The following is a 115343-nucleotide window of genomic DNA, read 5'->3' as shown; positions in this document are numbered from 1 at the left end:
CTACTAAAATTACCGTATGGGATGCTACACAATGGAGTGAAAGCAACCCTAAAGGTATTCCCATAGAAGGAGCGACTGTAGAACTGTATGCAACGCAACAGGACTATCTTATTAAAAAGCCTGCGCTCACCGCTACGACTGATAAAAACGGTATTGCCTCATTTAAAGACGCAAAGGAAGGAGAATATTTCATCGTAGCCTTTAAAGATCAAAAGACCAATACCTGGGCTGACGATCTCGGTCATACGAAGGTATCAGATACGCTGTTCCAAAGTTTTGGATCCATTAATGATCCGCAGCAGCCTATACAAAGGAATGCAGCCCCCGGCGATTTTATGTTTAGGGATCTGAATGGCGATGCCCAAATAGATAACAATGATGTTTCAGCTGCACCTTTCTTTAAGGTTATCATCAACAATGAGGCCCCTGTTGCAGCTAGTGCCATTATTGGTTACCCTGTAAACCATGAAGGCGCGCCAATCAATACCATGGAAGAAGTAAAAGCTGCTTTTGCTATACTGGCGCAGCAAATAGGTACTACCCACCAGGGATTTGTTATGCTGGATGGTGTGCTCAGCGATGAATCAGATGGTAATATCATCGGAGTGGAAAGTAATCTGGCTGCCGACTGGCAAAAAATTGACCAGTTTCAGATCGGTAGTTCAAACGCAGTTATAAGGCGTCTTTGGAACGAACATTACTCAAGCATTTTTAAAATAAATCAGCTGATGGCTGATATTTCGAGGATCGCACCCGGAGAGACCGAAATTCGCTCACAGTTACATGCATTCCGTGCTTTGACATACCTCGACTTGTTCAGGTATTTCGGCGATTTGCCTCTTGTTGAGGAATCATTTATGCCGTACGACGCCAGCCGCAGTTCGGCGGGAACAATAGAGGCTTATATTTACGCCGACGTGATGAATTCTTTTAACAATATGCCGGTGACTGCGCCAACAGCAACTCCCTGGTATGCGACCAGGGCCGCTGTAAATATGATTCTGGCAAAGCTATACATTGAAACATTTTATATAGACGGTGTTATGCATGTCACGGACACCGGTTGGAACACGTACGAAAAGCTCCGGCTTTCAGATCTTTCACAAGTGTTTGTATCGCCTGCTGGTACTGAAATTATTTGGGCTATCTCTCCAGGTTTGACAAGCCCATTCAAGGAGTATTTCGTTAAAGCAGGACAGACTGTCAACTTCTTTCCCGTTACGAGATTGACTGAATTATATCTGTTACGTGCGCTCGCATACGTACTCTGGCACAGTTGGGGAGCTGTAGGAGAAGAGCTTAATATCGTTGCAAACAGATCAGGTAAGACAGTAGGTGTTATCAGCAATCAGGACGATGCCTTACGGGAACTGGAAAAACTATACTCCGGGGAATTTTATCGCGAGGGTTTCCGTTACAGATTCCTGCACCTGACAGGACAGGCGGCCACAGTACTCGCTGATAAGGGGTATATTTCATATCATAGACACATGCCGATCCCCGATTCGGTATTAATGAAGCATCCGATTATGACACAGAATGTAGGTTACTAAGTATCCTGAGCGAAGCGTTAAGAAGATAACAGTTTTATCAACTGATATGGAACGTAATGCGTTCCATATCAGTCGATAAAAAATGCTCCAATATCGTATCTTTCACATTTTTTTTTAAACCGGACTTGAATTTCTGGCCTATTACGATAATGATAGTATCGAGCTATTAGTCACCAACCGGTGGATCAACCGTCTCATTGGTGATGAGCAGGACAATACGCTGCAACGATATACCTTTTCTACTTATAAACATTACAGTGACATGGATTCGGTAGTCCCATCGGGATTGGGTGGAAAGGTGTTGTTGGGGTTTTATAGGTAGCGGTAGCGTGGAGGCGGTTTGTCGTTCACACGCGACAAACCCATTAAGGATAATCTTGATTATTGTAGTACAAAACATTCTAAAAAGGGAACTTGTTCCTCATTCAGTTGTCAAGGAATACTTGACGACTAAAGGAGGAACATTACAATTCCGATTTTATTTTATGTAACACAGCTTTCATGAATTTCCTTTGTTAGGGTATACTACAGCAGAGATACAAATACGCCGATAATCTTCAAGCCTTCAGCAGCAGAATGAGAAAGTTCTATAGCTGTAAAGCTGTCGTCATCAGACAACGGCTGTAATGTAATAGATTGATGTTGCCAGCCGTCTGCATCTACTTTTTTTAGACTGTGGTATTCTTTAACTGTATAGCCGGCACCGAAATCCGCGTCCTGGATATCATAATGCGCTACCAATACAATAAGCCCTTCCCGGCTGCCGCCCTGATATTTTTGAAAGAGGCATAACGAGCCATTTGGAATGCGCCTGTTCATTGACTCACCAACTACCCGGCATACAAAATAGTCTCTGCCAGCATGTTTGTAATTATCCGGTATGACAACCCATCCTGCTATATCAGATTGTTGCGTATCACTGAAATCACCAGCTGCCACCGATATGTCATAGTAAGGTGCGTAATTTCCTTCGGGAGCCTTGACGCTGTTAATAATTACTTTTTCCATTACTGGTGATGGCATTAGCGTCTGCGATGTATACGTAGGTATATAGCGTTTGAAATAATTCCGCAAATGCAGATCGCAGGTATAAACAAAAACACCTTTGATTCCGCGGTAGAGCATGTTCTGGTAGATATTAAGAATATATCCTTTCAATTTAGAAATGTCTTTGATACCTGCCTTGGTTTTTTTATCGTAGAAATGCTCCTTGTGAATCTCAATCTCATTGGTCGTAGGATTATAGCTGATCTCCTTACCGAATATTACACCTACGTAGTTGAGGTCATATCCCTGTGTCGTATGAATACATCCTATTTCCCGGGCAGCATTTTCAGAATGTATCCACTGATTGTACTCTTGATTCCATTGGAATGTGATACCTTCAATTTCGATATCCATTGCAGTCGGTTCCTTCTTCGACTTCCATTCCCACGAATAGCCTGCGGTCATACGCGCCAGTCCATGCTCGTTCTCTTTTTGGGCGATCGCCTCAGAGAAGTCAGCGATGCTATCAAACAAAACAAAGTCGTAGTCCTCCTGTTTAAACTGGGGGGCATTCTTTGGTAAACGAAGGTGTAATAACTGTTCTATATAAGTGATATAGTCATTGCCACCTTTAACACGTAATTGCGAATGTAATTGTAGTTGTCTGGAAGTTTGTTGAACATGAAGAAACCGGTCTTCTCCTACATCCGAAGGCTTTACGGATTGCTTGCGGTCATAAAAGAATATTTGTTTTTGACTGCTTCTTAAAACCCAGTCGAGCTCAGTCCCTTCATGTCCGAGCCCCAGGATGCGGTTATTTTCGTCGAACGATCGGAAATTGGTGATATTCTGGCGTTGACGCAGCCGGTGGGCTTCATCTACGATCAGGATATCGTAGTTGTTCCCAACAACTTCGGAAGGACCTACTACCATGTTTGCATGAAGTCCCCTCATGCTGCTGAATACAGCTTTAAGCGTATTACGAAAAGGGGTCATGGGAACTACCAGTGCTACTTTAGGCGACGGATATTTCTCCTTTAACTGCCTGATAAGCTTTCTGTCTGGCGAAGTGGCGTCTTCACCGTCTTCTGCTTTCATGTCCAAATCATATAGTTCCTCAAAAGGAGTCACCAGCAATTTTATCAGGAAGATGGCCAGCACTGTTTTGCCCGTGCCGGCACCGCCTTTTACAAAAGCTCTGGTATCCGGGCTGTTCAACATATCAACCAGTTCGAGGACTGATTGATATTGATCTGGTGTAAGCGCCTTATAAGGTGAGAATTTGAAAAGATTTGAATTGTCGATATCTTTTAGATCCTGAATAGCAATCTTTTCATCCTTGAGCTGTTGCCAGATGTCTGTAAATAATGTATGGTAGTGCTGCTTCTCGTAGTAGTTATGAAATGTCAGGCCCAGATTCCCGTTCAATAAGTGATATTTTTCAGAAGAATCATCACCATTCAAATAACGAATAAGAGAGGACTCAATATCCAGGGTTGCCGATTTATGGAAGTGAGGACTGGTAATGAGATGAAGCCAGTCCATTTGCCCCTTTTTATGGTGTGCCAGATGTGTTTGTAGCCGATCAATAGCGCTGGTTGATTCGCCTACATACGCTTGCTTTTGTGAAGGGCTGCTCAAAATATAAACTATCGGCCACAGATCTTTAAGCCAAACATCCTGGGCAAGTAGATTTATTGTATCTCGGGTAAAAGGATAGCGACGAATAAAAAAACTTTTGCTTTCCTGGGGGGTATTCATAGCTCGGTGTACTTTTTGGCATTTCCTTTGGCTTTGTCTGCAGGATATTTTTCTGCATTCTTACGTATTTTTTCCAATACGATTTCCTCCACATCAAAGTTGTATTTCTCTGCCAATAGAAGGGCAAAAGAAAATACATCTGCCAGTTCTTCTTTTACTTTATTTCTGTCTGCATCCTCGGCATCTTTCCAAAGGAAGGTTTCCAGTAGCTCACTCGCTTCAATACTCAGTGCCAATGCAAGGTCCTTGGCATTATGAAACTGTGTCCAATCCCGCTCATCCCGGAATGCTTTAAGGGCGTTAATTAGATTCTCCACGTAAGCAACATTTTAACTATTCAAATATAGTATTTAATATTCCCAATATCCATCTTGTCTATATATATTCAATTTGAATAAAGTATAGCGCCAAAAGCGATGTTGGCTGGTTTATCTTACTGTGGGCGATTATCGGTTTTAATTCATGAGTATTTAAGCCGGGCTCACATTTCTTACAATTTCGGAATCTGATTCCGAAATTGTAAAGATTTGAGGTTTTTTAGTCTTAATATATTGTATATCAAAAAGATAGGTAATGTAAGGCTGTATGCTTTATTGTACGAATCCTTTCAATATTCTCTAAAATTCACAAACTTTAACACCTCAAAGTCTCTAATTTCAATACAAATGGGAGTTATGAGAGCGTCATCCGCCTCGCCTACTTTAAACTCCGATAAAACCTCGACTCCCTAAACTCCTTTAAAAAATACTCCTTCGTTATCCGCTCGCCATTTTCAAGATGCGGTCTCGGTATCGTCACCGCTACATCAAACAAGTTCATTGTCGCAGTTCCTGAATAATACTCCAACGTATCAACAGCGCCAGAATATCCGCTATATGAATAGGATGGAACAGAATCAAATTTACATTGCATAGATTTTTCTGCCTGTTGTAACTTTTCCTTTATTTCTCCTTCAGAATAAAGCGCTTTAATTGTTCTGACAATAATCTTATCATCTCTGGTTAGGCATGCAGGAAGCAGCAACTTCATTACCTTGTCATACTTCTTTTGTCCTTCATAAATGCAGGCATATAGAAAATCATACTCATCTTGCTGTCTGCGATACCCAGTGCCACAACTGTATGAAACTTCATATTTTTTAGTGGCCATTTCTAAAAATGAAAATGCTTTATCGAATTGCCGTTGCTCGATGTAAATCTTAGTTAGGTAAAGCGCTGCATGGCTTTTGTAATTCGACGAATAGCTACCATAGCCATAAATATTTGAAGTAGTATTATCAGGAATATCTGATGAATGATATGAAGAGGCTAAATAGTACTTTTCTTTTGAGTTGATAATAGTCAAAAACATTTTTTTCGCTTCTTCAAGTTTGTTGAGGTCCCAAAGCGAGCATGCAAGTGAATAGTATTTTTCATAGTTATTGGAATCCGGCCGCCGATTGCTTAGATAGCCGTATATTTTTACGTTCCCCTCGTCATTTTCGTCTGGCCTGTGATGCAAGTAATCAGAAGTTATCTGATACCTTTTAATAGTAAAACTTGTCACAACGGGACGTGTGTATTTAAGAACCGTATCCTGGCAATAAGATTTGAGCACGGCTGTCAGCAGAAAGATAAATAGTAAATGCAGGGATTTATTCATCGGATTGTCAATATTCGGCATGTTCGCCGTTCATAGTAAACGCGAAGATATTCTTTTTGTAAGATTAATTTTCTTACTATCAGGTTATTTATCTGGCCGCAAAGATCAAACTATCAACAAGCCATAAACGGAGCCATGGAAGGCGCTGATCAAAGTCCCCCTACCTCTTCACTGCATACCCCGCATACAAAATATTCATATCATTACTCTCCACCAACCTGAAATTCTTCCCCAGGTCTTCGTACGTCCATTCCCCTTTAACTCTCTTCCTCAGATAACTTAACATCTTCGGAATAGAAACATTCGGTTGTGAGCCTTTATGTTCAACCCATTTAAGGCCGTTTTCGGACAAAAGCTGTTTGATCTCTTCGGGTTTAATAAACATCTTCCATACATGCAGGTTAGGAGGCATAAATGCCCAGCGTTTCCATTCCTGCCATATCTTGATGGCCACGAGTTTGCTTATGAAGGTACGATTAAGCGTATCATAGAAGAAAATACCGCCTGGTTTAAGCACCCGTGAGATCTCCGATATTACTTTGGGGAGGTCTCTTACATGTTCCAGAACATCACAACAAAAAACGCAATCAAATGAGTGGTCAGGATAAGGCAATTGTTCGCCTGTGCCTTTTTCATACTTTATATTCAGTCCGCTTGCGGCAGCATGGTTGCGGGCTGTTTCGAGGGAGTTGTCAGAGGGATCAATACCCGTGGTAGTGAATCCCATTTTGCAGATCTCTTCTGTCAGTATACCGCCGCCGCAACCTACTTCAAGTGCGGTTTTGCCCTTAGGTTCGTAGTTCAGCTTTTTAATGATGGTACTTGAATAGCCCACCCGCCATGGATTAACGGAGGTCTTTAAAAGGTGTAAGATGGAGTCCGGGTTCCACCAGATATCTCCTTCTGCATTGTAAAGGTTATTGTCAATCTTGCTGTAGACGTTTTGGTTACTTTTTTGCATACTGATTGATTGTTTTGGGGTATGTACAATTAAGCATCAGTTGTTCGTTGTCGCTGGTCATTCAACGGTATATTCATCGCATTCTTCGCGTAAGTGTTTCGTATCTTTGGTTTACCATCCGGGGTGTCCTGCTTACTGAATTTACCCCCTTTTTAGAAAAGAATGAAATTCACGGTGAGATGAGTATCTTTCTAAATCTCCTGTAGAAGACTTAACCCCTGATGTTCGATCGATAAGCCTGACCCATTTAATCCCCCTGCCCTAAAATTTTCCCCAACTTAAGTCCAACTCATGTCCTATTCATGTTCGGTTCAATCCCTGTTCTTTTAGTTCACTTTAGGCTGATTATAAGGACATTATATTAGCACTATAGGGATATATAGAAGCACTTTTTATGACCTTATAGTGCCGGTAAAGAACAAGGACATAAGCGAACAAAGAAGCTAACTATCAGCTTGTTAATGCCGATTTCTTCGTAAATTGAACTATAATCTATTGCATGTTATGGCCCAAAACTTCAACATTATTACTCAGGGTCTTTCCGGCCATGTCGGAGACCTTATCTTTTACGAGCGGAACGGCAAACCATTCTGCCGTAGAATGCCCCAGTATGGCCCGGACAGCATGTCCGCCGCCAGTAAACAAAGCAGCCGTGAATTTGCCAGGGCCAGTAAGGCCGCAAAATCGATCCGTTTTGCCCTGAACGGCATCTGGCAGCCTGCCCGGGACGAAACGACCGTATTCAGGCTAAATAAGGCCGTTTATGCGGCGCTGAGGGAAGATACCCTCCGTCCACGGGGTAAACGTATATTCAATGCCGCTGCCCTGCATCAGCACCTCAAAGGATTCAGGTATAATAAGAAGGCCGTCATGACCATCGGCGGAATAGACACCATCCGCCAGGAGAATGGCAACGTAATGGTAAAACTGCCCGCTAACTGGCAACACTGGCTGAAACCGCCTAAAGACGCCCGGTACATCCAACTCCAGGCCGTGGCACTGGATATGGACCTGGAACAGTATACCTGCCTCGGCGCTACAACTGCCGCCAGCTGCGTGCCACTGGGAGAGCAACAACACTCCCTGCTGCTGCCGGTTACGCCAGTCTGCGCCACCGCAACCATCGTTCTCTTACAGATCCGCTTTTTGCATACTAATGCAGGTATTCAGGCCACCGGTACCGCCAGCAGCGAACAGGCATTTGTAACAGCCGTGCTGGAACCGGTATTACCATTGGAAGAAAAGAAACATCCGCAACCACCGGCTAAAACCGCCAGGATAGCGAAGAGAAGCCGCTCTGCAGCAGAAATGCTGGCTGATAAGCAACCGGAGATGCCGATGTGTGTTCAAAGAGAAGAACGCAAGTACACAATAAGAGAAAGGTTTATACAAACAGGGTTAATTCAGCTAACAGATCTACCGGAAGGGCCTGTATAAATGTCATCAATGTAGAACACAATAACACAATTCAACACTAAAAAGCCTGGAAATTAATTCCCCAGGCCCTTTAGCATGCTTTCTATTGCCGTATGAATTCCTTCACCAGCACCATCGTACAATTCGTTGTTGAACGAAGCCTGATCTGCTTCACAGGCTGATACGCCGGATCAGTATAACAGGCTAGCGCAGCTTCCGCTGAAGGAAACCGGATAATCGCATTCATGGTCTTCGCATTACCTTCTACCGCAATTGCATGAAGATCCGAAGCCACTACCTCAGCCCCATATTTCTGCAGCAATTCATACACAGGAGCAGCGTAATTGGCATACTCCTCCATATCAATGATATCGTAACTATTGATATAATACACCGCCATTGGCAAAAATTAGTGGTTAGAAAATATATTCCGGTGGAGTAATGCCTTTGCAACGCAGATAAGTTGTTGCCTGCCCTCTGTGATGTGTGATATGGTCCAGGGTGCCAAAGAACCCAACAATGGAAGCTTCATCCTTTCCCATTTTATCCACCGTGTTTTCCAATGCTGCGAAGGCCGCTTCAAGCCAGGCGATGGTGGTGTTTTTATCCGCCGTTACTGCGGGTGGTTCCCATGCCGGTTCTTCCTTTTCGATCAGGGTTGCTTTGAACCAGTGAATCCCGTAACCGATATGATGCATCAGTTCCCGGAAACTCCAGACTTCTTTCGTTGGCCTAAAATCATAATGCGCAGCCGGCATTCCATTCGCCACCGCCAGGATGTAAGTTTTTGAATTCTCCAGCTTGGCCAGTAATTGCTTTTTCATACAATGTTTATTTTGATAAACAAAGCTAAAAAGCATACCTGGCGCCGACTTAAGATATCTTGCTGTTTTTTAGATCCGCAGTTGAGAAGGGGATTTTCCGTATATGTTTTTATACGAAGCAGAGAAATGCTCCAGACTATTGAAACCACTGGAGAAGGCAATATCAGTAATCGGTAAATGGGTATTCCTGATCAATAAAGTGGCTTGTGCCAGCCTCACTTTTAACAGATAGGTATACGGTGTAACACCTGTTAATTGCTTAAACAACCGGCTGAAATGAAAGGGACTTAAATGACCAATTCCCGCCAGTTCGGTCAACGAAATATCATCCGTAAAACGGTCATTGATGTAATACTTAACCGATTCAATGATCGGCAGATAAAACTTCTTCTGTTTGTAGCTTAACACAGTAAGCGTTTGCTGTGGGTCGCCGGATGATACGACCATTAACAGCAGATTGGCAACAAGCTGCTCTATAAACAACGAATCATGCCGTGATTTTGCAAGTTCACGGAAAATGATATGATGCAGATGTTCCGTTTGTGGTGTGGCCTTTATTAACACCGACTGTATATCCGGGTTGTTGAAAAACCAGGAAAACTCACTGGTCTGTCCTTTGAATGACTCAAGATGCTCAGCGGGTAATGAAAAGATAGTACACTCATCAGGCAGATCATGTACATGTCCCACCCTGTGTTCATACCCCGGCTTGCAAACCAGGAATAACCCATGATGAGCATCCAGGTCATTTCTAAACACTTTAAACTCGAAATTCCCTTTGCGCACATAGGCAATTGAGAAAGTCTCCTGTGACTCTATCTTCGACACGGTACATTCTGTGCAGCGACATAAGAAGTCATGCACTGTACACAATTGTGACTCGTAAAGTCTGGTAATATCCGCCTGCATAGCTATGTAAATATACGACAAAGTAAAGCGGCACGAGCGACAACAGTATGTCAGCTGGAGAGTGGCATATCTGTTTGTTAATATTACCCGGAAATGAACAGCCACTAAACCCGCCTCGCTATAGAATATCAATGGAAGATATAAGACGGATAATTATCAATTGAAGTACACTTGTCAGGAGATGAAGGTAAGTGGTGAATTTTACCGACTACTCATTAAATATATCTATTAAAAAATAAGGCAGCCGGCCTAATAAAAAAAATTTTACTTACAATGGCTTTTCTCTACTTTTGGAAACCTGTCGATGTAAACGGATATTACTATTTCCAAATCTCAAGACTAGTTAAAACTTTAGAGTGCTTGTTGTGTGGGCAATCGTCGGCATAGTCCGTTTTATTGCTGCACCATTAGTATCCTGTTCGTTGTTCCATCAAACCATAATTGTTAAGCAATGAAATCCCTTAATGATGGCCCTTCAAAATACCCCAATGTTAGCTTGGCATTTGCTTTATACGCGTCCGCGATTTGAAGCAAAGCTGAAGAAAGAAATTACCGATCTGCAATACGAGTGTTATTTGCCGATGCGGACCGTTACCCGGAAATGGAGTGACAGGATTAAAAAATTAAAAGAGCCGCTCTTTCCCGGCTACGTATTCGTAAAAATTACAGGAAAAGACCGCTATCGCATACTGCTGTTAAGCGGTAGCGTCGCATTCGTATCATTCGAAGGCGAACCTGCTATATTACAGGAAAAATTAATTGAAGATGTACGCAGGCTCGAAATGCATGATACGGAATCTATCCCGTACTATTCTGCAGGAGAAAAAGTGATGATCACGCAAGGTGCATTTGCGGGATTCGAGGGAGAATTGATACGTATACAATCAAGGCTCAAAGTAGTCATAAAGCTATCTCCCATCAAACAGGCGCTGGCCGTGGAGGTGGACAGTTCATGTATCAGCAGGCTGGTGTACTAGGAAAGAAATTTTTTGAAACTATAAAAAATTATCTATTTTAGGGGACGCAAGAATAGTTAACCGAGACGTTAGAATAAGCATCCACCAACATTTTCAGCCTATCATAGAACTTTTGTGACTCATGTTCCTGTGACTTGATTGGGCGAAGCCGTGTTAACCAACGAAAACAAGTGTAGAGTATACATAAGAAAATACGTAGAAACACGCAAGCATGTCGTATAAATACGCAGAAATTCAGGGTAAATATCACCGCACGTTGTCCCACCACCAGTCACACGTTTTTTGATATTGTATCTACCGTTTATAACCAATTCGAAGGTAAATGCTCAGAAATTATTTCATTATCGCCTGGCGGAATCTGCTCAGACATAAGGTATTCTCTTTCATAAACATATCTGGCTTATCAGTGGCAATTGCAGCTTGTCTGCTGATTCTTCAGTATATCCTGTTCGAGTTTAGCTACGATAAATTTCACACAAGGGCGAACACAATATACCGCGTAAAACAGGAGCGCTACCAGGATGGTGCGCTGGCAGAACGCTCTGCCAGAAGCTTCTCCGCCCTTGCAGACGCAATGAAAAGCGATTTTCCGGAAGTGCATAATGCTACTACCTGCTTCCCGCTCGAATGCATCGTATCTGCTGCAGAAACAGAGAATATCACCCGCTCTTACAAGATGCCCCGCGTACTGTTTGCGAGCGCATCATTCCTGAAGATTTTCAATTTTCCAATCATAAAAGGCCGTGATGCATTGGATGAACCGAATTCCCTCATCCTTACAGCATCTACAGCAAAGCGGTTCTTCGGTAATGCAGATCCTATCGGAAAAAAGTTAAGGGTCGTGAATTTCAATCAGGGTACGGATATCGACGGTTTTGTGAAAGGCGTATGCAGCGACATTCCCGCTAACTCACATTTACAGTTTGAAATGCTGGTGTCCACAAATCCGAAAGATGTTTCGTGGACCTATGCAGACAACTACACGTATGTTGATCTGAACGACAATGCAAGCGCAGAGCGGTTGGAAAGCAAGTTACCCGCCTTTCTTGCCAAATATACTTCCGGTCTCACAGGCAGCAACAAAGTTAAGCTGGGACTACAACCGCTTACACAGATCCATCTTTATTCAGATCTCACCGGCGAACCTACCGTAAGCGGTGCGGGCAAACTGGTGTGGTTCATGGTATTGATCGCAGTGCTGATCCTGATGATCGCATATATCAACTACATCAATCTCTCTACCGTTAAAGCAATGGAACGCGCGCGGGAAGTCGGATTGAGAAAGGTGTTCGGATCAGAACGGCTTACCTTAATGAAGCAATTCTTCTTCGAGTCATTACTCCTGAACTTCGTTGGTATTGTGATCGCTATCCTCATTGCACTGGTTTGTCATGAGCTGTTTAACCAGCTGGCAGGTGTCGATATACCGATGGGATTCTGGACCAGTTACTGGTTCTGGCTGTCTTTCCTGGTATTACTGCTGGGCGGCGCACTGGTATCAGGTATCTATCCGGCTTACCTCTTATCCGGCTATCAGCCTGTACAGGTGTTGAAAGGAAAGTTACCACTGACAGGTGCAGGGATCAGTATAAGAAAGATACTGGTAGTATTTCAGTTCGCCGTATCTATCGCCCTGATCATTGGTACGTATGCTATCTCCCGGCAGGTGAATTACATGCGGGAAACAAACCTCGGCATGAATATCGATCAGACGCTGATCATTGACGCACCCGCCAATAAACTGGAATCCCAGGGAGGACAGAACTTTTATCAGCGCATTAATACCTTCCGTACATCGTTGTTACAATCGCCCAATATCAAAAGCGTCACCGCTGCTTCCAGTATGCCCGGTCTGGACATATTGTGGAACAGGCCTTATCAGCGCAGAGACGATGTGTCTGCCAACAAGGGAAATATGTACGCAACATTCTCTATCGGCCCCGAGTTTATTAATCAGTTTGACATAAAAGTGATAGCAGGACAACAATTCTCTATTACACCCGAGCAGATAACGGATAGCGCAAAGGCCACGATCCCTATCATGATCAATGAGTCTGCTGTAAAGGCTTTTGGCTTTGAAAGTGCGAAAGATGCGGTCGGAAAGATCCTCATCGACAAAAATGGATTTGGTGTCACATTCGAGTATGAGATCGTTGGTGTGCTGCAGAACTTCCATCAGAAATCATTGAAAGAATCTTTTACTCCCATTGTATTTCGCCTGGAAGATGGCTCGAGCATAGAATACTACGCAGCAAAAGTAAGCGCTACCAACATAGAAAAAACGATCGCCTATATTGAAAAGAGCTATAAGGAATTGTTCCCGTCAAGCCCCTTTCAGTATGCATTCCTCGATGAGTTCTTTGACAGGCAGTACCGTACAGATGTGCGTTTCGGAAAGATATTCGGTCTCTTCTCCGGTTTCGCCATTTTTGTTGCCTGTCTCGGCCTCCTGGGCCTGTCGCTGTTCACCAGTATGCAGCGAACAAAGGAGATCGGTGTGAGGATAACACTTGGCGCATCCGCGATAAGTATCTTCGTTTTACTGGTGAGGGACTTTATGAAACTGATACTGATCGCCTGCTGTATTGCATGGCCTTTGGCATGGTGGGGACTATACCAGTGGCTGCAACATTATCCTTTCAGGATCGGCATCAGCCCCTTATTGTTCTTTATTCCAACTTTTATAGTGCTTTTCATTGCGCTGTTAACAGTCGCCTTTCACACATGGAAAGCCGGAAGATTGAATCCGATTAAAGCCTTAAAATATGAGTAAGAAAAGATTGTTTATGTCGTAGACCAATTGATTTAATGACCCCAAAGTGCTTGCCTGGCCAATCATTCCTTGCCGGTGAGTATTTGTTTCCTGTTTTGATGTAGCATTCAGGCAGACCGGAAGGTCTGCACGTGTTGTTTTCCGGCTGCCCACCAGGGCGGTCTGGCGGAGCTATTTTCTTTTCAAAAAATATACTGCTTTGTATGATAAAAGAGTTAATCCATACTGTTTTTGAAGATATTGCTGAACGATACCCCACAAAGACTGCTGTGGAAGAAGATAATTATAGTATAACTTATCAGCAGCTGAACAAACAGGGCAACCGGATCGCACATCTGATATTGTCGCTCAATATCAGCAGCGGTACTAATGTTGCAGTGATATTGCCTTCCGGCGTGCATCTGGTCAGCGCACTGTTAGGCTGTCTGAAAGCCGGCGTTGTTTATCTGCCCTTATCCCGCAATACCGGTATTCCTGCTCAAAATATTTTTCATCAGACCAATCCCGGGTTCATTATAACAGAGAGTGATCATCAGCCTGCGCTGGAGGCTATGCTGTCCCAATCAGGCGGGACGATGCCTCCATTGCTGGTATTTCCGTCTTCTATGCATGGACTGCTGAAAGGGCTGGACCTGCAGGATATAGGTGTAATAACTGCGGAAGAAGAACCTGCCATGTTGTGGGAATGGGATGGTGGCAGATATGTACGTACAGATGTATCACTGGACGATCAGCAGTTTACAGATCCGGGACTGGCCATCGACAAACAGTCGGATGCTTATATATTTTTTACCTCTGGTTCTACCGGCATCAGCAAAGGCATCATTGGCTCTTACAAAAGTCTTGCCCATTATATACACTGGCATCGCGGCGCTTTTAATGTGAACGACGGTACACGTGTCAGTCAGCTGGCGCCTGTAACATTTGATGCTTCTCTGAAGGATATATTGGTGGCAATTACCGCCGGCGCCACACTACATGTGCCGGGTGCAGGTTTGAAGGAACAGAGTGACCTGCTGGCAGCCTGGTTGCATGAGAAAGACATCACACTGCTGCAAACAGTACCATCTATATTCAGGCTTATTACAAAATCGCTGAAAGAGAGAGGCCGTGATCTTCCATCACTGGAACAAGTGGTGCTGGCAGGAGAAAAACTATATGGAAAGGACGTGCTGAACTGGCGTCAGGTGAATGGAGAGAAGACCCGCCTCACCAATATGTATGGCCTCACAGAGACCACCATATTGAAAAGCTGTTATCATATTCAGACATGGAACTGGGACCCGGGAGAGACGATCCCGGTGGGTGTACCTATCAGCAATAGTATGATTGCCGTGGTAAACCAGGATCAGATATGTGCGCCGGGCGAAATAGGAGATATTTACATCAAGAGCCCTTTCATGACCAAGGGCTACCTGGATACCTCACTGAACAGTAGATTATTTGTGCAGAATCCGCTGGTAAGCGACAGGCAGGATATTGTTTGTTACACTGGAGATATCGGTCGTTACCGGGAAGACGGTAACCTTGAATTGCTGGGGAGAAGAGATGAGCAGATAAAATTGCATGGCGTACGTGTTGAACTGGATGCAGTTAAAGCAGTGGCATTAGCGCAGGAAGGCATCGAACAGGTGGAGTTGTTGTTACACACGAACGATGAGTTCCAGCAGGAACTGATCTGCTATTATAGTGGCAAGCAGTATGAACCTGCAACACTGAGAGGGTTATTGGAAGCGGCGCTGCCAAAGGAGTATCTGCCCGCTTATTATGTATGGCTGGCTGCTTTCCCATTGAACATAAACGGTAAGGTCGATAGAAAGAAACTGCCCCGTCCCTGGGAATTACTGGAGGATGATAACTATGAAGCACCGCTGCCGGGAGTGGAAACACAGTTGTTGAAGATCTGGCAGCGTATACTGGGCAATGAGAAAATCAGCAGGAATGCGTCTTTCTTTGTTTCCGGCGGCTCTTCATTGAAGGCCATTCAGCTGGTGTCTCGTATCTATCGTGAAATGGAAGTGCAGCTGTCTATTGCCGATGTATTTAATGCCTCGTCTATCGCAGCGCAGGCAGCATTGATCTATGCAGCTGGCAAACATTTCCAGCCCATTATCACGCCGGTCGCACAACAGCCGCATTATGGACTGTCGCACGGACAGAGAAGATTGTGGGTACTGGAACAGTTGCACGATAAGCTGGCCGCCTATTCAAGACCCGACGCCTACAGGTTGCAGGGTAAGATAGACGTATTGGCACTGGAGCACGCGTTCAGATCGGTGATAAAACGACATGAGAGTTTACGTACCGGGTTCATTGCTGTGGATGGAGAACCCAGGCAGGTGATTATTCCTGCGGAATCCGTGGAATGGAATATCGCTTATACTGATCTACGTGCGGTGGCTGGACAGGAGCAACAACTGGAGGAACTATTAAGCAGGGAAACAGCCGTACATTTTAATCTGGAGCAAGCGCCACTCATCAGGGTAAGCCTGGTGCAGCTGGCAGCAGAGGAATATGTCCTGATACATGCGTTGCATCATATCATTTCAGACGAATGGTCCATGCAGGTGCTGATCCGGGAGGTGCTTGAACTGTATAACGATCCGGCATTGGTATTGCCTGAGCTGACATTCCAGTATAAGGACTATGCAGCATGGCAGGCTACACAACTAAGCGGAACAAATCTGAAAAAGCATGCAGACTACTGGTTGTCTCAATTACAGGGAGAATTGCCTGTGTTGGAACTGCCTGTAGATTACGAGCGGCCTGTGGTGAAAAGTTATAAAGGTGCACAGGTAGCTGTGACGTTACCAGCAGCGTTAATAAGCCGTTTAAAGACACTGGCGGAAGGAGAGGGTGCTACCTTATTCATGGCACTGGTATCGCTGGTAAAGACCTTATTATACCGTTATTCGGGACAGGAAGATATTATCACCGGTATACCAGTCGCCGGCAGAAGCGGAGCAGGCCTTGAGCAGCAGATAGGTTTTTATCTGAATACGTTACCATTGAGAAGCCACATAAACGGCGACCATGGTTTTGTGCCTTTACTGCAACAGATCAAAGAACATGCGCTGGCATTGTATGCCCATGAGGTGTATCCTTTTGACCTGTTGGTAGATCAGCTGCAGTTGCAAAGAGATATGAGCCGCTCACCGGTATTCGACGTAGCCATTATCTACCGGGAAGAACAGACCGCACTGCAGACGCCTGCAATGCAAGGTGTACAGGTATCACAGATCGGTATGCCCGTGCACACAAGTCTGTACGATCTCACTTTCTGGTTCTCACATGTCGGCGAGACAGTGAAGCTCACACTGGAATATAATACAGACGTATTTGCAGCACAGCGGATCACAAATGCATGTGATCATCTGCTGCAACTACTGGCGAACATACTGGCTGACAGCCGGAAGCCGCTGAACAAGATCAGTTATCTGTCTGCCACGGAATCGGAGTGGATACAGCAACAGCTGACAGGAGCGCAGCTGCCATACCCCGCTGCAGGTACATTGATCTCCTTATTTGAAGAACAGGTACAACGGGCACCCGATCAGAAAGCGCTTGTGATGGGCAATGAGACCTGGTCATACCATGACCTGAATGTAAGGGCCAACCAGTTGGCAAATTACCTGCTACTGCAGCATAGAATTGTGCCGGGAGACGTTATTGCCCTGAAGACGGATAGAAATGAATACCTGCTACCGGGAATACTGGGTATTCTGAAAACCGGCGCCGGCTATTTGCCGGTAGATCCTTCACTGCCGGAAGCAAGGATATCCTATATGTTGAAAGACAGTGACACGCAGATAATACTGACGGACCGGCAGGAGGAAGAGGATGCATGTACAACTGTATATATGCCGGACGTATTTAAGGCGCCGTATACCTTACTGGTGGACAATCCACCAATAGCAGCCAGTGGCGATAGTCTGGCCTATATGATGTATACTTCCGGGTCAACCGGCACTCCTAAAGGCGTATTGGTGCCTAATAAGGCAGTCATCAATCTACTGCATAGCATGACTGCTATGCTGGAAGTGACGAGCAGCGACAGGTTGCTGGCGGTAACTACTTATTCATTTGATATTTCTGTACTTGAGTTATTCCTGCCCTTGCTTAATGGAGCAACCGTCATCCTCGCAGCAAATGATGTTGTAAACACGCCATTCCTCTTACAGGAAATGATCCATGCACAACAACCAACCATCATGCAGGCAACACCCTCACTATGGAGTCTCTTATTTGAGCATGGCTGGAGTGGTCACAATGGTATGAAGTTGTTGTGTGGCGGTGAAGCGCTTAGCCGCACACTGGCTGTTCAGTTATTGGGTGCAGCTGCAGAAGTATGGAATGTGTATGGTCCTACAGAAACAACAATATGGTCTGCCGCTCATAAAGTAACAGCTGCCGATGCTGTTATTCCCCTGGGAAGACCTGTTGCGAATACAAATATTTACCTGCTGGACGATCATTTTATGCCGGTGCCTGCAGGTGTACCGGGCAATCTTTTTATAGGTGGCGCAGGGCTGTCAGATGGTTACTGGAAGCGACCGGCACTAACGGCAGAGAAGTTTATTGAAATACCATCAATAGCAGAAGGCGTATTGTACCGCACGGGCGACAAATGTGCCATTGGCTTTGACGGTGTATTGTATTTCTCAGGCAGGGAAGATGAGCAGGTGAAGATCAGAGGGTATCGTGTAGAGACAGGAGAGATCGCAGAACAGATCAACCAATACGAAGGCATCTTACAGGCTGTGGTAGTGTTGAAAACTGTTGACAGGGAGCAAAAGCTGGTGGCTTATTTCGTCGCATCTGTAAAAATAGATACGGCAGCGTTACATAATTACCTTTCTGCATTCCTGCCGGCATACATGATACCATCTGCATTTGTACAGCTGGAACAATTGCCTGTGAATGCGAATGGAAAAATTGATAGAAAGGCGTTACCACTGCCGGAATTGCATGATACGCGGGAATATGTGGCACCGGTAACAAAAGCAGAGCGTAGCATCGCCGCCATATGGCAGGAGATATTGGGTGTGGATACTTTGAGTGTAACAGATAATTTCTTTCACCTGGGTGGTCATTCACTGAAGGCCATACAAGTGATTGCGAGAATATACAGAGACCTTCAGATCAGGGCGGAGTTAAAAGACCTGTTCCGCTATCCCGTATTAAGCGCATTTGCTGCAGCAGTAAAAAAGGCAGACCACAGTGCATATACGCATATTCCGGAAGTGGCGTCGCAGGAATATTATCCCTTGTCACACGCACAACGCAGATTATGGCTGTTACATCAGCTGGAAGGTAATGCAGTGTTATACAATCTGCCAATGAGCTACTACTTTAATGGCCCATTGCACGAAGTGGCATTGAAGAATGCTTTCAACACATTGCTGGCCCGTCATGAGAGCCTGCGTACGCGCTTTGTAATGAGAGGCGATAATCCGGTGCAGGAGATTATCTCAATAGAGCATCTCGCCTTTACAATCGTCAGAGAAGACCTTCGTGGAGCGCAGGATGCACGGAGGGCTGCTGAAACAAGAGCATTGGAACTGGCATTACAGCCATTTGATTTGTCTGACGCTCCATTGCTGCGGGTGCACTTATTGCAAACAGCAGATGACGAAAGGTTATTCTTTTTATGTATACATCATATCATAGCAGACGAATGGTCTATCCGCCTGCTGATACGTGAACTGTTGTATTACTATAACAGCTTCCGGCAGGGAAGCGTTACACCGCTACCATCCTTAAGGATACATTATAAAGACTATGCTGCATGGCAGCTGGAGGCGCTGAACGATGCGCAGCTCATGCTCCACAGGAAATATTGGAAAGAACAGCTGGGTGGTACATTACCCAAGCTGGAATTGCCGGCAGATAGGCTAAGGCCGGTGGTACAGCATTACAGTGGCGGGCAGGTCACTTATCAATTTAACCAGGAAGGTATCAGTGGCCTGGATCTTTTGTGCCGACAGGAGCAAGCCACGCGTTTTATACTGCTTACGGCCTTGGTGAAAACCCTGTTATTCCGGTACAGCGGACAGGAAGACATTATTGTAGGTACGCCGGTAGCTGGCAGGGACCATACAGACCTGGAGAATCAGATCGGCTATTATCTGAACATTCTGCCTTTGCGCTCTTATCCCGGTGGCAGGACTCCCTTCCGTCAGTATCTGTGGGAACTAAGGGAAACCGCCTTCAGTGCCTATGCACATCAGGCATATCCTTTTGATATGCTGGTGGATGAACTGGGACTGGAACGCGATATCAGCCGTGCGCCATTGTTCGACATTGTGATCACTTTGGAGAATACCGCTGAAGATCTGTATCCTGAGATGAATGATATAGAGATCACTGAAGTGGTACTGAAGCCTGGGCTGAGCAAGGTTGACCTGCATTTTACATTCCGGGAAACCAGCGAAGGACTTTATCTGAAGCTGGAATATAGTAAGGAATTGTATGATGAAGACCGTATGCTACGCATGATGCAGCACCTGGAAAGCCTCATGATAGCAGTGGCCCGTGATCCCGAAACGGAACTGGCAAGGTTGAACATGCTGCCTGAAGCAGAACGTACGCAGATATTGTCGGTATTTAACAAAACAGAATTCGCCTACCCACAAGGCCTGACACTGGCAGATCTTTTTGAAACGAAGGTGAAGCAATCGCCGGATGCCATAGCACTTGTATCGGGCGACAGGTCGATGACATACAAGGCCCTGAATGAGAAAGCCAATCGCCTGGCAAAAGTATTGCGGCAGCAACATGGCGTTGAGCCGGGTACACCTGTTGGTGTAATGGCTGGTCAGCAGGAGTGGCTGATTATTTCCATTCTTGGTGTATTGAAAGCAGGAGGCGCCTATGTACCGATCGATGCGTCTTACCCTGTTGAAAGGATCAGGTATATTATAGACGATACTGGCTTACCATTACTCATAACAATATCAGACTATCTGCTGGATGTAACCTATTTCACCGGACAATTGCTGGTCGCCGATATTGAAATACCCGAATTACCCAAAAGCGAAGATAATCTGCCGCCACTTTCCGGCCCGTCCGATCTGGCATACATTATCTATACCTCCGGTTCAACCGGTAAGCCCAAAGGGGTAATGATCAATCATGCCGGTGTGGTGAATATGGTGCATAACGAACTGTCAGTTTTTGGTACTACCACAACCGACAGGGTATTGCAGTTTGCATCTCCTTCTTTCGATGCTTCCGTAGCAGAGATCTTTATGGCCTTTGCTGCCGCAGCAACGCTTGTGTTGATTCCTGCTGCCTTAGGGAGGGATGGCGCCAGGGTAACGGAATACATGGAAGCAGCAGGCGTTACAGTTGTGATATTACCAGTCTCTTATCTGACAGCGTTGGATATTACCAAACTGCATTTCCTGCGAAAGATCATTACAGCTGGTGATGTTGCACATGTGCCTACAGCAGTTGCATGTGCCGCTTTCGCTGATTACTATAACTGTTATGGTCCTACAGAAGCTACAGTATGGGCCAGCTCTTACCAGGTAACCTCTGCAGACGCAGGCCTGGGCAAACTGCCCATAGGAAAACCTGTGCATAATGTACGTGTGTATATACTGGATGAACTACAGCAGTTGTTGCCTGTAGGCATCAGCGGTGAAATATGCATTGCAGGCGCGGGCGTAGCCATGGGATATTACAATAATGAAATGCTGTCAGCGACGAAATTTATCAAAGACCCTTATGGAGAGGGATTTTTATATAGAACAGGTGATACAGGACGCTGGCTGACCGATGGTAACATTGATTTCACCGGACGACTGGATGACCAGGTAAAGATCAGAGGTTATCGAATTGAAACCGGAGAAGTGGAACAGGCACTGTTAAGCTATCCGGGTGTCAGCGCTGCGGTAGTAAAGGCTTTTGGCAGTGATGCGGATAAATACCTGGCGGCCTATTACACAGCAACAGGCACTATAACAAGCGCTACACTGCGTACTCACCTGCAACAGTTTTTACCTGAGTATATGCTGCCATCGTACTTTGTACAGGTGGAGCAATTTAGGATGAACAACAGTGGTAAGATTGACCGTAAAGCACTGAAAGCGCCACAGGCCGATATAGAGGTAGCGGTTGAACAACCTGTAACACCGACAGAAGCTGTATTACTGGAAATATGGAAAGAGATACTGGGGAATGAGCAACTGGGTACAAAGCATCATTTCTTTGATGCAGGTGGACATTCCCTGAAGGGTATACAGGTAGTAACCCGCTTATATAAACAGCTGGGTATAAGAATAGAATTGAAAGACCTTTTCCTGTACCCGGTATTGTCTGATCTGGCAGCAGAGATTGACAGGACACAGGCAGGCAGTTATTCGCCCATCAGTCGAGTGGCTGCACAGAAGTACTATAAGTTGTCGCATGCACAGCGTAGACTATGGGTGCTGGACCAGTTTGAACCGGAAGGTTCTATTGCTTATAACCTGCCGGTATGCTACCGGCTGGAAGGTCAGCTGGATCGGGATGCATTGACAACAGCATTCAATACTTTGATAGAACGTCACGAAAGTCTGCGCACCGTCTTTGAAGTGGTGGACGGCGTACCCATGCAGCGTATACGGACAGCAGCAGAAAGCGGATTTGCATTGCAGCTGGAAGATCTGCGAGATCACCCGCAGGCGGAAGAGCAGGCTAGAACCGCAGCGATGCAACTGGCCCTCGAACCATTTGATCTGAAGAATGGTCCGTTAATGAAAGCGAAATTGATGCAGACAGCAGATGAGGTATACCTGTTCGTATTGTCCATGCACCATATTATTTCAGATGAACGCTCATTACGCGTTATACTGGAAGAGCTGATTGCAGTATATAACGCAGCGCTTACAGGAACACCATACGACTTACCGTTACTGAAAGGACAATATAAAGACTACGCGGCATGGCAGGAAACGGAGCTGACAGGAGAGAAGGTGCAGCAACACCGTGCATACTGGCTGAACCGGTTTGAAGGAGACATTCCGGTGCTCGACCTGCCCGTTGATCATCCAAGACCTCCTGTGCAGACCTATAACGGCGGACAAGTATATATTAAATTGCCGGAAACATTAAGTAATGGTCTGAAAGAACTGGCAGCTTCAGAAGGCGCTTCGCTCTTCATGGGATTGGTGACATTGGTAAAAACGTTATTATACCGTTATACAGGACAGGAAGATATTATTATCGGATCGCCGTCGGCGGGACGCGAGCATCCTGACCTGGAACACCAGATAGGATTTTTTATTAACACCCTGGTGTTGCGCTCTCAGTTTGATGGGAGGGAAAGTTTCCGCAGATTATTGCAGCAGGTAAAACAGGCCGCGCTTGAAGCGTATTCGCACCAGGTATATCCATTCGATATGCTGGTAGATGAGCTGGACCTGGAGCGGGATATGAGCAGAGCGCCACTGTTTGATGTGGTGGTAGTACTGGATAATACCAGTGAACAACCACTGCCTGCAATGCCGGGCTTACATGTTGAAGACGCGTTTATACAATTACCGGTGAGTAAGATCGACCTGCGCTTCTTCTTTACGGATACAGCTTCCGGTATCGGATTGACACTCGAGTATAATTCTGACCTATACAATCCTGACCGCATACAGCGGATGACTACTCACCTGCAGCAGCTCCTGACGTCGGTCTTGTCGGCTCCGGAAAAGAGCCTTCAGACATTTGAGCTCTTATCTGATGTTGAGCAGGACCTGCTGGCATCTTTCAACGATACAACCGTTATTTTCCCGACAAAGGAAACACTGATAGATCTTTTCGAAGAGCAGGCAGAGCTTCATCCGGATGCTATTGCATTGGAAGGTCCGGGATGGACTTGCAGCTATCGCACATTGAATGAGCGTGCAAACCAGTTGGCAAGACTGCTCCTCGATACACATCATGTGGAAAAAGGAAACATTGCGGCCATTATGCCCGGCCGGAATGAGTGGCAGATCATTGGCTTATTGGGCGCCCTGAAAGCCGGATTGGCTTATCTGCCGGTAGACAGTCAACTTCCGAAAGACCGTATCCGCTTTATGCTGGAAGATGCAGGCGCGAAAATATTGCTGACAGAATCTGCTTTCATGTTTGATATTGATTATTTCAGCGGATCGCTGGTAGTCATGGATATCGAACTGTATAATGCAGACCTGCCGCTGGAAAATCCGGCAGTTGCCGTAGCAGCAAATGACCTGGCTTATATTATTTATACATCCGGATCTACAGGTCAGCCGAAAGGCGTAAAGATCGGGCATAGCAGCGCTGTAAACATGGTATTCAACCAGCAACACATCTTAACAGTCGGCAGAGAAGACAAGGTGTTGTTGTTCTCTTCCTTCTCTTTTGATGGCGCCGTTTTCGAAACCTTTATGGCAATATGTGGAGGTGGCGTATTGGTAATACCGGAAGAGAATACCGTAAAGAGTGCAGAGCAGCTTTTAGACTATATCACCGCAACAAGTATCACTGCAGCTGTATTCCCGTCTGCTTTTGCGGCTTTGCTGCCACCGGAAAGGTTGTCTGCATTGCGTTTCATGATCACCGCAGGAGATGTGGCGCCGGTGGAAGCTTTAGTACGGGCCGCTGCATATACCACTTGCTATAATGGCTATGGACCTACCGAGAATACAGTATGTACCACCTTGTACAAAGTGAGTGCATCTGATACCGGCAGGCGCGCCCTGCCGATTGGCCAGCCTGTCAGTAACGTACAGGTGTATGTATTAAATGCCGCATCCGCCATCCAGCCGGTGGGTGTAGACGGTGAACTGTGTATTGCGGGTGCTGGTCTGTCGGCCGGATACCTTGACCGTCCGGAGTTGACAACAGATAAATTTATTGACAATCCTTTTGGCAGTGGCTTGCTGTATAGAACGGGAGATAAAGGCCGCTGGCTGCCGGATGGTAATCTGCAGTTCAGCGGACGTATCGACAATCAGGTCAAGATCCGCGGTTTCAGGATAGAGAAGGATGAGATAGCGCAGGCATTGTCCCTTTTCCCGGGCATTAACGGCGTTGCTGTTGTTGTGAGGACTTCGGGTGACGATAAGTATCTTTTGGCCTATTATGCGGCTCAGAATGCGATTGACGGTCTTGTATTACGGCAGTTCCTGGCAAGAAGTTTACCGGAGTATATGATACCCTCCAGGTTCATACACCTGGAAGCCTTACCGCTAAACAGCAGTGGTAAGATCAGCTACCGGCATTTACCGGTTCCCACCGATCAGCCGGTAGCAGCCGAAGAAACAGGAGGAACAGTAACAGAACAGCGCCTGCTGGTTATCTGGAAAGAGATATTACAACGAGGCGATATTGGCTTTTCCAGCGATTTCTTTTTATCCGGCGGCCATTCACTGAAAGCTATCCAGCTGATCACAAGAATATACCGTGAGTTTGGCGCCCAGTTATCCATCGGGGATATTTTCGGCAATACTATACTGGCAAGCCTGGCAGCCCTGATTGATCAGGTGCAGCAACAGCAGTTCAGGGAAATTCCTGTGGCACCGGAAGCTGCATACTACCCACTATCACACGCACAGCAGCGCTTATGGCTGCAGACATTGCGCTTAGGGGATGTACAGGCATTTAATGGCATGGAGGTTTACCGCATCATTGGTCAGTTGAGACGGGATGTACTGGAAGCAGCGTTTGCAGCAGTAGTGGCGAGACATGAAAGTCTGCGGACGATATTCGTCACCCGTGAAGGTACTCCCATGCAGCAGATACTGGAGGCTGATTGCCGCATCGCGTATGAAGATCTGCAGGGTGTGCAACAACAGGACGAAGAGATAATCACGCGTATCCGCCTGGCAGGAGAACATAAGTTTGTGCTGGACCAGGGACCGCTGCTGCGGGTATCGTTGCTGCAGACAGGGGCAGAGGAACACGTATTGCTGTTGGTATTGCATCATATTATTTCAGATGAATGGTCTATGCAGGTGTTAATAAAAGATCTGCTGACCAGCTATAATGCCGGCGTGAAGGGGGACGCTGATCCGCTGACGCCCTTGCGTATTCAATACAAAGATTATACGCTATGGCAGGCGCAGGAACTGACCGGTGAGCGCCTGGCTGCACATGAGCAGTACTGGTTGCAACAGTTAAGTGGAACTTTGCCACAGCTCACTTTACCGGCCGACAGACCAAGACCGGCAAGGCCTTCCTTCAGTGGAGAACAGCTGACATTCCGTTTTTCTGAAGAAAGCAGTGCTGCATTAAGGCAATATGTAAAGGAGAACCAGGCTACACTATTCATGGGATTATTATCGCTGGTGAAGGCCCTCTTATACCGGTACAGCGGGGAGCGTGATATTATAATCGGAACGCCGGTAGCAGGAAGAGATCATGCAGACCTCGAAGACCAGATCGGCTATTATCTTAATACACTGGCATTACGCACTCACGTGGACGGCGATGCCGGATTCAATGTGTTGCTGCAACAGGTGAAGCAAACAGCCACAGCTGGGTTTGAACACCAGGTGTATCCGTTTGACAGACTGGTGGAAATATTGGGAGCAGGAGAAGATGTAAGCCGGAACCCTGTTTTTGATGTGGTGATGATACTACAGAACATCCGCCTGGAGCCATTGGATGCACTGGAAATCGAAGGACTGGACGTTGTTCCGCTGCCAGGGGAACTGAAAACAAGTAAAGGTGATCTGCGATTCCTCTTTGCGGAAGAAGAAGGATATATCAGCGGTAATATTGAGTATAGCACAGACCTGTTCGACAGGGAACGCATAGTGCAGATCATTAAAGACCTGCAGGCGTTACTGGTATTGGCCCTTCAGTCGCCGGAAGCGCCGGTCTCCTCGCTGGCTTACAGAGATGATGAATCACACGCGGCATCATTCAATGCACGGATATCAGCGCCTGTGTATCCGCTGCTGACAGATGTTATTGCAGCACAGGCAGTACAACAGCCGGATAAAATAGCGATCATGGATGGAGAGGGCGCCATTAGTTACGAAGAACTGACAGCGCGTTATACGGCGTTGGCAGCCCACCTGGGGCAGCGTACAGCTATACAATCAACGGTAGCCGTTGCATTGAAAGCAGGTATAACACAGGTAAGTAGTTTGCTGGCATGTTTTAAAGCCGGTATGATATATCTGCCGATGGATGCTGCAATGCCAATACAACAATTGACTTATATACTGAAAGAGGCTGCACCTGCCATACTGATTACAGACAGGGAACAGGTGTCTGTCTGGGAAGCAATATTGCAGCAAAGCGGCCATACCGCTGAGATACTGGTGCCATCAGCGTTGGAGAAAACAGCTATAACAGTATCCGCGCATGTTACTGCTGATATGTCTGCCTATGTATACTATACCTCCGGTTCTACAGGAATGCCAAAGGGCATCATAGGAAGTCAGGGAAGTATCAGCCACTATGCACACTGGCATGCCGCCGCTTTCAATATTGGGGTGAATGACCATATCAGTCAGCTGGCGCCGGTAACATTCGATGCTTCTTTAAAAGATATTTTCCCTGCATTGATGACAGGGGCTACATTACACATACCATCACCGGCTATCCGTCCACAGATGGAGCTACTGGGAGCATGGTTATCTGACAACAATATCACCATACTGCAAACCGTTCCATCACTATTCCGCCTGATCACAGCCAGCCTGCAAGGGCCATTACCTGCTATCCGGCAGGTGATACTGGCAGGAGAACGTTTGTATGGCAGAGATGTGATCAACTGGAGAGCGCTACATGGCGCAGCTGCCAAAGTATCCAATCTATACGGCCTGACAGAAACCACTGTATTAAAGACTTTTTATCATATACCGGAAACCGGCATTGCACCAGGCGCTGTTATTCCTGTAGGGCAGCCTATCACGCATACTGCTGTCGCTGTGTTGAACAATAATCATTACTGCCAGGAAGGAGAAATAGGAGAGGTGTATATCAGCAGCCCCTTCATCACCAAAGGTTATCTGTCACCTGTAAGTAAAGACATTTTTGTACCGCATCCTTTTGTAGAGAACATGCAGGTAGTGCGAACAGGAGATCTGGGGCGTTACCTTCCGGGAGGGATCCTTGAACTGTTGGGCAGGAAAGATGAGCAGGTGAAGTTACATGGTGTCAGGGTAGAAACTGCCGGCGTACGCTCGGTTATTCTGGAGCAGGAAGGTATTACGCAGACAGAGCTGATCCTGCATGAAGAACAGGAACTGATCTGTTATTATGCCGGCCGGCGGTATGAAGCGGAAGCATTAAGAAAGATATTGGCGGATGTGCTGCCACAAAGCCATCTTCCGGCAGCTTATATCTGGCTGGAAGTATTCCCCATGAATATTAACGGAAAGGTAGACCGTAAACGCCTGCCACGTCCGGAGCTGGTATTGGCCAGCCATCAGCGGGAATTGCCCCACGCCGGTATAGAACGGCTGGTGGCAGACGTCTGGGAACAAATATTGGGCACGACAGCTATTGGCAGGAACGAATCCTTCTTTACCATGGGAGGATCTTCGCTGAAAGCTATACAATTGTTATCCCGCATCTACAAAATGTGTGAAGTACAGCTGAGCATTGCAGATGTCTTTGAACATCCCACAGTAGCAGGACAGGCCAGGTTGATATTGGGAGCACTGAAGACAGCCTACATGGCAATTGCGCATGTGCCCGAAGCGGAAGATTATGCGCTTTCTTATGCACAACAGCGTTTGTGGGTACTGGAAGAGCAAATGGAAGGACAGGCCACGTTCAATATATTCATGAGTTACCGTCTGGAAGGCACGTTATTCCCGGCCCTGCTGCAGCAGGCATTTAGCACGCTGGCACTGCGGCATGAGAGTCTGAGAACAGTATTTGTGCTGAATAACGGAGTGCCAAGACAAAAGATCTTAGCGCAGGCCAATGTAAGTATTCAATATGAGGACCTGAGGGCAGCAACTGACAAAGAAGAGATAGTAGAGGAGTACAAAAAACAGGCGGCCTTATCACCATTCGATCTAAGTGAAGGCCCATTAATGCGTGTAAGGCTGCTTCATTGCGATGAAGAAGATTATGTGCTCTTATTCGCTATCCATCATATTATAGCAGATGAGTGGTCGCTGCAGATATTGGTAAGAGAAGTGCTGAATCTATACAACGGTTACGTAGCCGGTATGGAAGTAGCACTACCGCCATTACCCCTGCAATACAAGGATTATGCACATTGGCAGTCCACGGCCATGGATAGTGTTCGCCTGAAGGCGCAGCGTAGCTACTGGCTGGCAAAACTCGGAGGAACACTGCCCGTGCTGGAACTACCGGCTGACAGACCGAGACCGGCAGTGCAGACCTACAACGGACAGCAATACCTGTTTGAATGGAGTGCTGAGATCAGTAACAAGTGGCGTTCCTTCCTCGGGGAACAGCAGGTAACGATGTTCATGGGACTATTGTCGCTCGTGAAGTTGTTACTATTCCGTTACAGTGGTCAGCAGGATATCATTGTAGGAACGCCTGTCGCAGGGCGCGATCATCCGGACCTCGAAGGGCAGATCGGCTACTATCTGAACACACTGGCCCTAAGAAGCAACATCGACGGAGAAAGCGGGTTTGATGCACTGCTTTCTGCAGTAAAACAAACTGCATTGGAAGCATTCGATCACCAGCTGTATCCTTTCGACAGATTGATAGAAGAGTTGGGCGTGAACAGAGATCTTAGTCGCTCGCCATTGTTTGACGTAGTATTGATACTCCAGAACGTACAGGTGGAAGCTGCTGCACTGCCTGAAATGGCCAATGTGCTGATCACACCCGCTGCAATTGATCCGGGTATCAGTAAGGGCGATCTGCGTTTTCAGTTTGAAGACCAGGGCACACATATCAGCGGCAGCATAGAATACAACACAGACATTTATGACAGGGTGCGTATTGAGCGTATGTTACTCCATCTGCAACAGCTGATAGCAGCTGTGACGGCGCAACCCAGCCTGTCGTTAACCGCACTTAATTATCTGACAGAAGAAGAGCGCGAAACAGAACGCTTACAATCTGATATGTTCAGCGCTACTATAGACAAAGGTTTTTAACCATTATAAAATCATCATCCATGAGTTTAAATATAATTGGCATCTCTGCCTTTTACCACGATTCAGCCTGTTGTATACTCCAGGACGGCGTATTGAAAGCCGCAGTGCAGGAAGAAAGGTTCAGCAGAAAAAAGAATGATCCCGATCTGCCAAAGGCGGCCTTTAATTATTGCCTGAAAGAAGCAGGCATTACCATCTCCGACATTGACTGTATCGCCTATTATGAAGATCCGGTAAAGAAATTGTCCCGGCAACTATGGAGTGGCAGCAGATTTATTACTGCAGACAGTATACGCAATACAGACCATGCAGCCGTAGAACGGCAGATCAGGGAGCAGTTTGGTTTTGATGGTCCCATCAGATTTTATGAGCATCACCAGTCACATGCTGCCAGCAGTTATTATTATTCCGGCTTCGACCATGCCGCTATTCTTACGGTAGATGGCGTAGGAGAGTGGGCTACCACTACCTATGGTATGGGTAAGGGTGCTAAGCTGGAGCTGTTTGAAGAAGTATCTTTCCCGGACTCACTCGGATTATTATACAGTACTATTACCAGCTACCTGGGTTTCAGCGTAAACAGCGGAGAGTATAAGGTAATGGGACTCGCTCCTTACGGTAAGCCTTTGTATGTTGATAAAATAAGACAGCTTATCAGGAACGGAGAAGCTGGTCAGTATGAGTTGAACATGGAGTACTTTGATTTCCTGAAAGGAGAGAAGATGTACAGTGAGGCCTTGCCTGCATTATTCGGGTTGGCGCCAAGAAAAAAGGAAACAGCAATACTGCCGGTGCATGAAGACATTGCGGTTAGTCTGCAGGTAGTGCTGGAAGAGATCCTGATAGAGAAGGCGCGTTATCTGCATGAAAAAACAGGCGCCGAAAATCTTTGTATGGCCGGTGGTGTCGCCTTGAATTGTGTGGCAAACGGAAAGATCCTGAAGAACAGTCCTTTTAAACAACTCTTTGTACAACCCGCTGCAGGAGATGCCGGATGTGCACTTGGGGCAGCGGCATTGGCGCATACTGATCTATCCGGAGAGGCAATGACCAGCCAGCTGGAGCATGTTTACCTGGGGCCTTCCTATGGTTCAGCAGAGATCAGGAAATTGCTGAGCGCTACTTCTCTGCGATATACGCAGCACCAGGATGACGGTGAGCTTGTAAAGCAGGTGGCACAACGTCTGGCGGAAGGTAAAGTGATAGGCTGGTTCCACGGCAGGATGGAGTTCGGGCCGCGTTCACTGGGCGCCCGCTCAATACTGGCTGACCCAAGGGGCGCCGATATGCGCGACCGCATCAACGCAATGGTAAAGAAACGTGAAGCGTTCAGACCCTTTGCACCTGCTGTATTAGAATCAGCAACAGGCGAACATTTCGACATAGACCATCCTTCACCTTTTATGCTGGAAACCTGCCAGGTGATCTCTTCCTTTGATCTGCCTGCAATTACCCACGTAGATGGATCGGCCAGGGTACAGACAGTGAGTGAAAAGACCAATCCGCGATTTGCTGCATTGCTGAAAGCCTTTGCAGATTTAACAGGATGTCCTATTCTGCTGAACACTTCCTTCAATGTAAGAGATGAGCCGATAGTATGTAACCCGGAGGAAGCATTGATATGTTTCGTTACCACCGACATAGACTGTCTGATACTGGAGGATTTTATCATTGACAACGAAAACAATGATACCAGCATATTGGAGATGATCAACCAGAATCTCCTGGAGCGTCCTTCATTCGAATTGAACCCTAACGTCTACACTTTTATCTGATCTTAATTAAAAAAAGGAGTATGTCTGTACGACCATCATCAGCATTAAGAGAGAAAGCAGACGCCCTTGCTTTATTGTTAAGCAGTGGGCAGTCATCCAATATAGCAATAGATACCCTGTTCGAAGAGTTGGGTATTACCAATGAACACATTGCAGATACATCATTATCCCGCTCCACAGCAACCGGGCATATAGGTATTTACAAACCGGAAGAGGTAGACGGCGAAATAGTATATAGCCGTGATGTTTCCAGGAAAGCCCGCTGGACCTATTTTGCCGATATTCCCATGATCCCTGCAAAAGGAACCCGCAAAAGGGTCGTTCTGCTGGGCGAGTCTGTAGCTCGTGGATTCCTGCTGGACCCTGGTTTTACGCCTGCACAGGTGCTGGGTACTTTACTAAATGGTAATGCCGATAAGGATGAATTTGAGGTGATAGACCTGGCAGAGACTAATCTGGGTATGGCGGGTCTGAAGGAGCGTTACCGTGAGGCACTGGCGCTGGAGCCGGATATGGTATTGTTCCTGGCGGGGAATAACTGGCGCGATGACCTGGTGAATATGATATTAACCGACAAAACATATCTATCCCGCGTAAGAGAGGCATTGGTGCTTAATCAGGATATCAGCAGTGCAAGAACGATATTAGAGGAGTTATTTTCTACACTGGTAGGTTCTTTCCTGGAGTACGTACGGACCGTGGGAGGTCCTGCATTACCGGTAATATTTGCCATACCAGAGTTCAATCTGCTGGATTGCAGAAGTACGCCTGGAGAGCGTTTTATATCACGGCTGCCTGATAATGGCATTGCCGGTTGGATAGCCGCCAGAGATCAGGCAGAGCTGGTATTAAAAGAACAGGATGCGCAACGCGGTATATCACATGCCAGTAGGATGATAGCATTGGATCCCAGTCATCCGTACGGATATGAACTGCTGGCTGATGCACACCTGCTATTGCAGGAGTATGATAAGGCGCGTGTTTATCTGGAAACGGCGAGAGATACGGCCTTGTTCTGCCGCACCAATAGTAAACCGCGTATGTTCAACATCACCAGGCAGACGATCCTTCGGGAAGCGGCGGGCCACAAAATAGATGTGGTAGACATTCCCGAAGTGTTCAGCAGGCACCTGAATGGAAAAATACCCGGAAAGGACCTGTTCCTTGACTATTGCCATTTTACGGCGGAGGGTATACAGGTGGCCATGCAGGCCGTAGCTGAGCGGATATTTGTGTTGTCAGGTAATACAGGTAATGGTAAGGTGTCTGCCACAAGCATCAGGCCCGATCAGGAAGTACATGCCATGGCGCACTTGTTTGCTGCCATTCATAATGCACATTGGGGGCAGCAGTATGGGATACTGTATCATCACTGTTTGAAGGCACTGCAGTACTCTAAAGAAATTGCCCGCACAATGATCTACTACTGCGATATGATGAACCGCAGTGCTTCCAACAATCTTTGCAAAACACTGGAAATACTGGTAACAGGCAATACGCGCCTGGACAGATATGTACACGCCCTCTTACACCCCCGTTCCGGCAAGACGATGGAGATCGATCTGGTGAATGCAATGGTAGCTGCGTTGCAGACAGCGGGCGTTAATCTCATTAAGTATGTAGATGATCTCAGGAATAAGGAACATGGTGTATCTATACAGGCAGTTAACCTGCTGGAGACATTTTATCACGCTACTTCATATGATGAATACCAGGGCACAAAAGCAGCCTTTTATCAGGCCAGGGATGCGCAATCAGTCTTCTTCCTGGTAGCTGCTAAAGATGAACCGGTATTCTTTGATATCTCACTCCGTGTGCCTGGATTGCCGGAAGAAGGTAAGATCACCGTGTTGTTGAATGGAGTCCAGGTAAGTGAAGTGGCAGTATCAGGAAAATGGACACGTCATTCACTGACAGTACCGGCAGATATCTGCACAAATGGTATCAATACAGTCACCATCTGCTGGCCGGTGCCGGAACGGCTGGCAGCTGCAGAACAGCGCGCCACAGCCGATGAGGCTATCCTGGACGCCGCTTTTTACGTATTTGGTGAGATCGTCACATTTACTGCTACCAGCAATGCGGCTACTCACTTTGAGCTCAATTAAACTTTTGTTATGTGCGGTATAACCGGGATAATTTACAATAACAGGCAGCAGACCGTTGATGAGAATATACTAAGGCAGATGGCCGGGAAGATGGAACACCGCGGACCAGATGATGCCACCAGTTATGCAGACGGGCATGTCGGGTTTGGTTTTCGCCGTCTGAGCATTATTGACCTTGCACACGGTCAGCAGCCCTTTTTCAGCGCAGATGATAACATCGTGATGATCTGTAATGGAGAGATCTATAACTACAAAGAGCTAAGGGCTGATCTGCAGGCCAGGGGGCATCTGTTCCGTTCTGCGTGTGACGTGGAAGTGATCCTTCATCTGTACCGTGAATATGGGACCGGGTTCCTGAACAAGCTGAACGGACAGTTCGCTTTTGCCTTGTACGATAAAAGCAAACAGACATTGTTTTTCGCCAGGGACCATTTCGGCATTTGCCCCTTGTTTTATAGTCAGCAGGAACACGTGTTCCTGTTCGGATCGGAGATGAAAGCCCTGCTGGAATTCCCCGGTATGCCAAGAGATGTGGACCTCAGCGGACTTGATCAGATCTTTTCTTTCCCCGCGAATATCGCTCCTGTAACAATGTTCAAACACATCAGGAGTTTGCCGCCGGGATATTACGGATTATTCAGCAATGGAAAGCTGGAACTGCATGAGTACTGGGACCTGGAATATCCGGAAGAAGCACATGTTTACGAAGAGAAAACAGAATCTTATTACATAGAACAGCTGGATGAACTCTTGCAACAATCTGTGAGGTACCGGATGCATGCCGATGTACCAGTAGGCTTTTACCTGAGCGGAGGATTAGACTCGTCTATTATCGGTGCTACTATGCGTAGCCTGAAGAATGGCAGAGACTTCAGTTCTTTTTCGATCTGCTTTTCCGGTTCGCCCGACAACAAAGAGATCAACGAACAACGCTACCAGCGGCTTATGAGTGAACACATCGGGTCTATGCACCATGAGGTGGAGTTTAACTGGAAAGACCTGGACAATAAGTTGAAGCAGGTGGTATATTTTTCGGAGGCGCCATTGAAGGAAACATATAATGTCTGCTCGCTGGCACTGTCAGGAAAGGCAAAGGACCAGCAGATTAAAGTAATTCTCTCCGGGGAAGGCGCTGATGAACTTTTTGGAGGATATGCCGGTTATAAGTTCGATTACCAGCGGGCGAAGAATGGTGTGGTCAAAGACCTGGATTACCTGATGGAAGACCAGGTAAGGAAAACCTTGTGGGGGAATGAAGATTTTATCTACGAGAAGAATGAGTACGAATTTAAGAGCACAAAAGAAGCGCTTTATTCCACCGGCGTTAACGACGTGTATACACAGTTTGACTGTTTGCGGCAGCCGGCAGTTGCACATAAGCGTTTGAAGAACAGGCATATTTTCCACCAGCGTTCTTATGTGGACTTTAAATTAAGACTGGCGGGACATCTTATTGCAGACCATGGCGACCGGATGACGCTGGCTAATAACGTTGAAGGCCGCTATCCCTTCCTGGATGTGCCACTGGTGGAATTTGTACGGCAAATACCACCCGGCCTGATGTTGAAGAATATGAAGGAGAAGTATATTCTCAAACGGCTGGCAGATAAATATGTGCCAAGAGAGATCATAGACCGTGAGAAATTTGGGTTTGTGGCGCCTGGTAGTCCGCAGTTACTGAAAAACAACAACGAGTGGGTGAATGATCTGTTATCCTACGACTACATTAAAAGAAGAGGTTATTTCAATCCGGATACTGTAGAACGGCTGAAAGCCATGTATACGCATAAGGACTTTATTCTGACCCCGCCTTATGATATGGACCTGCTCATCATCATACTAACGTTCAATATATTCTCTGAGGTCTTTGAAGTTCCTTCTTTATAGGCCGCTATTAAAACTATTCTTATGAGTTTTCTCGATACACTGATAAAAAAGTCGAAACAAGCGATCGGTTATGTGGTCGTACTGGGTTTGTTTAATAGCTTATTGAACGGAGGTTTGCTGATGTTTATCAACAGTACGATAGCCGGTAAGCCGTTTCCCGTATTTCCTGCGTACAACTGGGTGGTATTTATTGTAATTGTGACGGCGTCCTTAATCTGTTCGCGGTACTTTCAGGCTTACATGATCCGGCTGACCAATAACATACTGTTCGATTTTGAATTGACGATACTGACCAAGCTGCGCCATGCGTCTTATGAAGATTTTGAATCGCTGGGAAATGAGAAAGTGTATACCGCTATCAACGACACTAAGGTGCTGGCACATGCACCGGAAGTATTCATGAATGCATTCAACGCTTTTGTGGTGATCCTTTGCTGTTTTGGTTATCTGTTCTGGATAGCACCCATGGGAGCAGCATTTGTGTTGCTGGTGATGGCGGCATTGCTGGTGTTCTATATTGTGCGCAACAAGGCAATAGAAGCAGATCTGAACAAACAGCGCGATCTGCAGAATGTATATTATAAACACCTGGAAGATCTGTTGCATGGTTTTAAGGAACTGAAGATGAGTATTACCAGGAATCTTTCCATATTCGACAATTTCCTGATTAAGAACAGGGAGGCAGGACGAAATATATCCATAGGTACATCTGTAAAGTACATGGATAATGAGCTGATAGGTAGTTACAGCTGGTATATCGTAATGGGCATTACTATGTTTGTGCTGCCGGTACTGTTTCACCTGGATATAGCGAAAACGTCTGCATTTCTGATCACTATTTTGTATCTTATAGGACCGATCGCCATCATATTGACATTGGTGCCTACCTATACTGCCGTTAAGATATCTGTGCAGCGCTTGAATGTATTTGACAGTATGCTGGATGCACTGGATAGCCATACTGCTGCTACTGTTGACCTGGCGGATGAGCCGTTCGACAGCATACGTTTTGAAGGCGTCAGCTACCGTTATGATAAGGGAAAAGAACAGGGCTTTCACCTGGAACCATTTAATCTTGCCATTCAGCGTGGAGAGATCGTGTTTGTAACCGGAGGCAATGGCAGTGGCAAGAGTACATTTGGCTATTTGTTGTCCGGGCTTTACCGGCCTTATTCAGGTAAGATCTATCTGAATGAGCGCGAGATTAACGATGAGAATTATGTAAATTACAGTGACAGCATGAGCGCTGTGTTTACCACCAATTATTTATTCAACGACAACTATGATGGTTTTGAGTTAACCGCCGCCAATGCACAGTTGTCAGAATATATTGAGCTGATGGATATGGGCAGGATCCTGAAGCTTGACGGAGAGCAGAAGACCCTGGGCAAGAAATATTCCAAAGGACAGCAGAAGCGCCTTGCACTTATTTACGCGCTGCTGGAAAATAAAGAAGTAATTGTGCTCGATGAATGGGCCGCAGAACAGGACCCTCGTTTCAGAAGATACTTCTACCAGCAGATTTTGCCCTCATTAAAAGAGAAAGGAAAGACCATCATTGCCATCACCCACGATGATGACTATTATGATTGTGCGACGCGGATCATCAAGTTTAATTATGGAAAGATAGTAAGCGACAGCCCGGTATATGCTGGCAAGGTTGTCGAAAATTAACCCTTTAGTATGGTAAATGTCAATCTGTTTTGTATACCCTTTGCAGGAGGTAACCGCTATTCATTTCTGTCGCTCGAAAAGGCAATAGGCGGCGCTCTGACTACGATCCCGTTGGACTATCCAGGGAGAGGCACGAGGTATGGTGAACCTTTGTTAAAGCGCCTGGATGTATTGTGTGAGGACCTGTTTAAGCAGGTAAGAGGAAAGTTGCAGGAACCTTATGCTATTTACGGACATAGCATGGGGGGACTACTGACCTATCTTTTAACGAAGAAGATAAGGGAAGAACGATTGCCGCTACCGGTTCATCTGTTCATCAGTGGTAGCAGAGCCCCCTCTATGCGACGGGATATGCCGGACTATCATAAGCTGCCAAGACCTCAGTTCATAGAAAAATTACGTTCGCTGGGTGGTACAACCGACGAAATATTGAACAGTGAAGAGATCCTGGAGTTATACGAGCCCATACTCCGGGCAGATTTTGAAGCGGTGGAAACTTATGAGTATGCGCCCTGTGATCCGTTTGATATACCGCTTACTGTTTTCAATGGTTTGTCTGACAGGATCAGCCGTGAGCAGGCAGAAGCCTGGCAGCGGGAGACGACCTTTCCAATCGTGCTCCGTGAATTTCCCGGAGATCATTTCTTTATTCTCGAACACACTACTGTAATAGCCAGCCTGATCGTACGGAACGTTCATGCCGGATTTTCCTTAAAAAACACCATATAGTTATGCGCTATCTAAGTATTCTTTTTTTGTTGCTGATGGGCTTCTTCTCAGCTAAAGCCCAGGTAAACGCCAATGGCCAGATAAACATCAAAAAGGGCGATGTGCTCAAATATGCGGCCAAAGGGCCTGACGGCAGCATTATAGATTTTCTGATCACTGTCCTGTACAAGGATAAGACAGGGGTCGGTTTTCAGTATAAGGTCATCAACGGAAAAAAGACCATTCAGGGGAAATGCCTGGTAACACCGGAAGGTACAAAGGATGGAAGCAGTCTTAACTGGGACAATCTGAATCCCGGCGAAGAAAGACACGTGAAGAAAGACCAGACATTGTTCTTCTATTCACAGAAGTTTTACAAGGAACTGGTGAAGAACAAGAAAGCGATGTACGGTGGCACCACGTACGTGTTGAAACCAACACCAGCGGCTTCACAGATCAAGATCAATAACAAAAAGGTGAAATCCCTTTATGTAACCAGCCAGGATGGTAAAGAAGCCTTCTGGATACTTGATAACCCCGATTTCCCATTGTTACTCAATTCCACCGGAAATCAGCAGGGACCTGACATGCTGCTGGTGAATGTAGGAAAATAAATAAGGAAACTCCATTTGTGTTCATGATACAGGAGCGTTGTAATTCTTTGGTTGATATACTTCAGCAGGCTGCGGAGAGGGCTACCGGCATCACCTTTATTCTGGCTTCAGATAAGGAACGGTATCTGTCGTATGATGATCTGCAAAAGCATGCATTGCACGTGTTGTATAACCTTACGTTGCAGGGAGTAAAACCTGGCGATGAGCTGGTTATGCAGATAGAGGACAATGCGTTTTTTCTGACAGTTTTCTGGGCTTGTCTGTATGGGAAGATCATTCCTGTTCCCATTGCCATGGGCAGTCAGGAAGGCCATAAAGATAAGCTGTTTAACGTGTGGAGTACACTACATCATCCTTTTCTGCTGAGTGAGGATAACTGGGCGGCGCCTGCCCGCAGGTATGCCGAAGAGAAGGGTTGCCTCGCAGCGTGGGAAGAGATGAGTGTACGGCATATATCCATTGAATCGCTGACTGCTGCCGAAGGCAGTGGTACGCTGTTGCCATCAGCACCGGAGGATATAGCCTATATACAGTTTTCTTCCGGTTCAACCTCTCATCCCAAGGGTGTTATGTTAACGCACGGGAACCTGCTGGCCAATATCAGCGATATCTGCGAGCGTTCTGCCACCACTGCTGCTGATAGGGCCTTAAGCTGGTTACCACTAACGCATGATATGGGACTGATATGTTTTCATTTGTCCTGTGTAATTGCCGGCATCAACCAGTATCTGATAGCAACGCCTCTTTTTATCAGGCGGCCACTATTATGGATGGAGAAAGCGCATCAGCACCGGATCACTCAATTGTATTCACCGAATTTCGGGTATCAGTATCTGCTGGCGGCATTATCGGGTATTGACAGGCCTGCCTGGGACCTGGAAGCGGTGAGGATCATCTATAATGGTGCAGAGCCTATTAATAAATCGCTCTGTGAAGACTTCATGCAGGTGATGAGCAGTTTCGGGTTAAGGGCGCATACCATGTTCCCGGGCTATGGACTGGCAGAGGCCTGTGTGGCGGTAACACTTCCCACTCCGGAAGAGCCACTACAGTTTGTTTCACTGGATAGGAACTACCTGCAGACAGGTGATCGTGTCAGGTATGTGCCGGACAGGTTGCACTTTGCCTGTGTAGGTCACCCGATGAGCTCAACCAGCATTGCTATTACGGACGATCAGGGTGAATTGCTGGCAGATGATCATATCGGTAATATATGGATCAGTGGGCACAATGTGACAAGTGGTTATTATAACAATCCGGAAGCAAGCAGCCGGGCCATTGAAAATGGTTGGTTAAAGACGGGGGATCTTGGTTTTATTACTGGAGGAAAGTTATACATAACAGGGAGAGCTAAGAATATTATCATCATTAACGGACAGAATTATTATCCGCAGGATATAGAGCATCATGCACAGATACCGGGTATTAAGCCGGGAGATATCGTTGCGTGTCAGGCATTGCCTGCCGGCAGCGACAAACACGAATTAGTGCTGTTTGTGCATTTCCGCAGATCAGTACAGGAGTTCCATCCACTGGTCATACAGTTGAGGGCACAACTGCTGACTAAACTAGGCATCGTACCGGATAGGATCGTAATGGTGAAAAGTGTGCCCCGTACAACAAGCGGCAAAGTGCAGCATTATCTGTTAGTGCAACAGTTTGAGCGTGGCGATCATGACAGTCAGCAGGAGGCGTTGTCCTTGCTGGATAAAGCGTATTACAAGGTAGACGAAGACACCGTGAGAGCGATCGTACAGGAGGTGTTCAGTGTCTCTGCTGACCCACATGAAGACTTTTTCCGGCATGGATTGAACAGCCTGGAGGCGGTGAGGTTGGTATCCCGGTTAAGGGCAGTTGGGTTTGAGCTGACGGTAAGGGAAGTGTTTGAGCATAACACCATCAGTTCCCTGCAGCGATACCTGTTAGGAAAAGAGCATAGTGAAGCAAATACGATCCCGGTAACAACCCCGCGTTCACTGTACAGACTTTCCGCCGGACAAAGGCGCTTCTGGAATTTTTGTCAGCTGGAAGGAGCGAGTGTAGCTGCTAATATTGCCTGTGGCGGGCATATACAAGGGCCGATTTCAGTTGATGCCTTCACACGGGCGTTTGAACGTATCGTGTCCCGTCATGAATCGCTTCGTACTGTGTTTGTTGTACAGAACGGAGAGGTATATCAGCGGGTGTTGCCGGCAGATGAAGTTGGCTTTAGGGTGAATGTGGTGGATCTGAGCAGTGAAGAAGAACCATTGTTGGCCGCGAAAGCAGCAGCACTGGCACAGGCTTCAACTGAATTTGACCTATATCGTGGCCCTTTATTACGGGTAACACTTTTCAGGTTATCTGCTACCAAATACTACTTCGCATTTGTCATTCACCATCTTATCAGCGATGGTTGGTCTATAGATGTGATCAGCCGGGAGTTGGAGCAGTTATACTTGTCAGGAGATACGGCTAGCTTACCAATGCCACGTATCCAGTATAAAGATTATCTGGATTGGTCAGAAGAACGGGCAACGGAGACGGACAATTGGTCTTCGTTATTAAGTGGCGTATTGCCTGTTACTGATCTGAGTGTATGGGGCGGTCACCGGAATAACGCTCGTAAAGGACACATCGTATATCACTATTTAAATACAGAACTGGTAGCTGGCTTGTCAGGCATCAGCAATGAGGTGACATTATTTACCACCTTATTATCTGCATTCAGCCTATTGCTGCATCGATATACAGGTCAGTCTGAGTTGATGCTGAGCACAGATAGCGCCGGCAGAACACATCCGGACCTGGAAGACCAGGTAGGATATTATTTACAGTTGTTACCCCTGCGTTTTAAGCTGGCAGGCGATAAGAGTTTCCGCGACTACCAGCGGGATGTACATGAACAGTTACTGGATGCATATGCTAACCAGGAGGGCAGTGAACAACTATTATCAGGTTTACAGGAACCTGGCATCTACGATATTTTATTCCTTTATCAGCACTTTAACGGATTCTCTCGTTTAGGTGAACAGCTGAAGATTACAACAGAAGACCTGGACAATGGTAGCAGTTTAAATGCAATGCAGCTGGAATGCTGGCCATCTGCAGAAGGTATAAGCCTGAAGTTGCGTTATGATACTTCCTTATTCAGCGAATGGCAGATGAGCCGTTTACTGGAACATTATAGTTACCTGTGTGCTGCCATAGCAGCTTCACCTGATATGGCGCTGAATAGTTACGATATTGTGTCAGCTACGGAGTGTGAGCGTTTATTATCGTTCAATCCTCAGCCGGCAGGAATAACACAGGTAACGGTTACAAAGTTAATCAGCAGACACCCTGGCACAGCGATAGCTATCAGGGATGGAGAGAGCGCATTGAGTTATGCCGAACTGGAATCAGCTTCTAACCGCCTGGCGCATTACCTGCGTTTAACTTGTGGTGTGGGTGCTGGCAGTATAGTGGGCTTACTGGCAGGCCGTTCTGCAAGTACGGTTATAGCCTTGCTGGGTATATTGAAGTCAGGAGCGGCGTATTTGCCTATAGATACTGATTACCCTGTAGAACGCATCCGTTATATGCTGGAAGACAGTGGTGCTGTGCTGTTGTTAAGTGATAAAATAATACCTGAATTGAATTGCCGCCAGGAATTATTGTCGACCGATTTATCGGGCTATGCTGAAAGTTATCCTGCCTGGGAGATAAACGGTAATGATACCGCGTATGTGATCTATACTTCCGGTTCCACTGGTCAGCCGAAAGGTGTTCAGATCAGTCATGATTCACTGACAGATTACGTGGAGACTTTCAGTGAGTATTTTGGCATAAGTAGTGCAGATGTGGTATTACATCAATCCTCCTTATCGTTTGATACCGCTGTAGAGGAATTATATCCGGTGTTGATGGCAGGCGGTGAGTTAGTGATAGCGCCGGAGGGCGGTAAGGCAGTATCCGCCTTATGTGAGTTGATCCATCGTCATAGCGTGACGTTGTTAAGTACAACGCCACTTGTCGTTGGTGAAATCAATCATGGTGGGTATGATCTATCCAGCCTGAAGATACTGATCAGTGGAGGAGATGAATTAAGGCCGGGTCAGATAGATAAGTTGCCTTTATCATTGAATATTTACAATACCTATGGCCCCTCAGAGAGCACGGTATGTGCCACATATCATAAAATAGAAGATCGCTCAAAGGCAGGCTTGCTGGGTCGTCCGATCCGTAATCGTGCCGTGTATATACTGGATAGTCAGGGGCGCTTGCAGCCGGCAGGAATGAGAGGCGAGATTGTTTTGGGCGGAACAGGCATCAGCAAGGGGTATCTGCATCGGGCTGAATTGAACGGCGAACGATTTATACCGAATCATTATGGCGCTGGTATGTTGTACCGTACCGGAGACCAGGGCTGGTGGACTGCTAATGGGGAGCTGGTATTTGGAGGTCGAGTTGACACACAGTTGAAACTACGCGGCTATCGCGTAGAACCCGGAGAGATAGAATATGTGTTGCAGGGGTATACAGGGATAGAAAGCAGTGTGGTAGTGCCAGTGGAGATAGGAGGCGTATTACAATTGGTGGCTTACTACAGTGGTCAGACAGTTAGTGCAGATACATTAAGATCATATTTATTATCGTTGTTACCCTGGTATATGGTGCCTGCTCACCTGATATGTTTGGAGCAGCTGCCTCGTACGGTGAATGGGAAGATAGACCGTGAAAGGTTGCCCTTACCTACTGTGTTGGAAGTAGCTTTGCCGGAAGGAGAACACGAAGTATTATTGGCAAGTATCTGGGCAGGGGAATTGGGAATAGCAGTGATTCACCGAGGCGATAATTTCTTTGCGCTGGGCGGTCATTCACTATCAGCCGTGAGGGTCTTGTCCCGTCTCTATGAGCAGACGGGTGTACGCCTTGAGTTACGCGATCTGTTCCTTCATCCTGAACTACAGGCCCAGGCATTGTTACTGGGACAGCGAGAACAGACAGGCTATCAGCCGATACCAGTAACGGCAAACCGGTCACATTATAAATTATCAGCCGGACAACGGAGAATATGGTTATCAGAAGCAACAGCTGATGCTAAGACTGCCTTTAACATAGCAAAGTTCTGCAGGTTATCGTATGAACAGGATTTTAACGATCAGGCTTTCATAGATGCATTTTCCTGTATCGTGTCCCGCCATGAATCGCTTCGTACTGTGTTTGTTGTACAGAACGGAGAGGTATATCAGCGGGTGTTACCAGTAGATGAAATTGGCTTTAGGGTGAATGTGGTGGATCTAAGTAGTGAAGAAGAGCCACTGTCGGCCGCGAAAGCAGCAGCACTGATACAAGCTGCAACTGCATTTGACTTGTATCATGGCCCTTTATTACGGGTAACGCTTTTCAGGTTATCTGCTACCGAATACTACTTCGCATTTGTCATTCACCATCTTATCAGCGATGGTTGGTCTATAGATGTGATCAGCCGGGAGTTGGAACAGTTATACTTGTCTGGAGATACGGCTAGCTTACCAATGCCACGTATCCAGTATAAAGATTATTTAGACTGGTCAGAAGAACGGGCAACGCAGACGGACTATTGGTCTTCGTTATTAACTGGCGTATTGCCTGTTACTGATCTGAGCGTATGGGGTGGTCACCGTAATAATGCACGTAAAGGCCACATTGTATATCATCATTTAAATACAGAACTGGTAGCTGGCTTATCTGGCATAAGCAATGAGGTGACATTGTTTACCACCTTATTATCAGCATTCAGCCTATTGCTGCATCGATATACAGGTCAGTCTGAGTTGATGCTGAGCACAGATAGCGCCGGCAGAACAGATCCGGACCTGGAAGGTCAGGTAGGATACTATTTACAGTTATTACCCCTGCGTTTTAAGCTGGCAGGCGATAAGAGTTTCCGCGACTACCAGCGGGATGTACATGAACAGTTACTGGATGCATATGTTCACCAGGAGAGCAGTGAACAAATATTATCAGGGTTACAGGAACCTGGCATTTACGATATTTTATTCCTCTATCAGGATTTTAGTAAAAAGAATAATGAAGGGCTGAAGGTTACAACAGAAGACCTGGACAATGGTAGCAGTTTAAATGCGATGCAGCTGGAATGCTGGCCATCTGCAGAAGGTATAAGTCTAAAGCTGCGTTATGATACTTCTTTATTCAGCGAATGGCAGATGAGCCGTTTGCTGGAACATTATAGTTACCTGTGTGCTGCCATAGCAGCTTCACCTGATATGGCGCTGAATAGTTACGATATTGTGTCAGCTACGGAGCGTGAGCGTTTATTATCGTTCAATCCTCAGCCGGCAGGAATAACACAGGTAACGGTTACAAAGTTGATCAGCAGACACCCTGGCACAGCGATAGCTATCAGGGATGGAGAGAGCGCATTGAGTTATGCCGAACTGGAATCAGCTTCTAACCGCCTGGCGCATTACCTGCGTTTGACATGTGGTGTGGGTGCTGGCAGTATAGTGGGCTTACTGGCGGGCCGTTCTGCAAGTACGGTTATAGCCTTGCTGGGTATATTGAAGTCAGGAGCGGCGTATTTGCCTATAGATACTGATTACCCTGTAGAACGCATCCGTTATATGCTGGAAGACAGTGGTGCTGTGCTGTTGTTAAGTGATAAAACAATACCTGAATTGAATTGCCGTCAGGAATTGTTGTTAACCGATTTATCGGGCTATGCTGAAAGTTATCCTGCCTGGGAGGTGAGTGGAGAAGATACCGCGTATGTGATCTATACTTCTGGTTCCACTGGTCAGCCGAAAGGTGTTCAGATCAGTCATGATTCACTGACAGATTACGTGGAGACTTTCAGTGAGTATTTTGGCATAAGTAGTGCAGATGTGGTATTACATCAATCCTCCTTATCGTTTGATACCGCTGTAGAGGAATTATATCCGGTGTTGATGGCAGGCGGTGCGTTAGTGATAGCGCCGGAGGGCGGTAAGGCAGTATCCGCCTTATGTGAGTTGATCCATCGTCATAGCGTGACGTTGTTAAGTACAACGCCACTTGTCGTTGGTGAAATCAATCATGGTGGGTATGATCTATCCAGCCTGAAGACACTGATCAGTGGAGGAGATGAATTAAGGCCGGGCCAGATAGATAAGTTGCCCTTATCATTGAATATTTACAATACCTATGGTCCTTCAGAGAGCACAGTATGTGCCACATATCATAAAATAGAAGATCGCTCAAAGGCAGGCTTGCTGGGTCGTCCGATCCGTAATCGCGCTGTATATATACTGGATAGCCAGGGGCGTTTGCAGCCGGCAGGAGTGAGAGGCGAGATTGTTTTGGGCGGAACAGGCATCAGCAAGGGGTATCTGCATCGGAATGAATTGAACGCCGAACGATTTATACCGAATCAATATGGCGCTGGTATATTATACCGTACCGGCGACCAGGGCTGGTGGACTGCTGATGGGGAGCTGGTATTTGGCGGTCGAGTTGACACACAGTTGAAACTACGCGGCTATCGCGTAGAACCCGGAGAGATAGAATATGTGTTGCAGGGGTATACAGGGATAGAAAGCAGTGTGGTAGTACCAGTGGAGATAAGAGGCGTATTACAATTGGTGGCTTACTACAGTGGTCAGACAGTTAGTGCAGATACATTAAGATCATATTTATTATCGTTGCTACCCTGGTATATGGTGCCTGCTCACCTGGTATGTTTGGAGCAGCTGCCTCGTACGGTGAATGGGAAGATAGACCGTGAAAGGTTGCCCCTACCTGAGGTGTCGCAAGCCGCCTTGCCGGAGGGAGAACGTGAAGTATTACTGGCGAGTATCTGGGCGGCGGAACTGGGAATAGCAGTGATTCACCGAGGTGATAATTTCTTTTCCCTGGGCGGTCATTCATTGTCGGCAGTGAGGGTATTGTCCCGTGTCTATGAGCAGACAGGTGTACGCCTTGAGTTACGCGATCTGTTCCTTCATCCTGCATTACAAGCCCAGGCATTGTTACTGGCGCAGCGGGAACAGACGGGTTATCAGCCGATACCAGTGGTACCACAACAGGAATACTATACCTTATCGCATGCGCAACAGCGCTTATGGGTGTTGGATCAGTTTAAGGAAGTAGCAGTGGCTTATAACATACACCTCTGTTACCGGTTGAAAGGCAATATAGATATTCCTTTGCTGGAAGCTGCATTCAGATATGTGATCGCGCGTCACGAAAGTCTCCGGACTAGGTTCGTTACCCAACATGGTGTTCCCTTTCAGCAGATTGCAGATATGACATTTCATCTGGCATATGGTGATCTGTCGGCCGTTGCAGACAAAGAACAGCTGGTGCTTAAGGCTGCGGAAGAGGCAGTGATCGCGAGTTTCAACCTGGAAGAAGGTCCTCTTGTACGTGCATGTATCTGGCAATTGGAAGCGGAAGAATATGTATTTGTACTGGTAGTGCACCACATCGTTGCAGATGAGTGGTCCATGGGCATATTGATGGAAGAGCTGCTGGCAGTGTATAATGCTTACCGCGAGGGGAATCAGCCTGGCTTAAACAATCTTGCTATACAGTATAAGGACTATAGTGTCTGGCAGCAAACAGTCTTACAGGAAGAAAGAGCTGCTGCCGCCAGAAAGTACTGGACACAGCTCCTGCATGAGCCCCTGCCCTTGTTGTCTATGCCTACAGACCGTCAGCGGGAACCTGTCATGACTTATAGTGGTGAACGTATTGATGTAGTTATTCCTGCCGGGGCGTTTAAAGCACTCCAGCGTTTAATGAAAGAGGAAAACAGCAGTCTGTTCATGGGCTTGTTGTCGCTGGTATATGTGCTCTTATACCGTTACTCGGGACAAAAAGATATTATAGTAGGAACACCGGTAGCCGGACGGGATCATCCTGCTTTAAAAGACCAGATCGGATTTTACGTCAATCTGTTGGCTTTACGCATGCAACTGGATGCGGCTGCTGGTTTTGCCAGTTTACTGCGAAAGGTGAAAGCGTTGTTGCTGGATGCATATACACATCAGGAATATCCTTTTGACCTTTTACTGAAGGAACTGTCTCTCAGGAGGGATTTAAGCCATTCTCCGCTATTCGATGTGATGATGGTATTGCATGATGGCAGAAAGTCGGTAGGACTGAAAGATATCAACGCTACTGAAATAAAATTGGATACTGGTTTCAGCAAGTTTGACCTGACCTTCTTGTTCACCGAAACGGATGAGGAATTAGCGCTTACATTGGAATATAATACCGCCTTATTTGATAAGGAGCGGATACAGGGACTGGGGAACCATTTTATACAACTGGCAGCAGCATTTGCAGCAGATCCCGATTGCCCGATCAGAGATGCAGCAATGCTGTCAGATGAAGAAAATGCGCAGTTACTGGAAGCGTTCAATGGCCTGGTAGCACCAGTGTCTGAAGAAACGCTGGTGAGCAGGTTTGAAGCTCAGGCGAGGCGTACACCACAAAAAATCGCTTACCTGGATGCGGGCACACAGCTGGACTACAGAACATTGTCCAATCGTTCAACGCAATTAGCCAGGTACCTGGTTACTGCCGGTGAGGTTAAACCAAAGGAACCCGTAGCGCTGATCATGAACAGGAGTGAGTGGCTAATAACCGGCATGCTGGGCGTGTTAAAAGCAGGCGCCGCATACCTGCCGGTCGACGCCAGTCTGCCTGTGGAAAGGATCCGGTATATGCTTGCAGATGCAGGTGTTAAAGTGGCCCTATCTGCAGTGCCATTTAGCTGCGAAGATGTAACCGTATTGCCGGCAGATGTGCGCTGGGAAGAGATTGGACAGCAACAGGATATTGTTATACCCGAAGCAGATGATCTGGCATACGTTATTTATACCTCCGGATCTTCGGGAAGGCCCAAAGGAGTAATGGTGTCTCATTCCAGCATCGTACAGTTGTGTGACTGGCATACGACAGCCTTCCAGGTGAATGCAAATAGCAGGGCGACCCTGTTTGCCGGCGTTAGCTTTGATGCTTCCGGTTGGGAAATATGGCCCTATCTGCTGAATGGAGCAACCTTATACACGATACCGGAAAGCGCCAGATCGGATATGGAATTGCTGGGGAGCTTCCTGGCAACGCATGATATTTCTCACTGTTTCCTCCCAACAGCAGTTTGCAGAACACTGCTGAACAGCGGAGTTGCACTAAATACTGATCTGACACTACTGACTGGAGGGGAAGCCCTGGGGCATATACCCGCACCAGTGTGCAAATTGTATAACAACTATGGTCCTACGGAATCGACAGTAGTAACTACCTCTTTCCGGGTTACCAACGCAACAAAAGGTGCTGTGCCTATCGGAAAGCCGATTGCAGGCAGAAAGGTGTATATACTCGACGAAAACATGCGTTTGCAGCCGGTGGGAGTGAATGGCAGGATATATATAGCAGGAGAGGGACTTGCACTGGGGTACCTCGGATTGCCGGATCTGACGGCAGAGCGCTTCTTAAGCAATCCTTTCCATAGTGGTGTGATGTACGACAGCGGAGATACGGGAAGATGGCTGGCTGATGGGAACATTGAATTCACGGGTCGTGCAGATGAACAGGTGAAGATCAGGGGAAACCGCGTAGAGCCGGCAGAGGCTGCACATCAACTGATGCAGCACGAGCAGATAGAACAGGCAGTTGTATGTGCATTCGGCAACGCCGCCGACGTTTTTCTGGCTGCATACTACGTAGGAAATGATGAGATTCCTCCGCAGACACTGAGAGCCTGGTTGCAGCATCATCTGCCCGAGTACATGATACCTGCCTATTTCATAAGGGTACCTTCCATACCACTTACAGTGAATGGAAAAACAGACAGGGATGCATTACCAGCCCCTGTTCCCGTTACTACCGACTTTACCGCACCGAGGAATGAAACGGAAGAAAAACTGGCTGTTATATGGCAGGATATACTGGGCGTTTCAAGGGTGGGCATAGATGACAATTTCTTCCTGCTCGGAGGACAATCACTGAAGGCAATACAGGTGTTGTCAAGAATACATAAAGAGTTTTCCATAAAACTGGAATTAAGCAGTTTATTCCAGCACCCCATACTCTCAGATTTTCATGATGAAATAGCCGTGCTGATATGGGCGAAGAGCACGCAAACCAATGTAACCACTATTACGAATCCCACAAAAATTGACGAGATACTATTATGAGCATAAGCTTATTGTTAGCCAGGTTGAAGCAATTGCAGGTGAGCCTTCAGTTGAAAGATGGTCAGCTGAGCATTAGTGCCCCTGAGGGGGTACTTACGCCCGAACTTATCCAGGAACTGAAGAAGGAAAAATCTGCCATCACCTCATTCCTGCGTAATCTGCAGGGAGGAAACTACCGGAAGATCAAACCCGTGCCCCAACAGGAGCACTACCAGGTTTCCCATGCGCAGCGCAGACTGTGGCTGATGGACCAGTTTGGAGATACCACTGCCGTATATAACATACCCATGATCTGCAACATTCGCGGTAACCTCGACATAGCGGCAATGGAGAAGGCATTTCAGACGGTAGTACAGCGCCATGAAAGTCTAAGGACCGTATTCCTGTTGTCGGATGGGGAACCGCGTCAGAAAATATTACCTGCTTCAGCCGCCGGTTGTCAGCTGATATATGAAGATCTTCAGGTATTACCTGATCCCTCTAAGGCTGCCTGGGAAAAGATACAACATGTCATATCCACACCTTTCAATCTGCAGGAAGGGCCATTGCTAAGAGTATGCCTGCTGAGGGTAGCTCCGCAGGTATCCCTGTTTGCTTTCTGCATCCATCACATCGTTGCAGATGAATGGTCTATGCAACTGCTGGTGAAAGAAATACTGTCCTTATATGACGCTTATTCCCAGGGGGTAACCATCACACCTGCTGTACTGGAGATCCAGTATAAAGACTATACCGCATGGCAGCTGGAATCATTGCATGAGAGCAGTGGACAGGAGCAGCGAAACTATTGGCTGGAGCATTTGAAAGGCCCCCTGCCGGTACTTGAACTGCCGGCAGATCAGCCTCGTCCACCAGTGCAGACCTACAACGGAGAACGTGTAGTGGCGATGATCCCGGCAGAAAAACAACAATTGTTCGCCCACCTGGTACAGAAACGTACCGCCTCTGTTTTTATGGGATTGGTGGCTATCGTAAAGACCCTATTATATCGTTATACCGGGCAGGAAGATCTTATTGTGGGAACACCGGTGGCGGGAAGAGAGCATCCTGACCTGGAAGACCAGATAGGCTTTTATGTGAATACATTGGTATTACGTACGCAGTTAGATGGAAAGAAAGGATTTAATGAGCTGCTGGATAGCGTGAAGGATATGGCTTTGAAGGCCTATGCCAATCAGCACTATCCTTTCAACCTGCTGGTGGAGGAACTGGGCATGAAAAGGGATATCAGCCGTTCACCCATATTTGATGTCATGGTAGTACTGCAGGATGCTAATGAAAGCATCCCCTTGAAACTTCCTGGTGTAGATGTGCAGGAACTGGATATCCCTCTCTCTGGTAGCAAGTTTGACCTGACATTCTACTTCAAACAGAAACCCGAAGGCTTGCAGATAGAACTTGAATACAACAAAGATGTTTTCAGCCGTGTCAGGATAGAACGGATGGTTACACATCTGGAAGGACTGCTGGTGAGCGCAACAGCATCACCGGACCTGGCCATCAGTGAACTGCCATATATCAACCCGGCAGAATCGCAACTGATATTGGAGCAGTTTAATGATACCTCAGTTGCATTTCCGGCATTTGTGCCGGTACCTGCACTTATTGCAAAGCAGGCTGCATTACACTGGGAGAAGACGGCCGTTATTGCCGGAGGAAGCCGGTTAAGTTATGGTGAGCTGGAAAGAAAGGCAAAGCTGTTAGCTGCTTACCTGCAACAACAACGGAAGCCCGGTGATCAGGCGCCTGTAGGTATATTGCTGGAGCGCACTGAGTGGTTGCCTGTTGCTATACTGGGAGTATTACAATCTGGTGTTGCTTATCTGCCGGTTGACTATAACGCACCGGCAGAACGTATCCGTCAGATACTGACTGCCAGTGGAAGCAGTGTCGTATTGACCAGCGAAGGATTGCAGGCGCTCTTGTCTGGCTATGATGGGCAGGCAGTGATTGTCAGTGATGAAGCGATATACAGTAGTTCAGCAATGCCGCAGTTATTGCAGATAACTCCCGATACACTCGCATATGTTATATATACTTCAGGATCTACAGGACAGCCGAAAGGCGTGATGATCAGTCATGCGGCGCTTTATAACCTGATGCAGGCAATGAGTCACGAAACAGGCATCAGTGCCGCAGACAAATGGCTGGCAGTTACAACGGCCTCCTTTGATATGTCTGTCGTGGAATTGTTGCTGCCCTTAGTGAACGGAAGTCAGCTGGTCATAGCCACAGGTGAAGAAGTGTATTCGACAGATGCATTACAGGTGCTCCTGGATGATGGTATTACGATGATGCAGGCTACTCCGGGTATGTGGCATTTACTTATAGAAAGCGGATGGCAAGGTAACCCGGCGTTAAAGATCATTACCGGCGGCGAGGCACTTGGCATTTCACTGGCGCAACGTTTACTGGACCGTTGCGATACTTTATGGAATATGTATGGCCCGACGGAAACCACCGTTTATGCCACCTGGCATAAGGTACGGCAGGCTGCGGATGCAGTACTGATCGGCAGGGGTATTTCAAACATGAAGGCTTATGTATTGGATGCCAACCGGCAATTGCTTCCGGTTGGTGTACCCGGCAGATTATTCGTCAGCGGGGCCGGAGTGTCGGCGGGCTACCTGGGACAACCGGAACTGACAGCCGGCAGATTTACAGATAATCCCTTCCTGCAGGGAACACTCATGTATGATACCGGCGATATCTGTAGCTGGACGGCCGATGGATATCTCAGGTATTACGGCCGTGGCGACCATCAGCTGAAGATACGCGGATACAGGATAGAACCGGGAGAGATAGAGCATATACTGCTACAGTATGCAGGTGTTAACCATGCTATTGTATGTGCCTTTGAGCGGGAGAACGAGAAATATCTTGCCGCTTATTATACAAGCCAGGACAATGTATCCGAAGAGATCATACAACAGCATTTACGACGCTATCTGCCCGATTACATGGTGCCCGCCTATATTCTTCGCCTGGAGGAATTTCCGCTGACGCCGAATGGAAAGGTGGATCGTAGTCTGCTGCCCGAACCCGAACGTAAACAGGTACAATATGTAGCGCCCAGAAATAAGACAGAACAATTGCTGGCCACTATCTGGGAAGAAGTGCTTGGTGTGGAACGTGTGGGTATTACCGACAACTTCTTTGCATTGGGCGGACATTCCCTCAAGGCCATACTTGTATTGTCCAGGATTCAGAAAGAACTGTCACTGAAACTGGAACTGCGCGACCTGTTTATGTTACCCACCCTGGCAGATCTCTATGCGGAAATAGAAATTATGGAATGGGCCAGGGACAGTCAATATGAAAAATTGAGCACCAATAAAACCGATGAGATCATTTTATGAGCATCCAGCGTTTACTTTCCCGGTTAAAGGAACTAGAAGTTCAACTCAGGCTGAAAGATGATAAGCTCAGTATTACTGCGCCTGATGGCGTACTGACCGCCGACCTGATTGCAGAGATCAGGTCAAATAAAGAGTTGATCACCCGTTTCCTGAAAAATATAGAACATGCTGCTTTCCGGAAGATCCCTCAGGTAGCGGAAAGCCCCTATTATGAATTGTCGCCTGCACAGAAAAGAATGTGGCTGTTGGAACAGAAGGGACAAGGACAGTTAACCTACAACATGTTCAACGTGTATACCCTGGAAGGTCCGCTGAATAAAGCGGCCTTGTCCGGGGCGTTTGCAGCATTGGTTGAACGTCATGAGAGCCTGAGAACACTGTTTGCGGTTGTAGATGGCCTGCCGAAATTGCGTATCATACCTTTTAGTGATTGCGGGTTCGAAGTAACGTGGTCTCAGCCGGAAGACGCGGAGGCTTATGTGCAGGCTGTTGCCAATACTCCATTTGATCTGCTGACAGGGCCGTTATTTAAAGTACATGTGCTGGAGACAGGTGTACAGCAGTTCCTCTTGTTATTGTCCATGCATCATATTATTTCCGATGAGTGGTCAATGCAGGTGATGTTACAGGAATTACTGCTCCTGTATAATGCTTTCGATGCAGATGCGATGCCCGACCTGTCACCCCTGCCTGTTCAGTTTAAAGATTATGCAGCCTGGCAGCTACAACATTTACAGGGAGACAGGATAAATGCACATCGTGATTACTGGCTGGATCATCTAAGCGGTAAATTACCTGTGCTCCAATTGCCCCTGGATAAACCAAGAGCAGATGTATTGACCCACCAGGGGGCACAGTACAATTTCACATTCAGCGAAAATACCGGGCCACAGTTGCAGCAGTATGTGCAGTCGAAAGGTGCAACGCTTTTCATGGGACTGCTGGCATTGGTGAAAGTGTTGCTGTACCGTTATACGGCAGCTGAAGATATTATCATCGGTACTTCTGTGGCAGGCCGTGAGCACCCCGACCTGGAAGGAGTGATTGGTAACTTTCTGAATGCACTGGCATTGAGAACGAGAATAGATGGTACCGCAGGATTTGATCAGCTGCTGGAAAAGGTAAAGGAGACAGCGTTGAATGGGTTTGGTCATGAGATGTATCCCTTTGACCAGCTGGTAGAAGACCTGGGCATCGCACCAGCGCCTAACAGGCATCCCCTGTTTGATGTGGTAGTGATTATGCAGAGCGAACAGCAACGTCAGCGTGCTTTCCCCGCCATGAATGGTATTACGATAGATACCAGGGCGGTAGATCTGCATATCAGTAAGGGGGATCTGCGCTTCCAGTTTGCATACGAAAATGGTGTACTGGAAGGTGGAATTGAATACAATACAGATTTGTTCAATGCTTCGAGGATAGCCGTGATAGCAGCAGACCTTAACCGTCTGCTGTCTTCCATTCTTGCCAATCCAATGTTGCCGCTACAGCAGCACGTTTACCATGATAAAACCATCCCACAGGGAGCGGCAGACTTTGACAAGGTGATGGCGGCTCCGCAGTACCCCGCATTACATGTTGTGCTTAATGATACTGCACGTAGATTTGCCGGGAACATTGCGATATCGTCAGGTAAAGAGCAACTGACCTACAAAGCATTAGATGAGAGAAGCCGGCGGCTGGCACAGTTACTGGCATTGCTGGGTGTTTCTCCGGAGACCCGTGTTGGCGTATTCCTGCCTTCCGGAACCCGGCAGGTTGTTTCTCTGATTGCCTGTTTGCACAGTGGTGGCGTATATATGCCGCTGGATATACAGCAGCCTTTAACCAGGAGTCTGCAGATCCTGAAAGAGCAAGCCCCACAGGTACTTATCACAGGAATGGAGGACCTGGAGCAGGTAAAAGCTATCGGTCAGCAACTGGATACCAGGGTGCCTTATCTGCTGGGATTACCTGGTTTGACATCAACTTTGCTGGAAGACCTGGAACTGGATGATATTTCACTGATAGATAGTTTGGCCGAACAACTACAACTGTATGCTTATAATGGGACAGATTACGTATTAAGCGGGATTACGCTACCAATAGTAGGAGAGGAAACCATCCCCGCATATGCAGGTACCTATATCTTCTTCACATCCGGTTCAACAGGAACACCTAAAGGAATTAAAGGTGATCTTCAGAGTCTGGCGCATTATATACACTGGCATCGGGAAACGTATCAGGTAGGAAGTAAGGACAGCATAAGCCAACTGGCGCCTGCCACATTTGATGCCTCGCTGAAAGACATACTGGTAGCTTTAACAAGTGGCGCTACACTTTGCATTCCTGAGCCGGAAGAACGTTTTCAGATGGCGTTACTGGTGAAATGGCTGGCGGCGGCTAATATTACAATCCTGCAGACTGTTCCTTCCCTGTTCCGGCTGATCACCAAAGAACTGGCAGCTGCTAACAGCCGTTTACAGTCACTCCGCCTGATAGTACTGGCGGGAGAAAGATTGTATGGCCGGGATATTCAGCAATGGCGGGCAGTTAATGGCAATGATGCATTGATGGTGAATATGTATGGTCTTACCGAAACGACGATACTGAAAAGCTACTACCCGCTAACACAATGGGAGGGGGCCGCAGGCGACATCATACCTGTAGGCCAGCCTATCGCCAACACCAGTATAGCTGTTGTCAGGAATAACGTATTGTGCGTAGCCGGCGAAATTGGTGATGTGTATATCAAAAGTCCTTATGTAAGCCTTGGCTATACAGATCCGGCGCTCACAGAAAAATTGTTTGTAAGGAACCCATTAGTGAACGACCGGGTGGAATACGTATGCCGGACAGGTGATGTTGGCCGCTATCGCGAAGATGGTATGCTGGAATTACTGGGTCGTAACGACGAGCAGATAAAACTGCATGGCGTGCGGGTGGAACTGGGTGCAGTGAGCAGCAGCATACTGCAACTGGAAGGTATTACACAAACGGAGCTGATCGTACAGCAGACCGAAGATGGCGGGCAGGTGCTGCTTTGCTATTATACCGGTCAGCAGTGGAAGAGCGAAAACCTGCGGCAGGAACTGGAGCAAGTACTGCCTGCAAGCCATCTGCCGGCATACTATCTGTGGATGGATGCATTTCCGCTGAATATTAATGGTAAAGTAGACCGCAGGAAATTGCCGCAACCGGAGGCATTGTTGTCGGCAGATAAATATAAAGCGCCTTTGCCGGGAATAGAGCAGGATATCAGCTTGCTCTGGAAACGCCTGCTTGGCATAGAGCGTATTGGCCGCGAGGAATCATTTTTCGTGATAGGAGGTTCTTCCCTAAAAGCCATACAACTGATTTCCCTGATCTTTAAAGAAAAGGAAGTACATCTTACTATCAAGGAAATTTTTGATCATCCTACCATAGCAGCGCAGGCAGTGCTGGTAAGCAAAGCGCAGAAAGCATTATACGAGACTATCACTCCGGTGCAGACACAGGAGTACTATGAGCTCTCGCATGCGCAAAAAAGGATCTGGATAGCAGCCCAACAGCAAAATGTCTCATTGTCGTTCAATGGACTGGAGATATACCGCTTGCAGGGTACGTTAGACAAAGCTGCGCTGATAGCAGCGTTCAATGCACTGTTACAACGGCATGAAAGTCTCCGCACTACGTTCGTACTGGTAGACGGATCTCCTAAGCAGCGCATACGTACAGTGGCAGAAAGTGGTTTTGATGTGCAATATGCCGAGCTGGGTGCAGTTCCGCAGGAGATGATCAATGCGATAGCCAGGACGCCTTATAACCTGGCGGAAGGCCCGCTGCTGAGAGTGCAGCTGGTGAAAACCGGTGAACAAACACATACATTGTTGTTTGGCATTCATCATATCATTTCTGATGAATGGTCTATGCAACTGATGTTGAGGGAACTGCTGGTGTATTATAACGCCTACAGTAATAAACACGACATTTCACTGTCTCCCTTAAAAATACAGTACCGCGATTATGCTGCCTGGCATAGCAGGCAGCTTTCGGGTACAGCCGTTCAGACACTACAGCAATACTGGTTGCGAACATTGGAAGGTCCCTTACCACGATTGATATTGCCGATGGATCGTCCACGGCCGGCAATCAGAACTTACGATGGTGCTCAGTATAGTTTTACTATCGACACCGCCAATGCCCGTGCATTCGTTGCTTACCTCGAAAGAGAAGGTGTGACTCCTTTTATGGGATTGCTTGCGCTGGTAAAAGCTTTGCTGTTCAGGTATACGGCAGAGGAAGATATTATTATCGGTACACCGGTAGCGGGTCGTGATCATCCCGACCTTGAAGACCAGATAGGTTATTATCTCAATACCCTGGCCTTACGCACACAGGTGTCAGGTAATATCGATTTCGGCGAGCTGTTACAGCGGGTAAAGAAAACAGCCTTATCAGCTTTTGACCATCAGCTATATCCGTTTGATGCATTGGTGGAAGACCTGGGTGCGGGAACAGACCAGGGCAGAAACCCCTTGTTCGATGTGGTAGTGGTATTGCAGAATATCAGGGTACATGACGGTCCGGAAGCCGCATTGCAGGGACTGAGTGTGGAAAGGGAGCGGGTAGATGTGAAAACGAGTAAAGGTGATCTGCGTTTTCAGTTTGCGCTGGATAATGGCTCACTGGAAGGCAGTATTGAATATAACACAGCATTGTTCGATGAGAAGCGGGTGGCTAATATGGCCGGCGACCTGGATCGGTTGCTGGGGGCAGTAATCGCAAGGCCCGGTTTGCCATTAAAGCAGCATGTATACCATAATCACCTGGTACCCGCTGCAGCAGCAGATTTTGATAAAGTAATGCCGGTGCAGGAATTGCCCACCCTACACACTTCTTTCTCTGCGATCGCCGCACAGTATCCGGCAAAACATGCCATTGAAACACCGGAGGAGAGCATCACCTATGCCAGCCTGGAGGCCGATAGCAACCGCTTGAGACAGGCATTGCATGCACTGGATATAATGCCCGGGCATACGGTGGGTGTACTGCTACCTGCCGGTATACGCCTGGTCACCACTTTACTCGCTTGTTTGAAAGCAGGTGTGGTATATATGCCATTGGATGTGGATCAACCTGTAGGGCGACTAAAAAATATACTCGAGGCACAAGCCCCGCATATACTGATCGTTGGATCAGAGCATATGGAGAAATTCTCTGACATAGGCGTCGCCGTACCCTACCTGCTAGGTGTACCATCTTCTATGGGTTCCCTTGTAAAGGGATTGGAGCTGGATGATATTTCAGCTATTGCAGTAGCCTCGCAGGAGCTGCAGTTGATGCAACTTGAAGGAGGAAGCTACTGGCCTGCCGACATTCCTGCAGTGGAGGATAGTCCGCTGCCAGTTGCCGGTAACAATGCAGCCTACATTTTTTATACATCCGGTTCAACAGGTGCGCCTAAGGGTATTATCGGCCGGAGCCAGAGCCTTGCCCATTATATTCACTGGCACCGGGAGCACTACGTCGTTGATGCCGCTGACCGTATCAGTCAGCTGGCGCCTGTTACATTCGATGCCTCACTGAAAGATATACTGGTAGCATTAACAGCTGGAGCCACACTTTGTATGCCTTCAGCGGAAGACCGTTACAGGCCACATCAGCTGGGCCGGTGGTTGTCAGATGCAGGCATTACCATCCTGCAAACAGTACCTTCCTTATTCAGACTTATTACAAAGAGTCTCTTACAGGAGCAGCGCAATATACCTTCCCTAAGGCAGATCGTACTTGCAGGAGAGAAATTGTATGGACGTGATATCAGTCAGTGGAGAAAGATCAATACAACTGCCCGTATCGCTAATATGTATGGTCTGACAGAAACAACTATTCTGAAATGTTATTACGAAGTCCCTGATGGAGAACATGAAGCAGGTTCTGTGATCCCGGCAGGCACTCCTATCAGCCATACCAGCGTCGCTGTCATCAGCAATGATGTTTTATGTGTAGAAGGGGAGATAGGAGAGGTGTATATCAAAAGCCCGTACATGACGCAGGGGTATACAGATGCTTCTCTGACCGCACAACTCTTTGTACAGAATCCATTGGTGAAGGACCGGGAAGAACTTGTTTGCCGGACCGGTGACCTGGGACGTTTCCATAAGGACGGCACACTGGAATTGCTGGGACGCCGTGACGAGCAGATTAAATTACATGGGGTACGTATAGAGCTTGCGGGTATCCGCAGCAGCCTGCTCAGGCTTAGTGGTATTACACAGGTAGAGCTGATACTGCATGAACAGGAAGACGAACAGACCCTGTTATGCTATTATAGCGGTCAACACCGGGACAGCGGGGAACTCCGGCAGCAGTTGGCGAATGAACTACCTGCCAGTCACCTGCCCGGATATTACATATGGATGGAAAGCTTCCCGCTCAACCTTAACGGGAAGGTAGACCGTAAGAAGTTGCCCCGGCCGGAAGAGATCATGGAGGGAGAGCAATACGAAGCTCCTCAGAACGGCACGGAGCAGCAGCTGCTCGGTATATGGCAGCGACTCTTGGGAGTGTCCCGTATTGGAAGGAATACTTCCTTCTTTGTGGCAGGAGGTTCTTCGCTGAAGGCAATACAGCTTATTTCCCGCATTTATAAGGAGCTGGATGTACAGCTCACCATCGGTGATGCATTTAATCACCCGACCATCGCTGCACAGGCAGCATTGCTGGACAGTGCAAAGAAGGCCGGATATCAGGAGATCAGAAAAACGCAGGAAAGTGCCTTTTATCCCCTTTCTCATGCGCAGCGAAGGTTATGGGTGGTTTGTCAGCGTTTATGCGAAATACAGCCTTTTAATGGCCTTGAAGTGTATTATCTGGAAGGTGACCTGCAACCGGAGGTATTGTCAAAGGCATTTGGGCTCCTCCTGGAAAGACATGAAAGTCTGAGAACGGTGTTCGTACTGGTAGATGGCGAACCGCAGCAAGGTGTTCGTCCGGTTGATAGCACAGGCTTCAGCATGATCTATGAAGACCTCTCTGCCGACCCTGCACAACAGGAAAAGATCGCGCAACGCAAACTGGCGATTGCAGGTACGCCTTATGAACTGGATAAGGGCCCCCTGTTAAGGATACAACTGATAAAGACCGGACCGGCATCATATACCTTGCTCTTTGGTATCCATCATATCATCTCGGATGAATGGTCTATGCAGATCATGTTGCGGGAACTGCAGTTGCTGTACAATGCAGCGCTGAAAGGAACAGCTGCAGTACTTCCCCCCTTAAGGATACAGTACAGGGATTATGCACGCTGGCAACTGGCATCAGCAAACGATAGCCTGTTCACAGCACACCGGGAATACTGGTTGTCCAGACTGGGAGGCGAGCTGCCCCGCTTATCCCTGACTTCCGGTCGCCAGCGGCCGGCCGTTCAGACTTACAATGGACAGCATTTCCATTTCAGCATAGATGCATCTCTTGCGGATGGGTTCAGGCAATTGCTGAACAACAGTAACTGTACTTTGTTCATGGGATTGGTAACATTGGTGAAGACGTTACTGTACCGTTACACCGGACAGGAAGACATTATCATTGGCACGCCTGTAGCAGGCAGAGAGCATCCGGACCTGGAGAACCAGGTAGGATATTACCTCAACACAATTGCGCTACGCACAAAGCTAAGTGGAGAAGAAACCTTCAGCAGTTACCTGGAGCAGGTAAAGAAGATTGCCCTGGAAGGATATGCACACCAGGAATATCCGTTTGATCACCTGGTGGAAGAACTGGGTGCAGGTACGGATATCTCCCGCAATCCCGTTTTTGATGTCACTGTGATATTGCAAAACGTACAGGTGAATAAGGGACAGGATACCGTTATGGAAGGAGTGACCATACAGGCGGAATTGCCGGAGCTGCATATCAGCAAGGGAGATCTCCGTTTCCAGTTTATAGAGAGTGAAGGTGGTATAGCCGGCAATATTGAATATAATACCGATTTGTTTGATGCCTCACGTATAGAACAGATGTTCGTGGACCTGAAAGCATTGTTGACCAATGTCGTTGCTGATCCCGGTATATTACTCCGCCGGATCAGCTATATGGAAGATACCCAGGCGGCCCGTCTTGAGAAGCAACAAATTCATTTCATGTCTGACATTGATGAATCTTATTAACAACCCAAAAAGAAACCCTGATGATCGACGCTTTAATTCCGGAGAAATATATGGTTGAATGGAGCGGATGGCCGCTCACTGACAACCGGTTTGGTGAAGAATTTGATCGGGACGCCCGGATAAGAATGGTAATGGGTGGCAGGAGACTGATCCCCTATTTGCTGAAGAACAGGAGACAGCTGAAAGGTGATATCCTGGAGATTGGTCCGTTTTTCACTCCGCTGTTATACTCCCCTGAATTAAGGGAAGTGCTGCCAGCGTCAGCAAGTATCACTTTCCTGGAAAACGACAGGGATGCCTTACAATGGCTCCGGGACCAGGGCGCTTGCCGTTTACTCAATCTTGATATGAATGCAGTGTCCTTTGCGGAGGATCTGCAACAGCAGTTGGCTGGTGAGGTATTCGATAATATCATTATTTCCCAGGTACTGAACTATGTAGACTATAAGAGTCTGCTTGCAGAGTTGTTTACACTGGTCAAATCCGGCGGGCATCTTTTTATTAATAATGTTTGTGACTATGGCCTGCCCATACTTTTTTCAGGAAAGCGGCCTTCCGATAATGAATCTGTGATAGCAGCATCGCTGGCCGCAGGATTTAGCATAAAAGAACAACGTGTTATCCCGAAATATTTCAGAAAAGAGCCGGCTGACAGGCTGATACTCGTTCTGCAGCGCCCCTGAAATATTGCAAGATTCCCAAAACTTCATTCCAGATGTCGAAATCATTTATCCATAGCGTTATAGAAAATAAGGCTGCATTGCTGAAAGACAAGGTAGCTATTGAAGAGTCCCACGATGTAATCAGCTATGAAGCACTTTCTAAGGAAAGTAACAGATTGTCTCATGTGTTATTGTCGCTCGGTATTACTCCCGGCAGTAACGTCGGCGTTGTTATGCATTCCAGCATCAGGCTGACTGTTGCCATGCTGTCATGTTTCAAGACCAACCAGGTGTATGTGCCCCTGGATATTGACCAGGCGCCGGCGCGTGTATTACAGATGCTGTCGCTTACAAATCCGTCAGCGCTGATCACCTTTTCAGAAGATCTGGACAAGCTGCAACAGTTCCTCCTGCAACGGAAAGTGCATATCCCTTTGCTGATAGGTCTCCCTGCGGCAGCGCATAGCTTACTGGCAGATTTGCAGCTGGATGCCAGTATGATTGAAACACAGGAGTCAGGTTATACATTGGCCCGATTGACAGGTGATAATTATACTTGTGAAACACTTACGTTGTCTGCCTTCAGTACTACATTGCCAGAAGTACCACAACAGGCGGATGACAGCAATTATATTTTCTTTACTTCCGGTACTACTGGTACTCCCAAAGGTATTCTGGGATGCCATGAAAGCCTGAGCCATTATGTCCATTGGCATGCGGGGGAACTAAAGATGGATGAGTCAACCCGGATCAGTCAGTTGGCCCCGGTCACTTTTGATGCATCATTGAAAGATATACTCACTGCATTGAGCACTGGCGCAACCCTGTGCATACCTGATCCTGCTGTGCGTTATCAGTTACCGGCCCTCGTAAAGTGGCTGTACAATTCCGGCATTACGCTGCTGCAAACAGTGCCTTCTTTGTTCCGCCTCATCACCAGGACCATGAAGGAGCAGCAGATCATCTTACCACAATTGAAATACGTGGTGCTGGCAGGCGAAAAGTTATACGGAAAGGATGTGCTTAACTGGCGTGCTGTTGCCGGAGAGCATACTGTTATCTACAATATGTATGGTCTTACTGAAACGACCATCCTCAAGTCCTGCTATCGTATCCCGCATTGGGAATGGCAGCCGGGAGAAGTGATCCCGGTAGGAAAAGCCATCAGCAATACTCAGCTGGCCGTTATCAATGAAAGTGGTTTATGTACAGGAGGTGAAATAGGAGATGTATATATTAAGAGCCCCTATGTAACCAAAGGTTATATTGATCAGGAAAATGTTCAGACACTATTTGTGCAGAATCCGCTGGTAAAAGACCGGCAAGATATTGTATGCAGAACAGGCGACCTGGGACGTTACCGCCCGGATGGTACGCTGGAATTGCTGGGACGGCGCGATGAACAGGTAAAGATCCATGGCGTGCGTGTAGAGCTGGATGCAGTTAAATCGTCCATGCTGAAACAGGAAGGGGTGGATCAGGTGGAATTGGTCGTATATCAGGACGATGACTTTCAGCAGGAATTGATCTGTTATTATGTGGGTAATCCCCGAAAAGATGCTGACCTGCGTGAGCTATTGGGAGAAGAATTGCCTGTCAGCCATCTGCCGGCACATTATGTGTGGCTGGCCAGCTTTCCGCTGAACATTAATGGTAAGGTGGACAGAAAGCGTTTGCCCAGACCGGAACAACTCGTGGCAGGGCATCAGTTTGATGCGCCGCATGCCGGACTGGAACAGCAATTGTTAACCATCTGGCAGGCTATCCTCGGCATCACAAATATCAGCAGGGATGCTTCATTTTTTGTGAATGGAGGATCGTCCTTAAAAGCTATCCAGCTGATCTCTCGTATTTATAAGGAGCATGATGTACAGCTCACCATTGCCGATATCTTTAAACATACTTCCATAGCCGGACAGGCAATACTGATCCGCGAAGCGAAGAAAGCGGTTTTTCAGTCCATCAGGCCCGTCGCCGTACAGGCGCATTATGCGCTGTCATATTCTCAAAGGCGTTTATGGTTGCAGTCCCAAAGATTGCGGGATGCACAGCCTTTTAACGGACTGGAGACATATCGGCTGAAAGGAAAACTGAACAAGGAGGCATTAACTGCAGCATTTTATACGGTGCTTGAGCGGCATGAGTCGCTAAGAACTGTTTTCATATTACACAACGGAGAACCTAAACAAAAGATCAATAGCCTGGCAGAATCAGGTTTTGCAATTACCTTCCAGGATATCAGTGCAGGGGAAGATATTGAATTGATCATTGCACAACGTCAGAGAGAAGTAGTAGAAACACCTTATGATCTTGATAAAGGACCCCTGCTTCGTATTGTGTTGCTGCAAACCGCCGCGGAAGAATTTACATTACTGTTTGGTATCCATCATATCATTTCTGATGAATGGTCGATGCAGCTAATGATAAAGGAATTGTTACTGCTCTATAATGCGTATCATGATGGGAAGGGTAGTCCATTATCACCATTGCAGCTGCAGTATAAAGATTATGCTGCCTGGCAGATAACACAGGTAGAGAACAGTGAACATAGCACACACCGTAAATACTGGCTGGAGCAGCTGGCCGGCGACATACAGGCATTGTTGCTGCCGGCAGACAGGCAACGGCCACAGATACCCACTTATAGAGGAGCGCAGTATCATTTCAATATTGATAAAGAAAGAAGCATTGCTTTCCAGGCATATCTGAATAAAAAAGAAGCCACCCTGTTTATGGGATTGGTAGCATTGGTGAAAACCTTGCTGTTCCGTTATACAGGGCAGTCAGATATCGTAATAGGTACACCTGTTGCTGGCCGCGAGCATACTGAATTGGAAGACCAGATCGGTTATTATCTCAATACAATTGCACTTAGAACACAGGTAGATGGCAACGAAGGCTTTTCGGTATTGCTGGAGGCTGTAAAACATTGTGCTGTAAACGGATTTCAGCATCAGACATATCCATTTGATCTGCTGGTAGACGAGTTGGGCGCAGATGCAGATCCCGCCCGTAACCCTTTATTTGATGTGGCGGTGGTATTGCAGAATGTGCAGTTGGATACTTCGGCAGTACAGGAAATGAAGGGAATAGAGATAGAAACGGCGCCTTCGCTCTTATCCATCAGTAAAGGAGACCTGCGTTTTCAGTTCAGCATCCGGAATGAGGTGCTGGAAGCCGGTATCGAATATAATACTGATCTGTTCAACGCGAGCCGGATCATTACCATATCTGAAGACCTTGACAGGCTGCTCACGGCAATACTAGCAACCCCCGACAACAGTCTCCGGACATTGACGTATCATAATAGGTCGGTGCCGGAAGGGGCAGTAGCTTTTGACAAACGACAAGTCGTAAAATCGCATACACCAGTATTCCAGCTGTTTGCTGAAACAGCCGCGCTGTATCCTCAGCTGGTGGCTGTCCAAGAAGAAGCGGCCAGGATTAGTTACGAAGAATTGGAGAAGGACAGTAACCGGTTGGCGAGATTGCTGAAAGCAAAAGGAGTGACCCCTGGAGATGCTATCGGTGTCGTGCTCACATCCGGTATCAACCTGGTTACGGCTATGCTGGCGGTGATGAAAAGTGGTGGGGTATACCTGCCGCTGGACCTGCGGCAACCACAACGTATATTGTCAGGGATATTGCAACAACTGAATCCGGTAATATTGATCACTGACAGCAATTCCCTGCAGCATGTCAAAGGAATGGCAGGAGATATTCCCCTGGTGCTTGAAATGCCCGCATCCGGAGAAGAGATCCTGAGTGAACTGGACATTGCATTCTCATCGCTGATAGGTATTGAAAAACGTCCGTATCGTTGTTTTACACCGGAAAGTATGTTGCCAGCGTATGAAGTGTTGCCGGAAGAATTATCTTCCGCAGCGCTGGATGTTATTATCCCGGATGACGCGCCTGCTTATGTATTTTATACTTCCGGTTCAACTGGTGTGCCCAAGGGCATCAAAGGTAGTCACCGTAGCCTCAGTCATTACATACAATGGCATAGTAAGGAATTTGCAGTCAGCATTGACAGCAGGATCAGTCAGATAGCGCCTGTCACGTTTGATGCATCCCTGAAAGATATACTTGTGGCACTTACTTCGGGGGCTACATTATGCATACCCGCTCCTGATACCCGTCAACGTATTCCTTCGCTGGTGCAATGGTTGTCTGATATGCGTATTTCCATTCTTCAGACGGTTCCCTCCCTGTTTCGCCTTATTACACGTGAAATGGAGGAATCGCGTATTAACCTGCCGGCACTGCGACATGTTGTACTCGCGGGAGAACGTTTGTATGGACGCGATGTGCTGAACTGGCAGAAAGTAAATGGTGGCGCACGTCTGTCGAATATGTACGGACTGACAGAAACCACTATTCTAAAGAGCTGTTATCATATAGATAATTTGGATTGGGAGCCGGGAGATGTGCTGCCCGTCGGGAAACCTATCGCCGATACGAGCATTGCCGTCATCAACAATGGATTACTTTGTGTGGAGGGAGAGATCGGAGAGGTTTATATCAGTAGTCCATATGTTACCCTGGGGTATACTGACCCCATACTGACGGATACTTTATTTGTACCTAATCCATTGCTGGAAGATGACCGGTTCCTCGTTTGCCGTACCGGCGATATAGGCCGCTACAGTAATGATGGTATACTTGAGCTCCTTGGCAGAAGAGATGATCAGGTAAAACTGCACGGTGTGCGTATAGAACTGGACGGCATACGCCAGGCATTGCTGGGGTTGGAGGACATACGCCAGGTAGAGCTGATCGTACAGCAGGACGAAGAGCTGGTGCAGGAGCTGATCTGTTACTACAGTGGGAGAGAATATGAAGCCTCCACATTGAGAGCTTTGCTGGAGAAAGAACTGCCGCTTACGCATCTGCCGGTGCATTATATTTATATGGAGGCCTTTCCGCTGAATATCAATGGAAAGGTAGACCGGAAAAAGCTGCCCAGACCTGCGGACCGCAAGGAACAGGAAGGCAGTGACGAACCACATGAGGGTGTAGAACAGCAGCTTGCCGGTATCTGGAAGGCTATTCTGCGTGTGGATAAAGTAAGGCGCAATACTTCATTCTTTACCATTGGCGGCTCTTCATTGAAGGCCATACAGCTGATATCACGTATTTATAAGGAGCTTGAGATACAGCTGACCATCGCCGATATCTTTAATCATACTACAATTTCTGCTCAGGCAGTATTAATCAGCGGAACGAATGCGGGAAAATATCAGCAGATCGCTCTGGCGCCCGTTCAGCAGGACTATCCGCTTTCACACGGGCAGCGTCGCTTGTGGGTGATTGATCAGCTGGAAGAAAACCTCGTGGCTTATAGTCGTCCGCTGGCTTACACTTTACAGGGCGCCCTGAACCAGGCCGCTTTGCAGCAGGCTTTCCTGAAAGTGATAGAAAAGCATGAAAGTCTGCGTACGATTTTCCCTTTGGTCAATGGAACTCCCAGGCAGAAAGTAATGGTAGCAAATGATCTGGATTTCACTATCGTTACACATGATCTCAGCGACGGTAGCGGCACGGTAGAGCAATATAAACAGTTAATGGCAGCTACGCCATTCTCTCTTAGCCAGGGACCATTATTGCGTGTTTGGTTATTGCAATTATCAGCAGATCAGCATACGCTTTTGCTTGCTGTACATCATATCGTTTCCGATGAATGGTCTATGCAGGTGTTTGTGAAAGAAGTGATCACCGCATACAATGCATTTCATAGCGGAAAGGCTTATCAATATAAACCACTACCGCTCCAGTATAAAGATTACGCGGTGTGGCAGCTGGAACAGCTGAGTGGCGACAACTTACAGGAGCATAGGGATTTCTGGCACAATACGCTCTCCGGCGAATTACCCGTATTGGAACTACCGCTCGATCATGCCAGAGGTAACAATCGCACTTATAATGGTGAGCAGCTGCGTTTTCATATCCCTGCTACACTCAGGACTTCTTTAGAAGAAGTGACCGGAACAGCGGGTGCCACTTTATTCATGGGATTAGTAGCTACTGTGAAAGCGCTGCTTTACCGTTACACAGGACAGACAGATATCATCGTGGGTACCACAGTAGCGGGAAGAGAACATTTACAGTTGGAAGAACAGATCGGTTTTTATGTGAATACGCTGGCGCTGAGAACTGTCATTGATGGCAATGCAGCGTTTCCGGCATTGCTGGATCAGGTGAAACATGTTATGCTGGCGGCATTTGAGCACCAGGTATATCCTTTTGATAAACTGGTAGATGAGCTGGATATACCACGTGATCTCAGTCGCTTTCCCATTTTTGATGTGGCAGTGGTCATGCAACAGGGTATGCAGGCGGAAGAAGTTATACCACAAATGAATGGTCTGCAGGTAGAAGAAGACAGGGTGGGTGTTACTACCAGCTTATATGATCTTACCTTCTGGTTCCTCGACCGTGGAGATGGTATTACGCTGACATTGGAATATAACACAGATCTCTTCGCAAGAGAAAGGATTGAGCTCATGGGTCGGCACTTCGGAAAACTGCTGGAACAATTATGTGGCGGAGCTGCTGTTATTGATGCGGATTTCCTGGATGCCGGGGAAAAAGAGAGACTGTTACATGTATTCAATAAAACAGTAGCACCGATTAGCAAAGATACTTTGCCGGCACTCTTGGGCTTGCGCAGCCCTGTCTGGGCAGACCTTCCTGCAATATTGTGCGAAGAACGGCAAATGTCTTTCTCAACACTGGACGACTATACTAACCGTCTGGCTACGCGTCTTATCAGCCATTATGGCTTAAAACCAGGTAATATAGTTGGGTTGCTTTTACCACGGAATGAGTGGGCGGTCGTTTCTGTACTGGCCGTTTTGAAAGCAGGCGCCGCATATGTGCCGATGGATGTTACTTATCCTGTTCAGCGGATCAGTTATATTCTCAGAGACACTGCGGCGGTATTAGTGATTGCAGATGAAGAAATCACTATCGCAGATGTGCCGGTACTGTCTACATCCGCTATCCGCACAGGTATTACACAATGGGAGAGCGGTCCCTTGCCGCTTGTTGCTCCGGAAGATGTGGCCTATGTAATGTATACATCTGGCTCCACCGGCAATCCTAAGGGCGTTATTATACAACATAAAGCACTCCTGAATTATCTGTTATGGGCCAATAGCTGGTACTTCAATGATCAGCGGGGCAATGTTTTCAGTGTGTTTACATCCTTATCTTTCGACCTCACGATTACAGGGCTTCTGTCAGGATTGCTGAGAGGAGACAGTGTGCAGCTCTTCCCCGGAGAGAACATCGAACAGGTATTATCTGAAACTTTCACCAGTGCTGTAGTAAATGCGGTGAAGCTGACGCCCTCTCATATCAGTGCGCTGGAACTGCTCAATATTACGGCTACCAAAGTCCATACGATCATCGCCGGAGGCGAAGAATTGCATAGTGGACATATCAGGATATTACGACAACTCAACCCTGATATCAGGATCTTTAACGAATATGGTCCTACAGAAACGACAGTAGGATGTACTGTTTATGAAGTGAAGGACGACAACCGTATCTACATAGGAACACCTGTGGCCAATGCGCAGATCCTCGTACTGGACGACAGGCTGCAGTTGTCGCCTGTAGGTATTGAGGGTGAGATCTTTATCGGAGGTACCGGGGTGGCAGCTGGTTATCTCGGGCAACCACAGCTTACAGCCGGGAAGTTTATACATCATACCTTAACCGATCATCTCTTATATCGTAGTGGCGACCGTGGGCGCTGGTACTTTAACGGACAATTAGGATATGCCGGCAGAAGGGACGAACAGCATAAGATCCGCGGTTATCGTATCGAAACAGCAGAGATCGCGCAGGCGCTGTCTGCTTATGAGGGTGTGAAGGAAGTGTTTGTTACTGTAGTGACACAAAAAGAGGATAAACAGCTGGTGGCCTACTATACGGCAGATCATAGTATCACTACAGCGGATTTGAGGACATACTTGTCGCAGTCCCTGCCAGAGTACATGGTTCCCAATTGGTACGTACAGCTGGAGGCTATGCCGCTGAACAGCAACGGAAAGGTGGATAAAGTAAAACTACCCGTTCCGCTGACTACCACCGGAAACCAGTACATCGCACCGCGTAACAAGCTGGAGAAACAACTCGCAGCAATATGGAGAGATATTCTTGGTCTGTCACAGGTAAGTGTAACGGACGACTTCTTTACCTGCGGAGGACATTCATTAAAAGCCATGCAGCTGGTAGCCAGGGTGTATAAAGACCTTTCTGTGAAGATCTCGCTGAAAGATGTGTTTAAACATCCCACGCTGGAAGCGCTGGCATCCTTCATACAGCATTCCAAACGTGAACAATATATAGCCATACCATCAGCAGCACCTGCGGCTTATTACCCTGTGTCTTATGCACAACAGCGGCTGTGGGTATTACATCAGTTTGATGGTATTGACCTGGCGTATTCTATCACAGAGGTGTTTGAATACGAGGGTAAGCTGGACCGGGAGTTGCTTGCAGCAGCATTCGGGATCCTCATCGCCCGTCATGAAATATTGCGTACCGTATTTGATACTATAGATGGTAAGCCGGTGCAGATGGTGAGACAATCTGCCGGTTTCCATTTGCATAGCGAAGCTGCCGATAGCAGTCTGCAGGCGAAGATAGCGGCATTCACCCGCCAGCCTTTTGATCTTAGTAATGGTCCTTTGTTAAGGGCCGCTGTATTTAGTGATAGTGACACGCATCATTATCTCGTGCTGGTTATTCATCACATCATTGCAGATGAATGGTCGCTACAGGTACTGAAGCGCGAACTTACAACTATCTATACGGCGCTGGAGAACAAGGAAGAGGCTCGTTTGCCGGTGCTGTCTGTTCAATACAAAGATTATACAAGCTGGCAGCGCAATAATCGTGATAGTGCGTCACTATTGGCGCAGCAGGCATACTGGAGGAGTAAGCTGCAGGAAGATCTGCCTGTACTGGAACTGCCTGCTGATTTCCCTCGTCCGCCTATACAGCGTTTTGAGGGAGGAAATTATTACCATACTATTCCGGCCGAGGTGCTGGCAGCACTACAGTCACTGGTGGCTGGTAAGCAGGCTACCTTGTTCATGGGATTGGTGGCGGCCGTGAAATCTCTCCTGTATCGTTATACGGGGCAAACAGACATTGTTGTCGGTACGCCCGTAGCCGGAAGGGAACACCCTGATCTGGAAGACCAGATAGGCTTGTATGTGAACACCCTGGTACTTAGAACCACGCTCACAGGAGACGAGGGCTTTGCCGGCAATCTGTTGGCTGTAAGAGAGACAGCGCTGGAAGCGTACGCTAACCAGGAATATCCTTTCAATCTGCTGGTGGAAGACATAGACATTAACCGCGATGTAAGCCGCTCGGCAATTTTTGACGTCATGATAGTGCTCAGGGATGCAGATGAAGAAGTGCCTGTAGGCGGAACAGTCCGTCGTGACGAAGAGCTGGATATGCATCTTGGGGGCAGCAAGTTTGATATTACCTTCTATTTTAAACAACAGGCGGATGGTCTGCAATTGCAGATAGAATATAACAGTGCGCTGTTTACGCATGCCCGCATCACACGTATGGGGCAACATCTGCATCGGCTGATAGAAGCGGCAGTAGCTGCACCGTCTACACCAATATCGCGATTGTCTTACCTGAGTCCTGAAGAAGAACATGACTTGCTGCATAACTATAATAACATAGCAGAGGAATTCCCGCCCTTTACACCGCTGGGGACACTGATCGGCAGACACGCAGCAACTACACCGGGAGCGATAGCGCTTGTTAGCGGTAAACGGCAGATAACGTACGCTGAGCTTAATAAACGCGCCGACAGACTGGCCGCCTATCTGCAGCACAACGGTTATGCGGGCGCTAATAAACTCGTAGCCGTGATGGTGGATCGTAATGAATGGCTACTGATTGCCATACTGGGGATACTTAAATCCGGTGCCGGTTATCTGCCACTTGATATCACCGCTCCGCCAGAAAGATTACAATACCTGCTTGAGACCAGTGAGGCAACTGCAGTTGTTGCAGGAGTGGAAGAAGTGCCCTTACTGTCGTTCTATCAGGGACAGATAATCACAGAAGAACTGTTGTCAGACGCAGTAGTCAGTGTTCATGAAATCCAGCCAGCGGATGTAGCTTATGTGATCTATACCTCAGGTTCCACCGGTAAACCAAAAGGCGTAATGATCCCTCATGGCGCGGTTTATAATCTGTTCCAGGGGCTTAGCAAAAAGACGGGTATCAACAATACCGATAAGTTACTGGCTATTACAACGGCTTCGTTTGATATGTCTGTACTGGAATTGCTGCTGCCATTGATAAATGGGGCTACGGTGGTATTGGCCAGCAGGGATGAGGTCCACTCTCCTGAGGCGCTGCAGCTGATGATGCAGCAGGGAATCACTTTTATGCAGGCAACGCCGGGTATGTGGCACCTGCTGACTGAAAGTGGGTGGAATGGAACAGAAGGACTGACGATCATCACAGGGGGAGATACCCTGAGTGCATCGCTGGCACAACGGCTGCTGGATAGATGTAAGGTGTTGTGGAATATGTATGGTCCTACAGAGACTACTATTTACTGTACCTGGTATCAGCTTACGAAAGCGAATGAATCACTGATCTTAGGCCGGGGTTTATCCAATATGCCGGCATATATCCTGGATGCTAATCTGCAATTATTACCGGTAGGTGTTCCGGGCGTAATATATTTCAGCGGACCTGGTATTGCCACTGGGTACCTGGGACAGCCGGAGCTGACAGCCAGTCGCTTCATTGATAATCCGTACCAACCCGGCACGGTGATGTACAATACCGGTGATGTCTGCTCATGGACGGAGGAAGGATTGATCCGGTTCAATGGCAGGGCAGATTTCCAGGTGAAGATCCGTGGTTACCGTATAGAGCCGGGTGAAATTCAGGCCCTGATGATCAGGCTGGAGGGCATTACCCATGCTACTGTACTGGCTTATGGTAATGGCGCCGATAAATACCTGGTAGCTTACTATGCTAGCGACAGGAATATACAGCCAGATACCGTCCGCGAATATCTGCAGCGTTTCCTGCCGGATTATATGGTGCCGGCTCACCTGGTGCTGCTGGATGCTGTTCCGCTGAACAGGAATGGCAAAGTGGACCGTGCCCGTCTGCCAGTGCCCGGACTAACCAAAGGTGCTTATATAGCCCCGGAAACAATGACGGAGAAGGTGCTGGCTAAGATATGGGAAGAGGTACTCGGTACAAAGAACATCGGCAGGAACGACAACTTCTTCACATTAGGAGGACACTCACTGAAAGCGATACAGACAGCCTCCCTGATCTATAAACGTCTTGAAGTAAAACTACCGCTGAAAGAAATTTTCCTGCGGTCGGTATTATCCGACCTGGCTGCCCTGATAGACCAGAGTGGAAAACAATTATTCAGCGCTATACCGCCGGCGCCTGTACAGGAATATTATCCGCTTTCCAATAGTCAGGAACGCTTATGGATTCAGCAGCAGATGCTCAACAACCTGGAAACGTTCAATATGCCGTATACCTACTGGCTTAGAGGACCATTTAACAGGACTGCATTTGAAGCAGCTGTACGCCTGCTGGTGGAGCGTTATGAAATATTGCGCTCCGTGCTGTTCCTGGTGAACGACAAACCTGTGCAGCAGATAAAACAATATGACGATTTCGATAACTGGATAAGCTTTGAAGACCTGCGGGCGCTTCCTGATGCGGAACAGCAAAGCCTCGTAGCGGCGGAAGAATGGGCCGGTATTCCTATTAATCTCAGGATGGGACCATTATTAAGATTAAAGCTGTGGCAGGTAAAAGATGACCAATACCTTTTCCTGGTATGTATACATCATATCATTGCAGATGAATGGTCGATGCAGGTCATGATGCGTGAACTGGTAATACTGTACTCCGCATGCCTGGAAGACAGACCCAATCCATTGGAACCGCTGCCCTTGCAGTTCCGGGACTTTGTGATGTGGACGAAGAATGAGGAGAACATCGCAAAGATGTCGGAACACCGGGAATACTGGGTAAATCGCTTCTCGGGCGATATACCGGTGCTGGAACTGCCGGCTGACAGACCAAGACCTGCTATACCGGATAATACGGGCAAGAGATATTACAGCAGGATGCAGGGAGTACTTAACGGAAAACTCTTCACCCTGATAAAAGAACAGGAGGCCACACTTATGATGGGGCTTGCTGCTATCGTTAAGCTGCTGATCTATCGTTATACGGGAGACAAGGATATTGTGCTTGGATTGCCTGTTACCGGCAGGGAACATCCCGATCTGCAAAATCAGATAGGCTTCTTTCTGAATACCATCGCGCTTCGTTCGCGGATTGATGAGGAATGTGGATTTGATGCCTTGCTCAGGGAAGTGAAGGCGAATGCTATTGCTGCTTACGACCGCATATCATTCCCGTTTGAGTTGCTGGTAGATGCCGTGAATGAATACAAGCCGCTCAATAAGCGCACGCTGTTCAATGTCATGCTGGTATTACAGGATGAAGACAGGAAGGAAGAAGACCTGTTGAACCTGCAGGATATGCTTGTGGAAGAAGCATCAGTAGCCACAGAGATCAGTAAGTTTGATCTCACATTCTTCTTCAGAAAACAGGGAGATGATCTTTTACTGACCTTGGAGTATAGTACAGTGTTGTTTGACGAGGCCAGAATGGTCCGTCTCTGTGAACACATATATCAGTTGATCATCAATGCAGGAGAATATCCAGCTTTATCGCTGAACCGTATAAAATTTCTTCCTGCGCAGGAAGAAACGCTGCTGTTGACAACACTGAATGATACCAGTGCAGATATTCCTTCAGTGACCATTGTAGACGCCTTCAGGAAGGTAGCTGCTATGCATCCTGACAAGAATGCACTTATTGCTGGTAAGACAAAGTACACATTTACAGCATTAGATAGCTTGTCAGATAAACTGGCTGCTTATCTCATACAACACTACCAGGCAAAAGCGGGAGATGTGGTGGCGATCATGGTCAACAGGAATGAGTGGTCGCTTATCAGTATACTGGCTATTCTCAAAACAGGAGCCGCCTATCTTCCAATAGACAGTACCCTGCCTGAAGACAGGATCAGGTACATTCTCGATGATGCGGCGGCCACATTGTTAATGACAGATCATGACGGATGGCCGTGGAGCGGAAGGGTACTGGCACTGAATGGGGCTGTAAAGGATATTGATCAGACGGTGCCCGGAACACTGCCAGCTGTAAACCAGGAAGCTCCCGCATACATCATCTACACTTCCGGTTCTACAGGTATGCCAAAAGGAGTGCTGATCTCTCATGCATCTCTGATGAACTACCTGACATTCGTTAACCGTCACTACTTTGACAATACCACCGGCCATGTATTCGGCGTATTCTCTTCATTGTCTTTCGACCTTACCATTACCAGTCTGCTGAGTGGCTTACTGCGTGGTGATGAAGTATGCCTGACGCCGGAAGAAGATGTACTGGCAGCGCTGAAAGAGGTCTTTACAAACGACAGGCTGACGGCGGTAAAGATCACACCGGCACATATACGTGTACTGGCAAGCCTACAGTTAGAGAAAACGGCTGTCAATACTGCCATTGTAGGTGGAGAAGCCCTCCTGCCAGATCATGTTCTCACACTGAAAGAGTTGAACCCTCAGATGAGGATCTTCAATGAATACGGTCCGACGGAAACAACGGTGGGTTGTACAGTCAGTGAAATAACATCCGCAGATTATATTACTATTGGTAAGCCTATAGATAATGCACAGATCTATATTCTCGATGAACTGCAACAACTGCAGCCTGTAGGTGTAGAAGGAGAGATCTATATCGGTGGCGCAGGCGTGGCTATTGGCTATCTCAACAGGGAAGAACTGACTGCTGCCCGCTTTGTTACTGATCCTTTTGGTCCTGGCAAATTATATCGCAGTGGTGATAAGGGAAGATGGAATCATAAAGGTGAGATTGAATATACAGGACGGGCGGATGAGCAGATCAAACTGAATGGTTTCCGTATCGAACCAGGCGAGATCGCGTCTGCCATCCTGAAGTATCCCGGCATAAAAGAGGCCATCGTAACCAAAACATCACTTCAGCAGGAAGAGTACCTGGTGGCTTATTATACAGCACAAACAGCAGTAGACCGGAAAGAGCTGCAACAGCATATCGGCAGGTTCTTACCTGCATTTATGGTACCTGCATGGTTCATACTGATACCTGCTGTACCATTGACCACCAATGGTAAGGTAGATAAGACCCTGCTGCCAGCGCCGGAAATAGATAGTCTTACAACATTTGTAGCACCCCGCAATGAACTGGAAAGTCAGATGGCTGTAATATGGGCAGAAGTATTGAACCTGGATGCTGTGGGTGTTACCAGCAGCTTCTTCGAACTGGGAGGTCACTCCATGAGGGCGGTGCAGCTGGTATCAAGGATGAATAAGGAGCTTAACCTGAGATTATCACTGCGCGATTTCCTTGGCCATCCCACTATTGAATCACTGTTAGCACTCGCTGATACACGTGGAGAACAGAAGGGCACTTTGTTAAGCCTGAACAGGAAAGAACCGGATCTGCCCCGTATGTATTGCTTTGCGCCCCTGATAGGTACTTCCTTGTTATATATGGAACTGGGTAAAGCGCTGCAGGGAACATATAACTGCTATGGTTTACAGGATGCAGGCTTTGATGATGGTAAAGATTTCGACACTACCATCGAACAAAAGGTTAGGCGGTTTGCGACGGCTATACTGGAGAATGAACCAGGAAAGGAAGTAGTACTGACAGGTTTCTCTTTCGGTGGTACTATTGCCTTCGAAGTAGCGAAGATGCTGGAGGAAAAAGGAATACGTACCACTTTGCTGCTCCTGGACAGAGACATCAGGGATAAAAAGAAACGTAAACAGTCGATAGAGCTTTCAAGGGATGCCATTCAGCAGGAGGTAAACTGGCTGCGTGACTGGCTGGCAGATGTAGGGCTGGAAGATACCCACAGGAACCACCTCGAGCAACTGTTCTATCATAATCTCCGTCTCAGCGAAGCGTATGAACAGAAAGGAAAGATAAAAGGAGATATTATCGCCTTTAAGGCCAAACAGAATATTCATAATGATTTCCTCCACATGAAAGATTGGGAACGGTATACCAGCGGCCGCTTCACGCATCTGTTCACACAGGGAGACCATTATGATGCCATCACATTGCCCAGGAACCTGCAATTGGTGGTAACAAGCATCACAGACAAGGATAAGTAACCCGTTTTGTTAACGTTAATATTGTTTTTATGGAAAATGAAGTGGTATACCTCAGACCCAATGTGGTATTAGAACCCTTAATAGATAAGTGGTATGCCTGGACGCACCTGATCTATCCCCCAACAGCGGCTATGAACATACAGTCGAGGCACCTCAGGATCATGAGCTCTTATGTACAGGCGCCGCAGGTGCACGCTGCAGCTATCCGTAATCCGAAAATGCTGGGAGGACCGTTCATGAACTATGATACGAACCGGGCAGAGGATATTAAACAACTGATCGCTGAAACAAAAGAAAGCAGGAAACACATGCTGGAACTTGCCGAAGCTATCAAGGATCTGGACAACCTCTTGCAGCAGGAAGCGCACGGGTTCTCGCTGGATCCTTTGTATGAAAGAGTACCTGATATATTGAAAGGACTTGTTGAGATCAATTACGATCTGCATAACAATCCCGGTTTCCGTTTTTTCGAGCAGCTGATGTATAAGAGTGAATATTACAACGAGAACGCGCAGAGTCTGGCTATGTGGCTTACCACCAACGATGAACGCCCTTTTGTACTGAGTACAGCAAGGTTGAAAGATACGACCAGTATAGAACTGAATATTCCTTTCTCCAGCAGCCTGGTAGACCGCCTGCATCGTATGAGGACGGTTCCGGGTAGTTTCAGTGAAATAAAAGATGCATTGGGCATCGCTGATGAAGATCTTGAACTGTTCCAATCATTTTTCACAACAGAGGCCCCTCCTAAATACGAACGTTATACCGGTGATAAAATACGGATGCGTTACTTCGGACATGCCTGTATCCTGGTAGAAACGAAGGAAATATCAATTCTCGTGGATCCTGTTATCAGTTATTACGGTTACCAGGCCGAGGTGGAAAGATTCTCTTACAGCGATCTGCCAGAGGAAATAGACTATATCCTGATCACACACAATCACCAGGACCATATCCTGTTTGAAACCATGCTCTATCTGCGTCATAAGACCAAAAAGATCATTGTACCGAGAGGCAGTATGGGGAACCTGCAGGACCCGAATCTTAAGCTGATGTTCAACATGATCGGTTTCCATAATGTAGTGGAACTGGAAGAAATGGAGTCTATCACTTTCAGTAACTGTACAATTACCGGCCTACCTTTCCTCGGTGAACACGGTGACCTGAACATCCGTTCGAAGCTCTGCTATCATGTGAGGATCGGTTCACAGTCCATGTTATTCCTCGCTGACTCATGCAATATAGAACCCCGCTTGTATGAACACGTCGTGAAACAGACGGGGCCCGTGGATATCATCTTCCTCGGTATGGAGTGCGATGGTGCGCCCTTTACATGGGTATACGGACCACTGATGACGGAAGAGATACAAAGAGAAAAGGATCTTTCCCGCAGGCTGGCAGGGTCCAACTTTCCCCGCGGACAAGCGCTCGTGAGTACATTTAAACCCCGTGAATTGTATGTGTACGCAATGGGGCTGGAACCCTGGATTGAATTTATCAGCAGTGTAAGATATCATGAGGATGCCAACCCCATTGTAGCATCCAATAAGCTGATCACAGATTGCGGAGAAAACAACATAGCCGCAGAGAGACTGTTCGGCGAAAAAGAATTATTGTATGAAATCTGATTTATAACATCGCTAAACCTTCATGTATGAACTTAACTAAATCTATTGCTCACATAGGTGAGGATAAACTGCCCGTGTTCCTGAAATTTGAAGAGCAGGTAAGCACTGATTTCTTCGCTGACTGGTACCATGAGAAACGCGAACTCATGGAATCGACACTGCTGAGAAATGGTGCTATTCACGTAAGAGGCATTAATATAGATTCTATTGACGCTTTTAGCGGGTTAATGAAACGTCTGCATCCTGCCTCCTCCAGTTTCCTGGATGGGAATTCCAGCAGAAGCAAACATACCTCCAATGTATACAATGCCTCCGAATACGATGCAGCGTCTATCATCCGCCTGCACACTGAATTTTCCTATTCTAATCTCTGGCCGGCGCATATCTTCTTTTGCTGTATCAACAAAGCAGATACGGGAGGTGAAACAACCGTCGGCGATTGCAAGAAGGTGCTGGAATTACTTTCTCCTGCTATAGTAGAAGAATTTGAAGCGAAAGGCATTACTTATATCCGCAATCTGCACGGCGGTGCAGGACTTGGTCCTTCCTGGCAGGAAGCATTCGAAACGACAGATAAACAGTTCATGGAGTCTTATTGCAATGAAAACGGTATCACCGTTAAATGGCAACCTGACGGTGCCGTGCGACTCGAACAGACAAGACCCGCCATCAGGAAACATCCTGTTACCGGCGACCGCTTATGGTTTAACCAGGTAGATCAGTTTTATCCTGTCATTTATGGTGAGGAAGTGTTTGAAACCCTGATGTTCCTGGCAAATAATGATCCTAATGGACTGCCTATGTATGCCCGTTACGGCGATGGCTCAGAGATACAGAAAGAATATATCGATGAGATCATCCGGGTAATGGACGACGTAACAGTTCCTGTTCCCTGGGAAAATGGTGATCTGTTGATGGTGGATAATATGCTGTCGCTACATGGTCGTCTGCCATTTACCGGAGATAGAAAGATATTGGTTTCGATGGCCTGAGTCCGGAGATGCTTCCCCTTTTCGTAAACTCCCTTTCAATTTTTTGTAATGTTTAAGTTCAAATCATACAATATCAATCAGCTTGATAAGATTCCCCAATTAATGTTACTGGATCACAGGCAGATGGAGGACATCAGAATAGTTAGTGAGATCTATCCTTTTAAGACGAATAACTACGTATTGGAGAATCTTATTAACTGGACAAATGTTCCCGACGACCCGATCTTTCGCCTGAACTTTCCACATAAGGAAATGCTGACCGAATTACATTATGATCAATTGAAATGGGGAATGCGGAACATGGATGAGGTATCCTACCGTAATCTGATCCATGATATACGGTTGTCATTGAATCCACATCCTGCTGGCCAGGTGGATCATAATACACCTTATTTCCTGGGAGAAAAGCTGGATGGTATGCAACATAAATACCGTAATACTATACTGTTCTTTCCCAGTCATAGCCAGACCTGCCACGCTTATTGCACGTTCTGCTTCAGGTGGCCTCAGTTCGTTAATGAACCGGGCTTCAAGATGCAGGCGAAAGAAATAGAGCCGCTGGTAGCCTACCTCAAGGCTAATCCTTACATCTCAGATGTGTTGCTGACAGGAGGGGACCCTATGGTTATGAGTCCCCGTATCCTGGCAAATTATCTGCTGCCCCTGCTGGAAGTGAAAAGCCTGAAGGTGATCAGGATAGGGACGAAATCGCTCAGCTACTGGCCTCACAAGTTCGTGACAGACACCGACAAGGACGAGTTGTTGGAGTTATTAGCCAAAGTAACCGCTGCAGGAAAGCACCTGGCTATCATGGCTCATTTTAATCACTACGTGGAGTTCGAGACAGCAGTGGCGCAGGAGGCCATATTCAACCTGCGGAAGATAGGAGCCGAGATACGTACACAGGCGCCATTACTGAGACATATTAATAATAAGGTAAGGATCTGGTCAACCATGTGGGAGCGCCAGGTGCAGCTGGGTTGTGTGCCTTATTATATGTTCCTGCCCAGGGATACGGGCGCTCAGCACTACTTCGCTGAATCATTGGAGACGGCATTGCATATTTATCGTGGCGCCGTACAATTGACAGGTGGTTTGTGCCGCACAGCCCGAGGCCCCGTAATGTCTATGACCACTGGTAAAGTAGAGTTATTAGATATTGAGGATGACGTATACCAGTTACGTTTTCTGCAGCATAGGAATGGGTCGCTGGCATATAAGACATTCAAGGCCCGGGGCAGCAATGACCATCCGAAATGGTTTGATGATCTATCCTGTTATGATGAGCGGTACAGGGAATTTTTCAGTGACCAGGACGATTATGACAGGAATGAATTGCGGTATGGGAATATTTCTTTGCAAGTGTAAAGAACAAAGGCTGATCCGGCAAAAAGATAATTGCAATGGCTGACAAATAAAAAGCCGCAGGCAAACGCCTGCGGCTTTTCGGGTTTAACAGAATCTCATCCGGGATGAAGCTAGAACTTGAAAACAAAATTGGTTGACAGACGTCTTGGCATTTGTTTTTCCAGTGTTGTCCATCCGCCGAAATATTCTTTATCAGCCAGGTTGTCCAGCTTTACACCGATACGGTATTTACTTGCATTATAGAAAATGGATGCATTCAGCACTGTGTAAGAAGGCAAGGTGAATAAGCCGGTTCTTGCATCATTGGTGATAATATTATCGCTTGCATAGTTACCACCGAAGCCGATACCTAATCCCTTAACAGTACCTTTTGTAAAGGTGTAGCTGATCCATGCATTTGCCAGGTTAGCCGGACCTGCGGAAGTTGGTCTTCTGCCCTTTAAAGCGGCAATAGCCTGTACCGCCTTGCTGTCATTATAGCTATATCCTGCTACGATGTTCAGACCAGGAATGGGATTGGCGATCAGGTCCAGTTCAATACCTTTACTTTTCTGTGTACCATCCTGAACAGTGACATTATAACTTTGTCCGTCGCGTACCACTGTTTCTCCACGTGTAATATTCTTTACCAACAGGTCGTAGTAGCTGGCAGTAGCGGTCAGCTTGTGATTGAACATGTCAACTTTTACACCGCCTTCCCATTGGTTAGCCTGTTGCGGCTTGAAAATATTGGTATAGTCGTCCAGTACCTTTGTACCCGGAGCAACGTTACGGAAACCATTCATATAATTACCAAACACACTTACCTGGTCTTGTACGATCTGGTATACCAATCCGAATTTCGGAGACACTGCAGTCTGTCCATATTTACCACTGGTCACCCCAGTAGCGTAGTTTTTACTTCCCTTGCTTTCGAAACGGTCAATACGTACGCTAGCCATCACACTTAACGCGTCTGTCACGTTCAACACATCCGAAACATAAGCGCTGTAAACCTGGTTGCTGTTACCATCTTTTGTACCGCCAAGGCCGGCCAGTTTAGCATCTACTGCAGCTTTGGTAAGCGTGGCATAGCGTGGATCATTGTTACGCGTAACGTTTACATAGTCGAATAGTGCATAGGCACTGTTATCATTTACAGCACTTACATCCGCGAAATCAAGCCCAAATACCAGTCTGTTACGCAGGCTGCCGATCCTGAAATCTCCTATGAAATTCTGTTGAATATCGGTAGTGGTAGTGGTAGAGTTCTGATAGTAAACAAAGCGGCTGATCAACGTGTCGTTAGCAGCGATAGGACCGGTCGGACTTCCATCCAGGAACATCACATAAGAGTAATTACCGTCGCTTTTACGCACGCTTCTTGACAGGTTGGTCTGTGATATCCATTGATCGGATATTTTATAGGTAGCCTGTCCGTATAAATTGATGGTAGGTGTTTTGTAAGTAATATCGTTGCTGGTGTAAGACCTGTCAAAGTCCATATTTAATTCAGCAGGAGTGTGTGCAATCAGCGCACGGCTTCTGTTCATGAATACCATGAGCGCATTGGTGCTCTGCGCGGTATAGAACTCTGCATTCACCAGGAAAGACAGCCTGTCATTTGCTTTAAACGAAAGACTAGGGGCTAAAAAGAATGACTTTTTGAATCCGGCATCCTGGAAGCTCCCTTCGCTGTGATAAGCAGCGTTTACACGCAATAAGGCAGTTTTGTCTGCATTTAACGGTGTATTCACGTCAGCAGCAAAACGGCTCAGTCCAAATCCTCCCGCGGTATAACTTACTTCTCCACCAAAATGATCGTATGGTTTTTTGGTCACAATATTTAATAATCCGCCAAAAGAAATAAAGCTGCTACCAAATAAAGTACCTGACGGCCCCTTGATAGATTCAATCCGCTCTACATTTGCCGGGTCTATACCTCCATTGGTGAGACCAGGAACACCATTGATCATCGTAGGTTGTACGCTGAAGCCGCGCATGGAAAAATAACCTGCACCATCATTCGGACGGCCGGTAGAAGACCATAGCCTGTTCACACCTGGCGTGTTTTTTAAGGCATCGTCAAAGCTGACAACCACCTGTTCCTGCATCAGCTCTTTTGAAACCACATTGTATACCTGTGGATTCTCCAGGTTCTTCAGCGGCAGGCGCGCCACGTATTCAGACTCCTTTTTAGCAAATTTGCTGCGGCCTGTGTTTACCTCCACTTCCTTCAGCTGTATGTCAGATAATGATAATGAAATGGCTACCTGAACAGTTTTGTCGCTTGATACTGTTACCGTCTCTTCTTTGGAACCGTATCCCACCAGCGTTACCTGCAAGGTGTAGGTACCAGGCTTCACATTGCTCAGAACGAAAACGCCATTTTCATCTGTAACAGTAGTTTTCTTTGTGTTTTTGAGTCTCACCGTAACCTGGTCAGCTGGTTTTCCATCAGTAGTGGTAACCGTACCTCTGATAATTCCGTTGCCATCAGACTCGTTATCGTTAGCCAAAAGAACGCCGGGGCAAAGCATCATAAGCGCCAAAAGCAGCAGTAGAAATGATTTCATATAGCATTGATTTCGGCCGCGAAATTGGTGTATTATGGGGTTATTTGTTTTAACATTCGGGAATAAGTTTTACGCTATCGGGAAAAAATGCTGGTTGCTGACGGCTTAACTTATCTTGTCATTATGTTTTTTATTGCTTTTTATCGGGGGGAAATAATCGTATTAAAAATAAAAAAGCAAAGGGTAAAACGCATTAAAAAAAGGCCTCCATAGTTAATGCGAAGGCCTTTTTAATGAAGTATATTAGTCAGATTATTATAATGTTTTCGGCGTATATACTTTTAAAACGCCATCATCCTCATTGCTTATGATCAGGAGGCTCTTGCCGGTAGGGCTGTTTTTGGCTGGCACAAACAGTACTCCTTCAGGAGCATCGCCCGATTTCAGTATCTGAAGAAAGCTTGGAGCATTCGGTATAGATACATCGTAAATTGCTATAGCGTCTGCACGTTCCATGCCAATGAAAGCAATGTTCTTATTACCTACCTGTCCAAGAGTAATACCTTCCGGCTCAACACCTTTGTCATCACTGCGGGCATCGTCATAATAACCAGCGGCATTGGTCTTTACTTCTAATTCATTTTTACTGTCATAGATGAGAGAACCGTTAACGCCATTCCAAACGCTGAAGGAACGTGCACCAAAAGAGAAAAGTGTCTCATAAAGACCATCTCCGTTAGCATCGCCCAAAGTCTTGGTAATGTTCAGACGGCCCAGTTTAGCATCCGCCTGTAGCTCTGCAGCGTTAGGAAAAGCAGTAGGATCCAGTGCAATGTTTTTGATACGGTCAGCTTCTTTAAAAGCGGTGTATTCACGTACATCGCCTTCATTTACAGTAAACAGGTAAGGGATGCCTCCTGTTTGTAGTACAGCAATGGCATCAGGCTGATACATACCTTTAACAGACCATTTACCGAAGCCAACGCTATTATCCTTATCTGATGGATCGATGGTATTGGTATCGTTATTATAGTCCTTAAAGCCCAGTGGGAAAATATCGGTAGCAGTTTTTGTTGTCAGGTCAATCTTCCCGATAGCGTTATTTTCCTGCAAGGTAACCCAGGCAGTTTTTGAGTCTGGTGATACAGTGATATATTCTGGTTCCATGTCCTGGGCAAAGCTGGCATTAGGACCGAATACACGTAATCCTCTTTGCTGCAGGGCCGCCTGCTGTGAAGCGAAGCTGCTGAAATCAATTGTGACAACACTGTAGTTATCTTTTACACTGATCACAGAAACAGAGCCTATAGGATCGTTAGTATAAGTTGCATCGGGTTCACCCTCATTGGCAGTAAGAATATAGTTACCATCCGGGCTGAAGGTTACCATGTCCGGTAAAGATCCGGTAGCGATGGTTTTTATCTCCTGGTAATTGCTGGTATTATAAACAGTTACTTTACCAGGCTGTTGTTTGTCTAAAGCCTCTATGGCCGCGGCCAGCTTACCGTCGCTTACAGATACACTGTTAACTGCGCCGCTATTGGTCAGAATGGAGTCAACTAACTTCATTTTGGCGGGATCACTCATGTCTATAACATCGATCTTATTCCGGCCGCCGTTGTTTACTACAAATAGTCTTTTAGTGGAGGGGTCGTAAGCGCTGATCTCAGCTGCGCCTGCTATACCAATATCCAGTGTGCCAATTTCGGTGAATGTAGCAGGATCTTCATTAACAGTGGGCTCGTTGGGATGGTCGTCCTTGGAACAGGCAGCAGTCATCGCAAGGATAACAAAAGGTAACAGGTGTTTTAATTTCATATGTGTCATATAGGTTTTGAAGTCCGCAAGGGTACTAAACACATATGAACATATTATTAAGAAAATGTTTTTTAATTATTAATATCTGATGCCTCTGAGCACCATTCTTACTCTCCGGCACTTGATGGTATCATATTACGACGTTACCGATTCTAATGCCAACAGGGTAAAGTATGTATAAAATGCCCCTGACCGTTAGGTGGGGCCTTATAATTCCTGGCTTGGATCCCAGAAGAACTTCCTGAAGTTTACAACCTTGTCGCCTTTTACTTCCACTCCTTCCTTTTCAAGTAGTTTCTTCCTTGCTGCGATACCCGCCGGCTCTCCTGTCAGTTGTCCCTGGCTGTTCACCACACGCTGTGCTGGTACAGGTGGTTTTTCATGACCACAGGCGCCCATGGCATGCCCTACCATGCGGGAGTAGTTTCCCTTACCCAAGGCTTTAGCAATCGCTCCATAAGAAGTTACACGGCCTTTAGGTACTAATCTGGCAATCTCATAAACGAGTTTATTGAAATCCGGATCATTCATCATACAGAATAATTAATCTTTATGAAGATAGAGAATTCTGAATAACCAAGGTCCAGATTATGTAAGATATCAGATCAAGAAACCCGATATCCTGTAACCCAGCTTAGGTTTTATGGTTATTCAAAACTACAGGAGGGGATTTTCCGGTTTTTTGAAGCAGCTATTTGGCTGATCTGAAGAGCAAGTTTGAAGTGTTGACGGATGCGTTTGAGCAGTTATCCAGCTCGGAGAAAATATGGGATATTTCAGATAACCACCACAATCTTCCCATCCGCCGAATTGCTATCCATCAACCTATGCGCTGCAGCAATATCGTCCAGCTTAAATGTGCAACTGATATTGAGCTTTATATTACCCGCTTCCACATCACGGATAAACGCCTGGAAATGCTCCTTGTTCACCCTGATCTGACCAGTGCTGTACATAGTTAGACGGACCGTTGCCGGAATATATTCCATAGGCGCAAAATCACTGATGGACCACTGCTCTGAGAGCATACCCGCCATGCACACGGTACCTCCCTGTGCGGCACATTGCAATGAATCCTTTAATGTTCCGGTACCCACCAATTCAAGTATTTTGTCTATACCGGCAGGAAATGAGGCCTTAACTTTTGACGACAGATTACCATCATCAATGAGTACTTCATCAACACCATTATCTAAAAGCAGCTGTTCCTTTTCTGGTTTCCTGGTGGTGGCCACTATATACAGCCCCTCCTTTTTCGCGATCTGGGTAGCAAGCATGCCAATAGAAGAAGTGCCTCCCCTGATCAGTAAGGTTTCGTTCTTTTTAATGCCCAGTGCAAGATGCAATGATCCATAAACGGTCTGGAACATCTCTGGTATAGCGCCCAGTTGCTCCCAGCTTAAATGACTATGGAAAGGCGTAAGAATAGATCCGGGGAGTACCGCATATTCTGCATAGCTGCCGTCATACGCTCTTCCCATTTCGCCCATGAACGCAGCTACTTTTTCTCCTTTTTTAAATACTCCTGCCGGATCATTTTCAACTTCACCAACGCATTCAATGCCCAATACCCGGGGAAAAACAACGCTGGGCGATAAGCCTTTGCGTGTCATTAATTCTGACCTGTTCAACCCAAAAGCTTTTACCTTTATCAACACCTGGCCATCACCCGCAACAGGTACCGGTCTTTGCTCCAGTATAAAGTTTTCGGGACCACCAGGGTAGTATAATACTGCTGCTCTCATATATCCTTTGTTTAGATAATTATTAATTGCTTTATAGTCCGGGCCTGCATACGACTACCATCATTTCGGATGGTCTTCATCATAATTGAACATATACCGGTAGATCTTCCATGCTTTAGCTTCTTTACGAAGCACAAAGAAATCTCTACTCTGTATCGATTGTTGTCCGTTTACCGGATCATGAGTAGTAGCTACGGCTGTTGCCTGCACAAATGCATAGCGGGTATCTAATGCAATATCATGGACGGTGAAATCGATATGAAATTTTGTCCTTTTGAGGTAACTTCCATTATTCCTTGTGGATAGATCCAGGGTGGTAAATGTCTTAGTATCAGCGGCCATAAAAAGGCCATCCGAAGTGTAAAACAGATGTATCAGCGGAATATTCGCAGTATTTAACGTATCTGCATATGCAGTCAGTAATTGTTGAATCGCCTGCTTTTCTTCCTGAATGCCCATGATTATCCTTTTTGTAATGCAAAGGTGGCATCTTAAGGCAGGATCAGCCAATGAGGTATGTTAAGAAATACCCTTAATATAGTTTAAGGGTGCGGCTTTTGTGTCAGGTCTTTGCGCACCTTACTGAGGAATTCCGGAGTGATCCCAAGGTAAGAGGCTATCTGCGTGTTAGGCAAGCGGTTGGCAATATGAGGGTATTGTTCCAGAAATGACTGATAGCGCTCTTCTGCTGTTGAACTGATATTCTGCAATACCCTGTTCTGCAGGGCTATGAATTTTTGCTCGATGATGATCCTGAAATTGCGGTCGAATTTGTGATGGTTGATATAGAGGGAGAGCAGATCCGGATGTTTTATCTGTAAGATAACAGATGATTCCATCGCTTCTATATAAAGCTGGCTTGGTTTTTCAGCATAAAAGCTGGCCAGATCAGTAATCCAGTCATTCTCTGCTGCAAACTGGATATTGTGCTCCTTTCCATTCTTATCCACTGCATACATTTTAAAGCAACCGCTAATCACAAATGTAAAATGACGACATACATCTCCCTGTTGAAGAATAAACCCGCGACGCTTTACTTTACGCTCCGTAAAATGCACAGACAATTCATCACGCTCCTTGCTGTTGAGTGGGAAGTAATTTTTGAAATAGTTTATTAACTGTTTTACTGACGTATTTTCAGTACTCACAATCCAAAGAATGAAAGTTTATAATATAAATGAGTATTCCGCCATAGATGGTAAAGATAGTTAAATATGGAAGATCAGCGGTGCCCGTCCATAGGTAGCAGACGAAGGCTCTTTTAGTACTTTTTATCGCCCGAATGAAGATGTGATCAATGTGCTGAAGGAAATATCACATGGATGGTGGTACCAGTACCTACCTCCGAAACCACTTTCATTCTGATGCCATGATAGTCAGCAATACTTTTTACAATAGACAAGCCTAGTCCATAGCCCTCGCCATCCGTCGTATTCTTCTTCCGGAAACGGTTGAATATGGTGTCAATATCTGAGGGATCAATGCCTATTCCCGTATCCCTGATAGCAATGGCATAGGAGCCATCTGTCCTAAGCGTATCACTGATATGAATACTTCCATCGGGTCTGTTGTACCGGATAGCATTGTTGATAAGATTGTAGAATAACTGGAACAACAGATCATGGTTCAGTTTGCGCAACATAATATGCGGCTGCAGGGAGGCCGTGATGCTGATATTCTTGTCTTCCAGCCGGTGTGTCAGTTCCTGTATGATCTCGCTGATCATTTTCTCTGGCTGGATATTATCCTGCCTGGTATATTGATCATTTTCAATCCTCGATATTAATAGCAGTGAATGAACGATCTTCTTCAGGCGGTTGAGTGTCTTCATCATTTCCATGATCTTCTCCATCGCTGTTTCGTCAAGGTCATTTGACAGCAGCAGATTTTCCATCTTGGTCTGCAGGATGCCAATTGGCGTCATCAGTTCATGAGAAGCATTGGAGGTGAACTCCCTTTCCCTGTCAAAGTCTTCTTTTATCCTGTTCATCAATGCAATCAGGGAGTTGTCCAGGTACCTGAAGTCAATGGTTGTAGTCCGGATAGGAGGAGGAATTTCCTTGAAGGGAAATACAGGATTGATCAGTTTAGTCTGAATGATCGTTTGCAAAGGTTTTAGGAGGATACGCGTAAAAGAAATGTCCGTAAGCAGTGTCAGTATCGTCAGCATTCCTAATACATACAGGGCAATCCTTTGCAGCGGACCATTATACTGACTGATAGACGCAATTGTTTTACCAATCTCCAGCTCGTACAACTGGTCATTGTACTCGAAGGCCTGGTTCAGGATCCGGTACATGACAGTATCTCCCTCTATAATTCTTTGCGCGGTCTGGATAGTATCTGATGAGTAAATATGCCTCGCCCGTTCAAGGGAAATATACTCTTCCCGGAGCAGGGTATAACTGCCATATGTGGAATCTCCCTGCAGATAATAGTCTATACCGTTCGTCTGAATATTCGTCATTACCTTTTTTGCCTGCTGCTTTAACAGGCGGTTCGTGCTTTGAAAAGCCACCCTGTCTATGAGGGCAGGCAACAGTATAATGAAGAGAATGACCGTTGCTATCTTGGACAGGGTAGAGGTAAGCGTAAGTTTGGTAAGCAGCTTCACGATATGGTTATAGTTTAATTTTATATCCAACCCCTCTGATGGTTTGCAGCCATTCTACCGGTCCATGTTCAGTCAGTTTTTTACGGATGTTCTTTATGTGCACATCAATATAGTTGGAATCATAATCATCGTCCGAAAAACTTCCCCAGATATGCTCACTCAGCTGCATGCGTGTTAGTGGACGGTTCTTGTTCAGCAGCATATAACTCAGCAAGTCAAACTCTTTTTTCGAGAGGCCAATATCTGCATCTCCATACAATATCATCCTGGTATTTAAGTTGACAGTGAAATCGCCCAGTGCCACGAGGTTGTCTCTAAGCCCGGATTTCCTGCGACTGATCGCCTGCATACGTGACTGCAGTTCCAGCAGTGAAAAGGGCTTCGGGAGATAATCATCTGCTCCCAGGTCCAGCCCCTTTATACGGTCTTCCAGTTTACCACGGGCAGTGAGAATAATGTAAGAAGCTTCCGGACAGATCTTCTTGGCATCTTCCAGCACTAATAATCCATCCTTGTCTGGCAGACCAAGATCAAGCAGTATAAAGTCATAAGGACCTTCTTCCATGAGCTGTCTTGCCTGTTTGGCGGTAAAGGCAAGGTCACAAAGATATCCTGCCTTTATCAGGAAATCTTCCATTTCCAGTGCCATCCCTCTTTCATCTTCAATGATCAGTACTTTCATATCAATCAAAACTGGTAGTAAAAGCTCGCGGTGAAAAATGAATTGGCCTTTCCCGGATCAGACTGCGACTTTTGTCCGAGTAGAGAAAGCTGGTACTCTACCTCTATCATATAGCTCGCCCTGTTATAAGCCAGCGGCAGTTTCAGATTGTAGGACAGCAGATCATAGCTGGTTGTTGTCTCGGTAGTAGACGTGCTGCCTGTCCCGCCTCCCGGAGTGGTACCTAAAATGGGGGGAAGAATGCCCAGCAAACTATCTCTGATAGTTTTTTCCTGTATGTAATAGGTATAAAACCGTTGTGTGCCGGCTGTTACATCTATCAACGGCGTAAGTGTGACGATGTCTTTTGAGGTCAGGCTAAACAGGTTGATCTGTTTGCTGATACCCAGCGTAGAGAAGAAGTCATTCGTCTTTCCAAATGCGTAATCCACTCCCAGCGTAGTTGTGAGCCAGCCGCTGTGCGTAAGCCCCACAGCTGCTGAATGAGGATTGGCCGCTTGCAGGAAAGGAGAAAGCTTAGGATAAAAAGTATAATTATAGCTCAGCTCTGCCGACAAACGTTTACTCAGTTTAAAGGAAAAGCCTGCTCCTGCACTGTATGCAGAAACAACACGGTCATGGTCATTCAGTAAACGATAGCTGGTACCGGTCAGTGAGAAGCCTGAGCGATGCTGATATTTGGCTACTGCCGCTACATAGGCCATTCTTTCATCTGCTTTCTGACCGTAATAGTTCGCATTGTTGGCATAACTGGTTCCAATAGTAAGTGTGGATTTTTCAGCGGTAGCTGCACTGTCCTTTTGTAATGTACTGTCTGTCTGCGCCTGGCAGAAAGCACTGGCTAATAATATTGGCAGTAAAAAGAATATCTGTTTCATGGTTTTTCATTGAAGCGCTGTGCTATGGAACACGAACACCTATTTTCTTGATGACAATCTTTGGCTTGATGATTTTCGGTGTTTTTACAGGCGTTATCACTGATGGAACGGCTATAGGTTTCACCTGTTTTTTAGCCTTGGGAACCTCTTTAATAACCGGTTCCACAGGCAGCTCCTGCGTTGGTTCTACTGTTTCCGTCTCTACCGGCTTTTTGACAGGAATGGTGTCCATCCGCACGGCATCCGGGGGAATTACCTTGTAAGTAGGTTGGGGTAGTGTAGTACTACCCCAACTATAGAGGGAAATGATTGATAGTATAGCGGTTATTCCTACATGGCGATATATAGCCCCTTTGTTCATATTCACGACAGTATTAATAATGTGTTACCTCAGGCCTACCTTCATATTTGCTCCGACATGAGTAGCAGTTTTGATAGATGGCACTTTCACGGTATTGTGCACAGCTCCTGCAGCCTTGATAGATGAGGAAGCGGCAATTTTAGTATGATTTTTTACACCTGCATCTACTGATTTTACAGCTGCTTTTGTACCAACAGCAGTTTGTTTAATGTCGCTGTTGACATTTGTGGCGATATGCTGCGTGCTTTTAACAGTAGCATTAGTGGTGCCGACAGTTGTCTGTTTAATCTCACTGTTGACAGCAGTACCAACATTCTGCGTGCTTTTAACAGTGGTGTTAATGGTACCTGCAGCCGTCTGTTTTATGTCATTGTTGACAGCAGTGGCGGCGTTTTGTGTGCTTTTAACAGCCACGTTACTGGTACCCACAGCGTTCTCTTTTATGTCGCTATTGACAGCAGTCGTGGTGTTTTGTGTGCTTTTAACAGTCACACCGCTTGCACTGTTTACACTATTCTTTAATACATCTGCATGCTCTGTAGCAGCTGCAGAAATGTTTGTTTTGTCTTGAGCAGCAATGGCTGTACTGTTTTTAGTATTTACTCCTGTTGATGCATTTGCAGCTCCAGTAGACGCTGTTTTTACATTGCCTGATTTAACATCAGCCTGGGCATGAGTCTGCCCAGACATTGTTCCGTTCACTGAATTTGTCCCGACGGTCGCCGATTGTGTTGTCTTAACAGTTGCTTGCTGGGCAAATATAGCGTTTGAAAATAAAAAAGCAGCAATGACAAAAAGTGTTGTTTTCATACATTTCCAATTTTAAGTTAGTATTTATTGCTTGTTGATGCAAACTTAGATGCCCAACATGAAGAAAAAATGAAAAACGGCTTGTGGGGGAGAAGGCAGAATGCCAGAAAAATACTTGAAGCACGTTAAAATAATATCATGTGCAACAGGGGAGGCCTTCTGGTGTCATGGCCTGGTATTTGGGGTTCTCTGGGCAGGAACGGCTATTTTTTGCAATCGGGCATCGAAGAGGAAGTGATATCTTTATATAGTAACCATCACAGCTATGAATATTCTTACACAAATATCCACACATCTGCTGGACGTCATCGAGGGAGAAAACTGGACTGATGTAAATATTATGGATAGCCTGAAGGACGTAACAGTACAGGAAGCCACTTTGAAAACAAAAGCTTCGCCCAACACGATCGCAGCGCTGGTAAATCATCTTATCTACTGGAACCGGGTGATGATACAACGTATAAACGGGATCAGGGTAACCATACCTGATGTTAACGGATTTGATGTTCCCGGCTTAACAAGTGAACAGGATTGGACGAACCTGAAGAAGGAACTGGTAGCTTCTGCTTATGAACTGGCAGAGGCAATAAAAAAGGTAAATGAAAGCAGGTTGCCGGAGCCAATTGTGGCAGATCATTCATCCACTTATAGAAATCTGCAAGGTACGGTGGAGCATTTGCACTATCATCTGGGGCAGATTGTGATCCTGAAAAAGCTGATTAAGGCCGGTAATTAATTACACGGCCTCAATCATTTTCCTCTTCTTTTTCATCACTATCTTTCTCGTCATTTTCTTCAGCTTCCTCGCCAATCTTCCTGACAATGGAAGAGATTGGCCCTTTCATATGCTCCTCAGGATCCGGTCCGAGTGTTTCAGGGTCTGGCTTTATGCTGGAATCTTCTTTTTCTTTTTTGACGTCTTTATCTTTAGGATTGTCCTGTATCATAAAATATCATTTATTTATTGTTCAGGTAACAAAATCATGCCAAGGCATTAACACAATGAGCAGGTTTTACAGGCAAATGAATGGATTGTTTGAATTTCGCAAATGATGGTTTGATGTTCGTAACTGGTCTGATACCGTCCCTTCTTAATTTTGCTCATTCTTTATCGTAAACAGCACTATTCATGAAACTAACAGGAAATAAAATTTTAATTACCGGCGGCGCCAGCGGTATTGGACTGGGGCTTGCAGAAAGATTTCTACAGGAAGGCAATACCGTGTTGATCTGTGGAAGACGCGAATCTGCCTTAAAAGAGGTTACAGCTAAATATCCATCCATCATTACCAAAGTATGCGATTTGTCAGCAGAAGCTGGACGGGAAGATCTTTATAACTGGGTTGCCACCCAGCACAGTGATCTGAACGTACTGGTGAACAATGCAGGTATCCAGAACTGGATGAACATCACAGATGCGGACTTTTATCAACGTGCAAAAAATGAAATTGCTACGAACATCGAAGCACCGGTGCATTTGACTGCGCTATTCATTAAACTGCAATCACTGCATACGATTGTGAACGTGACCTCCGGACTGTCATTCGTACCACTGACTAAAGTACCTGTATACAGCGGCACCAAAGCCTTTTTCCATTCCTTCACACTTTCGTCAAAATACCTGCTCAAGGCAAGAGGCATAGAAGTGATTGAAGTGATACCGCCCGCACTGAATACCGATCTTGGTGGAAAGGGCCTGCACGATGCGGCCCCTCCGGTAAGTGATTTTTTAGACGCTATATTCACACAGTTAAAAGAAGGTAAAACAGCATTGACTTTCGGATTCACTGAAGCCGTGTCGAAAGCCGGCTCGGAAGAGCTGAATAGCGCTTTTAACAGGCTGAACCCAAGCTGACGGGGTGGTAACTCAAAAAGCTCCTGCCTGGCTTATTAGGCTTATCAGATGACACTATTTTACAAACAATAGTGTCATCTGATTCTGCGGGGACAGCCCCGGGATGATAATAAGCCGGGAACAAAACACCAATCGGCTCCGCTAGGTGCGGGGTGTTTGTAGCGCCGGTTTCAACCCGGCAACGTGTCTTTATAACCGGTTGACAACCGCGGGTAATCGGAATTGTTTTAACGTGAAATAAACAATGCCAAACATAGTTCCGAACAGAAAGGTAAACGCCCACATCATGACATGCTCCTGTGGCCGGAAAATATGCACGGAGAATGTATATAGAAGCTTTTGCGGCTCGGTAACGGCATCCCAGCTATTGAAACGCAGGTACCTGCCTATATAGACGCCATAGCCGCATAATATAAAACTAATGATCACAGAAATCTTTACCCATCCGTCTCTCAGGTGCCCTGACAAAAACTGTTCTATCTGCATAAGCGATACAATCCCCAGTAGAAGACCGTTCCATGCTGCCGAAGTTACCAGTAGCAGATCAAACCATTTAGGAACGGGCGGCTTTTCTGTATAATGAAAAAGATCTGTTATGATATAAGCAGCATTCGGAAAGAATGCCAGCCAGCAGGTGAGGAGAAGTATTGCCCTGAGATTGAACCTGTTCTGCCGGATCAGCGAACGGCTGAATAATAAAGGCAATATTGCCAGGAAGGTATTCCAGATGTAAAAACCGTAAACCAGCTCTTTCGTGTACATCACCCTTGTTAACAACAACAGCATGGTAAAGGATACTGATACCAGCAGCATTCTTTCAAGTGGAGAAATGTTCTTTAACATTGACAAAATAATTTAAAACATTAGTGTGCAATAACACTGTTTCTGAATATAGCGCTGTTAGCAGTGATGCGATTGATGATCCTATTGTACTTGTATCTCATCTTGAGCATAAATTTCCCAAGCGTGTTACCACCTGCTTTGAACAGCTTCCTGTGCGCCATCCACACCACGAGTGCCGTAGAGAAGAAGAAAACATAATAGACCTTCAGGGCGATTGTTTTCCCTAAAGCGGTCTTACTATTGAAGATGATCGAAAGCCGCTCGGTCTGAAACGCAATATGAGGCGCTTCATCAATGAGTATATCGGTACAGATCTGCTTCAGTAACTTACAGCGGGTAGCATCTTTCATGGACTGATAGAATATTTGTGCGGTACTTTCAACAACTGTAACGGTGAGTGTCCATATTTCCATATTGGCGTTGAAATACCTCACTTTTCTGAAAAGAGTATCGCCGAGGTCCGCTTTGATCCTTGGCTTTCCTATTCTGTCCAGGTAAGTCCCTAAATTGTTGCCATGTTTCTGTTCTTCCTTTATAAACAGCGCGGTAGCTTCAATATAAGCCAGGTCATTTATCTGCTTTGCGTACCTGGTTACTGCCTGCAGTAGATGCCGGCCGTCAGATGTCTCTCCCAGCTGCCAGGCTTGCAGAGAGTGGAGTATTGTTGAAATTTCCTGTTCAGAAATATCGGGGTTCAAAGACCAGTCTATACGTCGCTGTTTTGCGTTTTCTTCGAAGTACAAAATCCACTGATTACTTGTCTTCATGTGTTATATTTTTCATAGTGAGTACAGGTCGTAATTGTTCTATATATACTTTGTGTTTCAAAGTGTAAAGGCAAAAAAATGACAAGACAATGCCTATATCAGACTATCAGCATTATGCTTGTCCTGATTCAATGAACCGGGTTACTGAAGTGTACAAAAGATGATGCTACCATCGGGTTCGGGAACCATTATGGTATCCTTTGACGTGCAACTGCCGGCAATAGGTAAACATATAGGTATTCGGCTAACTGCATTACCATGAATGGGTTACAAGTTAATGCAGGCCGGTGTTCCTCAATGTCTGAAAAGTGTTTTTAAAGCACTTTGAATGACAAAGTAAATGAATAATTTTTAACTTTCAACAAAATATTTTTGCTTTCCTTTTACCGCTCATAAAGCTTGCCTTTGATACTTATGATCTTTTTATAAATTTAGAATAAACTATCTCTAGAACATATGCGTAAACTGTCTATTGTCGCCTGTGCCTTACTAAGTACCAGCTCTATGTGTTATGGCCAGGAAAGACCCACCATTGATTTTGAAAAATACGACCCGCCTTCCTCCCTGGTAGTACCGGAACATAAACTGACAAAGGCGAAGTTCCCTTTTATAGATGTGCATAATCATCAGAATGGCTTGTCGTCGGGAAACCTGCGGGACCTGCTACAGGATATGGATGCCCTGAACATGAAAGTGATGGTGAATCTTAGTGGTGGAAACGGCAGCCGCCTGAAAGCGCAGACAGACAATGTAAAGAGTAAGGCGCCAAACAGGTTTATCATTTTCGCCAATATTGATTTCAGCGGCATAGGAGAGGAGGGCTGGACGGAGAAAGCCGTGCGTCAGCTGACAGAAGACGTGAAGAATGGTGCAAACGGTCTGAAAGTATTCAAGAACCTGGGACTTAGTGTACGTGATAATAACGGCAAGCGGGTAGCCATTGATGATCCCCGGCTGGATGCCGTATGGGACCAGTGTGGTAAACTGAAGATCCCCGTCTTGATACATGCCGCTGATCCCAAACAATTCTGGCAGCCGGCGGATAATAACAACGAACGCTGGCTGGAATTGATTACTCATCCGGGCCGCAAACGCAGTAATACTGATCCGGCACCCTGGGAACAGATCATTGAGGAGCAACACCGCATGTTCAGGAAACATCCGGCTACCACCTTTATAAATGCGCATTTCGGCTGGTACGCGAGCGACCTGGCTCATTTATCGCAACTGATGGAACAGATACCGAATATGTATGTTGAATTTGGAGCAGTGATTGCTGAACTGGGGCGTCAACCGAGGATGGCAAGACAATTCTTTGAGAAGTATCAGAACCGGATCCTTTTCGGTAAAGATTCCTGGCAGCCGGAAGAATATACCACGTATTTCCGCGTACTTGAAACTGCAGATGAATATTTCCCGTATCACAAAAAGTATCATGCTTTCTGGCGTATGTATGGTATGGCGCTGCCGGATGATATATTGAAGAAAGTATATTATCAGAATGCGTTGAGGATCATTCCTGGAATAGATAAGAGTTTGTTTGAATAATATCACATTAAAAAAGGGGCTGATTTCTCAGTCCCTTTTGGTTATAACATCAATCGTTATTTGTTACCGGACTAACATAAATAGCTTCCGGAAGGTCTGCAAATACATGTTCTGTAACCGCGCAAAGCCACATCGGATGGTTGACAGGTTCGCCCATATATGTTTCCATTATATAATTGCCCCCACCTATGGAATCACGTAAGTCGCTAACCAGTTTAACCGTATCCGATCCCTCAAAAGGTTCGTCGCTGATGTCAATAAAACATTCGTTGGTATCACCACTAATCTTGTCAAGCATAGTATCCGCACCTTCAACCATTTCCAGCTCGCTGATACTGCCTTCCCATCCCGGAAGATCAATGTACCACCTGTTTGAGGGAGACTTGTAAAATCTGAATGTGTGTCTCATCTCCGAATATTTAAAGGTGGCAAAGGTATTGATTTCTTCCTGAACACAACGCTAATCAACCTGTATCCAGCCATTCAGCTCTTCATAGTTAACAAACTGGTAGATACCATTGCTGCCTAAAACGTTAATATCTTTCCCCTTGGGAATCGTCGTTTTCACAGCCGCTATGCTGTCGGGTGCGTCGAATAAGCGTGTGCTTGTTTTAGTGAGCAATCGTTTATACGGCTGTCCGGATACAGATTTGCTCTCTACAAATCCTTCCCGGCTATCAGGCAGCACTACTTTATACCAGTTGCCTGTGGCAGCCATCACATACATAATGTAGTTTGCCGGCAATTTTTCCAGAGAGGTGCTGTTTTTTATGGGAGAAGCATACAATGGCGTTGCAGTTGTGCTGCGGGCAGTTTGCCGGAGTAGGCTGGTATTGGCCTGTACTGTTGCAGGTTCTGGTCTGTTCCTGCTTACAAATGGTAGTGGATCAACGGCGCCGCTGTTGGTATATATGCCAAAATGCAGATGAGTGGGTGTTGTACGGGCATTACCTGTATTGCCCATCAGGCCCAGCGTATCGCCCGTACGTACTCTTTGCCCTTCTCTGACCAGTTGTGAGTCAAGATGTGCATAATACAGGGCATATGGTTTCCCGTTTGGAGATAAAAAGACCACTTTCCCTCCCAGGTTGGTCTGTCGGGTACTGGTAACAATACCATCCGCCGCTGCCACTACCGGTGTCCGGAATTTGCCGAAGATATCGATCCCTTCATGACTACGGGCGCCTTTATCGCGTCTGTCACCCCAGAAACTGCCGATCCGGTGATCCATATTGCCTGCCACCGGAAATGCCAGTGAGGGGGCTGTATTGATGCTCACAGTATATTCACCGCTTTGCAGTAACTCTGGTTGCAGACGAAGTAAAAAACGGCCGTTTCGCTCTATCTCGTACTGTAAGCTGCCGGTAACAGTATCTGCCGTAGCCAGCAGCCGTGGTTTCTCACTCCCTTCTGCCGGTTGCCAGAGCTCGGTGAAAAGTTGCAGGCGGACTGATGATTTTACAGTGATCTGAACATCCAGCCTGTCACCACGACGCGCTGTAAAAAGATAACCGGCAGCATCCGGTTTCTCTGCAGCAAAATACCCCGTTTCCCTGTAAGGCAACGTTACTGTCAATGGACGGACCAAGGCCTTTTCTGCAGCCGCAAACCACAGGCTGCCCATTGTACTGGTACCCAGTCCGGCGTCTGTAATACGGCTGGCATACTGCTCATGGGCGGTTTTCTTTGCAAATAAGCCCCGTTTTGACGACGAACACGCCGTGCATACAAGAAGGCAGTATATGAAAAAAAGCCCCGTAATCGGGCTGTTATATGCTATTCTGTTGATCATAACGATGTGTTTCAGAGTAAAGCATACAATTGTCACGCCAGTCGTTGACAAGTCAACTCCCCCCTCTTTGGATGCCCTTCCCTGTTACTCATCCTACCTTGACCGAAGGTCAGGCGAATCTCTACCGGATTCATGCTATCGGTTCTATTGTCCTGATGTGGGGATATGACCAGGATGTAACTAGCATATGACCAGGATTAACTTCCGATTATCCTCCGATTTGATCGGAGGATAATCGGAAGTTAATCCTGGTCATATGCTAGTCATATGCAACTCATATGCTCCGAAATGCCTCATTATTTTGCAAATGACTCGAGCAAAGCCGCCGTTTTCTCCGGTGCTGTGATCATGGCATCATGCCCTGTTGCCAGCGAATAATACTTCCAGTCCTTACTATTCTTCGTTTTTTCAGCAAAGGGCACTATCGAAGGCAGCATTTTGACGGTACAGGCTATGTAGATCAGGGGAAGATGATTACCGTAGGGGTGCTGTAATGTCAGTTTTTGTGTAAATGTCCGGAAAGGATGACCTGACAGTCTTGCATTTACCCAACTGGCATCTGCAGGCTTGCTTACTCCGAATGTCTCTGCGGGCCATGCCGGGATAGTAAGGCCGCTGTCTTTTTCTGCGGCTTTTGACATGGCATCCTGCACCGCTTCCGGCTGAATAGAGAATGCACTCTGGCCGTTCTCCGGTAGTATCGCATCCAGAAATACCAGTTTGCTCAGCCGCTCAGGAATTCTGTCGGCAACACCGGCAATTACGGTTCCTGCATAGCTATGGCCTACAAGTATCACATTATGCAGATCTTCCATTTCAATAAGGTTGACAATATCTGAGATATGAGTTTCCAGATTGACGGCAGGACTCAGTATATTCTTGTGCTCTGCCAGTCCGCTGAGCGTAGGCGTATATACAATACCTCCATGTTCCCTCAGCTGACTGCTTACGCGTTGCCAGCACCAGCCGCCATGCCAGGCGCCATGTACCAGTACATATACGGGATGTTTGGAAGAAGGTGATTGTGCGTGTGTATCCGTTAACATGAAAACGGATATCAACAGGAGGAATGCCAGTCTGACTTTTCTTATTTTCATAATGTTTATTTTTGAGGCAAATTTATCCCGGCCTATTATGGCTGGCAATAACTCACCCGAAAGTGAGCCTTTAAATGAATCTATATGGCGAGCAAGATTAAGGAGAATTCTACCAATGCATATAACCTGAAAATACTGGCTGCTTCCTGTGAAGTGAATGAAATTCTGAAGATGATCAGTCCCCGGTGGAAGATGCAGATCCTGTACTGCATCTCACAGGGCGTACGGCAGTTCAGTCGCCTGAAAGAAGCCTTTCCTTCCCTGTCGGATCAGGTATTGGGGAAAAGGTTGAAAGAGCTGGTGGATGAAGGATTGGCAGAAAAAACAATGTTGCCTGATACAGTGCCTCCACAAACCATTTATACGCAGACAGAGAAAGGAGCCGCACTGCTGGCTATTATCCTGGACCTGCATCTGTGGGGCAAAAAAGACTGGGGATCTGGTCCTATGGAGTTCTGTAAATTTTCTAAGTAGAAAGTGAGAAGTATAACAAGATGCTCAGCGTTATTTTAACAATGATAAACCGCTATCAGGCATTCGAATAGCAGAAGGTGTATCAGACTTGATGATACACCTTCGTTTTGCTGGGATTTCAACAAAAGATGTGACTTTTTATATACAGATATATCAGTGTCAAAAGCTGTAGGTGGCCGACGTATTGAGAATTTCTCCCGTTGAAATACCTTCTTTTTTCAAATCCCCATCCACAAAGATCTGCACTTTTAATGATGAAGAAGCATTTACTCCCGATCCGACTACTGCTGCTGTTACCAGTACAGTGCCCGGTGGAACGGTGATCTCTGGACTGGTCCATGTGGCGCCACTAAGTCCGGTAGCAGTTGTCTGATGGCCATCATAAGCATAGGCAGCTGCAGTGAGTGTGCAACCTGCACTGGCGATAGCTTTGAATACAACTTTATGGGAAGAAGATGATGGTTTGTTATCATCGTCTTTTGAACAGGCAGTAAAAGTTGAGGCGAACATCAATGCCAGAAGGGCGTTTCTTAAAAATTTCATACATGCAAAGTTTGGTAAAATGCCTACTCTTTCAGTTAATCAGTTTTCGGCGTCCCTGTTATCGGAAAACAAAGTTATACTTGCCCGTTAGCCATGACAATACCGGGAACCCATGATTTATTTCTACCTGTTTCCAGGTATTTCTTTAATTTTACCCACCATGATCCGTGTACTTAACCTTGTAGCATTATTCGTAGTAATCTCTTTATGTAGCAAAGCACAGTTGCCCCTTGATCAGCAGAGATATTATGATAGCTTGACAACCATATTACAGCATACACGCTCCGACAGTATAAAGGCGAGAGCTCATTATGCACTGGTATATTACTGGGTGCCCAGAGATACGGCAAAGGCCAGGCAATGCCTGGATGAAGCACGTAGGTTGAGTAAACAGTACCCCTTCCTGCAGGCTATTTCCTACGGACATGAAGGCTATATCTATTATAGTTCCGATATCGACAGGAGTGATGCTTCTTTTGCCGTCGCAGACAGTCTTCTAAACAGCTTTGCCACAAAGGAAGCATACCAGGCAAGAGCAAACGTATGGATAAACCGTGCAGCCATCCGGCAGAGAAAAGATGATGACAGGGGCTACATTGATATTGTGCTGAACAGGGCCATTCCATATGCACTCAAAGCAGGCGATAGTGCTATTGTGGCTTCACAATATGTAGGTGTAGGTCTCGCATTTATGAACCTGGAACAATACGACAAAGCTGAACCTTACTTTGATAAAGCTATCAGGATCTTTCAATCTATCAACACACAACCATCAAGATTAGTGGCCGCGCTGAACAGGGCAGGAGAGAATTACGTCTACCTGAAGAAATATGATGAGGCGAAGAAAATAGTCGCCACTGTAAAAACACTGCTTGCTCCCTATCCCGATTCAGAGTTGTATGCCGTGCATTATATGGTGGAAGGATTGTGTTATTTACATGATCAGCAGTATACACAGGCAGAGGCTAGTTTTAATAAAGGAATAACGGCTGCCCGGGGACCTAATAAAGCTTATGTGATACAGGAACTCTCATTCTATAAGGTAAAAGCATTACTGGCCAATAAAAAATATGAACCGGCAAAACAGCAACTCCTGGAACTTTCCAGTAATGAGGAAGTGATGGAGCTCGGCAGCAGCAGACTGGAAATATATGAGGGACTGGCAACGAGTTATGCAGGCCTCGGACAGATGAAGCCTGCCTATGAATGGATGAAACAGGCCCGACACCTGAGCGATAGCCTGCATGAAAGTGATCTCGCTAATGATATCAATGACCTCGAAATAAAGTACCAGCGCGCTGAAAGTCAGAAGGAGATCATTACACTGAAAGCAAAAAATGAACAGGCAGCCCTCTCAGCAAAGAACAGCCGTTTATATATATTACTTCTTGCTTCAACTACTTTACTTTTACTGATAGTGGCCACATTTGCATTGTTGTACTATCGTAGTAACAGAAAGTTGCTCATGCAAAAAGAACTGAACCATCGGCAGGAATTGAAGGACATTGAGCAACAACAACGCCTGCAATTCGGGCAGGCCGTGTTACAGGGGGAGGAACAGGAACGCCGTAGGCTCGCCAGAGATCTGCATGATGGCCTGGGAGGAATGCTGGCAGGTGTGAAAATAAACCTGTCAGGCCAGGTAGAGAAGATAGCAGCTGAACAACAGGGGGAACTCCGGAAGACCATCAGCCAGCTGGATGATTCAGTGACAGAGCTGCGCCGTATTGCCCACAATATGATGCCGGCCAACCTGTTGAAGTTTGGGTTGCAGACCGCACTGAAAGACTTAAGTGAATCGTTGATGACAGCTGCTGTAAAAATAGATTTTCAGGCTTATGGTATTGAACCGTCTATGCCGGAACAAACACAGATAAACATCTACCGCATTGTACAGGAACTGCTGGCAAATGCTATGCGTCATGCAGAAGCCAGTAATATTATCCTGCAATGCAGCCAGGATGGAGATACCTTCCTGATCACTCAGGAAGACAATGGGAAAGGTTTTGACACTTCCGTCAACGGAAAGGGTATAGGACTTAGTAATATCAGGAACAGGGTAGGCTTCCTGAGGGGAATGATGGACATTACATCTGTTATCAACGAAGGAACTACAATAAATATAGAACTACATGTCGGATAATAAGACCACACTTGCCATTGTGGATGATCATCCAATTGTACAGGAGGGACTACAAAAACTGCTGGTTAATGCGGCCGATATCAGCATTGTGGGTTGTTTTACCACAGGGACAGACTTTATCCATTTCCTGAAGAGGCACGCTATAAATATTGTGCTGCTGGATATCAGCCTGCCTGATGTTAGCGGCATCGATCTTTGCAGGGAAATAAAGAAGCTATCGCCAGATACCAGTGTGCTGGCATTGAGCAATCACAGTGAACGCAGTATGGTGCTGCAGATGTTGCAGAATGGCGCAACAGGGTACCTGCTGAAGAACATCTCCGGAGAAGAATTAATATCATGTATTAACGAGGCATTGAACGGACAACTCACTTTCAGTCATGCGGTGAAAGAGATCTTGTCCAGGCCCTCTGTGAATGAATTAAAAGATATTCCCAGGCTGACCAAAAGGGAAAAAGAAATCCTGCAACTCATTGCCGATGGTATGACTACAACTGATATTGCCGGAACATTACATTTAAGTCCGTTGACAGTAGAAACGCATCGCAAAAGCCTCTTGCAGAAATTTGAAGTCAAAAATGTGGCAGCGATGATCAGGGCAGCGATTGAGCTGAAGCTAATACCCTAATTGCCATGTTCCGCCCTCTGTTTAACGATCTGTAATATATTATTCTGAATATCTTCCATGATCCAGCCGGCCCACCAGCTGGCATAGAAGTTAAAGGATGTGGTCAGTTTGAAGTGACTGTACAGATGTAATCTGTATGTATGATCGTTTAGAGCCTCAAGCTCATAAGTGCCGTTCAGTACATCAAAATAGTCGCCGCCCACTACTATATGTTCATCCATCGTGGTAGATGGAATATCATATGGATTTGCCTTAATAGTAAAACTCATTTTCTGCTGATGTAGGTAATCTGTTACAGTTTCGTCGAATATCAGGCCTTTATCAAAGATGGCCTTACGGAAGGCGCCCGGTCCCTCAAAGTTCAGTTCTGCTTTTATCGGACGGGGAAATCCGAGGAACCTTGTGAACCATCCTTTATCCTGTGCTTCGCTGATTTCTCTTACGCGTGTTACATTATTCCAGATCTGTTCTTTATTGGCATGGATATCTATGTAGGTATCCGCCTTGTAGCGGCCAGGTATTTTGGCAATGCGTTGTTCGATAGGAGAGATGAACAAGGGTAGCAATAGAATGAGCGAGATGTACATCTTCTCATTTTTATGTTTTTTGATCTTGTAGTGCCCTGCTATTAAGCCTCCTATGGATGCCGCTACGAGAAAGAGCGGCATGATCATGATCCAGCATGCCCAACCTTCAATTTTAAGCAGTATTGTAACAATAAAGAAGATAGAGAGTGGTAGCCATGGCATGCATATACGGTAGGCTCTTGAATATACCTTTTCAATGGGAGCAAGCTTGATGGCTAATGCGCCGAGACCGAAAGGGACAAAGAACAGGAAGGCAAAGGTCATCAGCTTAAAAAAATCGCCTGGCACGGTCTCGCTGAAAAGACCACGGACAATTAACGCAAATACAACCGGTACGAGGGTTGCGATCAGGTTGTTTTTATCTGGAAATTTCATATGTAAGGGAATATGCATTAAAGATAGTCAAACGCAATAATATCGCCGTCAGGAAAAATTTATTTGACGAGGCAACCCTTTCTCTGTAAACTGCATTTATAGAAATACAAACCCGCTGTTCTCTTGAATATACCGGAACTCATAAAAGAAGCTAAAAAAGGCAGTACGGCGGCCCAGCGATACCTGTTTGACCTGTTGTCAGACAGGATGCTGATGGTATGCCGCCGCTATGTCAGGAATCAGCAGGATGCCGAAGAGCTGTTGCTCGATGGCTTTTATAAGTTCTTTAAGTCCCTGCCGGACCTGCATTACCAGGGAGACGCCGCCCTGCATAACTGGGTGAAGCGGATCATGATCAACGAATGCCTGATGTTCCTGCGCAAGAAGAACGCATTTGTGGTGGTATCAGAACATGTGGCTGAAACAATGGCCCTGGAAGAGGATGTGCTGAACAATCTGTCGGCCGCAGAGATCTTCAACCTGGTGATACAATTACCCGCAGGTTACAGAACGGTATTCAACCTGTATGTCATTGAGGGTATGAATCACGCGGAGATAGCCGCCTTGCTGGGAGTATCAGAAGGCACCTCCAAGTCACAGTTAAGCAAGGCCAAATCCTTATTACAAAAAATGCTCACGCAGCAAAATATTGAGTATGTCAAACGAAAAACACAGTGATAGCTGGATAGGTGAACTGGATGCTCTGGAAGCTTTGCCAGGTGAGGCACCGTTTGATAAAGCGGTGGCATGGGGCCGTTTGCATCAGCGGATGGACGAAAAAAAGACTAAAAAGAGAGTGATCTGGTACTGGGCAGCGGCTTGTTTGCTGCTTGCGTGTGTAACGCTTTTTTTCACGAGACAAGAGCACCAGACGCAGCTCACGCCTCCCGCATCCTATGTTGAGAATCCATATAAAAAGAAAGCAGATAAGGACGACGCGGATATTAAAGAAGTGCCTGTTATCGCAAAGCGCCCGGCTATACTGGTTCAGGAGGATACGTTCGCCAAAAAAATACCGGTTGCCGTCAAAGAAAGGAAACCAACCGCTATTGCTGACGTAATGGCCATACTACCACCAATCATAAAAGCCATTCCTCATCCTGATTCGATACTGGCAGAAACGACAGCAGTTGCGGCAGCACCTAAAAAAATGAGGGTGGTCCACATCAATGATGTAGGTGGTGACGTGATTGGTAATGCCTATGTATATCCTGAACACAAACAATTCAAAATAAGTCTTAGCGGTCCGGCTGGTTTCGCCAGCCAGATAGTGGCCGACAAGAACCAGAAAACAACTTCCTCGCCCAAAAATTAACTAACAACATGAAAACGAACATTTACTTTCTGATGCTCTTACTGAGCATCACCGGGACAGTGCATGCCCAGCAAAATAAACCCGCTGCCAATGAAGACCGGATCTTTGACCTGCCAGCTAATGAGATCAACAAACGTTTTTTCATCGCGCTCGATAAAGGCGATAAAATGCAGATAGAGCTGGTAGATATGAAAGACCTTGCCCGTGTAGGAAATATCGATTCACTGCTGAAGATATTTCTGAAAGATCTGACCCCGCTGAAAGATTCGCTGACCGACGAACTTTCCGTAAAACGCATCGACTATGTAATGGAACCGCCGGCCGCAAAGAAGATCCGTATCAGGCAGGAACGGCCTGCAGGCAAAAGCTTCCTTGTACAGCAGCAGGATGTGGCCGCCCTCAAGCTGGAACAGGATACCGTCCATTTCATCGGTGTAGTGCCCGTTCCCGGCACAAAAACTATCCACCGGTACAGGATCAGTTTCTTCGTGAACCATCTGGATGACCTTACCACCTATGCAGACGGCCGTTTGCAGGCACGCCTGGTCAGCCTCAGGGAAAATGTGTACACTAACTGGGTGAGAGGTGATAACGGCATGATGCATCTGAAAAAAGACTATAACATATCGTCCAAATCATCAGCGGGCTCCATTTACACGCACGGCGACTATCTGGCCTTCACACCATCTGTGGCCATCCAGAACTACAAAAACTACTTTGTACCATCTTTCAGCCTGGGTGTTACCATCATAACAGGCACCATGGGCAACCGTGGAAAAACGCGTGAAATAGGCGCCTACTGGGAACCTGACTTCTTCTTCGGAAAGGACAGTGAGGGCCGGGTGAAAACTTACCGCAACGATTTCCTGACGCTGGTATACGGCGGTGGACCAGGAAGAAAAGAAGTGGAGAAAAAGGAGCCTTACCTGCAGTATGTTTTCTCGGTGAGTTATCTTATCCACCGCAGCGGGGACTATTTTGAAAAGCATACCTTCCGGGCAGGTATAGGACGGATGTCGCTGTTTGAAGGAAAAACAAAAATTGAACCTGTCCTGTACTTTCATGAATTCTTTAAAGGCGTTACGCCCGGTATAAGACTAATACAAAGCTTTTAGTGGTCTGCCTCAAATACGACCGGCTAGCACGAAAACAGAGAATTACGGGAATTCCCGTAATTTTCGCTTATGTATACGAGGAACCTTACACAGCAGCTGGAAATCGACTATGTGATCACCGATAAGTGGCCTATGCCCCTGCATAAGCATACCCACTATGAACTGCTTTATATCATGCGGGGAAAAGGGCAGCATACGATCAACGGGCACGGTTATAACTATGGAAAGGGAGATCTGTTCATTCTTGCCCCACAGGACAGTCACTTCTTTATTTTTCAGGAGAGAACCGCTATCTGCTTTGTAAAGTTTCATGAAGACTTCTTCCATGATTTCCTGCAGGATGCAAGGTTTAAAGCGCTTTTTAACCGGCTGTCCTCACCCTACCGTAAACTGTCTGCAACAAGCAATAATAAACAACAGATCGTACCACTGATGGAACTGATCATCGCGGAACACCGGAAAGAAACAGCTTACCAGCATATTATCATCAAAAATGCATTGTCCCTCATCATGGCGCTCACCGTCAAAGACGAAGGCGAGCATACCGCCACAGCCAAAGACGACAAGATCCAGTCTATCCTCAATTATATTCATCAACATATCGCAGACAAGCACCTGCTTTCTGTTCAAAAAATGGCAGACACCTTCCTCATCAGCAAAAGTTACTTTAACCAGTATTTTAAAAACGCTACCGGCTGCCCCTACAAAAAGTACGTGCAGGAATACGCATTGAAACTGATCGCTCAGCAACTGGTGGAAAGGAATAAAACAGTATCTCAGCTGGCGGAGGAATTCGGATATAGTGATGAGAGCCATCTGAACAGGTCATTCAAGGCCTATTTCAATCAGACGCCTTCTGCGTTTAAGAAACAGCAACAGGCACTTTGACCTATCTTCAGTTTGTACAGGATAATCATTGTTTCGTTCAATTTTCCTGCCTTAGCATCATCTCAACTTTGCAGGACAATTAAAATGCCACGGTTATGCACATTGACCATACAACGCTGCGAACAGATCATCTGGAGGAAACAAGGGATTTTTTCATCCAGGTTTTTAATCTTGTGGAAGGCCCGAGACCTGCGGCTATTGCCAGGGCTATGCCGGGACACTGGCTCTATTGGAAAGATACTCCGCTGGTACATCTTATACCCAGTTCATTTTATCATGACAGAAATGGGAATGCTGCAGCAGAAGCTATTGATCATACCGCTTTTTTTATGGAAGATTATGAGGGATTTAAACAAAGGCTGACCGATCTGAAAATAAAGTTCTCATCTATGGATCTGCCGGATATAGGTCAGCGGCGGATTTTCCTGCGTACGCCAACGGGGATATTGCTGGAGACGGTGTTTAGAGGATAGAAATAATTAATTATGTAAAAGTAATGTTATTGAAAAAGTAGTAAATTAGGGCATTGACTTTCTCCCCATGACCACTAAAAAATGTTCATTTTTTGGTTAATCTTATAAGGTGTTAAATGATTAAGCATATTTTACGAACAGATCCTCTGTTAGAGGAGGTTATTGTCATGGGAAGGAAAAATGCGCGGACATTGGGAATGTTCCCCGATGGGGCATTTTATGAACACGCAGGCAAAAATTGCATTTTGGGTGCAATTGACGCTGACAGGTTGGTAGGATATCTGCTATTTAGAATTATTCGTAGTAATCAGCTAATTTCTATTACTCATTTATGTATTGACAGCAACTACCGAAACAATGGGGTTGCTGGCAGATTAGTTGATTTTCTGAGAGACAAATTTCAATATCAGGTTAAAGGAATTACACTTACTTGCCGGGAGGATTATAAAGCAGCTTCCGGATTTTGGAAAAAGTATGGCTTTAAACCGGTAAGAGAAAAACGCGGGAGAAATAATGATAATAAGTCTCTGATAAAATGGAGATATGATTTCGGAAATAACGATCTATTTTCATCCACATCATTAGAAACGGAGAAAATACAGGCATTGCTTGATTCCAATATAATTATCAAGCTTAGGGACGAACATTCTTCTGAGAACATTGAGGCAATGTCATTGCAGGCTGATTGGCTGGAAGACGAAGTAGAATATTTCTATGCGCAGGAAATTTATAATGAAATAAACCGCGACGCTGACAAAGAACGAGCTGCGAATACAAGGAAGTTTATAGCCGCATTTGAGATGGTGCGTTTCAAACCGCATAAGAGAGATATAATTTTCGAAGAATTAAAGGCTATTATGATAGGTGTATCAGAGAACGATTTATCTGACCGTTTGCAGATGGCTGAATGTATTGCCAGTGGATTAAAGTATTTTATCACAATGGATACTGGCATCCTTGATAAAAGTGAAGAAATTTATAATGCCTATAATGTCAGGATATTGCGCCCATTGGATTTTATTCTTTTCACAGATCATTTACTAAATTCTAAAGACTATGCGACTTACAGGGTGGCAGGGGCGAGGTATGATTATAATAAGATTAGCGTAAATGATATTAACCAACTGGTGGATGTATTTTGGCAGCCAGGCATGAAGGAGAAAAAGCCTCACTTTCATCGCCTTCTTTCGGATATTGCCGTAGATGTGAACAACAATACCGTAAAAATAGTAAAGGATCCTCAGGGGAATTGCCTGGGAATATTTGCGGCGTGTTTACAGAATGATCATGCCCTGATAAGGATAATAAGAACTAGAAAAGGTAAAATTCAGGATGTTTTATTTCAACAGTTGCTATATGATATATGCCAGCTGGCGCTTAAGGAAAAGAAGTATCTGATACGTATTTCTGAGGATAAGCTTACCATTATTCAAAGCGAAATATTGCAGGCATTTGGTTTTGAAAATAAAGGGGACAGCTGGGATAAAATAGTCCTGGAAGGACAGTATCTATTCGATGATGTATTAAGGAATCCTTGGGTAATTGACAACAGTAGAGAACTTAAACATGTCCGGGATCGCGTGGAAAAGATAGATAAAGGTGTTTTGGACGATTTAATGTTGCAGGTGGAGAGAAGGTTATGGCCCCTGAAGTTCGTTGACCCGAACATTCCTACTTATATAATTCCCATAAAATCCCTTTGGGCCTCTCAGTTATTTGACCATTTCGCTAGTAGCCAGAGTTTATTTGGCTCCCGGGCAGAACTAGCATGGAGTAAAGAAAATATCTATTACAGGAGCGTAAAACCTGTATCGGAAAAGGCACCGGCAAGGATCTTGTGGTATGTTAGTGAAGACCCCTTTTCTGCCATAGATCGGAATGGAGGGATAGTCGCATGTTCTTATATGGATGAGGTTTATACAGGAGAGGCGAAGAGTTTGTACCAAAGATTCAAAAACTTTGGTATTTACGAATGGTCGGATATCATTAAAATGACCGGAGGAAATGCTTATAAGGAAATTAAAGCTATCCGGTTTAGTGACACGGAAGTATTTAAAAAGGTTATATCTTTCAAAAAAATATGTGCTGTGATGGAAAAATGTGGTCGACTTCCCAACTCTTTCGCTAGTCCCGTGGAAGTCAGCAAAGAGGTATTTAACGAAATTTATAAGCTTAGTCAACAGTCGACACATGAGCAAAGTAATGCTGATATCAATTAAGCCGGAATTCGCAGAGAAGATTTTTAATGGAGAGAAATCAATTGAACTACGCAAGGCAACACCCAGTGTTGAGCCAGGAGATATGGTGATAGTATATTGTACCTTACCCGTTAAAGCTGTAATAGGTTACTGTCGCGTGGAAAAGATTCTTAAGATGGCACCACAACAATTATGGCTTGAACATCAGAGTCGTCTTGGTATCGATGAAAAACGTTTCCAGGAATATTATAGAAATGTAAATACCGCAGTGGGTATCTCATTAAGGGAGATTTGCAGGCTGAATGATGATATAAGTCTGGATACGATTAAGCAAAGATTTCCGCGGTTTAGTCCTCCCCAGACATTCCGGTATTACGATAATCAGGTATTTGAACAATATCTGGACTTACAAGGCAAAGAAAGAGAACAGTCCTGTGCCTGACGGTTGACCCCGATACACGCTTGAATTTAGCGATGTTCCCTAAATTTGTATCAAACGCTCCAAGAGATCTACGCCATGAAAAAGAACATACTGGACCTTTCCGGCAACAAAGGCCTTCCTTTACCGCTGGACGCGGCCATTTCCTTTAATCCCTTCATCGACTATCTGCGCAGGCGGGTAGCAGGAGAGAAAACGGCCAAGGCTGGTATATATAAGAATGCACTGGCATTGTTTGAAAAGCATAATGTGCAGAATCTTGACCTTACGCTTGAGAACATTCATGAATACGAAGAGTTGCTGGAACAGATGTATGTCTGCCTGTCCCCGCCACTGGCAGATGAAAATGAGGTGGCCTGGGGACTTGGCTTCCCTTTCCAGCCGGTTATTTTTTACGGTACTGCAATGTTGTTCGAGTTAATGCATGGAACAGTAGCGGATCAGGATAAGTATGTAGTGACCAAAACACCCGAACAGTACCATCAGAACAGATTACAGCTGGTGTATTCTTTCATCTTACAGCGGCTGTACAATTTCCGTATTCCCGTACCGGTAGAGCAATACCATGCAGGTGTGAATACCGAAACAGGACTGTTGCAATATTTTGCCGTGCATATCAATACTGATTTCCTGCAGGTAGAGCCTGTCGGCGAACTGCCAACCCCCGACTTTACAGAGTTGTCTGTACGTCTGGCCGAAGAGGAAGGATATGGCGTCTTTGAAAAGATGATGCCCCTATCGATGTTCCGGTTCAGAGGCATAACGATGGTGACAATATCAGATGTTACTGCCGAGAAGGCTGTTGAGAATATAGAAAGTGTCAGACTAGCCAGAACGCCGGATAATGATGAGACCAGCTATCAGCATGTGATCCAGTCCCTGAAAACAATAGTAAGAAATAAGACGATAGAATTTGATCTGTTTCCATTGGTAACGGTGAACAATGAACCCGTATACGGATATCGGAAAGGTGGAACAGGTATCCTGTTCGATGTATGGGGCGAGCGCTTGTCGCCGGAGGTTTTCCGTAAACAGGCAAAAGGTTATTTCTCGAATCCGAACTCTTTTTTCTCTAAAGATATTTTTGGTCCGAAAGAAATAGAGATCCCTTTCCTGGATCATTTCCGGAAACTGAAGGTCAGGTCTCTTGCTTTGCTGCCGGTGTTTTACAACCGTCAGCCGGTAGGAGTAGTGGCCATGCATACATGGGAGAATAATACTTTTGATGAAACAGTCGTTTCATTGCTGGAGCCTGCATTGGCGGCGTTGGGAAGCCTGATGCAGGTTTATATTGACGAATTTAATCTTGAGATAGAAAATATCATCAAAGAGAAATTTACCTCTATACAACCATCAGTACAGTGGAAATTTAATGAGGTGGCCTGGCACTATCTGCATGACAGAAAACGAGGCCTGCCCGAAAAGGCAGAAACGATCCATTTCAATGATGTATTTCCGCTATATGGCGCCGTGGATATCCGGAACTCCACTCTTGAAAGGAATAAAGCCATTATATCCGACCTGGATAGCCATCTGAGCCTGCTCATGAACACCTTAACTGCTTTGCAGCTGCAACATCAGTCTGTATTGCAGGAAGAGATGATCTATAAATGCAGTAAATGGAAAGAAGTACTGAAACAGGAACAGCTGAATGGCAGCGACGAGAATAAACTGGTGACCTTCTTCAAGGAAGAGACAACACCTTACCTGACGCATCTGTCAAAGCATAACGGTAATAATGAACTGCTGACAGGTTATATGCTGGCACTGGAAAAGTTCAATAGCAATGTATATGGCAACAAACATGCGCTGGAACTGTCCATGCAGATGATCAATAATGTGGTCAATAACTATTTTGAATCAGAGAAAGACCAGCTGCAAAGATCCTACCCCTGCTACTTTGAAAAGTTCAGGACAGACGGAGTGGAATACGATATCTATATCGGACAGGCGTTTGCTCCCAATCATCCATTCAATCACTTCCACCTGAAGAACCTGCGCTTATGGCAATTGTCTTCTATGGCAGCAGTGGCACAGCTGACTGCTGCTTTACTGCCGGAAATGCCTATTCCATTGCGTACCACACAGCTGATCTTCGTACACAATCATACGATCGATATCAGCTTCAGGGCCGATGAAAGAAAGTTTGATGTGGAGGGGGCCTATAATATCCGGTACCAGATGATTAAAAAGAGGATCGATAAGGTACATATTCATCATTCCGAAGAACGGTTGACGCAGCCGGATAAGATCGTGCTGATCTACTTCGACCGCAAGGACATTGAAGACTACCTTCCCTTTATTCATTACCTGCAGGAAAAAGGAACCCTGAACGACGATCTGGAAGAACTTGAACTGGAAGACCTCCAGGGATTGGCAGGATTGAGGGCACTCAGGGTAGGTGTCACCCCCGGTAATTTTGACGAGATGTCGAAAGTAAGGCTCACTAATTAGCGAAATGTCGCCATAATTTTTGGGCTGGATATTTGTCTAAATGACTGATTCTTATTCGTTTATGCAGATGGCATCCATCTTGCCTAATATAGCTGAATCAAACTCGTCAGTCATGAGCCACAACGAAGCAAAATTACCCGGACCCCGGATTGAAATCTATACCCTCGGATCGGCCGCCGCTAATATGCTTGATGGCCGGCAGGCCTTTAAACTGGAAAATGTCGAGATCCTGTGGTGCAAACATGGCGCCGGTATAATAGAGGCTGATGGGAAGAGCAATGCGGTAAGCGGACAACAGATCTACTGTTTTCTTCCCGGCCAATTGAGGAAATTTCAACTCGATCATTCCGCCAGCGGCTATTATCTTTCTTTCCCGCCCGACTCTCTTTATCTGGCCCCTAATCTCAAGGAGATGATGTCCTCTTTTGAAGAATCTATCCTCAACATGCAGTTACTGAGTTTCCGGGCCGACGAGTCTATGCAGGAAGAACTGGAGGAAATGGTCAGGAAAATGAAACGCGAGTGTGAGAATAATCTGTGGATGCGTTCTGAAGTATTATCTGGCCTGCTCAATGTGTTCATGATCTATCTTTCCAGGGAACTGGGAATGGTAGGAAATACACTGGTAGTATCAAGAGAAGGAGAGATTGCGAGAAAGTTTATGACAATGCTGAAACAGCAATTCGTCACCAGGAAAAAAGTAGCCGACTACGCAGATGCTTTAAGCGTTACACCTAATTACCTCAATTCCGCCGTAAAGAAAGTAACAGGCTTCACTGCCAGCTATCAGATCCACAAACTGATCATCCTGGAAGCAAAACGCCGCATGCTGTATTCTGACTGTAGCCTGAAAGAGATCGCGTTTGACCTGGGGTTTGACAACCAGGCGCATTTCAGTAAATTTTTTAAATCCAAGACCGGCATGAACTTCACCCGGTTTAAACACAGCCTGGTAGAGACTGTGTAAGATCTGCTCCGGAAGAAGCTGTATGCCGTTTCTTCCGGAATAAGATCTCTTATTGCGCATATGCTGCCAGTGCTGTTTTAACGGCTGCTGATGACGGTGCATAGAAAGCAGGGCCGGACAATAACGTCAACTTTACCAGTGGCTTGAACCTCGCCATCTTTTTCCCTTTCAGATGTAACTGTGTGTTGTACGCATCCAGCGCTCCTTTCACCACATTCTCCGCTACCTCGGCTGTAGG

At 46.3% G+C, this 115343-nt stretch carries 61 protein-coding genes (2 of these 61 only partly in view); 34 read left to right on the top strand and 27 right to left on the bottom strand.

Annotated elements, in window-relative coordinates; translation table 11 throughout:
- On the top strand, positions 1 to 1553 hold the 3' portion of the coding sequence (locus L3C95_RS11835) for a RagB/SusD family nutrient uptake outer membrane protein (RefSeq protein WP_236387289.1). 97 nt of this gene lie to the left of the window's left edge; the window shows 1553 of its 1650 coding nt (coding positions 98-1650); the start codon falls outside the window, past its left edge; its stop codon occupies positions 1551 to 1553.
- 525 nt (positions 1554 to 2078) lie between these two features.
- On the opposite strand, the gene L3C95_RS11830 is transcribed toward L3C95_RS11835, so the two are convergent.
- The 4 genes from L3C95_RS11830 to ubiG form a co-directional block, all read right to left on the bottom strand.
- Positions 2079 to 4301, bottom strand: coding sequence for a DNA/RNA helicase domain-containing protein (locus tag L3C95_RS11830; RefSeq protein WP_236387287.1), 2223 nt, complete (start codon positions 4299 to 4301; stop codon positions 2079 to 2081).
- Entirely contained in the window at positions 4298 to 4618 is a 321-nt protein-coding gene (locus L3C95_RS11825; RefSeq protein WP_236387286.1) for a nucleotide pyrophosphohydrolase, read from the bottom strand. The genes L3C95_RS11830 and L3C95_RS11825 overlap by 4 nt, the downstream gene beginning before the upstream one ends.
- Positions 4619 to 4997: 379 nt before the next feature.
- Positions 4998 to 5963, bottom strand: a complete 966-nt coding sequence (locus L3C95_RS11820; protein ID WP_236387283.1) for a tetratricopeptide repeat protein — start codon at positions 5961 to 5963, stop codon at positions 4998 to 5000.
- Positions 5964 to 6102: 139 nt separating this feature from the next.
- Positions 6103 to 6903: a bifunctional 2-polyprenyl-6-hydroxyphenol methylase/3-demethylubiquinol 3-O-methyltransferase UbiG gene (gene ubiG / locus L3C95_RS11815; RefSeq protein ID WP_236387282.1), complete on the bottom strand. Its 801-nt coding sequence runs from the start codon at positions 6901 to 6903 to the stop codon at positions 6103 to 6105.
- 504 nt (positions 6904 to 7407) lie between these two features.
- Between ubiG and L3C95_RS11810 the strand changes: the two genes are divergently transcribed.
- Complete coding sequence (locus L3C95_RS11810; protein WP_236387280.1) at positions 7408 to 8340, top strand: hypothetical protein; 933 nt, start codon at positions 7408 to 7410, stop codon at positions 8338 to 8340.
- Between the two features lie 82 nt (positions 8341 to 8422).
- Here the strand turns inward: L3C95_RS11810 and L3C95_RS11805 are convergent, their stop codons facing one another.
- The 3 genes from L3C95_RS11805 to L3C95_RS35105 all read right to left on the bottom strand — a co-directional run bounded on the left by L3C95_RS11805 (position 8423) and on the right by L3C95_RS35105 (position 9971).
- On the bottom strand, positions 8423 to 8719 hold the full coding sequence (locus L3C95_RS11805) for a DUF1330 domain-containing protein (protein ID WP_236387278.1): 297 nt from the start codon (positions 8717 to 8719) through the stop codon (positions 8423 to 8425).
- 16 nt (positions 8720 to 8735) lie between these two features.
- Positions 8736 to 9143, bottom strand: coding sequence for a DinB family protein (locus tag L3C95_RS11800; RefSeq protein WP_236387276.1), 408 nt, complete (start codon positions 9141 to 9143; stop codon positions 8736 to 8738).
- A gap of 69 nt (positions 9144 to 9212) precedes the next feature.
- Complete coding sequence (locus tag L3C95_RS35105; RefSeq protein WP_236387274.1) at positions 9213 to 9971, bottom strand: helix-turn-helix transcriptional regulator; 759 nt, start codon at positions 9969 to 9971, stop codon at positions 9213 to 9215.
- A gap of 569 nt (positions 9972 to 10540) precedes the next feature.
- Here L3C95_RS35105 and L3C95_RS11790 point away from each other — a divergent pair.
- The 17 genes from L3C95_RS11790 (at position 10541) to L3C95_RS11710 (ending at position 81201) form a co-directional block, all read left to right on the top strand.
- Positions 10541 to 11029, top strand: a complete 489-nt coding sequence (locus tag L3C95_RS11790) for a UpxY family transcription antiterminator (RefSeq protein WP_236387272.1) — start codon at positions 10541 to 10543, stop codon at positions 11027 to 11029.
- Positions 11030 to 11351: 322 nt separating this feature from the next.
- Positions 11352 to 13802 carry an FtsX-like permease family protein gene (locus L3C95_RS11785; protein WP_236387270.1) on the top strand — a complete coding sequence of 817 codons (2451 nt, stop codon included), beginning with the start codon at positions 11352 to 11354 and terminating at the stop codon, positions 13800 to 13802.
- A 203-nt stretch (positions 13803 to 14005) separates the two neighbouring features.
- The gene (locus L3C95_RS11780) at positions 14006 to 29854 is read left to right on the top strand and encodes a non-ribosomal peptide synthetase (protein ID WP_236387269.1); all 15849 of its coding nucleotides are present in this window, start codon (positions 14006 to 14008) and stop codon (positions 29852 to 29854) included.
- 20 nt (positions 29855 to 29874) lie between these two features.
- Complete coding sequence (locus tag L3C95_RS11775) at positions 29875 to 31629, top strand: carbamoyltransferase (protein WP_236387268.1); 1755 nt, start codon at positions 29875 to 29877, stop codon at positions 31627 to 31629.
- Between the two features lie 20 nt (positions 31630 to 31649).
- Positions 31650 to 33737 carry an SGNH/GDSL hydrolase family protein gene (locus L3C95_RS11770; RefSeq protein WP_236387266.1) on the top strand — a complete coding sequence of 696 codons (2088 nt, stop codon included), beginning with the start codon at positions 31650 to 31652 and terminating at the stop codon, positions 33735 to 33737.
- Between the two features lie 9 nt (positions 33738 to 33746).
- A complete protein-coding gene (gene asnB / locus L3C95_RS11765; RefSeq protein WP_236387264.1) occupies positions 33747 to 35624 on the top strand; it encodes an asparagine synthase (glutamine-hydrolyzing) in 1878 nt (625 codons plus the stop codon).
- Positions 35625 to 35645: 21 nt separating this feature from the next.
- The gene (locus L3C95_RS11760; protein ID WP_236387262.1) at positions 35646 to 37298 is read left to right on the top strand and encodes a cyclic peptide export ABC transporter; all 1653 of its coding nucleotides are present in this window, start codon (positions 35646 to 35648) and stop codon (positions 37296 to 37298) included.
- Between the two features lie 9 nt (positions 37299 to 37307).
- Positions 37308 to 38027: a thioesterase II family protein gene (locus L3C95_RS11755; protein ID WP_236387260.1), complete on the top strand. Its 720-nt coding sequence runs from the start codon at positions 37308 to 37310 to the stop codon at positions 38025 to 38027.
- Between the two features lie 2 nt (positions 38028 to 38029).
- A complete protein-coding gene (locus L3C95_RS11750) occupies positions 38030 to 38620 on the top strand; it encodes a hypothetical protein (protein ID WP_236387258.1) in 591 nt (196 codons plus the stop codon).
- Between the two features lie 23 nt (positions 38621 to 38643).
- Entirely contained in the window at positions 38644 to 49767 is an 11124-nt protein-coding gene (locus L3C95_RS11745; protein WP_236387256.1) for a non-ribosomal peptide synthetase, read from the top strand.
- On the top strand, positions 49764 to 53126 hold the full coding sequence (locus tag L3C95_RS11740; protein ID WP_236386016.1) for an amino acid adenylation domain-containing protein: 3363 nt from the start codon (positions 49764 to 49766) through the stop codon (positions 53124 to 53126). Before L3C95_RS11745 ends, L3C95_RS11740 begins: the two co-directional genes overlap by 4 nt.
- Positions 53123 to 61255 (top strand): non-ribosomal peptide synthetase, encoded by an 8133-nt coding sequence (locus L3C95_RS11735; protein ID WP_236386017.1) that lies wholly within the window; start codon positions 53123 to 53125, stop codon positions 61253 to 61255. The genes L3C95_RS11740 and L3C95_RS11735 overlap by 4 nt, the downstream gene beginning before the upstream one ends.
- A 20-nt stretch (positions 61256 to 61275) precedes the next feature.
- Positions 61276 to 61938, top strand: coding sequence for a methyltransferase domain-containing protein (locus tag L3C95_RS11730; RefSeq protein ID WP_236386018.1), 663 nt, complete (start codon positions 61276 to 61278; stop codon positions 61936 to 61938).
- A gap of 32 nt (positions 61939 to 61970) precedes the next feature.
- Positions 61971 to 77213 (top strand): non-ribosomal peptide synthetase, encoded by a 15243-nt coding sequence (locus tag L3C95_RS11725; RefSeq protein ID WP_236386019.1) that lies wholly within the window; start codon positions 61971 to 61973, stop codon positions 77211 to 77213.
- 29 nt (positions 77214 to 77242) lie between these two features.
- Entirely contained in the window at positions 77243 to 78841 is a 1599-nt protein-coding gene (locus L3C95_RS11720; RefSeq protein ID WP_236386020.1) for an MBL fold metallo-hydrolase, read from the top strand.
- Positions 78842 to 78867: 26 nt separating this feature from the next.
- A complete protein-coding gene (locus L3C95_RS11715; protein ID WP_236386021.1) occupies positions 78868 to 79833 on the top strand; it encodes a TauD/TfdA family dioxygenase in 966 nt (321 codons plus the stop codon).
- Positions 79834 to 79881: 48 nt separating this feature from the next.
- The gene (locus L3C95_RS11710; RefSeq protein ID WP_236386022.1) at positions 79882 to 81201 is read left to right on the top strand and encodes a KamA family radical SAM protein; all 1320 of its coding nucleotides are present in this window, start codon (positions 79882 to 79884) and stop codon (positions 81199 to 81201) included.
- Positions 81202 to 81311: 110 nt separating this feature from the next.
- Here the strand turns inward: L3C95_RS11710 and L3C95_RS11705 are convergent, their stop codons facing one another.
- The 11 genes from L3C95_RS11705 to L3C95_RS11655 all read right to left on the bottom strand — a co-directional run bounded on the left by L3C95_RS11705 (position 81312) and on the right by L3C95_RS11655 (position 92604).
- Positions 81312 to 83756 (bottom strand): TonB-dependent receptor, encoded by a 2445-nt coding sequence (locus L3C95_RS11705; RefSeq protein ID WP_236386023.1) that lies wholly within the window; start codon positions 83754 to 83756, stop codon positions 81312 to 81314.
- 255 nt (positions 83757 to 84011) lie between these two features.
- Entirely contained in the window at positions 84012 to 85514 is a 1503-nt protein-coding gene (locus L3C95_RS11700; RefSeq protein WP_236386025.1) for a choice-of-anchor I family protein, read from the bottom strand.
- A 207-nt stretch (positions 85515 to 85721) separates the two neighbouring features.
- A complete protein-coding gene (locus L3C95_RS11695; protein WP_236386028.1) occupies positions 85722 to 86048 on the bottom strand; it encodes an MGMT family protein in 327 nt (108 codons plus the stop codon).
- Between the two features lie 242 nt (positions 86049 to 86290).
- The gene (locus L3C95_RS11690; RefSeq protein ID WP_236386030.1) at positions 86291 to 87259 is read right to left on the bottom strand and encodes a zinc-binding alcohol dehydrogenase family protein; all 969 of its coding nucleotides are present in this window, start codon (positions 87257 to 87259) and stop codon (positions 86291 to 86293) included.
- 60 nt (positions 87260 to 87319) lie between these two features.
- Positions 87320 to 87718, bottom strand: coding sequence for a YybH family protein (locus L3C95_RS11685; RefSeq protein ID WP_236386032.1), 399 nt, complete (start codon positions 87716 to 87718; stop codon positions 87320 to 87322).
- An 83-nt stretch (positions 87719 to 87801) separates the two neighbouring features.
- Positions 87802 to 88407 (bottom strand): Crp/Fnr family transcriptional regulator, encoded by a 606-nt coding sequence (locus L3C95_RS11680; RefSeq protein ID WP_236386033.1) that lies wholly within the window; start codon positions 88405 to 88407, stop codon positions 87802 to 87804.
- Positions 88408 to 88553: 146 nt separating this feature from the next.
- Positions 88554 to 89903: a sensor histidine kinase gene (locus tag L3C95_RS11675; protein ID WP_236386034.1), complete on the bottom strand. Its 1350-nt coding sequence runs from the start codon at positions 89901 to 89903 to the stop codon at positions 88554 to 88556.
- The gene (locus L3C95_RS11670; RefSeq protein WP_236386035.1) at positions 89881 to 90555 is read right to left on the bottom strand and encodes a response regulator transcription factor; all 675 of its coding nucleotides are present in this window, start codon (positions 90553 to 90555) and stop codon (positions 89881 to 89883) included. The genes L3C95_RS11675 and L3C95_RS11670 overlap by 23 nt, the downstream gene beginning before the upstream one ends.
- Positions 90556 to 90560: 5 nt before the next feature.
- Complete coding sequence (locus L3C95_RS11665) at positions 90561 to 91433, bottom strand: hypothetical protein (protein ID WP_236386036.1); 873 nt, start codon at positions 91431 to 91433, stop codon at positions 90561 to 90563.
- Between the two features lie 22 nt (positions 91434 to 91455).
- Positions 91456 to 91794, bottom strand: coding sequence for a hypothetical protein (locus L3C95_RS11660; protein ID WP_236386037.1), 339 nt, complete (start codon positions 91792 to 91794; stop codon positions 91456 to 91458).
- A gap of 24 nt (positions 91795 to 91818) precedes the next feature.
- On the bottom strand, positions 91819 to 92604 hold the full coding sequence (locus tag L3C95_RS11655) for a hypothetical protein (RefSeq protein ID WP_236386038.1): 786 nt from the start codon (positions 92602 to 92604) through the stop codon (positions 91819 to 91821).
- 265 nt (positions 92605 to 92869) lie between these two features.
- Here L3C95_RS11655 and L3C95_RS11650 point away from each other — a divergent pair, with 265 nt between their 5' ends.
- Entirely contained in the window at positions 92870 to 93340 is a 471-nt protein-coding gene (locus tag L3C95_RS11650) for a DinB family protein (RefSeq protein WP_236386039.1), read from the top strand.
- A gap of 10 nt (positions 93341 to 93350) precedes the next feature.
- On the opposite strand, the gene L3C95_RS11645 is transcribed toward L3C95_RS11650, so the two are convergent.
- Positions 93351 to 93551 (bottom strand): hypothetical protein, encoded by a 201-nt coding sequence (locus L3C95_RS11645; RefSeq protein WP_236386040.1) that lies wholly within the window; start codon positions 93549 to 93551, stop codon positions 93351 to 93353.
- A 182-nt stretch (positions 93552 to 93733) separates the two neighbouring features.
- Between L3C95_RS11645 and L3C95_RS11640 the strand changes: the two genes are divergently transcribed.
- Positions 93734 to 94459, top strand: a complete 726-nt coding sequence (locus L3C95_RS11640; RefSeq protein ID WP_236386042.1) for an SDR family oxidoreductase — start codon at positions 93734 to 93736, stop codon at positions 94457 to 94459.
- A 189-nt stretch (positions 94460 to 94648) separates the two neighbouring features.
- On the opposite strand, the gene L3C95_RS11635 is transcribed toward L3C95_RS11640, so the two are convergent.
- On the bottom strand, positions 94649 to 95302 hold the full coding sequence (locus L3C95_RS11635) for a DUF1361 domain-containing protein (protein ID WP_236386043.1): 654 nt from the start codon (positions 95300 to 95302) through the stop codon (positions 94649 to 94651).
- A gap of 20 nt (positions 95303 to 95322) precedes the next feature.
- A complete protein-coding gene (locus L3C95_RS11630) occupies positions 95323 to 96069 on the bottom strand; it encodes a ferritin-like domain-containing protein (protein WP_236386044.1) in 747 nt (248 codons plus the stop codon).
- A gap of 456 nt (positions 96070 to 96525) precedes the next feature.
- Between L3C95_RS11630 and L3C95_RS11625 the strand changes: the two genes are divergently transcribed.
- Positions 96526 to 97617, top strand: coding sequence for an amidohydrolase family protein (locus tag L3C95_RS11625; protein ID WP_236386045.1), 1092 nt, complete (start codon positions 96526 to 96528; stop codon positions 97615 to 97617).
- 49 nt (positions 97618 to 97666) lie between these two features.
- Here the strand turns inward: L3C95_RS11625 and L3C95_RS11620 are convergent, their stop codons facing one another.
- The 3 genes from L3C95_RS11620 to L3C95_RS11610 all read right to left on the bottom strand — a co-directional run bounded on the left by L3C95_RS11620 (position 97667) and on the right by L3C95_RS11610 (position 100506).
- On the bottom strand, positions 97667 to 98026 hold the full coding sequence (locus tag L3C95_RS11620; RefSeq protein ID WP_236386046.1) for a DUF6717 family protein: 360 nt from the start codon (positions 98024 to 98026) through the stop codon (positions 97667 to 97669).
- Positions 98027 to 98077: 51 nt separating this feature from the next.
- Positions 98078 to 99409 (bottom strand): M23 family metallopeptidase, encoded by a 1332-nt coding sequence (locus L3C95_RS11615; RefSeq protein WP_236386047.1) that lies wholly within the window; start codon positions 99407 to 99409, stop codon positions 98078 to 98080.
- A gap of 296 nt (positions 99410 to 99705) precedes the next feature.
- Complete coding sequence (locus L3C95_RS11610) at positions 99706 to 100506, bottom strand: alpha/beta hydrolase (RefSeq protein ID WP_236386048.1); 801 nt, start codon at positions 100504 to 100506, stop codon at positions 99706 to 99708.
- A gap of 84 nt (positions 100507 to 100590) precedes the next feature.
- On the opposite strand from L3C95_RS11610, the gene L3C95_RS11605 reads away from it, so the two are divergent.
- The gene (locus L3C95_RS11605) at positions 100591 to 100980 is read left to right on the top strand and encodes a winged helix-turn-helix transcriptional regulator (protein ID WP_236386049.1); all 390 of its coding nucleotides are present in this window, start codon (positions 100591 to 100593) and stop codon (positions 100978 to 100980) included.
- A gap of 159 nt (positions 100981 to 101139) precedes the next feature.
- Here L3C95_RS11605 and L3C95_RS11600 read toward each other — a convergent pair whose 3' ends face one another.
- Positions 101140 to 101523 carry a hypothetical protein gene (locus L3C95_RS11600; RefSeq protein WP_236386050.1) on the bottom strand — a complete coding sequence of 128 codons (384 nt, stop codon included), beginning with the start codon at positions 101521 to 101523 and terminating at the stop codon, positions 101140 to 101142.
- A gap of 160 nt (positions 101524 to 101683) precedes the next feature.
- Here L3C95_RS11600 and L3C95_RS11595 point away from each other — a divergent pair, with 160 nt between their 5' ends.
- Entirely contained in the window at positions 101684 to 103666 is a 1983-nt protein-coding gene (locus L3C95_RS11595; RefSeq protein ID WP_236386051.1) for a sensor histidine kinase, read from the top strand.
- Positions 103656 to 104294: a response regulator transcription factor gene (locus tag L3C95_RS11590; protein ID WP_236386052.1), complete on the top strand. Its 639-nt coding sequence runs from the start codon at positions 103656 to 103658 to the stop codon at positions 104292 to 104294. The genes L3C95_RS11595 and L3C95_RS11590 overlap by 11 nt, the downstream gene beginning before the upstream one ends.
- On the opposite strand, the gene L3C95_RS11585 is transcribed toward L3C95_RS11590, so the two are convergent.
- Complete coding sequence (locus tag L3C95_RS11585; protein ID WP_236386053.1) at positions 104291 to 105256, bottom strand: hypothetical protein; 966 nt, start codon at positions 105254 to 105256, stop codon at positions 104291 to 104293. The genes L3C95_RS11590 and L3C95_RS11585 overlap by 4 nt on opposite strands.
- 123 nt (positions 105257 to 105379) lie before the next feature.
- Between L3C95_RS11585 and L3C95_RS11580 the strand changes: the two genes are divergently transcribed.
- The 9 genes from L3C95_RS11580 (at position 105380) to L3C95_RS11540 (ending at position 115105) form a co-directional block, all read left to right on the top strand.
- Positions 105380 to 105934: an RNA polymerase sigma factor gene (locus L3C95_RS11580; RefSeq protein ID WP_236386054.1), complete on the top strand. Its 555-nt coding sequence runs from the start codon at positions 105380 to 105382 to the stop codon at positions 105932 to 105934.
- Positions 105912 to 106571, top strand: a complete 660-nt coding sequence (locus L3C95_RS11575; protein WP_236386055.1) for a hypothetical protein — start codon at positions 105912 to 105914, stop codon at positions 106569 to 106571. The genes L3C95_RS11580 and L3C95_RS11575 overlap by 23 nt, the downstream gene beginning before the upstream one ends.
- 8 nt (positions 106572 to 106579) lie before the next feature.
- A complete protein-coding gene (locus L3C95_RS11570; protein WP_236386056.1) occupies positions 106580 to 107686 on the top strand; it encodes a hypothetical protein in 1107 nt (368 codons plus the stop codon).
- Between the two features lie 69 nt (positions 107687 to 107755).
- Positions 107756 to 108574 (top strand): AraC family transcriptional regulator, encoded by an 819-nt coding sequence (locus L3C95_RS11565; RefSeq protein ID WP_236386057.1) that lies wholly within the window; start codon positions 107756 to 107758, stop codon positions 108572 to 108574.
- A 95-nt stretch (positions 108575 to 108669) separates the two neighbouring features.
- The gene (locus L3C95_RS11560; RefSeq protein ID WP_236386058.1) at positions 108670 to 109047 is read left to right on the top strand and encodes a VOC family protein; all 378 of its coding nucleotides are present in this window, start codon (positions 108670 to 108672) and stop codon (positions 109045 to 109047) included.
- A 116-nt stretch (positions 109048 to 109163) separates the two neighbouring features.
- The gene (locus L3C95_RS11555) at positions 109164 to 111266 is read left to right on the top strand and encodes a GNAT family N-acetyltransferase (RefSeq protein WP_236386059.1); all 2103 of its coding nucleotides are present in this window, start codon (positions 109164 to 109166) and stop codon (positions 111264 to 111266) included.
- Complete coding sequence (locus L3C95_RS11550) at positions 111238 to 111687, top strand: ASCH domain-containing protein (protein ID WP_236386060.1); 450 nt, start codon at positions 111238 to 111240, stop codon at positions 111685 to 111687. The genes L3C95_RS11555 and L3C95_RS11550 overlap by 29 nt, the downstream gene beginning before the upstream one ends.
- Positions 111688 to 111762: 75 nt before the next feature.
- Positions 111763 to 114138 (top strand): GAF domain-containing protein, encoded by a 2376-nt coding sequence (locus L3C95_RS11545; protein WP_236386061.1) that lies wholly within the window; start codon positions 111763 to 111765, stop codon positions 114136 to 114138.
- 112 nt (positions 114139 to 114250) lie between these two features.
- A complete protein-coding gene (locus L3C95_RS11540; protein ID WP_236386062.1) occupies positions 114251 to 115105 on the top strand; it encodes a helix-turn-helix domain-containing protein in 855 nt (284 codons plus the stop codon).
- Positions 115106 to 115154: 49 nt separating this feature from the next.
- On the opposite strand, the gene L3C95_RS11535 is transcribed toward L3C95_RS11540, so the two are convergent.
- Positions 115155 to 115343, bottom strand: partial view of a M17 family peptidase N-terminal domain-containing protein gene (locus L3C95_RS11535; protein WP_236386063.1) — the 3' portion only. 519 nt of this gene lie beyond the right edge of the window; 189 of the gene's 708 nt are visible here — the last part of the coding sequence; its start codon lies beyond the right edge, outside the window; the stop codon is at positions 115155 to 115157.

This window comes from Chitinophaga filiformis (genome assembly GCF_021646545.1).
GTDB classification, from domain to species: domain Bacteria; phylum Bacteroidota; class Bacteroidia; order Chitinophagales; family Chitinophagaceae; genus Chitinophaga; species Chitinophaga filiformis_A.
Note: the sequence above shows the minus strand (reverse complement) of the source record. Positions and strands in the feature narration are given on the sequence as shown.

Bases quoted from the DNA above. Each gene is read 5' to 3' on its own strand.
- L3C95_RS11830 (WP_236387287.1), bottom strand. From the start codon at position 4,301: ATGAATACCCCCCAGGAAAGCAAAAGTTTTTTTATTCGTCGCTATCCT.
- L3C95_RS11820 (WP_236387283.1), bottom strand. From the start codon at position 5,963: ATGCCGAATATTGACAATCCGATGAATAAATCCCTGCATTTACTATTT.
- ubiG (WP_236387282.1), bottom strand. From the start codon at position 6,903: ATGCAAAAAAGTAACCAAAACGTCTACAGCAAGATTGACAATAACCTT.
- L3C95_RS11810 (WP_236387280.1), top strand. From the start codon at position 7,408: ATGGCCCAAAACTTCAACATTATTACTCAGGGTCTTTCCGGCCATGTC.
- L3C95_RS11805 (WP_236387278.1), bottom strand. From the start codon at position 8,719: ATGGCGGTGTATTATATCAATAGTTACGATATCATTGATATGGAGGAG.
- L3C95_RS11800 (WP_236387276.1), bottom strand. From the start codon at position 9,143: ATGAAAAAGCAATTACTGGCCAAGCTGGAGAATTCAAAAACTTACATC.
- L3C95_RS11790 (WP_236387272.1), top strand. From the start codon at position 10,541: ATGTTAGCTTGGCATTTGCTTTATACGCGTCCGCGATTTGAAGCAAAG.
- L3C95_RS11785 (WP_236387270.1), top strand. From the start codon at position 11,352: ATGCTCAGAAATTATTTCATTATCGCCTGGCGGAATCTGCTCAGACAT.
- L3C95_RS11780 (WP_236387269.1), top strand. From the start codon at position 14,006: ATGATAAAAGAGTTAATCCATACTGTTTTTGAAGATATTGCTGAACGA.
- L3C95_RS11775 (WP_236387268.1), top strand. From the start codon at position 29,875: ATGAGTTTAAATATAATTGGCATCTCTGCCTTTTACCACGATTCAGCC.
- L3C95_RS11770 (WP_236387266.1), top strand. From the start codon at position 31,650: ATGTCTGTACGACCATCATCAGCATTAAGAGAGAAAGCAGACGCCCTT.
- asnB (WP_236387264.1), top strand. From the start codon at position 33,747: ATGTGCGGTATAACCGGGATAATTTACAATAACAGGCAGCAGACCGTT.
- L3C95_RS11760 (WP_236387262.1), top strand. From the start codon at position 35,646: ATGAGTTTTCTCGATACACTGATAAAAAAGTCGAAACAAGCGATCGGT.
- L3C95_RS11755 (WP_236387260.1), top strand. From the start codon at position 37,308: ATGGTAAATGTCAATCTGTTTTGTATACCCTTTGCAGGAGGTAACCGC.
- L3C95_RS11750 (WP_236387258.1), top strand. From the start codon at position 38,030: ATGCGCTATCTAAGTATTCTTTTTTTGTTGCTGATGGGCTTCTTCTCA.
- L3C95_RS11745 (WP_236387256.1), top strand. From the start codon at position 38,644: ATGATACAGGAGCGTTGTAATTCTTTGGTTGATATACTTCAGCAGGCT.
- L3C95_RS11740 (WP_236386016.1), top strand. From the start codon at position 49,764: ATGAGCATAAGCTTATTGTTAGCCAGGTTGAAGCAATTGCAGGTGAGC.
- L3C95_RS11735 (WP_236386017.1), top strand. From the start codon at position 53,123: ATGAGCATCCAGCGTTTACTTTCCCGGTTAAAGGAACTAGAAGTTCAA.
- L3C95_RS11730 (WP_236386018.1), top strand. From the start codon at position 61,276: ATGATCGACGCTTTAATTCCGGAGAAATATATGGTTGAATGGAGCGGA.
- L3C95_RS11725 (WP_236386019.1), top strand. From the start codon at position 61,971: ATGTCGAAATCATTTATCCATAGCGTTATAGAAAATAAGGCTGCATTG.
- L3C95_RS11720 (WP_236386020.1), top strand. From the start codon at position 77,243: ATGGAAAATGAAGTGGTATACCTCAGACCCAATGTGGTATTAGAACCC.
- L3C95_RS11715 (WP_236386021.1), top strand. From the start codon at position 78,868: ATGAACTTAACTAAATCTATTGCTCACATAGGTGAGGATAAACTGCCC.
- L3C95_RS11710 (WP_236386022.1), top strand. From the start codon at position 79,882: ATGTTTAAGTTCAAATCATACAATATCAATCAGCTTGATAAGATTCCC.
- L3C95_RS11705 (WP_236386023.1), bottom strand. From the start codon at position 83,756: ATGAAATCATTTCTACTGCTGCTTTTGGCGCTTATGATGCTTTGCCCC.
- L3C95_RS11700 (WP_236386025.1), bottom strand. From the start codon at position 85,514: ATGAAATTAAAACACCTGTTACCTTTTGTTATCCTTGCGATGACTGCT.
- L3C95_RS11695 (WP_236386028.1), bottom strand. From the start codon at position 86,048: ATGATGAATGATCCGGATTTCAATAAACTCGTTTATGAGATTGCCAGA.
- L3C95_RS11690 (WP_236386030.1), bottom strand. From the start codon at position 87,259: ATGAGAGCAGCAGTATTATACTACCCTGGTGGTCCCGAAAACTTTATA.
- L3C95_RS11685 (WP_236386032.1), bottom strand. From the start codon at position 87,718: ATGGGCATTCAGGAAGAAAAGCAGGCGATTCAACAATTACTGACTGCA.
- L3C95_RS11670 (WP_236386035.1), bottom strand. From the start codon at position 90,555: ATGAAAGTACTGATCATTGAAGATGAAAGAGGGATGGCACTGGAAATG.
- L3C95_RS11665 (WP_236386036.1), bottom strand. From the start codon at position 91,433: ATGAAACAGATATTCTTTTTACTGCCAATATTATTAGCCAGTGCTTTC.
- L3C95_RS11660 (WP_236386037.1), bottom strand. From the start codon at position 91,794: ATGAACAAAGGGGCTATATATCGCCATGTAGGAATAACCGCTATACTA.
- L3C95_RS11655 (WP_236386038.1), bottom strand. From the start codon at position 92,604: ATGAAAACAACACTTTTTGTCATTGCTGCTTTTTTATTTTCAAACGCT.
- L3C95_RS11650 (WP_236386039.1), top strand. From the start codon at position 92,870: ATGAATATTCTTACACAAATATCCACACATCTGCTGGACGTCATCGAG.
- L3C95_RS11645 (WP_236386040.1), bottom strand. From the start codon at position 93,551: ATGATACAGGACAATCCTAAAGATAAAGACGTCAAAAAAGAAAAAGAA.
- L3C95_RS11640 (WP_236386042.1), top strand. From the start codon at position 93,734: ATGAAACTAACAGGAAATAAAATTTTAATTACCGGCGGCGCCAGCGGT.
- L3C95_RS11635 (WP_236386043.1), bottom strand. From the start codon at position 95,302: ATGTTAAAGAACATTTCTCCACTTGAAAGAATGCTGCTGGTATCAGTA.
- L3C95_RS11630 (WP_236386044.1), bottom strand. From the start codon at position 96,069: ATGAAGACAAGTAATCAGTGGATTTTGTACTTCGAAGAAAACGCAAAA.
- L3C95_RS11625 (WP_236386045.1), top strand. From the start codon at position 96,526: ATGCGTAAACTGTCTATTGTCGCCTGTGCCTTACTAAGTACCAGCTCT.
- L3C95_RS11620 (WP_236386046.1), bottom strand. From the start codon at position 98,026: ATGAGACACACATTCAGATTTTACAAGTCTCCCTCAAACAGGTGGTAC.
- L3C95_RS11615 (WP_236386047.1), bottom strand. From the start codon at position 99,409: ATGATCAACAGAATAGCATATAACAGCCCGATTACGGGGCTTTTTTTC.
- L3C95_RS11610 (WP_236386048.1), bottom strand. From the start codon at position 100,506: ATGAAAATAAGAAAAGTCAGACTGGCATTCCTCCTGTTGATATCCGTT.
- L3C95_RS11605 (WP_236386049.1), top strand. From the start codon at position 100,591: ATGGCGAGCAAGATTAAGGAGAATTCTACCAATGCATATAACCTGAAA.
- L3C95_RS11600 (WP_236386050.1), bottom strand. From the start codon at position 101,523: ATGAAATTTTTAAGAAACGCCCTTCTGGCATTGATGTTCGCCTCAACT.
- L3C95_RS11595 (WP_236386051.1), top strand. From the start codon at position 101,684: ATGATCCGTGTACTTAACCTTGTAGCATTATTCGTAGTAATCTCTTTA.
- L3C95_RS11590 (WP_236386052.1), top strand. From the start codon at position 103,656: ATGTCGGATAATAAGACCACACTTGCCATTGTGGATGATCATCCAATT.
- L3C95_RS11585 (WP_236386053.1), bottom strand. From the start codon at position 105,256: ATGAAATTTCCAGATAAAAACAACCTGATCGCAACCCTCGTACCGGTT.
- L3C95_RS11575 (WP_236386055.1), top strand. From the start codon at position 105,912: ATGTCAAACGAAAAACACAGTGATAGCTGGATAGGTGAACTGGATGCT.
- L3C95_RS11570 (WP_236386056.1), top strand. From the start codon at position 106,580: ATGAAAACGAACATTTACTTTCTGATGCTCTTACTGAGCATCACCGGG.
- L3C95_RS11565 (WP_236386057.1), top strand. From the start codon at position 107,756: ATGTATACGAGGAACCTTACACAGCAGCTGGAAATCGACTATGTGATC.
- L3C95_RS11560 (WP_236386058.1), top strand. From the start codon at position 108,670: ATGCACATTGACCATACAACGCTGCGAACAGATCATCTGGAGGAAACA.
- L3C95_RS11555 (WP_236386059.1), top strand. From the start codon at position 109,164: ATGATTAAGCATATTTTACGAACAGATCCTCTGTTAGAGGAGGTTATT.
- L3C95_RS11550 (WP_236386060.1), top strand. From the start codon at position 111,238: ATGAGCAAAGTAATGCTGATATCAATTAAGCCGGAATTCGCAGAGAAG.
- L3C95_RS11545 (WP_236386061.1), top strand. From the start codon at position 111,763: ATGAAAAAGAACATACTGGACCTTTCCGGCAACAAAGGCCTTCCTTTA.
- L3C95_RS11540 (WP_236386062.1), top strand. From the start codon at position 114,251: ATGAGCCACAACGAAGCAAAATTACCCGGACCCCGGATTGAAATCTAT.